Raw genomic sequence first — 115,343 nt, forward strand, 5'->3', positions numbered from 1 at the left:
AGTGGTGGAGGGAGCTGGATTCGAACCAGCGAAGGCTGAGCCGTCAGATTTACAGTCTGATCCCTTTGGCCGCTCGGGAACCCCTCCACGATAATTCTTTACTAATTCACTTTCGGTAAAAGGAAAGTGGTGCCGACTAACCGAGTCGAACGGTTGACCTACTGATTACAAGTCAGTTGCTCTACCAGCTGAGCTAAGTCGGCACTGCTTTAGTACGGGGCGAGATATTAGAGTAAGGTTTATTATGATGCAACTATAAAATTAAAAAAAATGTAATTTTTTAGCTTAAACGCTCAGATTTCATGCAAAAGTGCTTAATTTTACTGTTTTTCGTCGTTTTTACTGAGCTCATACCAGTAATTTAATCCTTTCATAACGAGTAAAGAATCAAAAATACTGCCATTTATTTGCTGTTGTAACAGCAAACCATAACCTCCAGCGCACAAAATTTGTGGTTTTTGTTCTGCTGTTACCTGTTTAAGTTGATATTTGGCCTGCTCAATAGCACCTAATGTTGCCACCAGCGCGCCATTTTTTAATCCATTGGGTGTGTTTTTCCCTAACTCATTTAAAAAGGGGGTATTAGCATCATCAAACACACGTTGGGTATTTTGTGTCAATGAGTGAGTCATTAAATCAAGACCAGGTAATATCCAGCCCCCTAAGTGCTCGCCTTCACCGCTCAATACATCAATTGTGGTTGCAGTGCCGGCATCAACAATAATACAGGGGGTATTAGGGTAAAGTGTAAAACCCGCCACCAACGCAAGCCAGCGATCAATGCCTAAATTGCCAACCTGGTCATATGCGCAGCTTAGCCCACTGAGGTTTTTGCTAACATGCGCCTCAAAACACGGAATATTTTTTTTAGCAGCTAATGTGAGCGCATCATTTAATAGTTCACTTTTGCCTACACAGGCATACACAACAGCCGTTATTGCCTGCCACGGCACGTTGTTTATAGTCACGGGCGTTGCTTGTTGCTCGTGCCATAAGGCCGCTTTTAATGATGTATTACCCACATCTATCAACAGCTTCATAATTTAGCCTTTCTTAACGAGATTTCACCGCCGTAGTAACTTTTTACTTCGCCGTCTTGGCGGATACGTATTCCGCCGTGCTGATCAATACCTTCACAAATCCCCCGCCAACTTCTGTGCCCAGTATTGAGCTCTACGCACTCACCCGCAAAGGCATTGAGCGCGTTCCACTGGGCATACATGCTGTTTAGTCCATCTTGCTGGTAATCTGCCAAACGCTGCTCTAAGTAATAGGTAAGAGAAGCAACTAACTGGTTTTTATCAAGCGCGGTGGTATGTTGGCTTAAGTCGGTCCATGCTTGGTCAATGTGCTCGCTGGTGTTTTGCGGCATGTGTAGATTAATGCCAATACCAATGACTAGCTGACAAGGGCCTTGTGGTTGTCCATCTAGCTCAACTAGCACTCCCGCTAGCTTTTGCTTATTTATGTATATGTCGTTTGGCCATTTAAGCTCTATATCAATACCGTAAAGAGCTTTAATGGCATCGTATACAGCAAGCCCTACGGCAATTGATACACCCATAGCTGCTTGTAGGCCATCATCTAACCGCCAAAAATAACTGTAATATAAGTTAGCCCCAAACGGTGATTGCCATACACGCCCTCGCCTTCCTCGCCCAGCTTGCTGCATTTCGGCAACCACTACAGTACCAGACTCAAGCGCTGCTTTATTTTGAATACGGCGCATTAGCTCGCTGTTGGTTGAATCAATAATAGGGTGCACTTCTACTTGGGCTTTATTTGCGCCTAACGCATGATAATACTTAGTTATATTGCCTTGGTTTAGCAAGCCCACCGCATTATTTAAACTGTAACCTTTACCCGTCACTTTAAATATGTCGAGTCCCATATCTTGCAATGTTTGAATATGCTTACTCACAGCCGCACGGCTTATACCCAGCTGCTCGCCAAGGGCTTGGCCCGATATAAAGCCACCTTGATTAAGCGCATTTAATATAGCGAGTTTATTCCCATCAGGTGCTTTCATTGAGCATGCTCCGTAATGATATGGCATTCACTATGTGTGTTTATAAGCCTTACTTCGTGCTCTAGCGTTATGCCGTAACGTGCAAATACCGTATTTTGTATGTGCGTGATCATAGTGATTAAATCGCTACCTTTACTATTACCATGATTAACTAATACCAGCGCTTGCTGTTTATGCACCTCAATACCTGCTACTGCGTAGCCCTTCAAGCCGGCTTGGTCAATTAACCAACCTGCTGCCACTTTGTGATGGCTTTCTCCATAAGGGTAATGCGGTACATCGGCAAAGCGCAAAAGTAGCGCTTGTAAACGCGCATTGCTAATAATCGGATTTTTAAAAAAGCTACCCGCGTTGGCTAAAGTGTATGGGTTTGGCAGCTTAGCGTTACGAATTGCAATAACCTGCTCGTATACCTTTTTAGGGGTGGGGTTTTGCAATACTTTGAGTGGGCCATAACTTAAAACTGGCTGCCATTTTTTAGGCAATGCTAAATTGACTTGAGTGATCACTGCTTTATTTTTTAAGGCGTGCTTAAAAATAGAATCACGATAAGCAAACTCACATTGAGCGTTAGTTAAAGTCACCTTGTTTTTAGTGGCTATATCAATGTACTCAATCGACTCTACAAATTGGGCGAGCTCAACACCATAAGCACCAATGTTTTGTACCGGCGACGCCCCAACAGTGCCCGGAATAAGGGCTAGGTTTTCAAGCCCTGCAATATTTTTATCAAGTAAATAGCTTACAAGGTTATGCCAGTTCTCACCCGCAGCTGCACTCACCAGTACGTCATTTTCACGCTCGGTAATAGTAATACCTTTAGTGGCCATTTTAATGACGGTGCCTGTGTAGTTTTCTAAAAATATTGTGTTGCTACCTTCCCCTAATAAACAAAACGGAGCACTAAAACGGTGTGCTTTAAGTTGCTCAACCGAGGTTATTTCAACAAAATGCTGGCATTGATTGTTTAGTGCAAAGGTATGTAAAGGTTTTAATGAGTGCGCCACAAAGGTCTCTGAGTGTACTGGTAACTAATCGCAGTAGTTTACCTTATTGTCGCAAAGAATGTAAAAATCACTCAACCCGCTGTATCAATCATGATATAAAACCTGCACTTATTATTAGTGTTCAGGGTATTTTATGAAAATTAAACCTCTTTTTTTAAGCCTCGCTATGGCCGGTATGTGCTCGCAAGCAATGGCAAACGCGATTGATCAAAACTCATACGCCAACCTAGATGATGTGGTAACAACACACTTAAACCTTGATTTAGATGTCGATTTTGCCGACAAGCAATTAGAAGGTTTTGTTGAGCACACGCTAAAGTGGAACAATGACACGAGTAAAAAGCTGGTACTAGATACCCGCGACTTAGACATTGATAAAGTTATGTACCAAACAGCAAATGGTGATTGGCACAAAGCTAAATTTACACTGGCTGAGCGCGATGATGTTAAAGGCTCAAAACTAACAATTACATTAAAAAGCCAAGCGCCAAAAGTACGTATTTACTACAACAGCCGCCCAGAAGCATCTGGCCTGCAATGGTTAACACCAGAGCAAACAGCCAGCAAAACGCACCCGTTTATGTACAGCCAATCGCAGGCTATTCACGCTCGTAGCTGGTTACCAGTACAAGATACCCCTGCCATGCGCGTTACTTACTCTGCTCGTATACATACACCAAAAGATATACGTGCCGTAATGAGCGCCGATAACAAAGATGCGCTATACAAAGATGGCGACTACCACTTTGATATGCCGCAAGCAATTTCGCCGTACTTAATTGCAATTGGTGCAGGTAATTTAGAATTTAAAGCCATGTCAAAACAAACTGGTATATTTGCCGAGCCTGAAATTTTAGACGCTTCGGTTGCCGAGTTTAACGACACCCAAGCCATGATCGACAAAACCAACGAAATGTATGGTGAGTATGCATGGGGCCGCTATGATTTATTAATGTTACCGCCGAGCTTTCCGTTTGGTGGCATGGAAAACCCGCGACTTTCGTTTATTACTCCTACCGTAGTAGCAGGCGATAAAAGCTTAGTTAACTTAATTGCGCATGAGCTTGCCCACTCTTGGTCTGGTAACTTAGTTACCAACGCTACGTGGGAAGATTTATGGTTAAACGAAGGGTTTACCTCATACGTTGAAAACCGCATTATGGAAGAAGTGTTTGGCCGCGACCGCGCTGTAATGGAGCAAGCTTTAGATGCAGCAGGTTTACGTGCCCAGCTTAAAACGATTGACGCACCTGATACCCGCCTTAATTTAAAACTTAATGGCCGTGACCCAGATGATGCATTTAGCTCAGTGCCATACACTAAAGGGCAGCTATTTTTAATCTACCTAGAAGAAAAATACGGCCGTGATAAGTTTGATGACTTTGTTAAGACCTACTTTAATGAGTTTGCCTTCAAATCGCTGACGACTGCGCAATTTGTTACTTACTTAAAAGCTAACTTAATTGAAAAATATCCAGGCGTTGTAAGCATGGATAAAGTAAATGAGTGGATTTTTGAGCCTGGTTTACCAAGCGATGCGCCAAACCCAACATCTGATGCGTTTGACAAAGTAGATGCAGCAAGCGCGGCATGGCTAAAAGGTGAATCAAACGCTGCACAATTACCTACGGCTCAGTGGACAGTGCACGAATGGTTACACTTTTTAAACAACCTACCACGCGACTTAAGCTTAGATAAAATGGCAGAGCTTGATAAGCAATTTAACCTAACGCAATCAACCAATGCAGAGCGCGCGTTTGCATGGTTTATGTTAGCGGTAGGTAATGGTTACCAACCTATTTACCCAGCGCTTGATAAGCACTTATCAGGTATAGGTCGTCGTAAGCTAATTGTGCCATTATACAAAGCACTTATTAAAAATGGTAAGCGTGAGTGGGCACACGATGTATACATCAAAGCACGCCCAGGCTACCACCCACTTGCTCAAGGCACCATCGACGCTTTATTTGATAAATAAGCAACCTGTGCCGCCCCTAAAGGTGTTCACACCTTTAGGGTAAAACAGTAAAACCAATAAAAAAGGCCGATTTATCGGCCTTTTTTAATACTGTAATTTTCTCAAACTAAAAACTGTAACTAAGCTCAGCGCATTTAGTGCTTAAAATTAGTAGCTGAGATAAGTTTATTATTCAGCGCCTTGGTTGGTTACCTTTTCTAAAAAGGCTTTTCGTTCAGCCAGCGTTGCTTGTTGCCACCAAAATTCTAGCATTTGCGGTGCACTTGGCATGCCTTTGCCATTAATGGGCGCAATAGGCTTAATAGGTTGGCTTGGACGCACTGGGCCCGCTGGCACCGCCTTTTGTAAAGCAGGCTTTTTACTTGCCAGCTGTGTATTTGAAATAACACTAAGCGGCTGTGCAACCGCAGCTCCCTTTGCTTTTAAACTTACCTGCGGTGCCTCAGCAAATATTTTTGCTGATACTGCGTTATCGGCACGATTAAACACCATGTCATAATCTTTGTTATCATCAACAGTAATATCTACCCAAAAAGGTTCAGACTCAATTACCTCATGGTCGTCAAAGCCTGTCTCGTATAAATCGGTGTACTTTAATTTTAACCGATAAGAGCCTGAGGCAAGTTCAATATCATCAACTCGACTAAATAGAGAGCTTTCAATCACTCTTTCGCCGACTTGTAAGGGCACTAATTCTTCAGGGAAGTGAATATTTGCGCCATACACCGACATACTCATCAAGAATGCCGCAACTGAGGTTATTAACATTGGTTTACGCATAAAAACTCCTTTATTTGTTTTGAGTTTGACACTGCAAACAAAATTTGTCATTAGTGACTTTAAATTCAAACCTTACATTCAAACGATTATGAGCACAGAGACCCTATTTACAAAAATTATTAACCGTGAAATCCCTGCAGACATTATTTACGAAGACGAAACTACCCTTGCATTTAAAGATATAAACCCACAAGCCCCTTTTCATGTGTTAATTATTCCAAAAAAAGCAATTGCAACTATTAATGATATAAATAGCGAAAACTCTCATTTAGTTGGAAATTTATACGAAGTGGCTGCAAAGTTAGCCAAGCAGTTTAACTTTAGTGAAGACGGCTACAGAGTTGTAATGAACTGCAATAAACACGGCGGGCAAACCGTGTATCACATACATTTACATATGCTTGCAGGCAAAGAAATGGGCTGGCCTCCATATCAAGATGCTAAAAAAATATAAAATTAATAATAAAAATTCACTGGAATTATTGGTATTTCTCTAGTTACAAATGTTATTGTTTACCATGTATATAAAGTGAAAAATAATTACTTATTTGCAACATTTTATGTTTAAATAATCGTAAAATCGTACTTGTTCACAAGGCGAAACCGGACTTTCTAATACAAAAGGTGTGGAAGTCGTGGTAAACTTAACTAGTCAGCTTTATAAAAAGAGTATAAAAACATGAGCAGTTCAGCCTTTTTGTTATTAGATCAAGAGCCAATTAACACCATTGGCATTAACGTTTTAGAACCTTTGTTAAAAACGCAAGGCCTTGACGTAACCACGGGTACAAATATTTTAGATGTACCAGAAGGGACTCGATTACTGTTTATTGAAACATCAAGTAACGATGCATGGAGTAAACTAAAAGAGCAGTTAGTTAACCTGCGCACCAAGTGCGATATCGTATTATTTAACCTAGACGAAAACCCTGAGCTTGCTAACCGCGCGCTTTTGAGCGGTATTCGTGGCGTGTTTTATACGACTGATAACGCTGATGTATTAATGAAAGGTATTCGCTTACTTTTAGAAGATCAGCTTTGGTACAGACGTGACATTATGTGTAATGCGCTGAACCGCATGCTGCAGTTCAATAAAGATGCACTGCACAAGCTGACCGAAGGCGATATAGAGCCAATTAAACTTACTAAACGAGAAAAAGCAATAATCTCGTTAATGAGTAAGGGATCTAAAAACAAAGAAATAGCTGAAGATCTAAGCATCAGCCCACATACCGTTAAAACACATTTATACAGCGCTTTTAGAAAAACGAAGTGTCGTAACCGTATTGAGCTACTATCTTGGGCTCAACAAAATATTCCAGACGAAATTCGTTAATCAATTTCGTATTTTAAAAACAGGCACTTAGGGTGCCTGTTTTTGTTTGTGCTATATGCTTGTTAAATTATTCGCTTTTTATTACTCTACTTGAAGTACCCATTGCTGGAACCTTTATGCTCGACTCTTCTACCCTCTTTTTTGCCAGCATTGCCGTTATCATTGTAATGACTCTTCTTAACTTTTTAACTTGGCGCACAAACAAAAACACCCCGGGTACGCTGCTTTATATTTTTTACCCGGTTTTATTACTGGGCGCAGTCATTGGCTTTACGCTAATTGGTAAAACACACAACCTTATTGTGATTAGTATCGCCAGTAGCATGATGTTTGGCGCATCGGTTGTGCACAGTTTGGCCATATGCCAATTTTTAGATTATAAGGGGCCTGGGTTTAAACTACTGTGTGCATTTACTGCGTTTAGTGCCGTCATGTTAGGGTATTATTCGTTTTTTGACCCTTCATTACGCGAACGGATTTACGTCTCAGATGTACAGCACATTGCTGAAGCCGCGTTTTTGCTGTTTTTATTTATTAAATATGCTCGAAAACCCTACCCCAATGGCACCATTGTTTATATTTTAATATTAACGTTAGTTGCCCTGAGTTTTATTAGCCGCTCACTATTTATGGCTAATATTGAACAGCCCCAGTTATTGCAAAGCCCATGGTTTAGCAGCTTACTGTTTTTAAATGGCGTTATTGCTCCGATGTTTTATGCTGCCGGCATGGCGCTAATGTGTAATGAGCGCAGGGAAAAAAACCTCAACAAACTGGCCGACAAAGCCCAAAAAGATTTAGAAATTAGAGGTCTGTTTTTATCAACTATTAGCCACGAAATTCGCACCCCTCTTAATGGCATATTGGGCAGCGCCCAATTAGTTATGAACCAAAGCACCGACACCCGCAATAAAGCCTATTGTGAGGCTATTATTAATTCGGCCGAGTCATTAAATTTATTGGTTGATAAAGTACTCGACTACGCAAGCCTTGACCAAAGCGATGAAGCACTTTACGAAGAAGATATTGAATTTAAAACCTGGTTAAATAATTTGTGTTTATTGCTCAGCCCATTAGCGGAGCAAAAACAGCTTAAGTTTGAACTGGTATGTAATATCCCTGAGCAAGCTTGTTACTACTGCGATCAGCAAAAGTTAAGGCAAATAATTATTAACCTTGTAGGTAACGCCATAAAATTTACCGACCACGGTATAGTAAAAATTCAGGTTGATTTGATAAGCGACAAACACCTTGAACACACCATAAAAATTAGTGTTAAAGACTCAGGCCCAGGTATCGAAAAAGACGAAATAGCGTACTTAACTGAACCCTACGTACAAAGTAGCGCTGGTAAAGAAAAAGGCGGTACCGGTCTTGGGCTTGCAATAACCAGCCGACTGCTCGAAAAGCTAGGAAGCCGCTTAGAAATAACCAGCCAATTAGGCACCGGTAGCGTATTTAGCTTTACTACTACGTTTACGCTAGGGGAGCTTAGCTTGGTAGAGCAGCGCCATCAAAACAAAGACTACTTAACTGGCCTAGAAGTGCTACTCGTCGAAGATTTAGATTTAAATCAAAAAATTGCCATTGAGTTTATGGCTGAAGATGAACATAAAATAAAACTCGCCAAAGATGGTAAAAGCGCTATTGAAATAATGCAAATACATCACTTTGACGTTATTTTACTGGATATGAACCTACCTGACTTTACTGGTCAAGAGGTGTTAAAACGACTGCAGCGGTTGGAGCATAAAAACCAGCGCACCCCCGTACTCGCCTTTACAGCAAGCTTAAGCCCTGATGAGGTAAAAGAATACTTAGCTTTGGGTATAAAAGACATAGTCGGCAAACCAATTAAGCAGCAAAAACTTCGCCAAGCACTGAGTGATTCACAATCAAATCAAACTGCAAATATAGCTGTAGAGCTAGTAGACACCTTATACGACGAAACCGCAGCAGAAACACTAACTAGCTCATTTAGTGAGGACGAAGTGTCGTCGATTTACAATGAATTTGTACTCTCCGCACGGACAAAACTAACCCGCTGCCAAGAGCTAATTGACCAGCAACCAGAGCAGTGCATTAAATTATTGCACCGCCAAGCAAGCACCGCGCTGCAATTAGGCTTTAACCGCTACGGTATTGAGCTTAAAAAAATAGAGCGTCGTTTGCTTGATAACAAACCCCATAATAACCTGCTAGATGAGGCGTTAGAGCTATGGCAGCGCAGCCTAGAACAATACTTAAAGTACGTGCGCGGGCAGTTAAGTTAATGGGCTTTTCTATTACAGGTTAAGCTGTTTACTCCCTTCCATACTTATCATCAAATCGCTCTATATCGCTTTCATCTAGTACGGCGCCAGTCTGTACTTCAATGACAATTAGCGGCTCTTTTTGATTATTCGCTAAACTGTGTATTTGTTTTGCTGCAATGTAGCAAGATTGGTCATGGTTGAGTGTTAATGTTTGCTCATCAATACGAACATCAGCAATACCCGATACCACCACCCAATGCTCTGCACGATGCTGATGGCGCTGCGTCGAAAGTTTAGCACCGCTATTAACTGTTATTTTTTTAACTTTAAATCCTGCCCCCGCTACTAAGGTGCGGTAGTTACCCCACGGCCGATACACAACCTGATGGTGGTTGAGTTTATCGCTTTGGCATACCGCTAATTGCTTGAGCAATAAAGGCAGACCGTCAAGCTTATTTTTATTAGCAACGAGGGTGGCATCGTGAGTATGAATAATAGCTAAGTCGCTGACCCCAAGGGTAGCAACGCTGTGATCGTCTTCGCTTATAACAAAATTATTAGTGCTATTTTGCGCGGTATGGCTGTCGTTTTCATTATTGCCATATGCATCTTTTTTTATAAGGCTAGCCAAAGCACTAAAGCTGCCTACATCACTCCAATTAAGCGCTACAGGCAGCACGGCTACATTATTACTGCGCTCTAAAATAGCGTAATCGATAGAGTCACTTGGGCAGTTTTTAAGTGGCTCACTTACCGGCCTTATAAAGCCTAAGTCGTGTGAAAACTGAGATGCCGCTTTTACACTGTGCGCTATTTTTGGCGCAAAACGTTCAAGCTCATTTAAATACGCACGTGGCGTAAATAAAAACATGCCGCTATTCCAACTATAACCGCCTTCAGCTAAGTATTTTTTCGCCGTAGCTAGATTTGGCTTTTCTTTAAATTCAGCGACTTCAAAACAATTTGAGCCTGATATTTTACTACCTTGCTTTATATAGCCAAACCCAGTGTGCGCCTTGGTAGGTGTAATTGAAAATGTAACTAGCATACCTTGCTCAGCTAACTTAACCGCATCATTTAATTTAAGTGTGAGCTCAGCAAAGTTTTCAATATGATGATCGGCGGGCATCACCAATATTGGCCCTGTTATATCTTGCTGAAGCGCGTAATGTGCTGCCAGCGCAATGGCCGGAGCGGTATTTTTACCTTGCGGCTCTAACAACAGTGCACGAGGGTTTACTTGTGCACTTTGCTCAGCAGCAATAAAGCGGTGCTGTTCGTTACACACGAGTATTGGCTTTGCAAACCCCTTGCCTGATACACGCGCTAACGTACTTTGTAATAACGAATGTGTGTTATCAAGCAAGGGTAAAAATTGCTTGGGCATAGCTTGGCGAGAAAGCGGCCATAACCGAGTGCCAATGCCACCCGCTAAAATAACCGGTGTAATAAGGGATGTATTCATAGAGCCGCCAATAAACATATCAGCGGCTATTTTAACACTTTATTGGCTAGGCGCTAATGCTTAGCGATTTATACCAAGGTAAACGCATCGGCATCTAAATAAGCGGGGAACGCGGTTTTAAAATCATCGAGCGGTGCTTTTTCAAGCGTTACAGTGAGTAACTCTTGTGTATTGTCTTTTGCTTTAGCGACCGTATCGCCTTTAAAGTCGTACACGGCCGTGCCACCGTTATGCGCCACACCATTGCCATCGTCGCCAACACGGTTAACGGCTACTACATAGCACAGGTTTTCCATAGCGCGCGCCATTAATAATGTATCCCAAATATGGCGACGAACCGCAGGCCAGTTGGCTACGTTTATCATTACATCGTAGTCGTTATTATTACGCTGAAAAACCGGAAAGCGCAGGTCGTAACACACCTGCGGTAATAGCTTAAAGCCATTAATTTCAAATATCTTACGCGCTTGCCCTGCTACGACATAGTCGCCCTCACTCCCTAAGCGAAACAAATGGCGTTTATCGTAATAATTCACCTCACCATCGGGTTTTACCCAATAAAACCGGTTTGCTTTTTTATCGCCTTGTGCAACCAACACTGACCCTGCAATAACGGCGTTATGTTTGTGTGCTTGGGTTTTTAGCCAGCTTAGCACTTTGCCATTTTCGGGCTCTGCGCAATCAAGATTAATTGCAAAACCAGTAGCAAAAGTTTCAGGTAGTAAAATTAAATCAGGGTTAGCGGTTATCTCTGCTAATTTTTTATCAAACATGGCTAAATTGGCGTCTTTATCAAGCCAATGCAGCGTACTTTGAACGAGTGTAAGCGTTAAAGTTGACATAATATTTGCGCGGCCTCTATTAAAGTTTCATCGTTTTTAGCAAAACACAGTCGAATCACTTTATCATTTGAAGGTTGCTTGTAAAACACACTTAAAGGAATAGCAGCAACCCCAGCTTGCTCTACTAGCCAGTGGCAAAAATCTACATCATTAAGATCAGACACCTCACTGTAATCAAGTAATAAAAAGTACGTACCTTGGCTTGGTAAAATAGTAAAACGGCTATCACTTAAGTGCTGCGCTAGTAAGTCGCGCTTTTGCTGATAAAAATTGCTTAGCGCATCTACATGCTCGCCTTGTTGCTCAAGCATGTCGGCCAACGCGTGTTGTGCAGGTGTAAAGCTTGAAAAAGTAACATACTGGTGTATTTTTCTAAATTCAGTAGCAAGCGGTGCAGGGGCAATACAGTAACCCATTTTCCAGCCGGTGCTGTGAAACGTTTTACCAAAGCTTGATATAACAAAACTTTTTTCACGTAGCTGCTCATCGCAAAGCATGCTTAGGTGTATGTCGCCGTCAAAAGTAATGTGTTCGTAAACCTCATCACTTATGACATATAAATTGTGATCGCTTACTAACGATTTAAGCGCGTTTATATCATGACTTTTAAGTACTTTACCGCTTGGGTTATGTGGCGTATTAATAATTATAGCGCGCGTGTTTTTGCTCACTGCGCTGCGAACAGTTTGCCAATCAATAGCATAATCGGGTGCATGCAGTGCAATATGAACAGTTTTACCGCCAGCAAGCTCAACGGCTGGTTGATAAGAGTCATAGGCGGGGTCAAACACAATGACTTCATCATCGGGGCGTACTATAGTTTGAATAGCGACAAACAATGCTTCGGTGGCGCCCGATGTAACTGTAACTTGCTCAGCTGCATCAATTTTTGCCGCATATTTACGCGCCACCAAATTGGCTATCTGTTGTTGTAAACGGGGTACTCCACTGGATGGCGAATATTGATTAACCCCTTGCTGAACATAAAAATTCAGTTGGTTTTTCAGTAACTCTGGCGCATCAAACTCAGGAAAACCCTGCGATAAATTTATTGCCGAATGCTGACTTGCTAAGCCACTCATTTGGCTAAATATACTAACACTTGAATTTGGTAATTTACTTTCAAACACGACAGGCCCTTAATGATGGTTTTGCGCTTAAAGCGATGCTATCATTGCTTAAAACAGAAGTATAGCCGTCTAAAATTAAATAGCTTTATATCAATTCGCTTAATTAACTGAGCTATTTTGAGGTAGTAAAAACGCAGCTAGCGTATGGTTTAGCGCCTCAAAAGCATTAATTATTATTGCGCCTTGGTATTACACTCATTGGTGAGGAATGTATGCACAACAATACCGCTATTTCGCAACTTATTGAAGCTGGAAAATGGATCAGTCAAAAAGGCTGGGTTCCCGCCACCGGCGGAAATTTTTCGGCGCGCACCGCAACCGGGTTCGTGGTTACCGCTAGCGGCTTTGATAAAGGTCAGCTTGGTACACACACCTTCATTGAGCTTGATCATCAAGGTAATCGCACTAAAGGTGCAGGCAACCCATCGGCTGAGACGCAGCTGCACTTAGGCATGTATAAGCTTATTCCGCATGCTAACGTGGTGCTGCATACTCACTCAGTAGCAGCCACCGTCCTGTCACGTGTAATTAAAAGCCATGCATTAAATTTAAGCGGTTACGAAATGCAAAAGTCACTCAGTGGAGTAACTTCGCATTTAGATACGCTCAGCATTCCTATTTTTGAAAACGACCAAGACATAGAACGTTTAAGCTTACTCCTTAGCGATCACCACTTACATACACCCATTGAGCATGCCGTGTTAATTCGTGGGCATGGCGTTTATGTAGTAGGGAGTAATTACAAACAAGCACTTCGTCATTTAGAGGGGCTGGAGTTTTTATTTAGTTGCGAGCTAGAACGGTTAAAAATAGAAGGTATTGGGGCACAGCTATAATGATAAAGGCAATTTTAACTGATATTGAAGGCACCATCACACGTATCTCATTTGTTAAAGAGGTGCTTTTTCCGTATGCAGCCAAACAATTAGCAACATTTATACGCTTAAACGAAAATAAAACCCAAGTCGCTGAACAAATAGCTGCAGTAAAAGCCATTATTAATGAGCCCGATGCCGATATAGAAACTGTCATTAGCGTATTATTAAAGTGGATTGAAGAAGATAAAAAAATTACCCCTTTAAAGCAAATACAAGGGCTAATTTGGCAAACGGGCTACGAGCACGGTGATTTTAAAGGCCATTTATACGCAGATGCGTTTGAGTTTTTACAAGCTCAGCACGATCAAGGCACCGCACTCTATGTGTATTCATCAGGCTCAGTAAGGGCGCAGCAGTTACTTTTTAAATACAGTGATTATGGCGATATTCGCCCCCTGTTTAACGATTATTTTGATACCAAAGTCGGCGCAAAGCAAGAGCAAGCAGCCTATAACACCATAGTTAACCAACTGCCGTTTGATGCTAATGAAGTACTATTTTTAAGTGATGTAGCGGCAGAGTTAGACGCTGCCCAAGCCGCTGGCCTTAAAACCTTACACTTAATACGAGATGGCCAAGCACGCACCACACACCCCTACGTACATGACTTTAGCGCAGTTACATTGGAGCAATATGCATGAGCCAATTAACAATTTATGCTAACAATAATCCAAGTAATGCGCTGATAAACACCTACGATTTAACCGAAATTACTCAACAATTAGCAAAGGTAAATGTACGCTTTGAGCAATGGCAAGCAGCTGCGCCCATTAATGAGCACACGACAAATGAGCAAATTATTGCAGCGTATAAAAATGATATAACGCGCTTAAAAACGCAAAATGGCTATCAAACGGTGGATGTTATTTCGCTTGCCAAAGGTAACCCTGCAGCGGCACAAATGCGAGAAAAGTTTTTGTTTGAGCACACTCATAATGAAGATGAAGTTCGCTTTTTTGTAAAAGGCCAAGGATTATTTTGCTTACATATAAGTGCTAAAATTTACCAAGTATTATGCCAGCAAGGTGACTTAATTTCGGTGCCAGCCCTTACCCCACACTGGTTTGATATGGGGAGCGACCCAGAATTTACCGCCATTCGATTATTTAATAATACCGAGGGCTGGGTTGCAAAAAGCACCGAGTCTGAAATTGCGAAGCGGTTTCCTTTACTCGCATAGCAAAAGTGGCACAGCACCGCTCCACGAAGGGACAAGTGGGGCAGTGTTTAAAAACTACTTAAGCGCTGTTAACGCCCCACTCTCTACATCATTTTTATCGTAAACACCGGTATCTAACACCCACGCTGTTACTAATTTTGCAGGTGTTACATCAAATGCGGGGTTATACACATTGGCATGAGTCGGTGCCCACAGCGCCGTACCAAAACTGCCACTTACGCCACGTACCTCTGCGCTACTGCGTTGCTCTATTGCTATATCGCTACCGCAAGTCGTTTGTGTATCAAGCGTAGTTAAAGGCGCGACAACATAAAAAGGAATATCATGAAAATGGGCCAATACAGCTAAATTATACGTGCCTACTTTATTAGCAAAGTCGCCATTAGCGGCAATACGGTCAGCCCCTACCACTATTTTATCAACCCGGCCTGCGGCCATTAGACTGGCAGCCATGTTATCGCAAATAAGCGTGTAAGGCACTTGCCAGCGTTCAAGTTCGAACGCGGTTAAGCGCCCACCTTGCAATAATGGGCGCGTTTCATCCACCCATACATGTATATTGCCATGTTGCTGCTGCGCTTTATAAATAACACCTAACGCTGTGCCAATACCAGCAGTCGCTAATGCGCCGGTATTACAATGGGTTAAAATATTATCGCCGCTGTTTATAAGCTCAGCACCGCGCGTTGCCATACGCTCACATAACTCAATGTCTTCAATAAATAGGCGCTCGGCAGTGGCTACTATATTAGTTACAAAGTCACTTTGCTTAAGCGCTTTTCGTAATGCGGCCATGCAATGCATTAAATTAACCGCCGTAGGGCGTGTGGCTTCCAGCTCATTAATTGCAGCACCAAGCGCCGCTTTTGTAGCGCCTTGCTCAGCTAAGTGAGCAACGAGCAAACTCGCACCTAAGCCTATTAATGGGGCACCACGAATTTTTAAACTAACGATCAGCTCCTTCATCGTCTCAACACTATGGCATTCGTGCCATACCTGCTGATGGGGAAGTAAATACTGGTCAAGCACATTTAATGTGCCGTTTTCATATTTTAAACTGCTTGCGATTAGGTTTTGCATGATTGGGCTGCTTAAATAAAATGCGTAAGGCTATTTTACATCAGTTTGAATAACTCTCAAGTTAGACTTATAGACATCTAAACATTTAAAAGTATAGAATGCCTAAAACGGTTATTTGAGATCTCACTATGGCTAATTATGTTGCGTTTAATGCACAACGCGCTATTGAATATGTAAATTCGCTAATTGACGCTAAGCAGTATGATTTTTTTAAAGCTGGCGCACACTTAACTGCATACGAATTTGGTGACGGTAACCTTAATTTAGTATTTAGAATTAGCGATGAGCACCATAACAGTATTATTTTAAAGCAAGCATTGCCGTATGCTCGTTGTGTAGGTGAATCATGGCCTCTCACGCTTGATAGAGCTCGAATTGAGGCACAAGTGTTACTTAACCACGGTGCTATTTGCCCGCAAAGCACTGCTAAAGTACTGCACTATAATCAAGATTACGCACTCACCATTTTAGAAGATTTAGGCCACTTACAAATATTGCGAACCGCACAAAATAATGCGGAGCAATTTCCTAAATTAGCCAAGCACGTCGCAACGTATTTAAGCCATACCGGGTTTTATAATTCTGATTTTTACCTAACCGCTCAGCATAAAAAAGCACTAGTACAGCAATTTACTAACCCTGAGCTTTGCCAAATAACCGAAGATTTATTTTTTAGCGATCCGTACATAGATCACGAGCGCAATAATTTTCCTGTTCAGCTAGCCCCGCAGGTAAAAGCTCTTCGTGATAACACGGCACTTAAGTTAGAAGTTGCAAAACTAAAAGCAAATTTTTTATCTAACCCACAAACATTGCTGCATGGCGATATGCACAGCGGCAGTATTTTTGTAGATAGTAATACCACTAAAGTAATTGACCCTGAGTTTGGCTTTTTTGGTCCTGTAGGCTTTGATATAGGCTCTTTTATTGGCAATTTACTATTAAATTACTGCGCCCAAGCAGGGCATATTGAAGAGTTTGTAGCGCGGCGAAACTATCAAACGTATTTACTCAGCTGCATTGTTGAAAGCTATAATTTATTTGAGCAACAATGGCTATCTTTAATTGCCAATCACAGCACAGATCAAACGCTCAATACCCAAGGCTACCCTCAGTATTTTATGAAAACCGTATTACAAGACGCCATAGGGTATTGTGGTACAGAACTAATTAGGCGCACCATAGGGCTTGCACATGTAGTTGATATTGACAGTATTGAAGATGAAAATACGCGCCTTGCAGTACAAAAACAGACACTGAACTTAGGTGAGCAGCTCATTTTAAATGCCAAACGCTGCGACAATAAAGAGGCATTTTTTAGTTTATTAATAAGCCAGCTAAATTAACAAAAGGCGCTAAAGCGCCTTTATTACTACTTATTAGTGGTAATTTTCGTAAATTTTATCAAGTGGCTCCGACAGCCCGCTTTCTTGTACTATACGCACGTGTTTACGCCTTAACTCCCGCGCACTCGTTACACCACATGAGTGGGCAATTAAGCCAGCGCCGTAATGAATATATTTATTGTAATTGGCAACTCGCTGGGCTTTATCGGCAACATTTAACCCACGCTGTAGCCGCTCGTTATGGGTAGTGACACCGGTTGGGCAGGTGTCTTTATTACATTGCATGGCCTGTATACAGCCTAACGCAAACATATGACCACGGGCAGAAACAACAAAATCAGCACCCAAAGCAAGCGCCCATGCCACCTTCGAGGGCACAATTAACTTACCCGATACAATTACTTTAACCCGCCCTGTTAAGCCATGTTTTTCAAGCATATTAACAACCAGCGGTAAGCTTTCACGCAGCGGTAACCCGACCGAATCGAGTAATGGTTGAGGTGCAGCCCCCGTCCCCCCATCGGCACTATCAATAGTGATAAAATCCGGTGCAGATTCAAGCCCGCGATGGTTTATTTCTGCAAATAGCGTTTCTAGCCAAGTGTAATCACCAATAACCGCTTTAAATCCGGTAGGTTTACCTGTGGCGTTTCGCACCGTGGCAATCATATCTAATATGTCGCTGGGTTTTTTAATCTCTGGGTGCCCATTTGGGCTAATTGAATCTTTGCCCTCAGGAATGCCCCTTATTTTAGCAATTTCAGCATTAACCTTTTTACCAGGTAACATACCGCCTTTACCTGGTTTGGCACCTTGGCTTAATTTAAGCTCAAACATTTTTACGCTTTTATGCGCCGCTATTTCTTTTAGCTTATCGATACTTAAATTTCCAAGCTCATCACGCACACCATATTTAGCCGTACCAATTTGAAACACCAAATCGGCGCCGCCCTCTAAGTGATAAGGGCTCAACCCCCCTTCACCGGTATTCATCCAACAGCCGGCTAATTTTGCCCCTTTTGATAACGCTCTAACAGCCGGTTTTGAGAGCGCACCAAAGCTCATACCTGATATATTAAACAATGAGTTGGTGGTATACGGCGTTTTACAATAAGGGCCCAAGGTGACATTACTTGGGTCAAGCGCCTCCTCATCTAAGGTAGGGAACGCACAATTCATAAACATTACGGTGCCAGTCACCTCTAAGCTTTGTGTAGAGCCAAACGCCGCGGTACGATCGACATCTTTTGCAGCACGGTACACCCAACTTCGCTCTGCGCGATTAAACGGCATTTCTTCTCTATCGAGGGCAAAAAAGTACTGCCTAAAAAACTCGCCTTGGCGTTCAAAAAAGTATCTAAAGCGGCCAATTACTGGGTAATTTCGTCTAATTGCATGCTTTGTTTGGGTAATATCACGGAAATAAAAAACAATAACGGTAAGAACAATTAACCCCAGTGCAACGATAAAAATGCTCGCAAATACATCAATACTAAAAATAATAAAATCGCTCATCCAACCCCCCTTGATGGCTGTTTTTAAAAATAAAAAAGGCGTTGCGTCAAAATGACACAACGCCTATCGTTGTTCAAGGTTTATACTCTTTGAGAATTAGCTTTGCGTGTTTTCAAGCTCAGTTTTTATGTATAAACGCACTTGCTCCTCAAGCACAGATAGTGGCACTGAGCCGTGACGTAAAACTTGATGATGAAACTCACGTATATCAAAACGCGCTCCAAGCGCTTGCTCAGCTTCTGTACGTAAACGCTTGATAGTCAGCTCGCCAATTTTGTACGACAACGCTTGCCCTGGCCATGAAATGTAGCGGTCAGTTTCGGTTTTAACATTGTGCAATGAAAGCGCCGTGTTTTCGCTCATAAAGTTCATAGCGCGTTCGCGGCTCCAGCCGTACATATGCATACCCGTATCAACCACTAAACGTGCTGCACGCCACATTTCATAAGTTAAACGGCCAAATCGGCTGTATGGGTCTTGGTAAAAACCGGCTTCTATACCTAAGTATTCAGAATAAAGCCCCCAGCCTTCACCAAAAGCCGAAAGATAAGCATCGCGGCGGTAGCTTGGTAAGTTTTCAAGCTCTGCATTAAGTGATATTTGCAAGTGATGACCAGGTACGGCTTCGTGTAAAGTGAGTGCTTCTAATACATACAACGGGCGCTTATCTAGCGCGTAGGTATTAACCCAATAATAACCCGCTTGATCGCTTCGGCTCGAGCCAACATAGCGCCCAGTTGTATATTTTGGGGCTATACTCTCGGGCACGGGCGCAACGCCATAAGGCATACGCGGCAATGTATGAAATAACTTAGGTAGTTGCGCATCCATTTTTTTAGCTATATAAGCTGCTTCTTTTAAAAGCTGCTCTGGGGTGGTGGCATAAAATTGCGGATCGGTACGTAAAAAGTGAATAAATTCGGCAAATGTGCCTTTAAAACCGACTTCTTTTATTATTTCTTCCATTTCACTGCGAATACGCGCCACCTCTGAGAGACCCAGCTGATGTATTTCATCAATGCTCATGTTGGTGGTTGTGTAATACTGGGCACGGTTTTTATAAAACGCCTTACCATTTGGAGTTTGCGAAATACCAATTGTAGTGCGCGCACTGGGCTTATATTGCGTAGTAAAAAATGTTAAATACGCTTTATAGGAAGCAATTACATCATTTTTTATTATACGTTTAGCTTTTTTTTGCAGCGCTTTAAAGTCGTTTTCACTTAGCCCTGCCGTGTTCGTTTTAAACGGGGAGTAAAAGTCTGACTGTGTTACATCATCCACTATGTATGCGCTTATTGAGTCTTCATACCCTGCTAGTACCGCTTGTGGTTGAGTAAGCCCCGTTTCGAGCCCCTTTTTCATCCAGTGTATATTTTGCTCAAAAAAGCGTGGCACTTGTTCAAGGCGAGCTAAATACGTTTCTAACTGTTGCGGTTGCTTGTACTGCGAACTATTAATCATGTAAGACAAGCTAGAATGAAACCCATACTCAGAGGTTAACGGCATGTAATGCGCATTAAATACGTATTCATCAACACTGTTTTGTACTTGCGCACGAATAATACTGAGGTTAATACTGTTTTCACTTGAAAGCTGGTCGCTATCAATTGCATCTAAGCGACTTAATAAAGCTGTTTTTTCCTCGTATTGTTGCTTTAAAAATTCAGCCGATAAATTTGGTAATAAATAGCCATCAACCCCTTCTGGGTGCGTGTAGGGATTAACACTTTGGCGGTAATCAACAATACTTTGCGCCACTTGCTCAAATTGTGTGTTAGCGTTGGGGCTTGTTAATGTACAGGCGCTTAGCGTACCAAAAAGTGATAGTGCAATTAGTGTGCGGCAAATTCGCGGGGGTAAGGAATAATTCATTTTAGTTTTTACTTGACCATACAATAGATTTCACAAAACTATCGTAGGCTGAGTAAATAGCAAGATAAATGCGATTAATCTCAATCACACACGCTTAGTTGGAGCCGGCCGCCACAAGCTGAAACAGCCTAAATTAAGCTAAATACGTGCTCTTTGATGATAAATTCAGCTATTAGGCTGCAAAAGTAAAAATTTAAGTTCACTAATACTGGTTTTTACTTTTAAATAGCCTTCTTAACGATTATTGTAGTAAAAAACAATAAAGCTTGGATGCATCACCGCCTCATTGAAGAGTTATTTTAATGTGTAATTTAATGCGTACTTAGTTGGTAGTTAAAATGATGTTCCATGATTCCATGGCTGTAGCACAAGAAAAAATGACGAATGTATGCTTGTTTTTAGAACGTCATACGCTACCCCCCTCCCCGCTAAATTATCACGTTGCTTATACCTACATTAGTAAAGTAAATACTGAGCTAAATAACACCATAGACGAAGCCATTACTAATAAAGCGCATATCGATAGTATTTTTATTGAGCAGCTCTACTTTGAGTTTTTAAACGAAGGGCATACCACGCAAGTGGCGATGATCAATAACGTAAACGGGGTTATTGACTCGCTATCACGCAATGCGCAATCAACCGAAAAACAAATTACTAGCTTTGCCGGCCAAGTAAGTGAGTGCATGCATTCGCTTGATGAGAACAATATAGAGCAAAGCCGCCAAGCACTCGATACGTTAAACACGCAATCTGCTACCTTGCTTGAGCAGCATAAGCACTTTAAACACGAGCTACTCAAAGCAAAAAAATTGCACGAAAAAACCCAAAAGCAGCTAGCGCAATTACGTAAGCAACACATTATTGACTCGCAAACGGGGCTGTATAAACGCCATTATTTAACACAGCAAACCCAAGTATGGAGCAGGCAAGACAAATCAATTTGCGCAATTGCTATTCAAATAGATAATTTAGATCATTTTGTAGATAATTACGGCGACATCATTGGCGAAGTGATATTGAACAAAGTGGCTAAACAAGTAAAAAAATATGTCTTTCAAAGTGGTTTACCTGGGCGCACAGCAAAGGATCAATTTACCGTATTGCTGCCAGATATAGACCCCGAAACCGCCAACGTTATTGCTGAAAAAGTGCGTAATGGCGTAGAAAAACTTCGTTTTGTTAGCTCTAAAAGTGGCACTAAGCTACCTGGCATAAACTTATCTTTAGGTATAGCGCAGCAGCTCAAAAATGATGACTTTAACCAGTTAGCTAAAAAAGCCTCGCAAGCGGCATTTAAAGCACGCTCACTGGGGCAAAGTAGCTTTACAGCTGGCCACTAGGTTTTACGCTAAATTACCTGATAAATCATATTCAAATTGCACCTGCAGTATACAATCAAGTACACTAGTCTTTATTGCCACGATAGAGACTAATCATGAACGAAACAGAGCAAAAGACCACGCATTTTGGCTATAAAACCGTAGCCGAAAACGATAAAGCCTCAATGGTTGCAGACGTATTTCACTCGGTTGCAGCAAAGTACGATGTCATGAACGATTTAATGTCTTTTGGTGTACATCGTTTATGGAAACGTCAAACTATAGCCAGCTCTGGTGTGCGCAAAGGCCACCACGTCCTTGACTTAGCAGGCGGCACTGGCGATTTAACAGCAAAATTTAGCCAACTCGTCGGTGATACCGGCCAAGTGGTTTTAGGCGATATTAACTCGTCTATGTTAAAAGTGGGCCGTGAAAAGCTGCACAACTTGGGCTTAGTTGGCAATATCGACTACGTGCAAATGAATGCCGAAATGCTGCCATTTCCAGATAACAGTTTTGATGTGATCACGATTGCCTTTGGCCTACGTAATGTAACCGATAAAGACAAAGCTCTGCGCTCTATGTACCGTATTTTAAAGCCAGGTGGACGTTTATTGGTATTAGAGTTCTCCAAGCCCGAGCATGAAATTTTAAGTAAAGCGTACGACTTTTACTCGTTTAACCTATTACCAACTATGGGTAAAGTAGTGGCGAACGATAGCGAGTCTTACCAATACTTAGCTGAGTCGATTCGTATGCACCCAGACCAAGAAACCTTAAAAGCAATGATGGAAGAAGCAGGCTTTGAACAAACAACGTATCAAAACCTAACCGGTGGTATTGTTGCACTGCACCGTGGTTTTAAATATTAAGGCAGGCAATTATGGCGTTTGAGCAAAAAAACGAGCATGTGATCGCAGCAAAACCCGATTCGCAGTTTTTTATGTTACCTAATTTTGTACTTTCGCTTGTAGAGCGAGTACTTAATAAGGTACTGCAACTCGACGCCACCTTGATAGATAAGCTCAGTGCCGTTAAGCACAAACCTTTAAAGGTCGAAATCCGCAATTGGCAGCAGCAAATAGTATTAACCTTTGATGGTAAACTATTACACCTTTACAGCGCCACCGATGAAAATAGCGCAGAGTGTATGATCAGCGCAGATATAGATACACTCATGGCGCTTAAAGACCCAGCTATGCTAACACAGCTCATTCGTCAAGATAAGCTAGACCTGCAAGGCGACTTAAATGTCGCTCAGGCATACAGTGCCGCCTTTTCTGGGCTAGATATAGATTGGCCTGAGCAACTATCGCACTATATTGGCGATGCGCCCGCACAACAACTTTACATACAGCTAAACGCTTTACGCAGTAAAGAGCGCAAAGCACGTCAGCAAATTAGCACCACTTTAACCAGCCTATGCCAAGATGAGCTCGCTGTAACTATTCACCCTTTAGAGCTTGAACAATTTAAACAACAAAACCGAGCATTAAAAGGGCAGGTGGCCGCTATTGAACAACGCATAAATGCATTAATCAACTCTTCTAACACTAGCAACCGCTAAGGATTTTTTGTGTCGACTGCTCGATTGTATTACATCACTAAAACATTACTTAGCTACGGATTAGATGAGTTAATACCAAAACAAAAAGTACCGTGGTACGCTAAAATTGCGCGCGGTAGTTTATTCTGGTTACGTAACCAGCACAAAAACAAGCCAGCGGGCTTGCGACTGCGCTTAGCTTTACAAGAGCTTGGCCCTGTGTGGATTAAGTTTGGCCAAATGCTCTCTACCCGTAGAGACTTACTCCCGCACGACATTGCGTTAGAGCTTGCCTTTTTACAAGATCAAGTTGAGCCTTTTGAAGGCGAACTTGCCCAAAAAATAATTGAAAAGTCACTCGAAATTAGCGATATAAGCCAATTATTTAGTGAATTTTCGCAAACTCCATTGGCTTCAGCGTCTATTGCACAAGTACATACTGCAACGCTAGTTGATGCCTATAACAATGCCCAAGATGTTGTTATAAAAGTAATTCGTCCAAATATAAAAACACAAATTAATGCCGACTTAGCACTTATGGAAAAGCTCGCTAAAGTCCTTGCCAAAGTACACAGCGAAGCAAAAAGGTTACGCCCTGTTGAAGTGGTCAAAGAGTATAAAAAAACCTTACTCGATGAACTCGACTTAATGCGCGAAGGCGCAAATGGCATACAACTTAAGCGTAATTTTGAAGGCTCTGACTCATTATATATCCCCACTGTTTATAGCGATTACAGCCGCAGTAATGTATTGGTTATGGAACGTATTTACGGCATACCCGTCTCGGATACCGAGTCATTAATTGCGCAAAATACCAATATGAAATTACTGGCTGAGCGCGGTGTAGAAGTGTTTTTTACGCAAGTGTTTAGAGACAGCTTTTTTCATGCTGATATGCACCCAGGCAATATATTTGTCTCTCGCGAGCACCCTGAAAACCCCATGTATATTGGTATCGACTGCGGTATTGTTGGCACGTTAAACAAAGAAGATAAACGTTATCTCGCTGAAAACTTTATCGCCTTTTTCAATCGTGACTACCGCCAAGTTGCTCAGCTACATGTTGACTCAGGCTGGGTTCCACCTGATACCAGCATAGAAGAGTTTGAATTTGCTATTCGTACTGTGTGCGAACCTATATTTAATAAGCCTTTGGCTGAGATATCGTTTGGGCATGTATTGGTTAATTTATTTAACACCGCACGACGCTTTAACATGCAAGTACAGCCGCAGTTAGTATTATTACAAAAAACATTATTATACGTTGAGGGCTTAGGGCGTCAGCTTTATCCACAGCTTGATTTGTGGAAAACCGCTAAGCCATTTTTAGAAGATTGGGTAAAACAACAAGTTGGCCCATTATCAGTAATGAAACAAATGTATGCTAACTTGCCATTTTGGGCTGAAAAAATGCCGGAACTACCTGATTTGATTTATCAAAATTTAAAACGTAGTCCGCAATTGCAGCATTCTCAGCCAAATAAAGTGTCACACAAAGCGCTCGTACTTAGCCTATTTGGCAGTGCTTCACTGATTGTGTCGGCATTGTGTTATTTACAGCACGACTTTATAGCGGCAGGCGTAACATTAGCAGCGTCGGTAGTGAGTTTTATCGTGGCGTGGCGTAACACATAAACTAAGTGCTATTTGTGCCACAGGGCGTATAATTAGTACTTAAAATAAACATTTAAGCATTTATCATTTGGAGATAATCATGGGTTTAGGCGGCATTAGTATTTGGCAATTATTGATTGTTTTAGCGATTATCGTACTTCTTTTTGGTACTAAAAAGCTGCGTGGTATGGGTGGTGATTTAGGCGGTGCAGTAAAAGGCTTTAAAAAAGCCATGTCTGATGATCATCCCAAAGAGACTGAAAACGAAAAAGCTGAACAAATCCAAGAGTCTCAAAAAGCAGCACCTACACAAGGGCAAAATACTGAAAAAACCAAAGACGATACTAAGGTTTAATCAATATGGGAATGTGGGAGCTCGTTGTTGTTTTTATTGTTGGCCTAGTGGTGCTTGGCCCTGAGCGATTACCCGTTGCTATTCGCACTGTAATGCGCTGGATAAAAACAGTTAAATCGATGGCCAACTCAGTTAAAGCAGAAGTAAGTGAAGAGCTGCGTATACACGAGCTTCACGAAAACCTAAAAAAAGCAGAGCAACAAGAGCTGAAGGATTTAAGCCCTGAGCTACAGCAATCAGTCGATGAACTGCAAAAAGCAGCGCAGTCGGTTACCCATAGCTATAAAAACACTTCAAGCACGTCATCTAACGAACAACTCGATGAAAAAAAGTGAAATTAATTCCCCTATTTGTGGTCAACTTATTACGTGGTATAAAAAATAATGTCTGAACAAGCTAAATCAGGGTTTGTCGCTCACTTAATTGAGCTGCGCGATCGGCTTATTAAATCACTTTTAAGTATTTTAGTAATATTTATTGGTCTAGTGTATTTTGCCAATGACATCTATGAGTTTGTAGCCGCCCCTTTAGTTGCACATTTACCAAGCACGGCCACTATGATAGCTACTGATGTGACGGCACCGTTTTTTGCACCGTTTAAACTCACGCTATTTGTTGCTTTGTTTGGCGCTATTCCGTGGATATTGCATCAAATTTGGGGATTTATAGCACCTGGTTTATATCAACACGAAAAACGTATGCTGATGCCAATATTAGCTTCTAGCATTTTGTTATTTTATGGTGGTATTGCTTTTTGCTACTTTATAGTGCTCCCGATTATATTAGGCTTTTTTACCAGTGTAGGGCCTCAAATGATGACCCTAGCACCTGATATTAGTAGCTATTTAGGGTTTGTACTTAAATTATTTTTTGCATTTGGCGTAGCATTTGAAATTCCCGTAGCCATAATGTTGCTATGTTGGAGTGGTGCGACAACCACACAGAGTTTAAAACAAAAACGTCCGTATATTGTGGTAGGTGTATTTGTTGTAGCAATGTTTTTAACGCCGCCCGATGTGTTATCACAAACATTATTAGCACTTCCTATGCTGCTTTTATTTGAGCTAGGGTTAATTTTAGCGAAATTTTATAGCGCTAAAGAACAACAGGAATCTGAGGAATAAAATGAAAAAACAACTACTCTCACTACTGGTTTTACTAAGCGCGCCAACCTTTGCAGCGCAAGAAATTAACGTACAAGCTTTACAAGCATGTAGCTTTATTGAAAACGATTTCAACCGTTTACTATGTTACGACAACACAGTGGCAGGTAAACCGCTTACTAAACCTAGTGAGAAAAAAACATTAACTCCACCTAAAGCGGTAACGAATGTATCGCCAAATGTAAGCGCACCAGTTGCAGCTGTATCACAGGCTGCGCCTGCTGCCAAAGCAGATGATTTTGGCCTTGAGCATAAAGAGATCACTAAAGATAAAGACGAAAACGTCACAGCGTCAGTATCATCAGTGAGAAAAGCCCCTTATGGCGAACTCATTATTACCCTTGATAACGGTCAACAATGGCGCCAAATCGGCTCTGACAGCCTTAAATTAAAAGAGTCGGATACAGTGGTTATTAGCCGCGGTGTATTTAATTCATTTTTACTACGTAAAAATGGCCAAAACCGTTCTATTCGTGTGAAGCGCACTCAGTAATGACCTACACGTTAGTTGATGCCGGCGTTAATTTAACCAATAACCAGTTTTATGGTGAGCATCAGGCCATTATTGCCCGCGCAAATGCCGCGGGCGTGCAAGCGATGTTACTGATTGGTTGCGATGTGCCTAGTAGCGAACAATCGCTTACATTAGCTAAACACTATAATCAGTTTTCTACTGCTGGCGTGCACCCACATGACGCCAAAGACGCCACCGATGAACTTGAAACCACTTTAACGCAGCTTGCTAGTAACGATTGCGTTGTTGCCATTGGCGAGTGCGGGCTTGATTATAATCGCGATTTTTCCCCTCGCGATATTCAGCGCAGCGTATTAAAACGCCAGTTAGCGTTAGCTGAAAAACTAAACCTACCTGTTTATTTACACGAACGTGACGCAAGCGAAGATATGCTAAACATTTTGGCTGACTATAACGTACGTGGCGTGCTGCATTGCTTTACAGGCAATGCCCAAGCGCTTAAACATTATTTAGCATTAGGCCTTTATATTGGCATTACTGGTTGGGTGTGTGACGAGCGCCGCGGTAAAGCATTGCAACAATTGGTGCCGAGTATCCCCCTTGAGCGGTTATTAATAGAAACCGATGCGCCTTTTTTAATTCCACGCACGATTATCCCTAAACCTAAATCACGTAAAAATGAGCCGGCTTATCTGAGTTATGTGTGTGAAACACTCGCTAAACTTTACAACGTTGAACCAAGTACTATTGCCGCCCATAGTACGGCTAACTTTTATAGCTTATTCGATATAGCAGGTCGCTAATGACAAGCCCAAAGGCGCTATTTAGCCTATTTATGCTCCTTTGTGCATTTTGCAGTGTTGCAAGCCCTGTTATTTCTGACAACTTTAAATCAATAAAAATAGACACCCTAAACTATTCGTTTACGCCCACCACAGCAAACAATGCCTACCATGAGGTTAACGACTGGCATACAGTGAGCAATAAGCCACTAAATTTAGGGTTTGAACAACGCCCTGTATGGGTAAAGTTTACGGTTAAAAACGCCTTAAATAAGAATGTTAGCCCTATCCTGTCACTCGACAACCCGCTGTTAAATGAAGCACATATTTTTCATTTTTATAATTCAGCACTGCTCTCCCACACGCAAACTGGCGATAACTTTAAGCTCTCATCACGGCTAATAAAAAGCGAGTCTTTATTAGAAAAATTGAGGTTGCCGCCAAATAGTTCGAGTACCGTAATAGTTAAGGTAAGCAACATTGCTGGGCTGAGTATCCCGCTTACTTTATGGCAACAAGATGCCTACTTAGCCCATAAAGGTAAGCTTAATTTAATTTACGGCCTACTTATTGGTTTTTTATTTTCGTTGGCCATGAGTTGCTTGGTTTTGTATGGGTTTTCACGCAAATTGTATTTTGCTTATGCTGGCATTATCACGCTGACCTTAGGAGTGCTACTGGCTTATTTGTGTGGTTTTGGCGCGCGTTATTTCCATCCTAATTCGCCATCATTACAGCAAGTAATGATACCTGTTTTACTAATACTCACTACGCTTATTTTTGTGCCGCTACAAAAACAACTGTGCCAACCTAAAGCCTCTAAACTACTAAAATGGCAAGCCATTATTGCTAATATTTATGCTATTAGCCTGCTGTTTATGTGGGCTTTACCTAGTATAGTGTTAACCTATTTTAGCTTGCTGGCGACCCCAATTGTTATTATTTACTGCTTGATCAGCACCTACATCTGCCAACAAAACACGCCCGCAAAACCGATTCAAGCACTGCTTATTGCACTTATACTATTTTTACTTGTTATGCTGTACCTGATTGTTGCTGTATTTGGCTTATACCCTTTAGGCAGAAGTAGCTTAGCTTTTGTTTTTATATGCTTTTTTGGTAGTACATTTTGCCTATGTTATGGCGTTATGAAGCGCTTTATTTTAGAGCGTGACGAACAAGTTATTGCTCAACAAACCTTGATTGCTGAAAATGCAGCCCAAGATACACTATTAAACGAGCGACTCGCGCTGCAAGCCCAAACACAAAAAGAATTAGAGTCGCTAGTTGATGAGCGCACCTTTGAGTTACAAGTTACTTTGCGCGAACTAGAAGATAAAAACCGCGAGCTTGAACTACTTAATATGGAAGACGCACTGAGTGGCGTTAAAAATCGTCGCTTTTTTGATAAAAAATTAGTGATGGAGCTGCGTCGCTCTCGCCGTGAACAAACGCCTTTGAGTATAATTATGCTCGATATAGACCGCTTTAAACGCGTAAATGATAACTACGGGCACTTAACCGGCGACCAAGTTATACGCGCTGTAGCCGACATTATAAAACAGCATTTAAAACGCCCGTTGGATGAAGTGGCTCGCTACGGCGGCGAAGAGTTTGTTGTGTTGCTACCTAATACCTCAAAAGAAGGGGCGGTTGATATTGCCCAAAAAATTCGCCAGGCCGTAGAGAGTCATACCGTAAACGTAGCCGGAACATCCGTAAAAGTAACCATTAGTGCTGGCGTAAACAGCGCTGTAGTAAACGATATTAGTAACCCTGAGCTATTTACAGACGGCGCAGATAAAGCGCTCTATTTCGCTAAACAACATGGCCGAAATCAAGTAATTAGTTTTCCAATCCCACAGTAGGAGCTTAGTAATATGGCCCAATCAGGACTCGACCTTTTCCCATATACCCGCATGCGTAGAATGCGCCGTAGCGATTTTTCTCGCCGTTTAATGGCCGAAAACCAACTATCGGTAAATGATTTAATTTTTCCGGTATTTGTACTTGAAGGTAAAAACCGCCGTGAAGCAATTGAATCGATGCCCTCAATTGAGCGCTTATCGATTGATTTACTGCTCGAAGAAGCTAAAGAATTAGTTGATTTAGGTGTACCTGCCATCGCTATTTTTCCGGTCACCCCTGCTGACAAAAAATCTTTAATGGCCGAAGAGGCCTACAATGAAGATGGCTTAGCACAACGTACAGTGCGCGCTTTAAAAGAAGCTTTTCCTGAGCTTGGGGTTATTACCGATGTAGCCCTTGACCCATTTACTACTCATGGCCAAGACGGCATTATTGATGATGAAGGTTATGTAATTAATGACATAACCACTGAAATTCTTGTTAAGCAGGCGCTTTCGCACGCCGAGGCAGGCGCAGATGTAGTTGCACCCTCTGACATGATGGATGGCCGTATTGGTGCTATTCGCGAAGCACTTGAAGCAGATGGACATATTCACACACGCATAATGGCTTACTCAGCTAAATATGCCTCTAGCTATTATGGGCCGTTTAGAGACGCTGTAGGCTCTGCAGGTAACTTGAAAGGGGCCGACAAAAAAACGTATCAAATGGATCCTGCCAACTCTGATGAGGCAATTCGTGAAGTGGCACTTGATTTACAAGAAGGCGCCGACATGGTGATGGTGAAACCCGGTATGCCGTACCTTGATATTGTCCGCCGTGTTAAAGATGAATTTGGTGTACCTACTTTCGCATATCAGGTTAGTGGCGAATATGCAATGCACAAAGCGGCAATCGATAACGGCTGGTTGAGTGAAGAGGCCACAATTATGGAATCTTTACTGGCATTTAAACGCGCTGGAGCGGATGGTATTTTAACGTATTTTGCCAAGCAGGCCGCGCAATGGCTGCAAAATAAGTAAACATGTTATCAAAGGCGGTACGCCGCCTTAATTTTTTTACAATCATTAACATATTTGTATTCTTTTTGTCATTTAGATTGCCTAAACTGGTGTCCCATTTTGGGATTTAAATACACGGGAATAATAAAAAATGTTAAAAACGAAAATAACGCCACTGGCGCTTGTATTAGCGAGTCTCAGTGCACCAGCCTCCGCCGATCTAATCATTTCTGAATACATTGAAGGCAGCAGCAACAATAAAGCGATTGAGCTTTATAACAATGCTGATACCGAGCTTTCTCTTGAAGGGTATACGTTAGGCCTTTATTCAAATGGAAGTAGTTCGGTTGGCAACTCAATTGATTTAACAGGCACATTGGCTGCCAATACCACCTATATCATTTCAAACCCCGGAGCAGCCGCTGAAATACTTGATATTGCAGACACAACGAGCACTGTAACTTATTACAACGGTGACGATGCCCTTGTTTTAACTAAAGATGGTGTGGTTGTTGACAGCTTTGGCCAAGTCGGTGTTGATCCTGGCTCTTTTTGGTCTGATGATACCGTTCAAACTCAAAATAAAACCTTACGAAGAAAAAATAGCATTACAACGGGACGAACTGACTCAACCTCAGTATTTAGCCCGAGCGATGAGTGGGAACAGTTTGATATTGACACCTTTGACGGCTTAGGCTCACACGCTGGCGACGGTGGTACGGCTCCTGCGCCAGACCCTGAGCCAGAACCACTAGAACCGCTTGTATGTGGCGCAGATAAAACGCTGATTAGCGCTGTACAAGGTGCTGGTGATGCAAGCCCATTAGTTAATACCCTTGTTGAAATTGAAGGTATTGTCACCGCTGATTTTCAAGGTGAAGATGGCCTAGATGGTTTCTTTGTGACCTCGCTTGCAGCAGATGTAGATAACGACCCAATGACCTCTGAAGGTCTATTTGTATACTTCACCGATACCGATGTAAATGTAGGCGATCACGTTCGCGTACAAGGTACGGTTGATGAATACTATGATTCAACCCAGTTAGCAGATGTAACGCAAATTGCAGTATGTGGTACTGACGAAGTAGCTACTGCAACTTCTATAAGCTTGCCTCTAAATAGCCAAGCCGACTTAGAAGCTTACGAAGGTATGCTTGTAAGCCTAGATCAAACGTTAGTTGTTACAAACAACTATGGTTTAGGTCGCTATGGTGAAGTAGAACTTGCCACTGAGCGTTTATACCAAGGTACGCAAGTTGCCTTACCAGGCGATGCTGCAAATGCAGTTGAAGCAGCTAACTTAACTAAAAAAATCTTATTAGATGATGGCTCTACAGCTCAAAACTCAGATCCAACGGCTTACCCTGCGGCAGGTTTATCAGCAGAAAACACACTACGCACTGGCGATACTGTAAATGCAGTGACAGGCGTAGTTGCATACAGCTTTAGCACCTATCGTATTCACCCAACTGTTACACCGCAGTTTATAGCGACTAATGCACGTGAAGATGCGCCGGAGCAAAGTGAAGAGGCCGATTTACGCGTTGCTAGCTTTAACGTACTTAACTACTTTAATGGTGATGGCCAAGGTGGTGGTTTCCCTACTAGCCGTGGTGCAGACTCAGAAGAAGAGTTTGTTCGCCAAGAAGCAAAACTTGTGAGTGCAATTAGTGCAATGCAAGCTGATGTTGTTGGATTAATGGAAATAGAAAACGACGGCTTTGGTGAATTTAGCGCTATTGCAAGTTTAGTGAATGCATTAAACGATGCTGACAGCGCTAACAACTACGCGTTTGTAGATTTTAACGTAGCCCAAATTGGTACCGATGCAATTACCACTGCACTTATTTACCGCGCAGATAAAGTTGAAGAGGTAGGCACAGCCGCTATTACTACTGATTACCCATTTGATTACAGCAACCGTGCACCTATTGCGCAAAGCTTTAAGTCACTTTCAACTGATGAAGTATTTACCGTTTCTGTAGCCCACCTTAAATCTAAAGGAAGCTGTGGTGATGATAATAACGACGACCTAGGTGATGGCCAAGGATGTTGGAATGAAATTCGTACCGAAGCTGCTGATGCATTTACTGATTGGCTAGATAGCAAACCTACTGGTGTAGATGATGAAGATATCATTCTTGTTGGTGATATGAACGCTTACGCAATGGAAGATCCAATCCGTAAGTTTGATGAGAAAGGCTATAAAAACGTAGTCGCAGAGCTTGATGGCGATACACTAAGCTACTCTTATAGCTTCTCTGGCCGTGCAGGTAGCCTTGATCATGCTTTAGCAACCGAGTCTTTACTAAGCAAAGTTGTTGCAGCAAATGATTGGCATATCAATGCTGATGAACCTATCGTGCTTGATTACAACCTAGAGTATAAGAGTGAAGGTCATCAGTCTACGCTATACGCAGAAGGACCATACCGTGCATCTGATCACGACCCAGTTATTGTTGATATAAAATCTGAGGTGGTACTTACCCCTGAAGAGCAAACACCGGTAATTGCACCTGATCAAATATTCACAGTAGATGAAAACAGCGCAATAGGCACAGTCATTGGTACACTTGATTTTAGTGACCCTAACGCTGATGTATCACCTGTGGTTAAATTTATTGTATCAGGTAACGACTCTGTATCAATTAACGAGCAAGGTCAGTTAATTGTTGCAAGCGAAGTAGATTACGAGTTTGAAAACCGTATTACTCTTACAGTACAAGCAGAAGATAGTGTAGGTAACGTATCTGAAGCGCAAACAGTTGTAGTTAGAGTCAACAACCTACGTGGTGATGACGACAATGACTCAGGATCACTACTTTGGTTATCACTTTTATTAGCGCCACTTTCACTAGTGCGCAGATTTAAGAAAAAATAACGAGCGATTTGTTTTAAAGCCGCATTTTTGCGGCTTTTTTTATGTTTATAAAAATGTAATTCAGACAAGCTTCAGTAAACATCCCTTAATATCTTCCATACCGCTTATTAACTATTGAACGATTTAGCCGCGCAACAAATACATTAAATGAGTAATTTTTACATATAAGCCGTAGTTAGAACCCTTTTCAATATGACTAACTGTTGAAAATATAAACACTTCATTTGCGGATTAAAAGTTGCACTATAAATTCGTCACCCTTGTGTAGTAGTTAAGTAACTAACCCTAAGCGTAAAAATAAGTCGTGTTTTTATAAAGGAATGAAAATGAAACAATTAACCCAAACACCTCCTACTTGGCAGAAAAAAGCAACGCCATTATTGGGTCTTCTTTTTATTTTTTCTGGTTGGGGCTATAGCACGCAGGCAATAGCAGCAAGTGTTGATGCAGCAATTCCGCAAGAAAGCCTATTTGAAGTAATAAGCGCCCGCGCTAAAAAATTAGCCGAACAAGAATACACACCTCCTAAAAATATAGAGCTAGATGCGCTAAACAACATTAATTACCAAGATTACCGCTCGATTCGCTTTAAGCAGGAAAAATCCGTGTGGAAAGATGAAGGCCTGTATGAGCTACAACTCTTTCACCCTGGTTTTTTATATAAAACACCGGTCACAATTAATACAGTAGAAGGCGACTCAAAACGTAACCGCCTCCCTTTTAGCACTGATTTTTATCAATACGATGGTACGGCTGCACCATTAAAAGACGAAATAGCAAAAAGCGTAGCCGACACGCAGCTCGGCCATGCGGGCTTTCGTTTACATTACCCACTTAATACAAACGAGTACAAAGATGAGGTGATGGTGTTTCAAGGTGCCTCTTATTTTAGAGTGGTTGGGCCAAATCAAGTATATGGTTTATCTGCGCGTGGTTTAGCAATCGACACAGCCGAAACATCGGGTGAAGAATTCCCTATGTTTAAAGAGTTTTGGCTTGTTAAACCCCAAGCTGAGCAAACCAACATCACTATTTTTGCATTGCTTGATAGCCCATCGGTTTCAGGCGCTTACAAATTTGATATTGACCCTACAACCAGTATGCTAGTTGATGTTGATATGCAAATTTTTGCCCGTAAAGACATTAAAAAGCTAGGCGTAGCCCCTTTAACCAGTATGTTTTACCACGGTGAAAACAGCACTAAGTTTTTTGATGACTACCGCCCAGAAGTACACGACTCAGACGGCTTATTAACCCAGTCAGCTGATAATAAATGGGTATGGCGCCCGCTTAATAACCCATCTCAGTTAAGCGTCACCTCGTTTTCGTACACCAACCCCAAGGGATTTGGTTTAGCACAGCGTGACCGTGACTTTAATAACTACTTAGATACTGAAGCACACTACCACGACCGCCCAAGCCTATGGATAGAGCCACAAGGTGAGTGGGGGAATGGCCGAGTTGAGCTAGTAGAAATACCAACAGACACTGAAACAAACGACAATATAGTAAGTTACTGGGTGCCAGAAAAGCCAATGAAAGCGGGCGATTCATTAAAGTTAAGCTACAAAATGAGCACTTTTAACGCCCATTTAACTCAGCATCAAAAAGCACGTGTAACACGCACACGTATTGGTAGCGCAGCGCTGCCAGGTGAAGATAATCCACCACCGCAAAGCCATCGCCAATTTACCGTTGACTTTGCTGGTCCCGATTTAAACAACCTGTCTGAAAAGCTAACACTTGACGCCGACATTCAGCTAACAACAGGTGAAGTAAGGGATGTAACAGTGCAAAAACTTCCTAAATCTCTTGGTTGGCGAGTAGCGTTTAAAATTGCACCTCAGGACGATCAACCGGTAGATATGCGTTTATCGTTAAAACTTCGTGACAAAGAAATTAGTGAGGTATGGAGCTATGTTTGGTACCCAAATGACATCAAGTAATAAAGGAAAAGGCACACCAATGCCATTCAAAACACTGCGCGTATGGTTATTTGCCATTGCAGCACTCACTGTTTCAGGGTACGGCATCTCCATTATGTTTGAGATTTTAAGCTCAAACGGAATGACCTTGCTTGAATACGCGCTATTGGTTTTATTTTCAATCACTTTTGCATGGATTGTTACAGCATTTTGTAGCGGCACAATAGGGTTTGTACTGCAATTATTTCGTATTGACCCGCTCACCTTAAGACGCATTAAGCCTATTGAGCTGGACAATGCCGCGCTTGCCCAGCAAAAAACCGCGGTAGTTATGCCTATTTATAACGAAGACACGCACCGTGTTATCGCCGGCTTTGAAGTTAGCTTACAATCACTAAAAGAGACAGGGCAACTTGCCAATTTTGACTTTTACTTATTGAGTGACACGCAAGACCCTGAAATAGCACAAAACGAGCTAAGCGCTTGGCATGCTCTATGTGAGCGTTTAGGTGATACTGCAAAACAGGTTTTCTATCGTCGTCGCGAAGATAATAAACACCGTAAAGTAGGTAACTTAACCGACTTTTGCGAGCGCTGGGGCAGCCAATACGACCACATGATTGTACTTGATGCCGACAGCGTAATGACGGGTAAATGTATGCTAGAACTAACCACTAGCATGATCAATAACCCGCAAGCGGGTTTAATTCAAACTATCCCTATTCCGGTTCGCCAGGACACCTACTTTGGTCGTTTTTTACAATTTGCCTCTGTGCTTTATAGCCCAATGCTGGCAACGGGGTCTGCTTTTTGGCAAACCGACAAAGCTAACTATTGGGGCCATAATGCCATTATTCGCGTTGAAGCATTTATTAACTATTGTGGTTTACCTACGCTTGAAGGCAATGCACCGTTTGGTGGCGAAATTTTAAGCCATGACTTTGTAGAAGCATCACTCCTACACAGTGCAGGCTGGGATGTACTTTTACTTAGCGATATTGAAGGCAGCTACGAAGAAGTGCCAAGTAACATTTTAGACTACGCCATACGCGACAGACGTTGGGTTCAAGGTAATATTCAGCACCTTGGTTTACTAGGTTCGTCTAAATTAAAGCTAATGAGTAAGTTTCACTTTTTATTGGGTGCAACCGCTTATATTTCATCGCTTATTTGGCTATCAATGCTGGCCTTAAGCACCATAGATGCAGTAACCCGTGCTTTAAATAGCGATGTCTACTTTAACCGGGTCTATCAGTTGTTCCCTACGTGGCAAATAGCTAAAACAGATCTAATAGATTCATTGCTTTACTTAACCATTATTATATTACTGGTGCCTAAATTAATGGGTGTAATAGTTACGCTCATACACAGAAATAAGCGTTTCGGTGGCTCATTTAAATTAATACTAGGCTCAATAATAGAGACTGTGTTTGCCATTATAGTGGCACCACTTATGATGGTGTTCCATGCTTACTTTGTAGTATGTGTATTTTTAGGTAAAAAAGTTAAGTGGGATGCACAGCCACGCGAAGGCCGCATGGTACCGTGGAAAGAAGCGTTTAATTACACACTCTTCTCTACTTTAGTTGCTATAGTATGGGGCGCTACAGCCTATTACTTTACGCCAGTATTCTTTTGGTGGCTATCACCGATATTACTGGGCCTATTACTTGGGGCACCAATAATACGCTACACCAGTAGCATTAAGTTAGGGGTACAGCTGCGTAAAATGGGTATATTTATTTGCCCTAGCGAAGTTGATAACGACCCTATGCTAAACAACCTTAAAGTGCATTTAAAAGAAATTTCGGTACCAGAGCCTGGGAAATACCCTAAAACGGTGCCAGCCCTGCCAAAAGAGCATTTAGTGGTTATGCCAATACAAAGCTTTAATAAGCCTCGCCAGCCAAAGATGAAAGCGCTAAGAGCTAAAGCGATTAAGAAGTTTAATTAGCGCAATAGTCTCGCACTAAATATAAAAGGAGCATGATTGCTCCTTTTTTTATACCTTAAACAAGCTGCTATATAATTTCCCTTTTATAATTAACACCTAAAACTGACTGAATCAAATAACCGCTCTTGCGCACTCTTTGCGAAACTAAACAGTCATTGCTCCCACGGTCACTTTGGCTTTAATTACATCACGTACTTTAGCGCTTTTACTTAGGCTATCATTGCTGATATTACAGTGTTAGAGAGTCGCTAGCTCTGTAAGTAATTAAATCATAGGCAATAAAAAACCCGCAACATGTACGGGTTTTTTAGAGTAAAAGAGCTAATTACTTAGCTGCTTTTTTCTCTTTTTCTGCTGCGATTACTGTCTCAGCTACGTTTTGTGGACATGGAGAGTAGTGTGCGAACTCCATAGAGAACTGACCACGGCCCGATGTAATTGTACGTAGGTGACCAATGTAACCAAACATTTCAGAAAGAGGTACTTCACCTTTGATGCGAACGCCCATTGCGCCAGCTTCTTGGTCTTTGATCATACCACGACGACGGTTAAGGTCACCGATTACGTCACCTACATTGTCTTCTGGCGTGAACACGTCAACTTTCATGATTGGCTCAAGAAGTTGTGCACCTGCTTTAGGGATAGATTGACGGAAAGCACCTTTAGCAGCGATTTCAAATGCGATAGCAGATGAATCCACGGCGTGGAAAGCACCATCAAAAAGCTCTACTTCAACGTCAAGCACAGGGAAGCCAGCAAGAACACCTTCGTCCATCATTGACTTAAAGCCTTTCTCAACTGCAGGCCAGAATTCTTTAGGTACGTTACCACCAACAACTGAAGAGGTGAATGTAAAGCCTGAATTTTGCTCGCCTGGCTTAATACGGTAATCAATTTTACCGAACTGACCAGAACCACCAGATTGTTTCTTATGCGTGTAGCTATCTTCGATTTCACGAGTGATAGTTTCACGGTAAGCAACCTGTGGTTGACCAACAATAAGGTCTACGCCGTAAGTACGCTTAAGGATATCTACTTTGATATCTAAGTGAAGCTCACCCATACCTTTAAGGATAGTTTCGCCTGAATCTTCATCAGTCTCAACTTGGAAAGACGGATCTTCTGCAACCATTTTACCGATCGCAATACCCATCTTCTCGTTACCACCTTTATCTTTAGGAGCAACAGCAATTGAGATTACTGGATCAGGGAAAATCATCGCTTCAAGTGTACATTCGTGCTTAGGATCACATAGTGTGTGACCTGTTTGTACGTTTTTCATACCAACTACAGCAATAATGTCACCCGCTTGCGCTTCTGTAAGCTCATTACGCTCATCAGCTTGCATCTCAACCATACGGCCGATACGCTCAGTTTTACCTGTTGCTGAGTTAAGAACCGTATCACCTTTCTTCATGCGACCTGAGTAGATTCGAATGAAAGTAAGTGCACCAAAACGGTCATCCATGATTTTGAATGCTAACGCTTTAAGTGGCTCATCAGCAGAAACAGTTGCTACTTCACCTGTTGGCTCACCAGTTTCTTTATCTGTAAGAGGTTGAGGGTCTACTTCAGTTGGTGAAGGTAGGTAATCAACTACAGCATCTAGAATTAACTGCATACCTTTGTTTTTGAATGCAGAACCACAGTAAGTTGGGAAGAATGCAAGGTCACGTGTACCTTTACGGATACAACGTTTGATGTCTTCTAGAGACGGCTCTTCACCATCCATGTAAGCCATCATTAGATCTTCGTCTTGCTCTACCGCAGACTCAACCAGCATCTCATGGTATTCTTCAACTTTGTCTACCATGTCAGCAGGAACATCTTGGATTTCGTAGTTTTCAGGAAGACCAGTGTCATCCCAAACGTACGCTTTCTTCTCTAGTACGTCTACAACACCTGTAAACTGATCTTCAATACCAATTGGTAGAGTCATCACTAGTGGGTTCGCACCAAGTACTTTTTCTACTTGGCCTACAACGCGGTAGAAGTCTGCACCCATACGGTCTAATTTGTTTACAAAAATTACACGCGCAACTTCTGACTCATTCGCATAACGCCAGTTAGTCTCTGATTGCGGCTCAACACCACCAGAACCACAGAATACACCAATACCACCGTCTAGAACTTTTAATGAACGGTAAACTTCAACTGTGAAGTCAACGTGTCCTGGAGTATCGATAACGTTAAAACGGTGATCTTTCCACTCACACGTAACAGCTGCTGACTGGATAGTAATACCACGCTCAGCTTCTTGCTCCATGAAGTCAGTTGTTGACTCACCGTCGTGTACCTCACCAGTCTTATGAATTTTACCCGTAAGCTTTAGGATACGCTCAGTGGTGGTAGTTTTACCCGCATCAACGTGCGCGAAAATACCAATGTTTCTGTACTTCGATAAATCTGCCATTATTTTACTCTTAATAAAGTCGATAAATTATTCGGCGGGAGTATAGCATTACTTAAAGCGAACATCACCATACAAGTCGATTAAAATGCAATCAATTCAATAAAATTTTTTTAGATTTACATTCAGCACTGGTTAAATAGCACTGATTATTATGTAACCCATTAATAATGTGGAATTTTATTCTGGTAAACTGAAGTGCACTTAGTTATTTAATTATTTTGTAACCACCTTCGTAGTGCACAATACTGACGCCGTATTAATCTCCCGCTAGCGCGTTTATTTTGATTAAAATCTCTTAAAACCATAAATATTTCGCCTCTTTATAGCTATTTAATTGCCTTTTATTAAGCAGAAAATACTTTTTTATAAATCAACTCGAGTCGGCTTGCCTATATTCGATGCTTCCAAATTATATCTCAAACTCTTGAATGACTAAAAACCAACACAAGTAATCGCCATAAAAGATGAATAAAAAACAAACTAAATAAAATAAGAATTATTTGCATTTGGGTGTTGACAGTTTATTAGATCTAACTGATAATCAATATCAACAAGGCGGGAATGCATACCCACTTGTGACGGAATGAACTAATTTGTTTCTCGACCCTGAAACAACGTGTGGCGCACGTAAACAGCTATGGTTACTTGTTATGAACCGCAACGCCCCTTGATGTTGATGATGAGTAACCGCCCTACTATTTTACTTGCTACATTGCTCATATCGGTGACGGTAGATATGAAACTAAAAAAGCCCTTACGGGCTTTTTTTATGTCTGTAATTTAGTGAACAACATACTCACATAAATTGATCCATTAACGGCGGTTTTTACGTGCACGTGCACGGCGCTGTTTTTTCTCTTCTTCTTTAGCGGATTTTTTAGCTTCTGCCGCGGCGCGTAAACCGGCGACCATTATTTCTTCTTCTTCACGCATGGCTGGGGTTTCCATGGTAATGCGGCCAATAATGCCATCACGAAGTTCGTTTATGAGTATTTCAGACATTTTATAAGTATCTATTTGATTACCACCACGAATGCAGCCACGTTTTTTGCCCGCCATTTCAACAAATTCCCAATCACTTTCTGGCAGTTCATCTATTTTATAACGTGCTTTTAAAAGTTCAGGATAGGCTTTCAATAAATATTCTGCCGTATAGCTTGCCACATCTTCGTATTCAAGCGCGGTATCACGTATCGCACCGGTAGCGCCTAAGCGATAACCCGAGTTCTCGTTTTCTACTTTTGGCCAAAGCATGCCTGGCGTATCGTAAAGCATAATGCCGTCTTCAAGCTTAATGCGCTGCTGCGCCTTGGTAACCGCAGGTTCATTCCCTGTTTTTGCCACTATACGACCGGCTAGTACATTAATTAATGTCGATTTACCCACATTTGGAATACCCATGATCATGGCTTTAATTTGCTTATCAGCCCCTACTTTGTGTGGCACCAATTTTTTACACAGCTCATTAATGCGGTGTACCTCAGCGGCTTTATCATGACCAAACGCAATGGCTTTTACGTCACTTTCTTGCTCAAAATAGTCTTTCCACGCTTGGGTCATTTTAGGGTCGGCTAAATCAGCCTTATTTAAAATTTTGATGACCGGCTTGCCTTCACGAAGCGTGGCTACCATCGGGTTTTCACTACTGTAAGGAATGCGTGCATCAAGCACTTCAATGATCACATCCATTTGCGGCATTATTTCTTTAATCTCATTACGGGCTTTATTCATGTGCCCAGGGAACCACTGGATAGCCATTTTTAACTCCTAACATATAATTTGACGCTATTTTAACTGGCAATTCATTTAATTGCGCTATACTGGCGCAAATTTTTTTAGATTAGATATTATGGCTCTTAAATCTACCATTATTAAAGCGCAATTATCGTTAAGCGATATGGACCGCCACGTGTACCAAGACTTTAATTTAACGTTGGCACAGCATCCCTCTGAAACCGAACAACGCTTGATGATTCGCTTATTAGCCTATGCGCTAAACAGTTGTGATGACTTAGAATTTACCAAAGGCTTAAGTGCCGACGATGAACCTGAGCTTTGGCATGTAAACTACAGTGAGGAAATAGAGCTGTGGATTGAGCTGGGTTTGCCAGATGAAAAGCGCCTTAAAAAAGCCTGTAATAAAGCTAAAAAAGTAGTGCTTTATACCTATGGCGAAAACAACCAAGCTATTTGGTGGCAAAAACATCAACCTAAGTTGTACGATTTTAAAAACTTAAGTATTTTTAGCCTTGATTACGCCGCTACTCAGGCACTTGCAGATTTAGCAGGCCGCAATATAAAACTTACCATTACCGTTCAAGATGGTGATGTGTGGGTCAGCTCTAATACGGCTAATATTGAAATAAAACCACAACAGTTAATGTAAATTGTAGGTAAGGGCGTATGAAAATAAACCACGTTATTGTATTACACGGCCTTTATATGTCGGGCTTTGTTATGCGCCCGCTGTGCTCTCGTCTTGAACAGTCTGGCGTTAAAGTACTTAATCTCACTTACAATACGCTCGACCCTAATTTAAGCACCATATTTAAACAAATTGATGAGTTTATTGGTGATGAGCCTTCTGCATTGGTATGCCACTCTATGGGCGGTTTAATTGCGCGCGCTTATTTAGAGGCAGGCTCGCAAGCGAGCCAGTGCGTCACTAAAGTAATTACACTCGGCACGCCTCACCAAGGCAGCCACATAGCGAAAAAAATGAAGCAAAAAGGGTTTGAAACCTTTTTAAAAAACAGCGTTGAATTTTTACTCACCAAAAATGGTAATTGGCCGTTTAAGGCCAAGCTTTACAGTATTGCTGGCGATTTGCCCATTGGCTTAATGCCGTTAATTGTAAAAGGCAGCCAATCAGACGGCACTGTACTACTTGATGAAACCAAGCTTAAAGGCATGGCTGAGCATAAAGTGTTTCATTTAAGCCACACCAGTATGATTTACTCTCGCCAAGTGCTTGAATACATTATTAAGTGTCTTAACGAAGCAGCCTAGCCTTCTCCCGCCTCTGCTATTTTATAACTGATTAAAAATATTACCCCTAAAATAAGTGGCATTGGCGCGGCAATGTAACCAAACGTGTCAGCATTGGCAAAGCTTGCGCCAGCCAAGTGCGCCACCAGCCCTAACACAAAGGCTATAACGGCTATACCTACCACTATTAATTCTGCTTTATTTTGTTTTACTGTTTTTGCATCCATAATTGCTCTCCAATAAATTTAAAATATTTATATAGCTCGAGAGAATTATGCGCTACAGCCACAGGCATTTACTGATTTAGATCAATACATCAAATAGCCAATATTCAACCTTGTAGAAAACTTGTTTTAGATCATAATTTATCCATGTTTTGTCTTTATTTTATTGTTAAGGGGTAGAATTTTAATAAATTCGTCCCATCTATATTGTATGCGTCATTTGTTGTGCTTTACGTTACTAATAGTTAAGACCTATTACACCGAGTGGTTTAAACGATTTTACTAATTAACAGCACTAAGCAATAATGATCATCAGTTCATAAATAAACGGTTCATCAAGGAGCAAGGTATGTCACAGGTAAATGCAATTGGTTTAAACAGCGCAAAAAGCGAAGACATTGTTAAGTCACTCAATACATTATTGAGCAGCTACCAAATTCAATACATGAATGCGCGCGGTTTTCATTGGAATATTAAAGGCCGTAACTTTTTTGAATTACATATTAAATTTGAAGAGATTTACAACCTTCTGCTTGAAAAAGTAGATGAAATTGCTGAACGTATTTTAACGTTAGACGGCGCACCATTACATGCGTTTTCTGATTACTTAGAAGTCAGTGAAATTAAAGAAGCTAAAAACATTAGCGATGGTACCGCAGCCGTAGAAAACCTATTAGCTGGTTACAGCACACTAATTAAAATGCAGCGTGAAGTACTTACTCAAGCAGGTGATGCAGATGATGAAGGTACAGCGTCATTAATGGGTGATTATATTTCAGAGCAAGAAAAGCTAGTATGGATGTTAAAAGCGTACTTAGACTAGGCCAAAAAAAAGCCCTCAAAAGGCGAGGGCTACAAATAGGGAGAATCGTAAATTTCTTTGCGATTCGGATACTATAGTAGCGCCCCCTACTGACTAAACAACGCCACTGTTACCAGTGGCGTTGTTTTTGGTTTAAGCGGTACGTAAACCATTTTAAAGTAATCCAGCCCACCCTTATCGCACTTGCATAAAAAAGCCCCAGCAATGGCTGAGGCTTTTGTTAACAGTATTAAAGGTTAAAATTTACTTCTAAAACCAATGTAGAAGGTTTGTCCGATTGGGTCATATGTACCTGCGTCGGTTTCAGTACCTGTGCTTGAGCCACTTACACCTGACAGTATACGCGGAGGCTCTTTATCAAATAAGTTGTTAGCACCGGCGTATAGCTCTACCGCGTCACTTATATGGTAGCTTGCTTGTACATCGTGGTAGGTTACTGAGCCAATACCCACACCACCAGCAGGAATACCAAAGCCACTTAAGAATTGATCATCAAAGTCAGCAGCCCCTATGTAAGTCATGCTCCAGTTAAAGTCAAAGTCATCAAGCTTATAGCCTAAGTTCCAGTTAGCTTTGTGTTCAGATGCGCCAATTTCACCAGCAAATTCATCTTTATCTGCACCAGGTAACGGAATGGTGTAACCATCAATCAAGTAAGTGTATGCAAGGCGAGTTCTAAATGCGCCTGGGCCAATATCGGCAGAGTAAGTAAGTGTTAAATCCACACCCTCTGTACCTAAACCACCACTATTTGATACACCGCTATCGATAAACTCAAGCGAGCCTGCACTGTTATTACCTGATGGACCGCTTCGACGAGTTATAAAGCTACAGAAACTATCATCGCCACCACCGTAACACTGGTCTAAAATAAACTGACGTGGTGTAGATACAATCGCATCCGTGATTTCTATGTCAAAATAATCTAGGGTAACGTCAAGGCCTGAAATTAGCTCCTCTGGAGTAAATACCACACCTACAGTCACTGAGTCACCAACCTCTTCTTTTAAGTCTGGGTTACCACGGTTAAAACCACTAATGCCCTGTAAATCAGATTGATTAAGGGTAAACTCCCCGTTTGATGCAATATTATTTGCAACACCCACATCGGCACGACATGCATCACCAACAGCGCCACCGCCGCTGTTTGTAACACCTATACATGGATCATTTAAACCACTTGGGAAGGTTTGCGAAGGCGGTGAAAATAACTCATCAATATTAGGCGCACGTGTAGAGCGGGCGCGGGTAGCACGAAGGCGTAAGCTATCCATCACTTCCCAATCAACACCTACGTTCCAGCTTTCTGTATTACCCACTGTTGAGTAGTCAGATAAACGCACTGCTGCGTTCATTGTTACGGCATCCAACACTGGGATATTCGCCTCAACATAGTATTCAGTTACATCAAAAGAGCCTTCGGTTGCAGGGATTGCATTACCGGCATTTAAGCCTGCCTGCTGTAGAGCATCAAATTCACTACGAGAAAACTCTTCGCGGTACTCAAAACCAGCTGCTATACCTACCATACCTGCAGGCAGCTCAAATAAATCACCTGAAACGTTACCGCCAATAATTTCTTGTTCTACCGATGTAGAAAGCGTGCTTGGTGCACTTACAAAATCAATTGCACCTTGCGATAGTGAATTAAATCCGTAAATGTTCACTGGCGCACAATTAAAGCCACGCGCTGTTGCATCAATACAAATCGCTTCGTCGGTAATGCCGTCACCATCTAAGTCTTGGCTATCAATGACGGCCTCTAAACCTTGACGAAAGCTTTGTACATTTACTAAGCCACCAGAGACTTGCGACTCTTTCGTTTTACCGTACACATAATAGGTATCGTAAAACCAGCTGTCGTTAATTTCACCCTGAAAGCCCACCGCTAAGCGGAATGTATCACGCTCTGCACGAGCACCACGGTTACCTACATCACTTAAGCGTTTTGCAAAGAAGATATCACGCGCACCATCACCATCAGTGTCTGTTGCTGCATTGTAGATATCATCTGGTACAAAAGCGTTTCTGAGCATTTCACCATTTACATCAAATTCAATAGGCACACGACCATTAGCATAAATGTCATCTGAGGCGAACGGGAAAGGCTCTAATTCTGAAATAGTGGTACTAGAAGCATACGTCCCTTCAAAAAAGAAACTGTGTTTATCAGTAAGCTCATAACTACCATTTGAGGCGAACAGGTAGCGCTCTGTAGGTATAGCGATAGTACGTACACCACTTCGGTTAAAGCCGTTAGCATCTATACCGTCACCGCCATTGGTGCTAAACGAGTCTTGTAAGTTGTTGTTTGGGTCATAAGTAAAGCGTGTATCGCCTGCATCAAAACGCCCTTGCGGAGGAAATGATGAGAAAAACGGATTTACAGCTTCAAAAATAGAACCTGGATTTGCCGCCGGATCGTCTTCAAAATAAATACCTGAAAACTGGTCTACTGCAGAGCGCTCACGGTCGCGTGAAAACACAGCGCCTTGGTCTGAGTAGCCTAAGTGGAACATGGCTTGACCTTTGCCATCACCCGTAGTTAAACCCGAGGTAAAAGAAAACTGGCGCGATTCATCATCGCCCTCGCTTGATTCGCCGTACTGGCCTTCAAACTCTACGCCTTCAAAATCATCTTTGAGTACAAAGTTAACTACACCCGCAACCGCATCAGAGCCATATACTGATGAGGCACCACCAGTCATAATTTCCACACGCTCAATAAATTGGCTAGGTATAGTATTTAAATCAACTGCCGAGCTACCTGGCACACCCGATACGTAACGGCGACCATTAACAAGTACTAAAGTACGATTTGAACCTAAGTTACGCAAATCAACAGTAGCTACACCCGCGCTTGCCGTTGAAAAGTTAGAGTTAGTACGGCTAATAGCCGGAGAGCCAAATGCCGGGTTTTCTAGCAATAGGTTTTGAATATTTAGAGAACCTGATGCATCAATTGCCTCGCCACTTACCACCTGTATAGGTGCTGATGACATTGCCTCTGCTGAACGAATACGAGAACCCGTTACTTGCACGCGTTCTATTTTTTCAAGTTCGTCTTCTTCTGCAGCTATACCTTGAAAAGAGAAGCCAGCTAGCACTGTCGCACTAAGCGCTAAAGACAAAGAAGATCGTTTAAATGTACGACAACCTGAGTTATTTATTTTTTTCATACTATAATGTCCCTGAATTGTTATTTTTGTAACTAGCTAGTTACAAACAATTAAACATTAAGTGGAATAATTTTAAGACACTATGTGCATTATTTAACTGGCGTTTAGTTTGGTATAAGCAGCAGGATTTATGGGATGAAGGCATTTATCCCAGATTGTTATAGGTTAGATTGAATTTTTTTTAACATTTTTTATTAAATACACGGTCTTTATAACTACACACTTTAGAGATGGAATTTTCTATGATTACTTACTTTCATGCACTAATTAGAGTTAACACGAGCAAACTTGCAACATTCTTAGCTCAACAAGTACAAGCTCACCGCCATTTTGACTCGCAAACGCAACTGCCCGAGCAGCGTTTAGATCAAATAGATACCACTCGTTTTAATGTGCTTTTTTACGAATTATCTAATTTAAATGATCCCACTCAGATAGTGCACCTAACTGAACTGACTAAAACAATGAAAGTGGTCATAATTGCTAGGTCGGCTGAGTTTGCTAATTTTGCGTTTGAAGTCGGCGCAGTCGATTTTTTAACGACCGATGTAACCACCTCTAGGCTTGAAAAGTGTTTCGAGAAGCTTATTCATTTATGTCCATTAGCTACACAAGCAGAGCGCCTATTAAAAACAGCACATGAAAACGAGCAACCTATTGCTGCACATATTGTTGTTAAAGATGTAGGAAAAGTACGTTTAATAGATATTAACGATATTGTATGGATAAACGGCGCGGGTAATTATGTAGAGCTACACTTTAATGGCAACAGCGCCCCTGTTTTACATCGTGAAACAATGAAAAACATTGAACAACAGCTAGAGCCTGAAGGTTTTATACGCATTCACCGCTCCACGCTTGTTAGAAAACATGCCATTAAGGAACTTATGCCAACAGATAGCGGCGACTATAAAGTTAAGCTTAAAAACAACATCTCATTAAATTTATCAAGAAGATACAAAAACTGCTTAGAGAGCATTATAAGCCCTGTTGCATAGGGCTTATAATGGCTTTTTACCAATAGTTTTTTATGTATTCATCGTCTGGGTGTTGTTGTAGGTAATTTTCTGAGTCTTTATAAAAATTTACCTCTACATCACTGCTGTTCCAGACTTTTTCAAACATGTTTTTAGCGATAATGTTTGCATACAAGTAATCTACGCGTTCGTAGCCACGCTCTTTAACGCTGGCAAAGTACGCCTCTAGCGAGTCCATACTATCTACCGTTATTAACTCAAACTCTTCTAAGTTAACTACAACAAACTTGACTGCGCCTTTAGGGTGCATACTTAATTCGTTAACCACACCATTGGTTAGTAAATTAATTCCTTCGTTATTAAAACTACCAAAGAGCTTTAAATACATAGTGGGTGGCTGAGAGCAAATCTGAAACTCTCCGTGTGCTCCAAACATAAATAACCTTATATTTATCAGTGCTTCATTAAAGCTTAATACATTTTGCGTATTTTGCAGCTAATTTATTAGTGCAATAAAAAAGGCCATTTCGAGCGCTTTTTCCTCTAAACTTTTAAAGCGGCCTGATGCGCCGCCATGGCCGGCATCCATATCCGTTTTAAAAACCAATATGTTATTATCCGTTTTTAGCTCTCGCATTTTCGCCACCCATTTCATAGGCTCCCAATATTGCACTTGAGAGTCGTGCAGGCCTGTGGTCACTAAAATATGCGGGTAGTCTTTGGCGCTGATATTATCGTACGGTGAGTACTTAGCTATAACATCATAAAAATGTTCATCGTTTGGGTTGCCCCATTCATCATACTCATTAGTGGTAAGTGGAATACTTTCATCCAACATGGTGGTTAACACATCTAAAAATGGCACATGGCACCCTACACCTAAATAAAGCGCTGGCGCTTGGTTTAAAACAGCCCCCATCAATAAGCCTCCTGCGCTGCCGCCAGAGGCAAACACTTTGTTTTTATCACCGTAGCCTTGCTCAACAAGAGCCTTTGTAATATCAATAAAGTCGTTAAAACTATTTTGTTTATGCTCTTTTTTACCTTGCTCGTACCAGTGGCGTCCTAGCATTTCGGAGCCTCTAACATGTGCAATAGCATACACAAAGCCGCGGTCTAGCAAACTCAATGAAGTACTCGAGAAGCTCGGATCTATCGTGTAACCATATGCGCCATAGCCGTATTGAAACAGCGGGTTAGTGCCATCTTTGGTAAAGGTGTCTTTTCTATAAACTAAAGAAACAGGTACTTGCACGCCATCGCGTGCTGTCACAAGTAAGCGCTCAGAGGCATAAAGTGCACTATTAAACCCACCCAGTACTTGCTGCTGTTTAAGTAATGTTTTTTCACCCGAGGCTAAATCAACATTGTACAACGTTCCTGGCGTGGTGAGACTTGAATAATAAATACGGACCGAGCGCGCCTGGGGCTCGGGGTTCATCGCTACAGCGGCATAGTAGCACGGGTCACTAAATTCAAGCGCCATGCGTGCTTGGGCTTTATTAATCACAACAAAGCGAGCTTGGCCTTGTTCGCGCTCAGTTAATACTAAAAAGTCATCAAATATTTCTACGCCTTCAAGCAACACATGCTCACGGTGCGCGGTGTGCTCTTGCCACTGCGTTTTATCTGCGATTGTTTCGCTTGTTGCCGTCATCAGTCTGAAATTTTTAGCCTGCCAGTTGGTTACTATGTAAAAAGTATCGCCATGTTTATCAATATCAAACTCATGACCTTCCTCACGCGGCAGCAAGGGGTAAAACTCTCCTTGCGGGTTATTGGCATCTAGGACCCACGTATCATTTGTTTCGGTGGTGGCTAAATCAATAATAATTAAGCTCTCATCGCGGCTTTTACCCAGGCCCATAAAAAAGCTTTTATCGTGCTCTTCGTACACCATGACATCTTGGCTTTGCGCTGTGCCTAACTCGTGCCTAAACACCTGAAAACCCAGTAACGTTTGTAAGTCTTTTTTAACGTAAAATACGGTTTTATTGTCGTTAGCCCAAACAATTTGCCCTTCGGTATTTTCTAAAATATCGCTGAGCATTTCACCGGTTTGCAAGTTTTTAAAATGTACACTGTAAATTCTACGCCCTTCGGTATCTTCACTGTAGGCCATTAATTGCTCGCATGGGCTTAGCGCTACTTCACCTAGTTCATAAAATTCATGGTTTTGGGCTAAAACATTTACATCAAGTAGTAACTGCTTGTTATCAGTATTAATGCTCGTGCTTCTGTAATGGCGTGAATACTCATCATCGCCGCGAACCTCTGAGTGGTACCAGTACTGACCATCTTTTACCGGTACCGTGTTGTCATCTTTTACGATGCGCCCTTTTAGTTCTTCAAAAATACTGTTTTGTAGCGGTTTTATCGCGGCTAGTTGCTCATCGCAATATGCATTTTCGGCTGCTAAATGGGCGAGTATTTCTTTGTTTTCGCGCTCATCATCACGCATCCAGTAGTAGTTATCGGTGCGCGTTTTATTGTGTATAGTTAATTGATGGGGCTGCTTTTTAGCAACAGGAAAACGAGCTAATGATTGAGAAGAAAATTCACTTAATGACACAACAAAACCGTATAAAAAATAACAATACGGGCAGTTTATCATAAAAATAAAAAAGCCCACTCATAGTGAGTGGGCTTGAGGTATAAGTCCAAATTTTAAAATTACTGCAATTTTATTCTTGTCATTACACCCATGGGAAGTTGGTTTTTATTTTAAAAGCGCTAAGAAACCTTAGTCCACGCCATCGCCCAGCTTTTTCCCACACCGGGTTCAAAGCTTGAGTCCTTATCATTATTGGTTCTGCAAAACTGGCTAAATGGCCATGCCTTACACTGGTATATGTAACCTGTTTTAAGTTGTAGTACCTTAGTGCCCGCATTGTAATTTTCGCTACACTGAGGGTATACGTAATCATATTCTTGGTCGTTGCATTGTATTAAGTTGTCACACTTTGCTACACAATGAAACTCAACCTGTGCTTTATTAATACCGCTACTTTCTAAGGCAAATATTTCGTTATTTCGATAAGCTATAACCAAACCATGCTTGGTCATTCTGCCTGCACTTACTAAAGGGACATGCACGTTTATATATTCAGCAACTAACCGTGGCCAAGCATGAGGCTCACCTTGCTCCAAAGAGGTAATTTTATAATCAAACGATAAATCAACGAGCTCTCCTTGCATGTCTGAAAAGGTTATACTAATCACATCTCCAATGAATAATTGGGTATGATGATTTAAACAACCTATAGTTGACCATTTTCCACAGGCCAACGACGTATGCATAAACACAGTAACACCTTAAGAGTCACAAAATTTTATCCATTTCATATGGATACACAAAAACGACACTGAGAGCAAGCGATACCGTACAATAATCACCCAGCAGCCCCGCTATCATAGTTTAAACCTTAGACCGGAAACTTTGCGTCTTAGCCTTTCGACTAATTTGCCAACAGAAAAATGATTATAAAACGGGCGCATGGTTTATTCAAACAAAAGAATGTAACCGAGATTTTTATGCAATCCTTAATAATTAAAAAGCCAACTCGCTAGAGTTGGCTTTAAGTGGTTTAAGATGTTTGATTTATAGGCGCTTTTCGTCTAAAAACTTTTCGAAAAACCATTTTAAACACGTTACCAATATCGCCCAAAATTATGTATAAACATGGCACCAATATAAGCGTAATAAGTGTTGCGAACATCACAGCAAAGCCAAGCGCTACAGCCATAGGGATTACAAACTTAGCTTGTAAGCTGGTTTCAAACATTATGGGCAACACACCTGCGAAGGTGGTAATTGAGGTGAGTAATATTGCCCTAAAGCGTGCGCAACCGGCTTCTATTACCGCGTTTTTAACACTTACACCCTCTCGGCGTACTTGGTTTACGTAGTCGGTCATTACCAACGAGTCGTTTATTACTACGCCGGCCGCGGCGATTAAACCAAAGCCCGACATTAAGCTAATGTCTAAATCAAACCAAAAGTGACCCCAAATAGCCCCCGTTAAACTAAACGGAATAACCGACATAACAATAAGCGGCTGGGCGTAACTTTTAAGTGGTACGGCAAGTAATATATAAACTAAAATCATGCCGCCTACAAAAAACAGAAACTGCTCATTAGCTTGCGCTTGTTGCTCTTCTATTGCACCACCTAACTCTGATTTAACGCTTGGGTATTCCTCTTTAAGCTGTGGCAATAAGTTTTCTTTTACTTGTGAAACCACTTCGCCTGGCTCTATAACTTCTTCATCAATACTGCCGTACACATACACTGTACGATAACCGCCCTCACGGCGAATATAGCTAATCCCTGGCGTTTCGGTTAGCTCAACTACATCACCTAAAAGTACTTCACGCCCTTGCGGTGTTGTAACTACTGTGTGTTTTAGCGATGAAAACGCTTCGCGAGTCAGTTTAGGGTAACGTACCATTACTCTTACTTCTTCGCCGTTACGTATTACACGCTGCGCTTCGCCACCATAAAAACTGGCGCCTACCTGGTTTGCAATATTAGCAAGGTCGAGCCCTAAATCGTAAGCGACAGGTTTTAAGCTCATTTGCACTTCTTTGCTAGCAGGGTCAATGGTCGAGCTTATATCAAACAAGCCTTTTTGTTGCTGCAGTAGCTGAATAAAACGACGGCCTGCGGCATTAAGCGTATCTATATCAGAGCCAAATAGTAAATAACCAAATTCGCCTTCGCCAGTGCCGCCACCACCGCCAACATCATCTTCAATAGTGAGTGACTTAATGCCTGCAATGGTAGGCATGGCTTCTCGCCAGCGGCGCGAAAGTTCAAACGCGTTATAAGGTCGTAATTCTTCATCAACTAACGGCGCAAGCAACTGAGACTCGGTTCTGCCTTGATTAAATACCAGTACATCACGAATTATTTTTTGGCCAAATTCACGCTCTGTTTCTTCATCAACTCGTAACACCATGGCTTCTACTTCACGAATAGCTGCAATAGTTTGTAAGTCAGACACATTGTCGTTCATTTCTATATGAATTTGCGGAAAATCATGTGGCACTTTTGGCGTAGGTACAGTACGTACTTTATTTGATGTGATAAGCGCAATGCTTATAAAAAACATAGCAATAAAGCCAAACAATACCGTCCAGCGCCAGTCTACACAGCGGGATATAAAACGCTTATAAGGGCCATTTACAAAACCAAAAAAGCGCATATTAAACCTATCGCGCCAGCCACCTTTTTTAATAGGTGAAAAGTGCGTGTGGGCAATATGCGCCGGTAAAATAAGTTTTGACTCAACTAAGCTAAATACTAAACACAGTATTACTACTACAGCAATCGCGTAAAAGAAGGCACTTTCTGGCCCACTCGATAGTGTAAATGGGGCAAACACCGCAATGGTTGTTAATACACCAAATGTAGCAGGGGTTGCTACACGGTTTGCACCACAAACGACGTTTTCAACTCCGCCTCCGCTTTTTTCTACCTCAGTATAAGCGGCTTCCCCTATTACTATGGCGTCATCAACCACAATGCCGAGCACCATAATAAATGCAAACAACGAAATTATATTAATGCTTATACCAAATAACGGCATTAGCATCATTGCCCCTAAAAAGCACACCGGTAAGCCAATCATTACCCAAAGCGCTAATTTAAAGCGCAAGAATAACGAAAGCATAATAGCGACTAATATTGCCCCTTGAAACAAGTTAGCTTTCATCATATCAAGGCGCGCATTTAGGTAGTACGTCATGTCCATTAATGGCTCTAACCTAACACCCGGTGGTAGCTGGGTATTCTTTTGCTCAATATATGCTTTAACCGACTCGGCAACCGGAATCATGTTTTGATCTTGCGTAGCCTTTACCGACATATACACTGCGTTTTCGCCGTTAAATTTAAAGTAGCGCTCGCCTTCGGTAAATTGGTCTTTGATAACGGCAACGTCTTGAAGCAACACTTTAGCGCCGTATTCGCCTATTTTTACCGGTATTTGCCTAAACTCATCACCAGAGTAATACTGGTTTTCAACCCGAACAGAAATAACCCCCGCATCGGTTGTTAGTTGCCCCGCCGAAAAGTTAGCAGAATAACTGCGCACCGCGTTCATTACATCGCTTAGGGTTAAATTGTATTGGCGTAACGTATCAGGGTCGATTTCGATGGCAATTTCATCAAGCGGCACATCGTTTTCTACCAACGATACGTTAGATAGCTGTAATAGCTCATCTTCAATTTGATTAGCAATTGGTTTGAGTTCTGTCAGCGGCAAATCGGCAACTAAGGTCATCCCTATAACATCTTGCCTAAACTCAATCTGACTTATGGTGACCGGTTCCATGCCCGCAGGAAAGGTTGCAATACCATCAACACGCAGCTTTACCTTATCAAGCACATCGGTAAGCTCTGCATCGGTGTTAATTTCAAGGCTTGCCCTACCGCCATTTCTAAAGGCGCGGTACACGCCCTTTTTAATTTCGGTCACATCCTTTAGTGATTCTTCAATTTTTATAAGAATGCTTTCTTCAATTTCTTGTGGTGAGGCACCGGGGTAATTGGCCTCAACATTAATGTAGTTAATTTCTACATTAGGAAACATTTGGCGCTGAATAGTTAAGTAGCTAATAACCCCCATAATGATGATAAAAACCATCATTAGGTTGGCTGCAACAGAGTTTTTAGCAAAATAAGCTATTAACCCTGTTTGTTTTTTTTCAATTGATTCGTTCATTAATTTACACCTTACAACTGTTGCGCTTCAGCGCTACTTTCGGTGTTTGTATTAGCGTTACTTGGCTCGCTCATGCCAGCCACTTTTACCTGCATGCCTTTTTGTGGGTACTCAGGTAACGTGGTAACCAACTTATCATCGGCATTAAGTCCGCTGCTAATATAAAAGTACTCGCCTTCTTCTCTCACTACGGTTACTTTGCGCGGTTCAAGCTCTTGGTTTTCGTTAACTATCCACACCGTTTGGTTATTTACTAATGATTGCGGCAAACGGTAAATATTATTAAGCATGGCGCCTGCAAAATTAACCTGCACGTAGCTGCCAAATTTAATAGCCGGTTGCTGTGTTTTTAAGCCGTATGGGTCTTCAATACGTACCACTAAGCTGCTCATGCGCGTCGCGTTATCTACAATACCTAGGTCGCGGTCAATCACGCCTTCACGTGTAAAACTGTTTAACCCTTTTTGAATAATAGTGGCCTTAATGCCCTTAATTCGCTCCGGTAAAAATACGCTATCAAAACCAGCAATAGGAATAATAACCTCTGCTGTTTCTATATTATTTAAATCAGCCACTTGTGCACCCATAGCCACAAACTGGCCAACGCCTACATTACGGCTCACTACTAACGCATCGTATGGGGCTTTTATATCGCAGTTTTCTAAATCACGTTGTGCTCTTTTTAATGCGGCTTGCGCCGACTTAACCGCTGCTTGGGCGCTTAACACCTGCGGTTTACGTAAAAATAAGTCTGTACGTGCTTTATTCGGAAAACGCTTTGCTTCGTCTTCGGCTACTTTTGCCTGCGCTTGCTCTTCAATTAAGGCTGCTTTGGCACGCGCTAAATCGGCTTCGGCAACTAAAACGGCTGCTTCGTAGTTGTCTTTTTCAATACTAATCAGTGTATCGCCACGAGAAACCACGCCACCAGCTACAAAGCTAGGATGCCAGCTAATTACTTCCCCCGACACCTGCGCCGCCAACTGTGTGTTTTCTAATGGTTTTATTTCGCCGTAGCTGTTTATTATTACTTGGTGATTATTAGCTTCTACAGGCTCAACTTGCACGGTGGGTCGTGTATCTACTGCTGTTTTATTTTGATCTTCTTGTGCAATAGCGTTTATTCCCATAAAGCCCACTACACCAATGGCTAATGCTACAAATGGGAACACCCATCTCAGTGAATTTGATTGCATATCCTAATTACCTCATATTTCTACTAACACTATAATAACAGAGCGCAATAAAACATTAACCTGACATTTGTAAGCAACTGTTACAAATAAATTTAAAAACTCAGTTAAGGTACGTAGCCGTTTACAAATACCTGTAACTCATCGCATTTATTATATTTTGTTACAAATTTTTACTATTTAAAATCAGTGTATTACAAATTAGAGCTATGATTTCATCGAGAACATGTGCGAACAATTTTTAATTTACGTACAGTCACACTAAATAAATAACAGCGAAATAGATTATAAAAATGAAATTAACAACCCTTGCGCTAACACTGAGTATAGCGCTAAGCGGCCACGCAGTGGCTGATGATAAAAAAGAAGACAAAAAATCAAAAACCCTGAGCGAAATGGTCGAAGGACAAACCGAATTTTCAGGTATTTTTAATTTATACCAAGACCAAAAAACCGGTGAACACTTAATGGTGATCACCGAGTCGCAGCTTAATACCCCTTTTGTATACTTTGCCCATACAGTCGACGGTGTCACTGATGCCGGGCATTATCGCGGCGCCTATAGAGAAACCAAGCTCATTGAGTTTAGAAAATACTTTGACCGCATAGATATAGTGAGCAAAACACCTCGCTATAAATTTGATCAAAACAGCGCCATTGCCAAAGCAAGCAATGCCAACATCAGCGAAGCCGTTTTAGCCAGCATTAAAATAGAAAAAGAAGAAGAAGGTAAAATAGCCTTTAAGGTCAACAAGCTATTTTTAAGTGAAGCGCTACACAAGGTATCGCCAACGCTAAACCCAGCCGATAAAAACGCTAAAAAACGCTTTAAAGTAGGTAAATTAAATACTAAAAAGTCGCGTATTGTTAAACAGCGCCCCTACCCAAACAACTTAGATATAGTCGTTGATTACGTATTTAGTAATGCCAGTCCCACCGTGCGTGGTACAAGTGCCGTAAGTGACCCGCGCAATATCTCTGTAAAGGTCCAGCACTCTTTTGTGGCATTACCTAAAAACGATTACCAACCACGTAAAGATGATGCGCGCATAGGTTATTTCACCAATCAATTTGATCTAATGACCTCAACCGATTGGGCGCCCTATGACGATGTTATTAAGCGCTGGGATCTACAAAAGAAAAACCCTGATGCTGAACTTTCTGAGCCGGTAAAACCAATTACCTGGTGGATAGAAAACACCACCCCTGTAGAGTGGCGCGACACAATACGCGATGCTGTGCTTACATGGAATAGCTCGTTTGAAAAAGCCGGTTTTAAAAACGCACTCGAAGTTAAAGTACAACCCGATGACGCAACGTGGGATGCTGGTGATATTAACTACAACGTACTACGTTGGACTTCATCGCCAAAACCGCCATTTGGCGGCTACGGACCGGCTCTTGCCAACCCACTAACAGGTGAAATACTCGGCTCAGACATTATGCTTGAGTTTGTATTTATGAAAAACCGCTGGATTTACGACACGCTATACACCCAAGGCACAATGAGCCACGGCCAACACCTGCCTACACAAGGTGAGTTAAATTGCTCACTAGGCCATGAAATTCAACAAAACCTGCTGGTTGCTAAAGGCTTAGCAACAGGTGCCTCGATTGATGACAATGAAATGATTCGCCAAGGTTTAACCCAGTTAATTCTTCATGAAGTGGGTCATACATTAGGCTTAAACCACAATATGAAATCGTCTATTTTGTGGGATGAAAAAGAGGTTCATGACAAAAATAAAACTCAAGGCATAGTAACCGGTTCTGTGATGGATTATGCACCCGCTAACATCGCGCCAATCGGTGTACAGCAAGGTGATATTTTTCAAACTAAGCCGGGTCCTTATGATGATTGGGCTATCAACTATGGCTATAGCAGCGCCTTAGAAGATAAAGCTGCCGAACAAGCACGACTTGAAAACATACTCGCTCGCTCAAGCGAACATGCCCTTGCCTTCGGTAATGATGCCGATGATATGCGTGCCCCGGGCCGCCACATAGACCCCCGTGTAATGATTGGCGACTTATCGTCAAATCCAGCAGCCTATGGCGCCGACCGCATGGCGCTAATTGATAAACTATTTACGGAGCTAAAAGATAAAGCCACAGTAAAAGGTGAGTCTTATCAACAGCTGGTTACCTCGGCTAATAGTTTGTTCGGTCAATACCGTAGACAAGCAGGTGTTGTTTCTCGCCAAATAGGTGGCGTATATGTTGAACGTGCAGTAGTAGGTGATACACATGCAAGTAAGCCGTTTATGCCAGTACCACTTGAGCGCCAAACGCAAGCAATGAACATACTTGCTAAATATGTATTTGCACCTGATGTGCTAATCAGCATGCAGCCTTTATACAACTATTTACAGCAACAACGCCGTGGCTTTAACCATTATGGTAAAAATGAAGACCCTAAAGCGCACAAAATGATTTTAGGCATGCAAAAAACGGTACTTGCGCAATTGCTGCACCCGGCTGTTATGCTACGTATTTCAGACACCGCACTGTATGGTAATGAATATAGCCTAACGCAATTTATGGACGACCTAACGGCCAGTATTTTTGTTGATAGCAAAGAGAGCACGTCTATTAGCCGCAATCTACAAATAGAGTATGTAAATCAGCTTATTGCTATTGCAGGCCTAGGCAAAGCAAGTAAACACGATAATTTGGCAAAAACTGCCGCGCTGTATCAGCTAACACAAATAGCTGATACAAGCGTAGGATGGGGAGCCGATACAGCTACTAAAGCACATAAAAAGTATATTGATCACTTAATTGCTAAAGCGTTAGAAGCTTAATAAACTCAATCAAAAAGGCCACGTAATACGTGGCCTTTTTAATGCGAATTTATAAATAAATTGTACCTTTCAAATACCGTACAGCGTTACCAGTTAACCTGACGGTATCCTCGCCTACTTCGCATTGTATAAAACCACCACGGCTTGAAGCCTGATACGCGTTTAATTTATTTCTACCTAACTGCTGTGCCCAGTAAGGGGCAAGGCCAGTGTGAATAGAACCCGTAACAAAATCTTCTTCGCCGCCACTTGCAGGCCAAAAATAACGAGACACCATATCGTACTCAGCAGAACTTGATGTGGCGACAACATCAAGTGGGTATAAGGTTTTTAATAAATCAGGCTGAGTAGTTAAATCATGGATTTGTTGTGCATTTTCGTAAATAGCAAAATATGCTTGACGATTTTTTAGCACCTTTATTGGTTGTATAGACAACCCTTTTAACAGCGCTTCGGGTATAGTTTTCACTTCTACTGGCGCCTGTTTAGGAAAGGTCATAGTAAAACTACCATCGCTATTTTTGTTTACAACAAGCTCCCCTACGGCCGTGGCGTTAAAGCGCACTTGGCTAAGGTTGTGTTGCTCGCATAAAACATACGCAGCAGCGAGCGTAGCGTGGCCGCAAAAATCTATTTCCATTAATGGTGAAAACCACCGTATTGCAAAACTGCCATCAGCCTGAGGGCAAGTAAACGCAGTTTCAGACACATTATTTTCAGCGCCTATATTTAGCATTAACTCATCGCTAAGCCACGCCTCTAGCGGGATCACAGCTGCGTAATTGCCTTTAAATAAAGAGCTTGTAAATGCATCAATTTGATGGATAGTGAGTTGCATAGGTTGACCCCCTAAATTAGTTAGAGTTTAAACCTGCCACATAGTCATTAAATAATCACTATTAATTTTATAGCTAAGCCATTGCGGGGCGCATTTTATAATATTGCATACACGCAAATTGCACAGCATTTGTAAGCAGCAGCATAACAAACATTAAAATATGTGAGGTGCTGGTCATAGCACTGCTTAGCTCTACATACAAGCCACAGGTACCTGCTACAAACTGCAAGCTAAAGTAGCGAGCACTTAAATTGCTAATATTGCCACTGCGTAAGGTTTTATACGTTTGCGGCATTACCCGTACTGAGCTCATTACTAGCCCTACGTATGTAAGTGCGTTAAGTACCGATGCTGTTTCTAGGCTTTTATTTAACAGCAATAAAAAAGGTAATAACGAAAAGCCAAGCATAGCCACAAGCTGTATACGTTCAGCTTTTGCGGCGTTATAGCGGGCAAAGTAATATAAAATTAAACCACTTAGCACTCCAGTTACAAAAAACGGTAGTGCTATAAAGTAGCGTTCAAAATAAATATTGTAAGTAATAAAGTAGAGGCTTTGCGCTAAACCAAAAGTCATCATTAATAGTGATAACCCCGACACACTGCGATTCTTTCTAATTTTGCTCAATAGCGGTAAAAAGCTAAAAACTAAAATAAAAGCCGACAAAATAGGTAGATAGTGCGCCAAAACAACCTCGCTCGTTACTTAAATGTTAATATAAAACCCGCTAGAAACAATAAATAAACATCTGTTTTTAAATGAGTTTTAAAGTGAGCGCGCATTGTAATGGTGAATATATTTTACTCAACAAATTAGCGTAACCCTATATTAGGCACTGGCAAGATAGCTGTACAAAAACCGTTACTTTAAGTGGACACCAAATCGTACTTGTATATTGGAGGCTGAACACTTTGCACCCTGTCTTAAACAACGAGTGTGTATTTGTCGCACAACTATGAAATGCTACTGATAATTGTTATCATGCGCAGGTCTGTGGCAATTACACAATTATAAACTATGAGAAAAACACTTTTTAAAATTCACAGTTGGGTAGCCCTTATCGCGCTTGTCCCGCTGTTTGTTATTAGTATAACGGGTAGCGTTTTGGTATTTAAAAGCGAGATTGACGGCTTATTAATGCCAGACAGTCACTTTGTTGTACAACAACAAGCCAACCGCTTACCTATGGATACACTTATAACAAAAACGCAAAAAGCGTACCCTGAGTATGTCGTAGGTAGCTGGGAAATATTTAACGATGATACTGCTGATCGGGTTTATTTAATAAAGCGCGGTACAGAAGACTGGTATAAATTTCATTTAGATCAATACACTGGCAATATTCTTTCAGAGCCAGTGGGAACCAGCCACTACTTTACAGACTGGTTTTTAGATTTACACTACACCTTTTTACTCAATGATTTAAAAAATTTACCAGGCCAAACTGGTACCGTTTTAGGCTTCTTTTTTGCGGTGTTTTTTTTAGTACTAGGTATTACAGGTCTTATTATTTATCGTAAGTTTTGGCAGCGTTTATTTAGCGTACGCTGGCGCGCCACACTGCAAATAGTGCTTAGCGACATCCATAAAATGACCGGTGTAATTGGCTCGCCCATTATTATAATTTTAGCCATCACTGGCGGCTACTTTAACGGCGCTGTGTGGTATCACGAAGTCATTGAACACGCAGAAGAAGAACACTTCGTACTTACTAAAAATTTATACAATGAAGAGATTTCTTTTCAACACGTGCTTGATGATAGCCAAAAGCAAATACCCACATTTAATGGCACATTTTTAGTCATGCCGCTTGAGCCAGACGAAAACATAACGCTATTTGGAGAAGTAGATACCAGTAACCCACTTGCCAGCGAATATGCCAATACCGTTACTTACAACAAGCTAACGGGCGAGCATATGGCAAACTGGGACATCCGCGAAGTGGGTGTAGGTTGGCAAGTAATTGATAGCTTTAGAAAACTTCACTTTGGTTATTTTGCAGGGCTCATTAGTAAAATAATTTGGTGTGTTATTGGTTTAAGCCCTGTTTGGCTTGGTGGTACTGGCTTTTATTTGTGGTTTACTCGCCGTAAGCGCAAAAAGCAGTCTCAAAAAAACCGCTTAAGTAAACACCGCACTGCAAGTGCTTGATTAAAAAATCACCTCACTGTAATGTTAACAATCACAGTGAGGTGATATATGAAATATCTAGTTTTTACTCTTAGCCTTTTTTTAACTGCCTGTAATAGCACGCCGCCTGCAATGCCCATTAAAAAGGTGCAGCTAACACACGTAATTAACCACTCTCTTTTCGAGCAAGTTAAAACACCTAATGAGCAGAGCATTTTTGAGCTGCCAAAACCCGAACAAGAAAAGTTTTTAGCATACGCGCATAAACACTTAAATGAAGTTCGCGCTGATGAAATTATTTTTAACTACCTAGAAAGCCAACTTACCAACTTTAAGTATCACGGCGATACACTAACATCTAAACAAGTTATTAAACGCGCACAAGGCAACTGTATTAGTTTAGCTGTATTAACCCAAAGCTACGCCACACTTTTAGGCCTCGATACCAGCTTTCAAGAAATGACCAGTGAACCTGTGTATGCCAAAGAAGGTAATTTAGTCTACATCGCCAATCACTTTAGAACCAAAGTGTATGCGCCAGAAGAAGAAATAGATGGTAACTATATTGTATTTATTCGCCCTGGCACGTTAATAGACTACTTTCCCACACGTGGCAGCTTTTATTCCGGTAGTGCAACGTATAACGATTTACTCAGTAAGTTTTATAGTAACTTAGCCGCCGCGGCATTAGCCGAAAACAATCTTAATAAGGCTTACTCTTTAATTATGCAAGCCAACCGCTTTACCCCAAACGATGCAGAGCTTTTTAATATAGCCGGCGTATTGCACCGCCGCGCAGGCGATCTAAAAAGCGCTCACATGATTTATCAAACCGCGCTTGATAGAAACGATATAAGTATAAATTTAATTAATAACTATCGAATATTAGCAAATGAGCTAGGAGATAAAACACTAGAAAAACGCCTAACAAGCCAGCTTGTTGATAAAGAGAAAGACCCCTACGAGCTACTCGTGATTGCTAAAAATAACTTACATCAGGGCAAGGTCACCCAAGCTAAAAAGCAACTTGAACTCGCCATTGCAAAAGCTCCTTATATATCGGAGCTCTATTTAGAGCTGGCTAAAATTCGCTACCAACAAGGTCACACAGCGCAAACACAAAGCTTGCTTGAAAAAGCCATCCAATATGAGCGTAATAAAGAAAGACTAAACGTGTATCAAGCTAAGCTTGCATCGCTAAACAAGCCCAATTAACCACCAATACTTTAAATTAGTTTAAACGCAGCTTTTACTAATGCACTTATTACACAAGTGCATTAGCGTGTTATCGTAATTCACTTATAGCGAGTAGTAAAAACTAAACCAGCCGCGCATTTCATCCTCAAAGCTATCGCCTTCTACGCGCGATAACCCCAAATTAAAGGTTAAATCGTTCACACCGGCTGGACCTAGTCCAAAGCTAAAATTGCCTTGATACTTTAAACCATAACTTTGTGCGTATACCGCATCATCTACCTGATGCTGTTTATAATAAAGCCACGGCATGCCTTCTTTAAAGCTAAAGCCACCGCCATAACCCATATAGCGCTCAGCAGTTGTGCTATAAAATGGCAGCTCTGATGACAGCACAAACTCACTATTTTGGTGCTCGCTAATTAGGTTTGAGCTAAATCCGCCTAGCGCTAAACTACTATTATCGCGCTGCTTTTGAGTAAAATTAATATAAAGCGGCACATCAAACGCTTTACCAAATACGTTGGCCGCTAAATCGTAGCCGTCCCAATTAATGTTTTTACTGCTGCCATCGTAATACTGGGCATTAACACTTTGCCCTATAGCAAATGCTTGACGGTCGTACTGCCAGCTTTGGGTAATGCCTATGCGCGCCCATTTATTATAGTCTTGCTTATAATCGGTATAGTTAAAGGCAAGCTCTGGCGTTAGGCTAAACGCCGCGTATTTAATTGGGTAACTTAAGACTGCAAAACCACCTCGTGCAGGTACTTCTGCATTTTCGCTCGCTTGGTATTGTTTTGCAGTATTTAAATCATAATCAAATACACTCAATTTAAGCTTAACTGGCAGTGCATTGTATTTTGCTTGGGCGTACCCACCGTGCAAAGCATCATCATTTAAATCAACACTATATCCCGCTTGAAGGTCTAACTGTTTAAGTAAGTCACTGCTTTTAATATTAATATTTAAAGCACTTGTAGCGGCAGAGTAATACTGTGCGCCTAGCGCTAAACTTCCATGCTGATCAAGCACATCGTAGCTGCTTTGTTTACCTACATTGTCGTTATATATTTTTGCTTTAGGCAAAGTGTACTGATCCACCAAAAGCAGTGGCGCATTATTATCCTGTGCCAAATCAGTAATTATTTCGCCCTCTACTGTACTTGGTAATTGCTTTACATTAGGCCCATCAGCAGTAATGGATAAATAAAGTAATGCTCCGTTGCTTGTTTCTAGGGGGTGAGCAACGGCCTCTTGGCCCTGGGTAAGTTTAGTTAATGTATTACTTGCAATATGGTAGCTATAAATATCAGTTGAGCCTTTTAAGCCAGCTACAAAGTAAATTTTTTCACCGTTTTTACTAAAGCTGGGCTGGCTTAGGTATTGGTACCCGTTGGGCATAGGCACGGCTTGGCGAGTATTATTGGCAATATCTTGTATATACAATTGCCAATTCTCATTTAAATTGGCTGATACATAAGCTAATTGGGTTTCATCAGGGCTAAAAGTTGGATAGTCGTAGGCTGTTTTTAAGCTTTTTGAAAACAAAGGGGTAATGGTTTGCGTGGCTAAATCTACTTTTACTAACTCTGAGTAGCCACCGCGTACTTGCTCAGCGTAAAGGGTTTCGCCATTGTTTGTAACAGTAAAACGACGTAAGCCAGCTAGCTTAGTTAACTGCTCAACGTTTCCGGTTTCGGTGTTATAACTAAAAATATCAGACACCTTGTTATAAATACCCGTCTCTTCACGCGTATAAGCATTAAAGTAAAGTGTGTTGTTATTTACCCATTGTGGATTAGCAATGCCCGCTCTGTTTATTTGATTTAATATGTGTTTTTGCTCACGCTTAAATACACTCGGGGGGTTATCGGGTATATCCAATGCATCGTTTTCTAATAGCGCTTTTTGTGCTTTTGTAAATGCTTCCTCTGCTTTGGTATTTTCCTGCGTGCTGTAAATAATAAGCTTGGTTTTTTTATCTTTATCGCGCTCAACAATCGCAAGTTTACTGCCATCTTTTGAAAGCGCAGGGTTGCTTGCATATAAGTTAAGCTTTAACCACAGCTCGCTGTTAAGCGCAGGCTCTAACTGCTCTTTTGCCATAGCTTTATAAGTATATTGAGCAATAAAGCGGCCATATAGCTTAGCGGCACTTTGGCCAAATATCCCAGTAAAGGCCTCGTTAAAATCGCGCTTTTTAACAGCCTGCATGCGCGTCCAAACAGCATCGAGCATTTGCGTTGAATACGTTTGCTCTAGCCAATTTAAAAACCGGCTGCCCATTAAATACGCCATAGAGCCTGCCATAAAACCGCCCTCGGTGGCGCTTAGTTGGCTATAGCTCGGCAGTGCCCCCTGCTGAGCAAACTCAATTAGCATTGACTCGGTGTAGTTATCAAATAGTCGCCCTCGGCCCGTCATTTTTGACTCAAGTAAGGTTGCATAACCTTCGGCTACCCAGCGCGGCATATCGCTGTAAGTTAAGTCGTAAATATCCCACACACCCCTTATTTTTTGCTGCCATGTGTTACGTGTTGGCTGCGCTAAATGCACTAAGTGAATATATTCGTGCAATATAAGTAATTGCTGCCAGCCACTCATGTTAGAAACCACCGTGTCTGATTGTGGGGGCGTGGTAAAAAGGGCCATTAAGGGATTATTAGAAGTAGGTAAAGCAAAACCGTTGGGCGCATTTAGGGGATCAAACACCACCACATCAACTACTTTATCGAGCGCTCGGTTTTGCTGCTCAAGCACTTTACTGCGCACTATTTCAAGTTCTACCGCTGTCGATTTAGCATAATCGGCATTTTCGGTGCTGTAATGCACATTAAAGTGTTCGGTATGAATAGTTTGCCAATCAGCAGCTAAGGTAGGTGTGGCTAATAACAAAGAGGCAGCGATGAGTGATTTTTTCATAATAATCCTTTAAATGATTGATACCACTTAGAGTATTATTAAACCAGCCAACGTTGCAGTAAAAAAATGTAACAAAGCTTATAAAAGTGTATATTTTATAAACTTTTAAATTAAGTAATAGCTTGTTCTCAATAGCGAATTTTTGGCCTTGCTATCAACACGTTTATCCACCCTCAAAATAGATCACTTAATTATGCAAATTGGTATAAGTCGATTGGTATAACTACATCCAGCTACGCTGCGTTGACTCGGCCTGATAAAGTGTAAAATCAATTATATAATCAGCATCTTGCTGCTTTATATAGGGCATAAATGCAAATCCTGATGCAAGTTGTATATACAGGCTTTTGAGCCCTGCGCGGCGCATAAAGTAGGTACTAATACTGCGTGCACTTTGTGCTTTGTACAACTCAAATACACGGTAATGCACACCTATCATCCCTTTGCGTACCACCATGTAAAAACGGCCGTTGTCTTCATGCAAATAATAGCCATAACGCTGATAAGCAAGCGTTACCAATCCCGCTAAAATAAGTAATACGCCCACGCCAAACCAAAGGTTAAAGTCACCTAAGTAGCACCCTAGCAGCACGATAGCGCTTGGAATTAACGCATAAAAGCTCAAGTTTTTATAAAGTAAGGCACGTTCTGCGCCGTTAAATTGCAGTTTTTTACTATTAAACCACGGGTAAATCCATTGGCATACGCTATCTACTTGCTCGCTATTTAAAACGGGTAACACTAAGGTTTGTTTATTTTTTTTAGCAGCCACGCCTGCCGCTATACCGCCGCTACTTGCTTGTAAGCACTCAACGGTAAAACGCTTTAGTAACCGCCCCATTAGGTTTTGTTTTATAACAATCGATTGCACCTTATCCATGCTCATAGACAACTGATGGCGCTCTAATAAGCCAGCAATGCGTTTAAATTTTTGGCCTTTAAAGTAAAGCTCAAAATTATAAAAACGAATAAGCGACATGCCTACCGACAGCATCACAGCAATTAAAACAAGCAAAGCAATAAGCGTGATCATGGCAAAGGTTGCTGCACTTGCCAGTAAACCAAGCTCTTGCTGATAAAACCCCTCAACCTTAGCAATAATTTGTTGCTCTAAAAAATCAACCAACACATTTATAAAAGGCGCAATAGCGGCCATGGCTAATATAGCCATGTTTGACATTAAGCCAAATTTAGCAATTTCTTTATTACTGATACGTAAGCTATTTTCTGCTTCAAAATGCTCACTTGAGGTGGTTTGCTCGTCGGGTTGCTGCTGCGCTTTAAAGGCAAAAATTTGTTTACGCATTTGCTGAGCATAGGCTTTGGTAACACCTGGCAATACCGCCTCTTGCGTTACGCTGCCTGCGGCATCAAAAATACAGTTAACTAAATTAACAGGAGTAAAATAAAAGGGCTCAGCAATATTTACATTTTGCACGCGCGAAAACTTGAGTGTTAGGCGCTCTTTTTTAAACACCCCTTTGTTAAGCAAAATTTCGTGATCGTCGCTAATGCAAAACTTAAAGTTTATGTAATATAAAATTGAATAGATTAGCAGTGTTACTAATGCAGTAGCACCAGCTACTTGCGCCCAAAACAGCTTGTTTTCTACTTGTGTAACAAACACCACAAGCATGGGTAGTAGGTTTAAAAGCCCGTCTTTTACAAAGCGCACACTAAAATACACCACAAAATACACTACCGCCCAAGGCGATACTTTTTGCCAATGTAGTGAGCTACTTTGCTCCTCGCTAATGGTATTACTCATTGGCTAATTCAACCTGCGCGGGTGTGTCGTCTTGGCGATAATTTTGTACAAACTGGCGTATGTTTTTACACTGCTCGTGGGTTAAGCCACTTATTTGTAAATCAGCGCTGACCCCGCCGGCACTAAATAACTTTAAACTGGCTAACTTTAGTTTTCGCTCAATAGGGCCTTGGTGAATTTCCATATGCTGTACACGCGCGAGAGGCAAAATAGTTATTTGCTGCCAAATAACCCCTTTTTTAAACGCAATATCGTGATTGCGCAGTGCAAAGCCCTGCAGTTTTATACTCACGGCGTTATAAAGCATTGAAAGCAAAATTAAAATGGGCACACCTATTAGCAAGTAGGTTTGTGCTTTGTTAGCAAACGCTTCGTTAAAGTAACAAACAGCAAACAATACCGCGCAAAAAGGAATGTAAAACGCCAGCCAATTAAGTTGCACGTGTAATAACGCTTTATCGGCCAAGGGATTGAGCTGTATTTCACTGTGCTTTGGTAAATCTATTATTTGCTGATTATTAAACACGTTTATGTACCTTTCCTTTTTACTGGCTGTTAAGCCCAGCTGATCGTAGTAACTAACGTATGGCTTTGCTTAGGCTCAAGTGTCACCTTATCTTCTAACACATTGGCGGCTTCTAAACACACCATGCTTAGGTATTCATCGTCAGCAAAATTAGATAAACGCTTAGACTTTTCTATCCATGGGTTCCACAGCACACACGAGCTTGAGTTTTCGCGGCTTACATTAATAATCCCATCTGGGGTATGAATGTGCTGCTGGACAGCGGCCTGTGTATACACCATATCGGTTTCGCGAGTAAAATTAACTTGTTCGTTTTGAGCAAAAGGCCCTTCGCCAAATTCAATATATTGCGCGCCTTGCAAACCATCAACAACCGTATTTTTAATATCAGAGGTAGGAAAGTAAGTATGCAGCGCTTGAGTATAACTAAACGCAGTATTACTTAAGTTAGTTGTGGTTAAACGCACCTGTAACTGCTCGCTCAAAACAAACTCAACCTTTAACGCCGAGTGATGAGGCCAATACGTTGGGTTAACTAATTTCATGGGTAAGTTTAAGCTAATTGTAATGTGCTCATCACTTTCGTGCACTTCGTCAGCTTGCCATAAACTGGTACGTGCAAAGCCATGCGCTGGCCAATCTTGGTTTGCATGGTTACCAAACCAAGGCCAACAAATAGGAATCCCACCGCGAATGCTTACCCCTTCTTGAAACGTCTCATTGTTAGATACCCAAATAAGTGGCTTGTTATTTTTTGGGATAAACTCGGTAATTTGCCCACCTTGCAAAAATATTTTTGCATCACACTTTGAGCTCGCTACTTTTATAAACTCTAGACCGGTTTCGCTTTGTTCAATGCTAACTGATGGCGATAATTTCATGTTTTTCCCTACAATACTGATATTAAAGATTTTTAACATGTACATATAAACAATAATGCATGTGTAAAGTATACGCTATACTCACTAGGGCGTGTTGACCTTTATGGTTTGAAATTTGTTCATTGGCGATTAATACATACACAGCTAACTTACAAACAATTACTAATTAGCAACAGCTGTTATGAATAATACTAAAGTCTACACCATAAGACTTGCCAATTATTCTCAACATACGTAGTGTGCGCACCACAATGCAAACAATATGCTAATAACATTTAATAAGTTTTAAACAAAGTTATACTATTTTAGTTTCTGCTCAAACTAATAAAAACCAATGAACATGGGCTCAAGCTTAATTTATTATTTGAATTCAATTTATTTGATGTGTAACATTTCGCGATTACGGCACACCTTTGGCCCATCGACGAGATAAGCAAATGCAAAAATATGACGAATTATTAGTTTCTTTACGTAAAGTAATCCGCGCGATTGACTTACATTCTAAGCAGCTAAATAAAACATCAGGTTTAACAGGCCCACAATTGCTTATAATGCAAGAAGTAGCGCACACCGATGGAATAACCGCTAGCCGTATAGCTCAGAATGTTAATTTAAGCCCGGCTACTGTGACTAATATTCTTGATAGAATAGAAAGCAGAAACCTTGTAACACGCGTTCGTAGTCAAATGGATAAACGCCGAGTGAGCTTATACCTCACCGAGCAAGGGAAAGAGTTACTAGAAAAAGCGCCACAGCCACTGCAAGAACACTTTATTGAAAAGTTTTCTGCACTTGCAGAATGGGAGCAAAGTTTATTGCTTTCATCTATGCAACGCGTTGCAGCAATGATGGATGCTGATAAGTTAGACGCATCACCTCTGTTAGAGGTAGGCGCGTTAACTCAAACACCAAATAAATAAAAAATAAAAAAAATAAATTTATATTAGTTCTTACATCATTCGTAAGGGGCTTTTGGGCACCTTGAATTTTTTATTTTTTAAACACAATCTGAGCATCAACAATGACTAAACTCTCAAAATTAACACTAGCACTTATGCTTGGTGGTGCAGCAAGCACTTCTCACGCAGCCGATCTTGACACACTGCAAAACCAATTAAAGCAACTTAAGCAACAAATGCAGTTGCTTGAACAGCAGCTCGCTGATGAAAAATCAAAGCAAAGCCAAATCAACAAGCAACACCAACAACAAGTTGCCGAAATCAGTAAAAAAGCCGACAACAAAGAAGTTGTTGTTGCACAAGCTGCGCCAGAGCAAGAAGACGAAGGCATTAAAATTGGCGGTGCCGTACGCTTTAACTACAGCACTAATTCATACGATGAAGACACGCAAGACCGTGGCGGCGATTTAGACTTTGAAGTATTTCGCATTAACTTATCAGGCGAAATTAGCGATATTTCTGTAAATGGTGATTTTCGTTTTTACGATTACATGACCATTGTTAAGTATGCATACTTAGGTTACGAATTTACAGATGGCTGGGAAGCGCAAGCCGGTATTGCACCTGTACCGTTTGGTAACGGCCCATACAACTCACACAGCTACTTTTTTAGCACTAACTACTACGTTGGCCTAGAAGACGACTTCGATTTAGGTGTAACAGTAAACCGCAAACTTAAAGACAATTGGAAACTAGATCTGGGCTTTTTCAAAAATGATGAAGTAGGCGGTGTTGATGGCAGCTCAGAAGTTAACGAACGTTACTCTTTCGATATTGTAGGTAGCCGTGCAACAACCGAAGGCACATACGATGCCCCTGGTTCTCGCCTTGGTGAATACAACACCTTTGCTGGTCGTACAGTGTATCAAATTGAGCATGGCGAAAACGCTAAAACAGATGTGGGTATATCACTTTTAAGTGGTGGCCTACATGATGGTAACGACCGCGCTGGTAACTACGGTGCATGGGCGTTCCACGTAAACAGCCAAATTAATAACTGGAATATTCAATTTCAGCACGGCGAATACGACTACGACCTAGACGACAACAGCAACCGTTTTGTAGTTGGCGCATTTGATTACTACGATACCGTATCAAGCGAAGCAACGATGACTAACTTCAACGTAGCATACGACCTATCACTTGATTGGGGCCCAGTAACTGGCGTGCAATTTTATAACGACTACGGCATTATTTACGACAAATCTGACGACAGCGCAAACACGTGGATGAACGTAACCGGTATGAGTGTATCGGCAGGCCCGTTATTTACCTACTTTGACTTTATTCAAGCGCGTAACCAGCCATTTATTGGCGGAACAATTATTGGTGATGGCGACACAGAACGTCGCTTTAACATTAACGTAGGTTACTACTTCTAAATAAGTAAAACATATTTGGTATTTTAAAAGGGCAAACTTAGTTTGCCCTTTTTTGCATTTATAGGGTTAGATTTTACAACGATTTGGCCTACAATCCTAACTAACAACCCTTACTTAAAAGAGCCTAAGTGAATATAAAAGCAGTATTTATTTGTTATAAAAACTTATGGCTTAAAGCGCTTGGTTTATTACTTGTTGCGCTTGGCATTATTGGTATTGTGCTGCCCGTTATGCCTACTACCATTTTTTTTATTCTTGCGCTTACCTGCTTTACTCGCTCATCGCCGGCGCTTGAACATTGGCTGCTTAACCACCCTCGTTACGGCGTTACCTTACAACAATGGCAAGCGCATAAAGTAGTGCCAGTTAAAGCAAAATGCTACGCCGCAATTGGTATGTTAATTGGCTTTGTGTTTTTACTTTACTCAAGCACCCCTGTTTGGGTTATTTACCTTGTTGGCGTAATTGAAATAGCTGTAATGATTTACCTAATTTTAAGGCCCTCGCACCCGCCTAGCGCTAAATAGTCACCCCTTTTGTTTGCACACATCGTTTAGCCAAAATTTAATGTAAAGTTAAGTAAGTAAATTTGTAATAGTTAATGCAAATGATTATCATATTGTAACTTTAACTTAATTACTGTTTTTATGGCGTTTATTAATAAGCGTGCTTTGTACAGCACAAGCCGTGCACTGCATATTTATATTTCTACAGCTTTGTTTTTTTTGCTTATTTTATTTTGTGTTAGCGGCATTGTGCTTAACCATGTTGATTGGCTTAAAGACGATAAAAATAATGGGCAAGTAACTGCGACTATTCCAGCAAAATTAGTCACAAAAGCGAATGCACAACTAGACTCCCTGCCAACGCTTTATCCAGACATAGAAACGTTTCTTGCTGAGCAATACTCTTTAACCAACGTTAAAAGTATTGAGTGGGAAAAAGAAGACGCACTGGTTATGCTCGATTACCCACTACCCGCAGGTTTTGCTTACGCAGAGCTTGATTTTACAACTGGCGAACTAAAGTTAGATTACCAAACCGGTGGTTTTTTAAGCCTAATTGGCGACTTACATAAAGGTCGCTACACCGGTGAGGTATGGAGCTGGGTTATTGATATTTCAGCAGTATTGATGATTATTTTTTCAATCACTGGGATGATTATTTTATTTCAAAACAGAAAAAAACGCTTAGCAGGAATATGGATAACCGTTTTAGGCATTGCAACGCCTTTGGTTATTTACCTATGTTGGGTGCCACAAATTAAAGGAGTGTCTTAATGTTAAAAGCAAGTACGGTACTAAGCGCAGCATTATTAATGGTTGCCGCATTATTTCAAGCAACTGCGCAGGCGCAAACGCCACAGTTAGAGATTGAACTCACCCTACCCGATTTAGATGTACAACCTTACCACCGCCCTTACGTAGCTGTTTGGCTAGAAACGCCAAAGCGTAAACACGTAACTACGCTTGCGCTATGGGTACAAAAAGCAGAATGGTTTAAAGATTTACGCCAATGGTGGCGTAAAGCGGGTAAAACCGACATTAACTTTGACGGTATAAGCGGTGCAACTAAGCGTGCTGGTACTTACACCATTGACTGGCAAGGTAAAGATTTAGACGGCAATGCCGTAAAACCTGGCAAATACCTTTTAAACATTGAAGTTGTACGCGAAGAAGGCGGCCGTGATTACAGCCGTGTAGAACTTGATTTATCACAAGCTGGCAAAGTGACCATTGAAGGTAAAAAAGAATTTTCAACCAGTTTTGTCACCGTAAGCACTAAGTAGCTGCTACTTAATCATTTGAATTTAAGGAAATACAATGAAAATTAATTTATTAAAAACAGCTTTAATTGGCGCACTTAGCTTATCGGCGCTGGTATCTACATCGGCAAACGCGCATAGCCGCTGGTTACTGCCATCTCACACGTCACTTTCTGGTGACAAAGCGCACTACGTAATGATTGACGCGAGTATTTCTAACGAAATATTTGCACCCGACAAAGCCTTTAAGCCAAAAGAAAAAGGCGCAGAGTACGACGACACACTACTAATGGCCCTTGCACCAAACGGTGAAAAAGTATCTGACACCATTCGTGCTTATTACCTAAAGCGTAAAAGCTCAGCAGCGGTAAGCCTAAAAGAAGAAGGCACTTACCACATTGCCATGACGCAAAAACCAATGTACATGACCTTTTACAAAAACGAAGAAGGTAAGCGCAAGCGCGTATTTGGTAAAAAGTCAGATGCTAAATTACCAAGCAACGCAAAAGATGTAACCACAACTAAGGTTATTTCTACAGTAGATACATTTGTAAGCCGTAACGGTACTTCTAAGCCTGCACAACTTGGTTTAGGCCTTGAGCTTAGCGGCCCAACACATCCAAACGATTTATTTGTTGGCGAGCAAGCACGTTTTCAGTTACTACAAGATGGTAAGCCTGCAGGCTCTGGCATTGAAGTAAGCATTTTAAAAGGCGATACACGCTACCGTAACGAACGTGGCGAAGTAAAGGTAACAACCGACAAAAACGGCATGTTTAGCACAACATGGAAAGAGCCAGGCCTATACCTAATCGAAACCTCTAACAAAGTTAAAGTAAACGAAGAAGGTGTAGACGCAGGACGTTACTCTTTATTTACTACGCTTGAAGTAGCGCCTGAATAATTTTTCACGCAATTTACACTATAAATTAAGGCCAAGTTAAAAACTTGGCCTTTTTTGTTTTTTTAAAAAACCTACAACTTACCTTGAATTTGCAGCCATTCGACACAAGATTGCAACTCGAGCGATCTAAACATCTACAACGGGCGTAAATTGTCATTTTAGTTGTTAACAACTTAGAATAACTTAGACAGTTTTTATCTTTGCACACAAGTAGCGCCTTCTATATTATGCGCTCCTTTTAAAATCAATAGTCAGCAGCCCTTAAGGGAATCAACATCATGTTAAAGCAATTATCAGCTAAAAAAGTAGCACTTAGTCTGGCCGTTACCTCTGCGCTTGGCGCGTCTTATTCTCCTGCAATTGCCGCAGAACAAGATACTCAAGCACAAGAAAGTATTGAAGTGATTTCGGTTACCGGTACCCGCAGAAGCCTGCGTAGTATTGCCGAAAGTACCGTACCTGTAGATATTATTACCAGCGGCGATATGCAAAGTACGGGTCAGCTAGAAATAAGCCAAGTATTAGCAAACCAAGTGCCTAGTTTTAACTACCCAAGTGCAACACTTGCAGATGGCACCGACCATGCAAAACCTGCTGTACTACGTGGTTTAGCACCCGATCACACCCTAGTACTTATTAATGGTAAACGCCGTCACTCAGGCGCCTTATTAAACCTAGGTGGCACAGTAGGTCGTGGTTCTACAGCGGTTGATTTAAACATGATCCCAACATCAGCCATTAAACGCGTAGAAGTACTACGTGATGGCGCAGCAGCGCAATACGGTTCTGATGCTATTGCCGGTGTAATTAACATTGTACTTAAAGATGCCACCGAAGGCGGCAGCGTAAGCGTAACCTACGGTGAATACGACACGCAAATGGCAGGTGTACCTCAGCTAGAAAGCACCTACGCCGACGCCGATGGCAACCTTGCTTTTAATACCGGTGCCGACCGCGAAGTAAACGACGGCGCAAGCCGTACAATTAGCGCAAACTCGGGTTTTGAGCTTTTAGATAACGGCTTTGTAAACGTATCTATTGAGTACCGCGATAACGACTCTACACAGCGCTCTGGTTTTGATCCACGCGAGCAATACGATCGCCTAGAAGATGGCAGCCTAGACCCACGCGAATTTACCATCGACCGATACAATCACCGTTTTGGTAAAGCAGACCTTGAAGACTACGCACTGTTTTACAACATGGGTTACGACTTTGATAACGGCTATAACCTGTACTCGTTTGGTAGCTACTCAAAACGTGAAGGCAACTCAGGTGGTTTTTACCGCCGTGCAAAAGACAGCCGCAACGTGTTAGAAGTGTACCCAGACGGCTTTTTACCGCAAATTGAAACCGACGTACAAGATTACTCATTTGCCTTAGGTCTGCAAGGCGAAACAGGCGAATGGACATGGGATGTAAGTACTAACTACGGCCGTAACGACTTTGGCTTTGGCGTTGTAAATAGTATAAATACATCGCTAGGTGCCGACAGCCCAACCGAATTTGACAACGGCGCACTGGTTTATGACCAATTTTTAGTTAACACCACAGCAAATACAACCTTTGATTTTGGCTTACCTGACGACGTATTTTTTACAGTAGGTGCAGAGTACCGCCACGAAAGCTACAAAATTGAGCAAGGCGAAGAAGCCTCTTACATTACTGCGCTTGATAGCGACGGCAACCCAATCGCAGCCGGTGGTGCACAAGTACTTGCAGGTTTTAGCCCGCAAAGCGTTACTGATAGAAGCCGCCATAATGTTGCTTTATTTGTAGAATTTGATACTTACCTAACAGAAGATTGGAACCTAGTTTTAGCCGGACGTTACGAAGACTACACCGACTTTGGCGATACGTTTACCTCTAAACTTGCGTCGCGTTACAGCATTAACGAAAACCTATCGCTGCGCGGTGCAATCAGTACAGGTTTCCGTGCACCATCACTTGCACAAAGCTCGTACCAACAAATATCTACCGTACTTGAGAACAACCAACCGTTTGAAGTTGGTTTATTCCCAACCGATTCAACAGCAGCGCAAGCACTTGGTGCAGAGCAGTTAGATGCTGAAGAATCAGTCAACGTAACGGCTGGCTTTATGTACACGCAAGGCAGCTTTAGCCTAACTGTAGATGCATACCGCATAGATATTGATGACCGTATTGTATTGTCTGAAAATCTAGAGGGCGATGCTGTAGTAGAAATACTGCAAAATGCCGGCGAGCTAAATACAGAAAGTGTACGTTACTTTACTAACGCTATCGACTCGCGCACGCAAGGTGTTGATATTGTTGCTACCTACAACTTAGATTTAAGCGATTTAGGTGACCTACGCTTAAACGTAGCCGCTAACTTTAACGATACCGAAGTAACACACGTAGACGACAACCCAAGCGAGTTAAACTCACTCGGCGACGACTACGTGGTATTTGCACGCCGTGAAGTAGGCCGCTTTGAAGAAGGCACACCAGATAGCAAATGGAACCTATCGGCGGTGTGGAACTTTAACGAATGGCAAACTACCCTGCGCGCAACACGCTACGGTGAAGTGGCTGATATTTCAACCACCGCAGCGGGCGACGAATACCTAGATCCTAAATGGATCACCGACCTAGAAGTGGCCTACCGTCCAGACGCAACATGGAAATTTGCCTTAGGCGCAAACAACTTGTTCGATCAGTACCCACAAGCAACGGTAGATAACATTGGTTACTCTGATTTTGGCCAAATATTTCCATACAGCCCATACGCACCTTACGGACTAGACGGGCGTTTCTTGTACGGTAATATTACTTACAGCTTTTAATAAATAACCTAAAAGCAAACACTTAAAAAGGATGCCATGTGCATCCTTTTTGCTAACTTTTAGTGTTTTTAACCACTTATTAGTAAGTCCACCTTTCATAAACACATCTCATCATAATAAAATCAACAACTTATAGTTGGTCTCGTTTTTGCTCTACTATGCTTATACAAAACAAGCATAAATAACAAACACAAAGGACTAATCATGAGCTCATCAACTGTATCTAACATTACAAAACCACTTTCACTTATTGGCGGCATTTTATTATTAAGCGGCTGTGTATTTCATATATCGCCAAGCGTTGCCTCAGTAAAACAAACTCAGCAGTTATCACTGCCAAGCAATAACCTAGAATCTTTAAACGTATTAAGCGGCCCAGGCTCTCTTGAAATAAAAGGCTCGCCCAATGCCACCAGCATCAGCGTAGATGCCACAATTTTTACCGCCGACATTGACGACGAATACGAGCTGACGCTCGAGCAAGATGGTAAACAGGCAAAACTTGTTGCCCTAAATAAAAGCCGCATTGGTCTTAGTTTTTACAGCGGCCAATCTCCACATATAGATGTAATTGTAACCGTGCCAAGCAACTTATACCTAGATATTGATGATGGCTCTGGCGACATTGTTATAAGCGCTATGCAAAATAACATTAACGTAGAAGATGGCTCTGGCAGCTTATCTATAAACAGCGCTAAAAACCTTACCATTGAAGATGGCTCAGGCGATATAACCCTTGAAAACATCACCGGTAACTTAGCGCTTACCGATGGCTCTGGCAGCGTAAATATTAATAATGTTAGCGGTAACGCCGAAGTTGATGATGGCTCAGGCGATATGCGCATTAGCAATGTGCGCGGCACGTTAAATGTTGAAGACGGCTCAGGCAGCATTGCTATTAAAAATATTAATGGTGCCGTTGATGTAGACGATAATTCAGGCGATTTAGTTATCGAGCACGTGCAAGCAAGCGTCACCATTGAAGATGGCTCGGGCAATATTCGTGTAAATCATGCTAAAGGGCTTACCATTACCGAATCGGGCTCTGGCGATGTAAGCATTGATAATATTAGCGGCCCTGTAAAAGTAGCCGATTAATTATGACTAAATGATCCATTTTCAGCCACATGACCCATTGTATTTTTAAAGCCACTAAGCCATGCTAAAAGCCTTGATGTTATTAGGATATACGCGTGTTAGAAATAGCTTTAATTTACTTAGCGGCGGCCATAGTGGCTGTACCTATTGCCAAACGAGTCGGCCTTGGCTCGGTACTTGGTTATTTAATTGCAGGCATACTTATTGGCCCTTACGCCTTAGGTATTGTGGGCGATCAAACTGATGTAATGCACTTTGCCGAGTTTGGCGTAGTGATGATGCTGTTTTTGGTGGGCCTTGAGTTACAACCCGCCCGTTTATGGAAGCTACGCCATTCAATATTAGGGCTTGGCGGCTTGCAGGTCGTACTTACCGCCGCGGCTATTTTTGCGTTTTGTTACTGGTTTTTTGCCATGCACTGGCAAACTGCCCTCGCGATTGGTTTAATGCTGGCGCTTTCATCAACCGCTATTGTGCTGCAAAGCCTTGAAGAAAAAGGCTGGCTAAAACAAGAAGCCGGGCAAAATGCGTTTTCGGTTTTACTGTTTCAAGACATCGCCATTATTCCTATTTTAGCGCTACTGCCGCTACTTGCATTTGCACCGCAAAGTAGCTCAAAAGGCATTAGCGACTCCATTATTGCAGGCTGGCCGGTATGGCAACAAGTGGGCGTATCAGTAGCCGTTATCGCCGCTATTATTGCCGGCGGTAAATATATCTCAGCGCCGCTATTTAGATACATTGCACAAACCCACATGCGCGAAATATTTACTATTTTTGCGCTGTTTTTAGTAGTGGCCATAGCGCTAGTGATGCAAAGTATTGGTTTATCACCTGCACTCGGTACGTTTTTAGCCGGTGTAGTGCTTGCCGAAAGCGAATTTAGACACGAGCTCGAAGCCGATATAGAACCCTTTAAAGGCCTACTTTTAGGGTTGTTTTTTATTACCGTGGGCGCATCAATCAACTTTGAATTACTAGCGGATGAATTTACAACCGTTATTGCACTCGTTGCGCTGCTTATTGTAGTAAAAGCCTGCATTTTATTTGCCCTTGCCATCACATTTAATATTAGTAAAAAGCAGCGTTTACTGTTTGCCTTAGCGCTGGCACAAGGCGGCGAATTTGCCTTTGTACTTTTAAGTGTAACCACTACATTAAGCATATTAACGCCAGAGCAAACAAGCCTAGTGACATTAGTGGTGGCTGTTTCAATGTTGGTTGCACCATTGTTATTAATGGTTTACGAGCAGCTACAAAAACGCACCAGTAACAGCGCGCCTGAGTTCGACAAGCCTGAGCAAATTAGCACAGCAAAACACGTAATTATTGCGGGCTACGGTCGTTTTGGGCAAATTATGGGCCGTTTACTGCACGCGCAAGGCTACGACATTACTGTACTTGATCACAGCCCAAGCCAAATAGAACTCCTACGCCGCTTTGGTAATACCGTATTTTATGGTGATGCTGCCCGCCAAGAACTCCTTGAAGCCGCAGGCGCGCACACCGCACAAATGTTGGTAGTCGCAATAGACGATGCAGATAAAACCCTCGAGATTATTAAACTTGCGCATAAAAACTACCCACACCTTAAAATTGTTGCCCGCGCAATCGACCGTCGCCATGCGTATCAAATGCTTAACTTAAAAGTAGATGCCTTTAACCGTGAAACAGTCGACTCAGCCATTAACCTCGCGGTAGAGGCACTTGAGCTGTTAGGTAACAATAAAGAAGATGCCGAGCGCGCCGGAAAACTTTTTAGAGACCACGACCGCGCTGCGGTTGTGCAACTTGCCGAGCTGTGGGGCGACGACGCCAGCTACGGCGTAGCCGTGCGCCAACGTATGGAAGATTTAAAACAGGTACTGCAGCAAGACAAGCAAGCGCAAAGTGATTTAAATACCTGCGAACACGGCGACTGCGAAGACGGCCTAACAGAGCTAGCTGATAGACCTAAGAAGGCTGATGATTCTCATCTTGAGTAGTGTCAGATAGTTAGAATTAAGATAATAGCAGATCATGATATTGCCTCGCTGAGAGGCAATGCTTTCTAAAAAATTAACTTCCTATGTTATTCAACCTCAAAGAATCCACCTTCATCCCCTTTAAACTTTTCTTTATTTTTATCGCTAGACACCTCAAGCTCTTTATCTAAGTCATCACTCATAGGCCAACCAGCATCTATAAAGCCCAAAAAATCCCCGATAGCAACCCAACCAACAACCTTTATTGAGTCAGCTTTAAGCCACTTATCGCCATCCCAATTAAGGTAATCGTAAGAACCGAACCCAGTTTTATAACTAGACGCAACAAAGTATAAACCAGGCTGAACAGGGTTTGAATTTTCAACCCAATCTACCGGCACATTCACTTTTTTCATTATTTTATTCTCCACACTTTTTCCTCGTGAATATAAACCAGTAGGCCACAGCCACAATAGCTGAGCTATAAGCATAGATAAATAACACCCCAAGCTCTGATTTACTGGTTAACAATACTATGAACGTGGGAACTAAACTTAAAGGGAGTAAAAAACGAAGTTTGAATTTATTAAAATGTTGAAGCAACAAAGCTATCGGCAAACCATAAAAAAGAGTTAAAAATGCAGCTAAAAGCCAGCCAACAAAAGTCATTATAATCCAAGCTTCAAAGCCAGTTGTAGAGACCACGTAACCAGTAGCAAACGAATAACTATATAAAATTAGAAATGCCACCAATAGTGCAGGAAAAACTACAAATGGAGCCATACAACAAGCCTGTATGTTTTTTCGTGTCTTCTGGCTAAATGTGTTCATGGTAAATTACTCAAAGAGGCATTAATGCCTTTGTATAAAAAACTAATGAATAAATTTAAGTGCTCTATCATTAAGTTTTATAAAGCATTTCTATGAACCTGTATTAATATCAAATAGAGTAAATTATTGCCAACTATAAATATTATGCGGCTAATGGTGTGTGTTTTATAAAAATGGGAAAGAGTTTGCGGTATTACTTGGGCGGGAATGGCTTAAATTAATCTACTTTTAAATACCTACTTGTAGCTCATAACTGTCATCCTTCCAGCTATGAGCTACTACATTTATAAACGCTAAACCTAGTGGTGGTGCCCACCTTGAATCGCTTTACCTTGCTGGTTATAAAACCCTGTTGCGCTGTGTTCTATAAAACCAAGGTTGATCATTTTTGCTAAAAACGGGTCGTTTTCGTTATCGCCAATATCGGCGTAGTCGGTGGTTTGGAAGCGATCCCATTTGGCAAACTGTGCAGTTATTTCTGCTTTATTACTGCTTACATTATTTAAGTTAAGCGCAGTGTGAGTGTGGTTTTTTTTATTGGTTACGCTAAAGCTTTTAACCAAATTCGACTTGGTAAATAAAGCGAGTTTAAATTGGTTATCGCCCTCAGAAAGGGCGTAGTTTTTTACCTCATCGCAGCCGCTGCCTTGGGTGTTAACTAGGGTCATTTTTTCGATTAAATGCGCATCCACCAGCTGGTTTTTAGCACTCCAATTTTGTATGCCACGTACCTCGGATGGCTGATACTCAATACCCCGTTGCTCGGCATTAAAATAACGAATTGGGCGAATTTGCTTGTTAGCTAAGTGCTGCCAAAGCTCGGTTATAACCTCACGTTGGTGCGCTACTTGCGAGTTATTACGCCAAAGCGTTAGTGACTGTGTGCTTTGCTCATGGTTATGAGTATTGGTAATTTTATAGTCGGCTTTTAACTGTGCGCTATCAATATCACATTGCTGCGCTAACGTGCTGGTACTGGCAAGCGTTGCCATTAAAAATAATGCGAGTTTCATTAAATTATCTCTTTTTAAACATCACTGTAATAGCCATACAATAACGACTTACAATGGCATTTTTATGACATAAAAAAACAACTCGCACAGGGTACGAGTTGTTTTTAAACATACAAGTTAGCGGCTTACTGCGTTACTTTTTCGTCGGCTGTTTTAACTAAATCAGCCGCAAAGTCCATTACATGGAATAAAAAGCTTTGCTCATTAGTGCCTGTTACTAAATGAGCGCCTGGGCCCATTGCGTATACACCCACATCTTCACCTGCGTGAGTTTCTGAGCCAAGTGGTACAAGTGCCTCTTGGTGAAAGCCCGGTGCAGTTGTATCAACGTCTGATAAATCTACACGCCCAGTAACAGGTGCAAATGCATAACCCGCATCGGCATCGGTTTCATCGCCTAAATCCCTAAAGCCGCCACCGTTGGTGTAGCCCACTGTGGTGTATGGCATATCGTCGGCAGCTAGGCTTGGCTCGGTTTCGCCTACGGCAACAACTTTACCTAATATTGGGTTACCACGTTTAGGGTAGCCTGCAATAGTAAATACGTGGCTGTGATCGGCAGTGACTACTATTAGCGTTTCTTCTGGGTTAGTGTTTTCCATTGCCACTTGCACAGCTTTTGCAAACTCTACTGTGTCGTTTAGAGCATTGTAGGCATTACCCGCATGGTGAGCGTGGTCAATACGCCCTGCTTCTACCGATAAGAAAAAGCCATTGTCGTTGTTATCTAGTACGTTAATTGCTTTTTCGGTCATTTCGCTAAGTGAAGGCTCGCCCGCTACATCGTTTGCGCGGTCGGCTTCGTATTGCATGTGCGATTCGTTAAATAAACCAAATACTTTAGTGGCATCGTCGCTGATTGCATCAAAACCAGTTTGGTCCATAACGTATGTGCCACTTGGGTAAGTTGTTTGCCACTCGGTTACTAGGTTGCGGCCATCAGTACGATCGCCTTCTACTGCGCTAACTGCATCGGCTGAGTTTGCTGCGGCATCTTTAGGTAAAAAGTGACGTCGTCCACCGCCCATTACTACGTCTATGCCATCTACATCAATACCAGCAAAGCGCGCTTCTAGGTTGGCTTCAAAGTTTACTAGTTGCGATGCAATATCTTCACAGGCTTCAGTGCCCTCTGGCATATCTGAGTTATCTTCCCAGTTACGGTCAGCCGATTTAGCATACGTTGCTGCAGGGGTTGCATGGGTAATACGTGCGGTTGAAATAAGGCCAGTTGCTTTACCGGCAATTTCTGCAAGTTCTAGCGAGGTCACTAGCTCATTACCTTGGGCTGTTGAACACACACCGCGTTCAATGTCTTCATCTACGCCAATTACGCCCACATCGGTTTTAACACCCGACACCATTGCCGTCATTGTGCCTGCCGAATCTGGCGTTTGTGCATCTACATTGTAAGTTTTAACAAAACCTGAGTACGGCATTTTTTCAAAGCTTAGCTGGTAGTCTTCACCTAAGCCGCCTTCAAGCTGGCCTGCTAAAATACGTGCAGCCGTTACGGTAGAAATACCCATACCGTCGCCTACAAATAAAATAACGTTTTTAGCTTTACCCGACTCGGTAACCACACTTGCATTTGCTTGCTGTGTTTTTTCAAGCTGTGCTTGTGCACCACTAAACCATGCATTGCTTGTTAGTGATGCAAGTTGCTCGCTGGTAAGTGATGTAGCAGGTGCATTACACACTAAATTAGAAGAGGTCACTTCGTCGCTATCTAGCACGCCGTTGCCGTTTGTATCTACGCCGGTTTGGGTTTCTACACCACCATTAACACATTGCTCTGAGCCTACTGCAATAGTGTTATCTACCGCGAGAATATTATTTTCGTCTTTGTCGTCGTCACTGCAACCTGCAAGCGCGACCATTACTGCTAAAGAAAGTACTGTTAATTTGTTCATGTTAGCCGCCATTATTGCTGAGTTAGTTCAAGAGCTTGATCAATTAAATGAAATACTACGTTTTGCTCAATTACGCCTTGAGCTAGCTGCGCACCAGGGCCCTTTGCATGCAGCGAAATATCTTCACCAGCATGGGTTTCTGAGCCAAGGGGTACAGTGGCTTCTTGATGAAAGCCAGGTGTAGTAGTATCAACGCCTGTAAGCTCTACACGTCCAGCAACTGGAGCTGTTAAATAAGCGGCATCGGCATCTGTTTCATCAACTAAGTTTCTAAACCCTAAGCCATTTGCATAGCCCACTGTGGTGTAAGGCATGTCGTCGGCAGCAAGGCTTGGGGTGGTTTCGCCTACGGCAACTACTTGACCTAAAATTGGGTTACCGCGTTTAGGGTAGCCAGCAATTGTAAATACGTGGCTGTGATCGGCGGTGACTAAAATAAGGGTTTCTTCTGGGTTGGTGTTATCTACGGCAGCTTGTACTGCTTTTGCAAATTCTATGGTGTCGTTAAGTGCGTTGTAGGCATTACCCGCGTGGTGTGCGTGGTCAATACGGCCCGACTCAACCGTTAAGAAAAAACCGTTTTCGTTTTTGCCTAATACGTCAATCGCTTTGCTGGTCATTTCGCTTAATGAAGGCTCACCCGCTATATCGTTTGCGCGGTCTGCTTCGTATTGCATGTGCGATTCGTTAAATAAGCCAAACACTTTAGTGGCATCATCAGCAATGGCATCAAAGCCTGCTTGGTCCATAACATACGTACCTTGTGGGTATTGTGTTTGCCACTCAGTCACTAGGTTACGCTCATCTGTACGATCGCCTTCTACCTCACTTACTGCATCCGCTGAGTTAGCGGCAGCATCTTTTGGTAAAAAGTGACGACGTCCGCCACCCATTACAACGTCAAGGCCGTCAACATCGGTACCTACAAAACGGGCTTCTAGGTTTTTTTCAAAATTTACCAGCTGCGAGGCAATATCTTCACAGGCAGTTTCGGTTTCTGGCATGTCTGAGATATCTTCCCAGTTACGGTCTGCCGATTTAGCATACGTTGCCGCAGGTGTAGCGTGAGTAATACGCGCCGTTGAAACAATACCCGTTGCTAGGCCTTTAATTTCAGCAAGCTCAGTGGCTGTTAAAAGCTCATTGCCCGCAACTGTTGAACACACACCGCGCTCTATGTCCTCGTCTACACCAATTACGCCTACATCGGTTTTAACCCCTGAGATCATCGCGGTCATGGTGCCTGCAGAATCGGGGGTTTGCGCATCTACGTTATATGTTTTTACCTGTGCCGAGTACGGAAACTCTTCAAAGCTTAAATAACCTTCTTCACCTAGCTCACCCGCGCGCTGACCTTGTAAAATACGTGCTGCGGTAAGGGTAGATATACCCATGCCGTCGCCTACAAACAAAATAACGTTTTTAGCTTTTGTTGTGTTTTCATTTTGTGCTTGAGCCGTTTTAGCAGTTAACGTGGTTTGGGCATTGGTATACCAGCTACTACCTGTTTGGCTTTGTGGTAATACATTGGCATGGCTTGCTGTACTTAACATAAGCGTTAAGCCAACTGCCGCAGCAATTTTTTTAATTTTCATCCTTTATTATTCCCATAGTGTAGTGGTTGTTTTTGCTTGAAGCGTCTGCCTCAAATTAGTAACCGCAGCACTATAGAAAATAGATGTGACCTCTAAGCGTACTTTTAATGAAAAAAACATGACTAAAGCATTACAAAAATAAGACACAAAAAAAGCGCAGCGTTTAAAAACGCTGCGCTTAGCACAATTTACACAGGGATAAATTTATAACATTAAAAACGCGCCTTAAACGATACGCCAAAGTAGCGCTCGGCATCACGCGGAATTTGGTAACGGAAGTTGTCGCCACTGTAGGTTGTTGCGTAACTTTCGTCGGTTAGGTTTTTAGCAATAAGCGATACTCTAAATGCATCATCTTTAAACGATAAACCTACACTGGCATTTAAAATACCGTAATCAGGTAGTAACGCCGCGGGGTTAAACTCGCCTACATTATTTGGTAGGTCTGAGTATTGCTCGTCGGTGTAAATGTAAGAGCCGTTAATGTGAATATTAAAGTCGTGCTCTGTTTCAATAAAGTAATCAGCACTTAGTGAGTATTTTAAATCTGGCGAAAAAGGCACATCTAAGCCAGAGCGATCAGTACATGAACCCTCAGCTACTTCTGCCGGACAATTAAATTCGTCAATTTCAGCCTGAATGTACGCAATACCCCCGGTTAAAGTAAGTGAGTCGGTAGCCGCCCACATAAAGTCAACCTCAGCACCTTGCGTGCTTACATCACCGGCATTGGTTAAGCGGGTAATACAGGTACCGTCTGAACAGTCAAAGTTATTGGCTTGAAAGCCTTCAATTTCGGTTCTAAATACAGCAAAGTTAAATACAAAGTCGCGGCTTGCGTATTTATAGCCAAGCTCGTACGCATCTGACTCTTCTGGTGCAATTTCGCGGCTATCGTTATCAGGGTTAAAGTTATAGTACACGTTAAAACCAGGGCCTTTGTAGCCTTGCGAGTAAGTACCGTAAACCATTTGGCCATCGCCTAAATCGTATTGCATACCTAAACGACCTGACACATTGGTTTCTTCTGCACTGCCTGATTCATCAGTATTTAGTGCAGCTGAGCGTACACCTACACCGGTGCGACCAAATTCATCATTGCTTACGCGGCGGTGTGTGTACGACACTTCATCGTCGGTGTAGCGAATACCAAACAGTACGCGTAAATCTTCAGATAAATCGTAAGTACCATCGGCAAAGGCTGCCCAGTTGTTAAACTCGGTGCTCATATACGCGGTGGCCGATACAATATCGTTAGCATTACAGCTTACACCTAGGCTTTGCGTGTAAGTGTCTAAATCGGCCAATGCAGCATCAAGTTCTGCACCGGTTAAATTATTTTGTGCGTAATACGCCATGGCAGCGTCTAGCTGGCCTGCGTTATTTTGACAACTCGCGTCACGGGTAAAGTTACGTTGCGAGTCCATGTTCCAGTAAAATAAACCAGCCACATAGTTAAACGGGCCTGCTAGGTTAGAGGTCACTCTAAATTCTTGCGAAAACTGATCCCACTGCTGTGCACCTAAGTCGTGTAATTGAAATGGCGCGCCAAATACTGGCTCATTACTGTCGCCAGCAATCGAGGTAAAGTCGCCTTCGCGGTATTCGGTGTTATCCCACGAGCGCTGTGCTGTAATTGACGTATACGTGTAGTCGCCAATGGTTTTATCAACCTGTACCGAAAACGCGCTGTGTTCGTCAATTGTGCGCGACTCATAGTCGTGATCCACTTTGCGCTGGTCTAGGTCTATATCGGCAACACCATCAACAATGCCGTTGCTGTTAGGCGCAGCTTGCGAATCTGGGTTACGCCCACTTGGTAGGGCTTCTAAATCGGCACAACAGTCGTCGTCGGCGTTATAAAATTCGGCAATAAATTTAACGTTTAAATCATCGCTTGGCTCGTATTTAAATACAGCACGTGCACCTTCACGGTCGTAGCCGTTTACTTTTTCATTGTTGTAAACGTTATCAATGTAGCCATCAAACTTACCTTTAAATACGGTTAAGCTTGCTGCTAAATCATCGGTTAAACCGCCACTTACCACGCCTTTAAAGCGGTATTCGTTATCTTGATAAAATGAAGTTTCTACGCTGCCGGTTGTATCGTACGAAGGGTCTTTGGTTGTAATGTTTACCACACCCGCCGAGGCATTTTTACCAAATAAAGTACCTTGTGGGCCGCGCAGCACTTCAATGCGAGATACATCGTATAAATCGGCAAAAGCTTGACCAGAGCGGCCAAGTACCACGCCATCAACCACGGTTGCTACACTTGGCTCAGCGGCAATACTAAACGAAATAGTACCAATACCACGCACCGTTAGCGCTGAGTTACGCGTTGTTGTGCCTTTTCTAAAACTGACCGAAGGCACAAGTGACTGTAGGCCTTCCATGTTATTAGCAAATGCCGAATCTATCTGATCACTATTAAGTACAGACACCGCTAGCGGTACTTCGTTTAGGCTTTGCGTTCGTTTTTGTGAGGTTACAACAATTTTTTCAAACTTATCGTTATTGTTTTGCTCTGCTTGTTGTTCAGTTTGCTCTTGCTGCGCATGTGCTTGCGTGCTTAGCGCTAAACCCGTTGTCATTGCTAACGTGACTGCCAAGCTTAAGACGGACTTTTTAGCTCTCATGTCATTCTCCAAATTGTGCGTGTGTGCTGTTAAATTACCGCGCTAGCAAGTGTGTGGGTTGCTAAAAAGCGGTGCCAGAGTGTTGTAGTTATTTTCCTTATATCTCTTATGTCTTATATAAGAGATATAAACTTAAACAAACTCATCCTTTATTGCAAACATTATGTGAATAAAATGTGATTTAAAATTTGTATAAAGAATATAACGGCGCGTTATGCTCGCTCTAAGCCAATATGCGCCAAGCTGCTTGTGTAGCGCTTATGCCATCGGCGTACGCTCCACCAGCTAAGCACAAAGGCGCTAGTCCAAACGGCAACTAAGCTCGGTACAAAGTAAACGCTGGTGCCACCAACAAGCCCAAGAGGAGAAAACAGTATGTACAGGCTTACAATTAAGCTCACCAATACAATGGCGCAAGGCAACGCGTATTTCCAAGGGCTTAGGTTTACCTCGGCTTTGCGGGTAAATTTCCACGGAGTGGCAAGAGGTTTGTAATAACCAATACCTAACATAATGGCCAGCTCAATAAAAAATAATATGGCGTAAATATGGATAAAGTTAATGTCTACGTCCCACACAAATTTAAGCAAAGTGTAGGCAATAACATGAAATACAATCGCCACTTTAGCGCCCAGTGCAGGTACTTTACGAGTAAATAAACCCACTAACACAATTGTGATGACCGGAATGTTGTAAAATCCGGTAAATACACGAATTATGTGCCACAAACCTTCTGGGGCAAACATCAGTAACGGCGCAGTAATAAACGATAATATAGCAATTACAATACTGGTGGTTTTAGCCACTTTAATTAGCTTTTCGTCGCTTACTTGGTCTTTTTTCATTGGCTTGTAAACATCTAAACAAAACAATGTGGCGGCACTATTTAACAGTGAATTAAACGAGCTAAATACCGCACCTAATAGCACCGCTAAAAAGAACCCTGATAAGTACTGAGGCAGTACATCTTTTACTAAATGTGGGTAGGCTAAATCTATGGTTTGTAAGCTTTCGTGTTTATAAAGGTGATACGCAATTACGCCTGGGATCATCATCATAAAGGGGACTAGTACTTTAAAGTACCCTGAAAACAACACGCCCTTTTGGCCTTCGACTAAGTTTTTAGCGCCCAATGTACGCTGGATCACGTACTGATTGGTGCCCCAGTAAAATAAATTAGCGAGGATCATACCGGTAAAAATGGTACCAAATGGCACGGGATCGTCGCTGCTACCAATGGCGTTGAGCTTTTCGGTATCTGTGTTTACTAGGGTGCTTAAGCCATCGGCAAAGCTACCATCGCCAAGGGCAATGAGGCCAAGTGTTGGCACTAAAATACCAATAATTAATAGCCCAACCCCGTTAATGGTATCCGATACCGCAACCGCCTTTAAACCGCCAAATACCGCATATATAGCGCCCACGGAGCCTACAATAATAATGGTGACAATTAAGCTTGTTTGGTAGCTTAAGTTTAATAGGGTAGGTACATCAAATAACCTAAGAACAGCGATTGATCCTGAGTACAAAACAGAAGGGATCGTTATAAAACAATACCCTACCATAAATAAGATCACCGTCATGCGGCGAACGGTATCGTCAAAACGATCCCGCAAAAATTCAGGCAAGGTAGAAAACGCGCCGGCTAAATACCGCGGTAAAAAGATCAGCGCCATTATAATGGTGGATATCCCAGCAGTTACTTCCCACGCCATAGAACTGAGGTTGTAACCATACGCTGAGCCATTAAGGCCAATAAGTTGTTCGGCCGATAAGTTAGTGAGGATCATTGACCCCGCTATAAATGTACCTGTTAAACCACGCCCCGCTAAAAAGTAGCCGTCTTGGGTGTTAACTTCCCCTTTGGTTTTTTGGTACGAGATATATCCTACCAGCGCCATAAACGCCAGGCACGATAGCAGTGTCATGGTAATGTTCATACCTTCCATCTTGCGCCCCTTTTAGCTTACTTTACTCGGTAAAAAGTAAGCTAATATCTTTATTATTGTGTGTGTTACGTGTGTTGTGTGTGTTTGCTATTTACCGAGTTTTATTTTGGCCAAGCTGTTAGCTGGCTCATGTCTTGCTCTGTGTGTTGAACCTCTGGGCCGAGCATGAGCGTATCGCCTTTACGAACAAATACGGCCATTTGTGTAAGCTCAAGTGTTTCTTCGTAATACTTACCGCCCTCGTAAGTTTGCCCATCAGGAAAGCTCAACCATTCCCCTTGCGGTAAGTAAAATTTAACTTTACCGTTTGGTACTACACATGGCACCACAAGGAGTTTTTCGCCGCACATAAATTGCTGATCAAAACGATGTGCCAATACCTCATCAGGAAATGCCAGTGCCATGGCACGCTGAATAGGCAGCCCTGTTTGCTGCGCTTGCTCTGCACACGCTTGTAAGTACGGAATTAACTGATAGCGTAATTTAAGCGCTGCAAATACGGCGTCACTTGCTTGCTCGGTGTATGACCAGGGTTCGCGTGGGCCAATACCATGTAAACGCATGTGCGCGCTAAATACCGACGCTTGCGCCCAGCGCACATAAAGCTCTGCATCGCGGGTGTCTTTGTAAAAACCGCCAATATCGGTTGCAAAAAATGGCCCGCCCGACATGCCCCACGCTAAGCTACCGCGAATGCTCGCCGCTAAACCTTGCCAATCGGCCTGTGGATCGCCGCCCCATTGTGCAGGGAATCGTTGGCTGCCAGTCCATGCAGAGCGGCTAAACAAAAATGGCCCTGTTTTACAGTATTTTTCGGCGGCTTCATAAACGCAGCGGTTGTATAACATGCTGTATACGTTGTGTAATCTTATACCGCTGTCGCCACTGTGCGATACCATGTTTTCATCTTCTAGCTGTTCGCCAAAGTCTGCTTTTATCATATCTACGCCAAGCTCAAACAGTGGCTTGTGCGATTCGAGCCAGTATTCGTAAGCATCGGGATGAGTAAAATCTAAAATACCCGACTCTGGTAATGGCGTAAGTACTTCACCAAAGGGGCTTAAATCCCACTCGTATTGGTACGCTTTACCTGTGCGTTTATCTTTTATTAGCCAACCGTTTTCGGCCGCTTTAGCAAATAATGGGTTGTTTACCGAGATCATCGGGTATTCCCATACACAAATTTTAAAATCCATGGCTTTTAGTTCATCAAGTACAGGTTTTGGGTCGGCGTAACGTGTTGGGTCCCATTCAAAGGCAAAGCGGGTGTCGGTGTCTTGCCATGCGCGACCATCAAGGGTAATTACATCGCACGGCATGTTTTTAGCGCGTACTTCGCGGGCTACACTTAATAACTCGTCGGCGTCTTTGTAATATGCTTTTGATAAAATAACACCAAAGCTCCACTGTGGTGGCACCGGCGCAAAACCAGTTAGCTCGCAGTAGCGATTAATGCTTTGTGCAGGCGTTTGCTCTTGGTATAAAAATACATCTAATGCGTCGTCTTCTACTAAACACACATAAGCACGTTGCGACCAAAGTGCGTAACCTACGCCATGTGTAACGGGCGCTGGCGTGTGTACAAATAAATTCCAGCCCTCAGGGCTCCAAGCGTATGGCGTATTTTTATAAGATTTTTCGGCGTTTACGCCCAGTGCATCATGGTTGTATGAGCGAATAAGTTGGCCGCGTTTATCAAGCTTGCCCCACTTTTCACCAAGGCCGTATACGGCTTCGTCGTAGTTTAGCTCTAGGCTTAAAATCCAGCCGTTATTGGTTTTAGCCAGTGGTGGTAAACGATGCTGGCGCACAAAGTGGCCATCGGTTGCTGATTGCTGTACTAATTTGTCGTTTTTATAAAGCTTAAAGTAAAACGGGTCGCTGTAAAATTCTAAGCGGTAGTCACCGGCTGTGGCTGCAAAGCCGTGGTCTAATGTATTAAGTGAAAGCGGTAAGTTAGAAGGGGTGGTGGTTAATATTTTAAACGTCTCGTCATGCGTGGAGCCTGCATTTAAACGTAAACCAAACTGGCTTATGGTAACGCTAACCTCGCCAAATTGGGTCGGTAAAACTAGCACATGGCCTTGTAGCTTAGGCTCTGCAATTAAGCGTGCTGGCTCTATAGCGTTCCAGTCTGGCTCACGTAATTCAAATGCATTCATGGGAGTTCCTTAACCAATTATTAGTCTTGTATAAGACACAAGTTAAATAATTGTAATCCCCATGTCAACGTAAATAAATTCAAGTTAAGTTAATTTACGCCCTTGATTTAAAATATACTCGGTGCCGATGTAGCCACCAGCGAAACCCCACTTAAACCCAGCAAAGTAATTGCTATTATACGAATCCATTTTGCATCAACATAAGGCGTTAATTTACGGGCAAAGTGTGTAACTAAAAGCACAAGAGGTATGGCCGCAGCAATTAAAAACATAATATCGAGCTCGGGTAAGGTGCCAAATAGCGCAATACCTACACGTACTATGCCACCAATGGTAAATACCGCAAGTAATGTGCTGCGTATGGCCTCAATAGACCAACTTTGTTTATAGCACTGAAACACCAGCGGCGGCCCCGACGTTGAAAACAGCCCGCCTAGCAAACCACTTACGCCGCCAGCAATTAAAAATGAGCCACGCCCGCTTTGCTTATTGGCTCTATCACGACCAATTAGCATTAAGCCACAGCATAATAAAATACTAATCCCTAAAATAAAGTTTAAAAACTGCGTTAAATGCGCCGACATATATTCAAGCAATATAAAACCTAACAGCATTAGCGGAATACCGGTATACAACATAAGTTTAAGCTCGGGCAGTTTTACTGCACTGCGGTTTTTTACCACCACAGTGGTTGAGTTAACCAAGCCTAATAAGCTGACTAAAAATGTAGTCGCGGTGAGCGGTAAAACATCTAGCAGCGTAAAGCTTGCAACCACCAACAACCCAAAGCCAAACCCGCTTAGCGTTTGCATTATGGTGGCTAGGCTTAGGCACAGCGCCATAAGCAAGATGAGTTCTAACGAAATACTGAGCACTTTAAATATCCTAGATGTGCGCTATTGTAGTGTAACGATTTGTTTTTAGGCATAATGTAAAAACAAACTACACGGCAATAGTTCACAATTAATTGAGCTTGCGCAAAGCTGCGCAAAAGTTTTCACCTATGATATAAATACAGGTGGATTAAATTTAATGGTAAATAACAATGAGTAACTCTATGTTTGATCACAAATTAAGTGGCCCAAGCTTGGCTTTTCAACCACTTTACTTACAAGTGGCTGATTATATTAAACAGCTCATTGTTGAAAGACGCTGGGTGCCTGGCGAAGTATTACCAAGCGAGTTTCGCCTTGCTGAAGAATTTAACGTAAGCCAAGGCACTGTTCGTAAAGCGCTTAATTTATTAACCGACGATAAAATAGTTACTCGTCGCCAAGGTGTTGGTACGTTTGTATCTGAGCACACCGCGCAAGATGCCCTGTTTAGGTTTTTTCCACTGCAGGCTGACGGCAAAGGTGCCGACCTACCTAAAGCCGAGCTATTGTCGGTTGAACTTTGCCCTGCACCAAAAGATGTAATCGATGCCCTGCAACTTAATAAAAAAGACAAAGTTACTAAGCTTGTCCGCAGACGTATTCTCGATAACGAATTTTGCATGACCGAAACTATATACCTACCGCAAAGTTTCTTTCCTGATATACATCAAAGTAGTGATATTCCGCATACATTGTATCATTACTACCAAACCAAATTTAACCAAACCGTACATAAAACCCAAGACAGCATTAAAGCCGTTTTAGCAGATGAAACCGACGCTAAACTACTCGCTATTAAAGCCGGTGACCCACTGTTGTTGGTATCGCGCATTACCGAATCAATCGAAGGTAAACGCATAGAATACCGTTTGAGCAAATGCCGTAGCGATCACTACCACTACCAAATTGAACTTGATTGATACTGTTCATATTAACGCGCACTTAGTAAATATTTTTTAAAGGCAGCAAACGCTGCCTTTTTGCTGCCTGTAGGTTTTTAGCCCCTTTCATTTATTCCTTACGCGTTAACATAGTGTTGACACTGTTAGATTCGTATAATAACTTATGTCTTATACAAGACCAAAGTCATTATGCAATTTTAACAGGAATTCCCAATGAGTTCATTAAATAACATCCCGCCAGTCGGGTTCGGTTTATGGAAAGTAGCACAAGAAGATTGCGCGCAAACAGTGTACCAAGCTATTAAAGCAGGTTACCGTCATCTTGATTGCGCATCAGACTACGGCAACGAAGAACAAGTGGGCGATGGCATAGCCCAAGCAATAAAAGACGGCCTATGTACCCGCGAAGAATTATGGGTTACGTCAAAACTATGGAATACCTTTCATGCGCCAGAGCATGTAGAGCTTGCCATTGATAAAACCTTGAGCGATTTAAAGCTCGACTACCTCGACTTATACTTAATTCACTTTCCGATTGCGCAAACGTTTGTGCCAATCGAAACACGCTACCCGCCAGAATGGTTTGTAGACCCAGATGCACAAAATCCCCAAATGGAGCTGGCAAAAGTGCCACTGCATTTAACGTGGCAAGCAATGGAAGAGCAAGTACATAACAACAAAGCAAAACGCATTGGCGTGTGTAACTACTCAAGCGCACTTATTCACGATTTAATGACCTACGCCACAATTAAACCCGCGATGCTGCAAATTGAGTCGCACCCTTATTTAACCCAAGAGCGACTAGTAAGGCTTGCCAAACAGTATGATATTCCGGTTACGGCGTTTTCACCGCTGGGTGCGCTTTCGTACCTTGAGCTTGAAATGGCCGATCAAACTGAGTCGGTGCTTGAGCAAAGCGTTGTAAAAGCTGCGGCGCAAAACCATGGCAAAACCCCCGCACAAGTTGTGCTGCGCTGGGGCGTGCAACGTGGCACCGCCATTATTCCAAAAACCTCTAAGTTTGAGCGCATGAAAGAAAACCTCGCGCTGTTCGACTTTGAATTAACCGAGCAAGAAATGGCGCAAATTTCTGCGCTTAATAGCAATCGCCGTTTTAACGACCCTGGGCACTTTTGTGAAGCTGCCTTTAACCGTTTTCACCCTATTTACGATTAGGATAATAACATGTCAGCTACCGAACTTAACTATGCCCAAGTGCCTACACAATTAACGTTTGATGACTCGGTTTTTCCGTGCATTGTGGTTAATAACAATAACGCCAGCACCGTTGAAGAAGCGGTAGCTTTTATTCGCGCTCACAAAAGTGAGCTGGCTAAAAAACTTCGCAGCTCAGGCGCTGTATTGTTTAGAGGCTTTCCTATTAATAGCGCCGAGACGTTTGATACGTTTTCAGCAGGATTTGATTACGACAACTTTACGTACCAAGAGTCGCTATCCAATGCGGTACGTATTAACTTTACTGAGCGTGTATTTACCGCTAATGAAGCCCCAAAAGATGTAGAAATTTACCTTCATCACGAAATGGCGCAAACACCTATTTCGCCTAGTAAGCTGTTCTTTTTTTGTAAATCGGCAGCTGAGGAAGGCGGCGCAACGCCACTTTGTCGCTCAGATAAATTATTTAGCGCATTAAAGCAATATGATAGCCAATTAGCCGATGACTTTGAGCAAAAAGGCTTAAAATACACCACTTATATGCCCGCAGCCGACGATGCTACATCGGGTCAAGGGCGCAGCTGGAAAAGCACCCTAAGTGTTGAAACCAAAGAAGAAGCGCACAATAAACTTACTGAGCTAGGTTACGAGTGGGAATGGCTAGAAGATGGCTCCTTAAAAGCAATTACCCCTGTTTTACCCGCTGTACTTACCCTAGAAAACGGCGTCCAGGTTTTTTATAACCAATTAATAGCCGCTTACATGGGCTGGAAAGGCGTACGCGAAAATCCATCGGTTGCTATTACCTTTGGCGATGGCAGCGCTATTCCTAAAGCGGGACTTGAGAAAATTGTTGAGCTATCAAAAGACTATACCTTCGATTTAGCCTGGCAAGATGGCGATGTAGCTTTAGTTGATAACGAAATGGCTATGCATGGCCGTCGCCCATTTACTGGCGAGCGTAAACGCCAAGTACTTGTAGCTCTGACTGCAGCTAACGCCTAATGCAAAGCTTAACCAATGCGCTAAAGGTAAAAATTTCCCCGTTATGGCAAGGCGCTAGTATTGCAGCGATGACTGGCCTTGCCGCTTTATTTTTAAGTGAACACTATGGCGCACCCGCTATGCTATTTGCCTTATTATTAGGCATGGCGGTGTCGTTTTTATATCAAAGTGATAGCCCGTGCGCTAAAGGCATAGACTTTACCGGCACCATGGTTTTACGCGTAGGTATTGTGTTACTGGGGACTCGCATTGCGTTAGGTGATTTAATTACACTGGGTTGGCAAACCGCGTTAATGCTAGCTGGCGCTATATTTACCACCATTATTTTAGGGGTTGTACTTGCCCGAGTATTTGGTTTACAAAAGCGTTTTGGCGCACTTACCGGAGGGTCAGTCGCTATTTGTGGTGCATCGGCAGCACTGGCTATTTCATCTATTATGCCTAATAGCGAGCATAAAGAGCGCGATACGTTACTGACTGTAATTGGCGTAACGGCTATGTCGACCATAGCGATGATTTTATACCCGATTGTGGTTAACTACCTTGAGTTTGACGCCCACAACGCCGGCGTATTTTTAGGTGGCACCATACACGATGTAGCCCAAGTAGTCGGTGCGGGGTATTCGGTATCGCCCGAGGCAGGCGATATAGCAACACTGACTAAACTAGTACGAGTAGCCATGCTGTTGCCTGTAGTACTTATTATGATGGTTGTGATTAACCGCTCAAACAAAAGTAACCATGGCGAGCTGCCAAAAGTACCGGGGTTTTTAATTGGCTTTGTAATTTTAATGATTATAAACAGCACCTTTAACCTGCCGGCAATTGTGCTTGAAACCACCAATGAGCTTTCTCGATTCTTTTTAATTGCCGCCATCGCCGCCATTGGTATGAAAACAAACCTAGGCAAACTCACCGAGGTAGGTTTAAAGCCAATAATAATGATTGTTGCCGAAACCATTTGGATAGCACTGTTAATACTTGGCTTTGTATTGTGTAGCTAAAACCTTGAGTGTATTGAGTAGTTAGGGCGTGTTGATCTTTGCGGATTGAAATTTGTTCAATCTAGGGGTGATTAAATCGCGGCGCGAGATTTGTAACCTAGTGGGCTAAGTAAAAATCGAGTAAAGCTTCCGCGTCCTGCTCACGCCCCTTACCTACATCCATGTAGGCAACAAAGAGTTTATCGCCCCTAGGCAGAACCCAAAGGGCAGCGCATGTTTGGCATTTATGCTGCGTTATCGCCTATTTATGTGAAATAACCACACTTCATAGGCTCTGCCTTGCCTAAAAACCAAACATACTGCTGCAAATTCAACCATCAAAGTTCAACACGCCCTAAGCATTAAACCTTGAGCGTATTGAGTGGATTGCCTACAATAGCGCATCACTTTTTAATAAAGATTAAAATCATGACCGATTCAACAAAACCAGCATTACCTGATCAGCTTTCTATTAATCCTCGCAGCAAACACTACATAGAAGAAGTGTTTGAACACGAAATTGGCGTAAAGCTAAACGGTAAAGAGCGCTTTGATGTAGAAGAGTACTGCATTAGCGAAGGTTGGATTAAAATTGCCGCACCTAAAGCGCTAGACCGCCGCGGCCAACCTTTACTTATGAAAGTAAAAGGCACGGTAGAGGTATTTTATAAGTAAGGTTTAGCCTACTAAAACAAGCGACTCTCCTGAGATGTCGCTTTTTTTATACCTATTGAAAAGCATTGAGCTTTTTTCATGTGAATAATGATGAAGTTTCATTATGATTTTATAAAAAACATGGTTGAATAGCGCCATATTGTACAGATACACAAAGGCTTGTTATGAATAAACTCACTATTTTAGATGGCGGCATGGGACGCGAACTTAAGCGCATGGGTGCGCCGTTCACACAGCCACTATGGAGTGCGCAAGCATTAATAGAAGCTCCGCACTTTGTAACGCAGGCTCACCAAGGTTTTATAGAGGCCGGCGCTGAAATAATTACCGCAAATAGCTACGCCTGTGTACCCTTTCATTTAGGTGAAGCGCTATATCAAGCTCAAGGCGCAGCTATTGCACAGCAAGCGGCGGTTATCGCAAAAGAAGTTGCTCAAAACGCTAAACAAAATATATTAGTAGCGGGTTCATTACCCCCCGCTTTTGGCTCTTACCGCCCTGAACTATTTGAAAGTAAGCGCGCATTTACTATTTTAGATACGCTATACAAGGCGCAAGACGAGCACGTAGATTTATGGATTGGCGAAACCATATCGAGCATTGAAGAAGCGCACGTTATGGCAAGCGTACTTAAAGGCTCAAACAAACCATGTTATTACGCATTTACCTTAAATGATGTGGTGAGTGAGCAAGCTAAACTTCGATCTGGTGAGCTTGTAAGTGACGCAGTAGCGGCTTTGCTTGAACAAAATGTTGCGGGTATTTTCTTTAATTGCTCAATTCCTGAGGTTATAGAGCAAGCCTTTAGTGATACTAACGCAGTATTAGCCAAGCAAAATAAAAGCGTTGTTTTAGGCGCATTTGCTAATGGCTTTACACCTATCGCGCATGATTACAAAGCCAACGAAGGCTCACAAGCGTACCGCGATATTTCACCTTTAGAGTACCTAGATTTTGCAAAAACGTGGTACAGCCAAGGCGCAAGCATTATTGGTGGCTGCTGTGGCATAGGCCCAGAATTTATTGAAGTACTGGCAAACTGGAAACAACAACTTAAAAGCGCTTAAGCTTTAGTGTTTTTATAAATATTTAAATATTAGGGCTTATTTGCTATTGCCTCATTCCCAGCACCCAATCAAGCCCTTGTATGGCCGTAGTAGGAAATGCGGTTGCATGGCTCGCCCCTTCAATAACAACGCTTTTTAGTTCAATATTATCACTGCTAAGTGCATTAATTTTTTGCGTTAATTGCTTTGCCCCTGCCACCATATTTTGCCCTTCACCAAAGCTTGGCGTTTCCTTTGCGCCTACCGATATATAAACCTTTGTAGGCAATTTAGGTTTATTTGCTTGAAGCGCTAAAATTGCATTGTTATTAAACCAAACTGATGGGCTGCCAATTATATAATTGTTAAATAAATCGGGCATGGTAAATAAAATAGTGGCACCAAATAAGCCACCTAAAGAGTTACCTATATAGGTTTTTTGTGTGTTACTTGCTCTGTAATTTTTTTGTATAAACGGCAGTACAGTATTTTTTAAAAACAGCGCATGATTTTTCGCGTTACCGGTTTGTTTTTTCCAGCTTTGAGCCTTACTTGGGGTGTAGTCTCTAATTCGGCTGTTGGCGCCTTTTGAGCCCTTTTCGTAACTAATGGCCACAATAATAGCCTGCTGCATTTTGCCACTATTCATAGGAAACCGTGTGGCGCCTGCCACAATAGGAAACGTATACGGTGCATCGGTTAAATAAATAACCGGATATATTTTTTCAGGGTACTTTTTATATGACTTAGGAAGCTGAATAAAAACAGGGTATACCCGATTGGTCACGGGCTCAGTGAGTTCTATAACGCTGCTTCTAGGGATTTGGTAGGGGGTATTTGCGCTTAATTTAAAACACATTAAAGCGCAAAGTAACAGCAGGGATTTTAAAACGGTATTCATTAACCTAAGCCAAGCGTAATAAACTAATATTTAATGACTACTTTAACTCACTTTTAGCTTTAGGCTATTAAAAAAACAAAGTTAAATATTAAAAGGCAGTGCTACATGTTAGCTGTTTGTAGCACTGATAGCGCTAAACTGCCTGATCAGATTCATCGCCTGAACACGGGCAGTTATCGTCATTCTGTTTAAGGCATTGTTGATAATTAAACCAATGAGCTACAGCTATAAAAGCCGATCCTATTAAAGTAAGCGCTTTTTCGGCTATTTCATGCCCTAGCAATACCGCACATATCATAAAAGACAGTCCAATAATGCCGCAAGCCATATAACGTTTACGCTTGTGCTTTTTACAGCCTAAGCTCAATGCTAATAAACTGGTGGGTAATACCGCCGCAAGAATCCATAAATGAAATTGTTCACTATCTATTTGCAGTACAGCAAAGCTTGGCAATAGCGCTAAAATAACCGGGGTTGCAAAACAATGTACTGTACACATTAACGATAACCCAATCGCCATACGATCCATAACACTTTGACTCGACTTCATTATTTCCTCTACTAAATTAGTGCCTCTACTCAAAAGCGTTACCTTTAAGGAGACATTTTAGTAACAACAGTTAATTACTATTGATACATTATAACATTTCTCGCATAATTGATATAATATAACATCCAACAAGGTAGTCAAATGAAACGTAGATCTCAATTAGCTGTTCTCATCGCAGCTTTATTACCAGCAAGTGTGCTGGCATCAACAATTGAAGGCGTGGTTTTAAATAATCAAGGTAAAGCGGTTAATAATGCAACGGTAGAAGTTGAAGGCTCAGACCTTAAAGTCACCACCGACGAAAACGGTAAATTTGTACTAACCGAGTTAAACAATGGCTTAAAAGAGCTTCATATTGTAGCCCCTGGTTATGCGCATCTTCATCGCGACATAACAATAATTGGCGATGAAAACCAGTCGGTTACGTTTAATTTAACGCGCTCGCCTATTGAAGTTATTGATATTGAAGCAACCCCTATTCATATGTCGGCAATGGAATCTGCCTCACCTGTTAGTGTTTTATCTGGCGAACAATTAAGGCGCCAACAAGCTGCAACCCTTGGCGACAGCCTTGAAAAACTCCCAGGCGTTAATACAAATTTTCACGGTAAAGTAGCCAGCACGCCTATTATTCGTGGTTTGAGCGGCCCGCGTGTACTTATTACTCAAAATGGCCTTGATGTAAGTGATGTGTCGCGCGTTGGCCCCGATCACTCTGTTGCATCAGAGGCGTCTACCGCTCAACAAATTGAAGTTTTACGCGGCCCTGCAACGCTATTTTATGGCAGTGGCGCCATTGGTGGTGTGGTTAATGTGGTAGATAACCGTGTTCCAACCGACAGTACAACTCGCGGCGAGTGGAACCTAGAACATAACTCTGCTGATAACCAAAAAGTGGCCTCGTTTAATGCCACCACAGGCACAGACTCGGTGGCTTTTTACGCCGATGCGTTTTGGCGTGAAGCCGACGACTACGAGGTGCCTGTAGCTGCCGATATAGATAGTGACGGTGAAGAGCAAAGTGGCGATTACAAAGTTGAAAACAGTTATGAAGAGTCTGACGGTTTTACTGTTGGCGCTAGCTATTTAATGGATAACGGCTTTATTGGCTTAGCAGTAGAGCAATTTAATCGTCAATACGGTATTCCGGGCCATACGCACGGCGAGGAAGAAGAGCACAGCGACGAAGAAGAAAGCGTATTTGCTGATTTAGAGCAAACTAAAGTGCAATTATTAGGTGAGTACAACCTAGATAATAAATGGCTAAACAAAGTAAACCTGCGCGTTGGCCACACCGACTACGAACACGCTGAAATTGAAGGTGGCGCTGTAGGCACCACATTTAAAAACGAAACAAACGAATTTCGTATAGACCTACTACATAACCAATTTAACGAGTGGAATGGCGGCATTAGCTTTCATTACAAACAAAGCGATGTTGAAGCACAAGGTGAAGAGGCCTTTACGCCGCCATCAGAAACAGAAAGCTTTGCTGTAGCACTAATGGAAGAAAGGCACTTTGGTGATTTTTTAGTGCAGCTAGGTGGGCGTATTGAGCGTGTAACCATTGAAGCAGGCGATGTATTACTAGCAAATATTGACGCTCACGCACATGATGAAGCAGAAGAAGCCGACGAGCATGATCACGACCATGAAGAAAGCGCAGAAACCACGCGCGTATTTGACGTAGAGCATGAATTTACGCCAATCAGTTTATCGGCAGGCGTAGTGTGGGATTTTACACCTAACTATAATTTAGGGCTGTCGGTATCGCGCTCTGAACGTGCGCCCTCTGCCTCTGAGTTGTTATCGTTTGGGCCACACATTGGTACTGGCACTTACGAAGTAGGTGCACTATTTGATTTAGATGAAGACGGCCATTTGGGTTTATCTAGTCAAGCAATTGATTTGGAAACAGCCAATAATATCGATTTAACCCTGCGTAAAACCCAAGGTGATGTTGGCTTTATTTTAAATGCCTTTTACAACCAAGTAGATAATTACTATTACCAAATAGACACCGGTTTATTCGCTGAAAGTGGCCACGACCATGGTGATGAAGAAGAAGGGGCTGACGAACACGACCATTCATCAGAACTGCCTGTTTATTTATTTAAAACAGACGATGTAATTTTACACGGATTTGAAGCGCAAATTGCGTGGCAATTAACCGATGAATTTAAAGTAGATTTATTCTCAGATTATGTGCGTGCACGCCTTAAAGACGGCGGCGATTTACCCCGTACTCCACCGCTTCGTTTTGGCAGCGAGTTAAGCTATCAAACAGATAAACTCAGTGCGCATATTCACGTTACTCGCTATCAAAAGCAAGACCGCACAGCCCCACAAGAAACAGCCACAAACGGCTACACATTGGTTGATGCAAGCATCTCTTACGACCTTTCAGTATTAAACCAAGATATGTCTGTTTACCTGCGTGGCAGCAACTTAACAGATACAGAAGCACGCGTGCACAGCTCGTTTGTAAAAGATATAGCACCACGTCCAGGACGTAGCTTTGCACTAGGCATTCGCGGTTATTTTTAAGCATTAAAAAATTATAATTAAAGGAAATAAACATGAAAAAACTATACAAATTAAAGCTTATTGCGCTGGCTATTAGCACTACATTTATTACAGCCTGTGGCGATGCAGAAACCAATATTGTAGAAAAAGATCCTATTGTTGTAGAAGACGAGCACGATCATGACGATGATGATCACGACCATGATGATGGCTACACAATTGATTCATTGGGCAGATTAGCTGTGCTTGCAGGCAACAGCAACGAAGCCCACTTTTATGATCTAGATGACAACTCACTTCTTGAAACATTTACCCTGACGAATGATTCAAGCACGTTGTCGTCATCACCTGATTTTCGTTATGCCGTTATTGCAAGCCGCGCACAAGATTACTTAGGCTTTATTGATGGTGGTTTATGGCGTGAAGACCACGGCGAGCATTTACACGACTACGAGCAAAGCCCAGCGGCTAGCAGTTATGAGCTAACAAGTGGCAGCCGCCCTACTCACCTTGTAAAACACGACGGCCAATTAGCTGTTTTTTATGATGGTGATGCAGACTCAGGCACGGTTGCCTCTGTTGAAGTATTAACAGATAGCGACATAACAAGCGCAACAGCAACGCTACCGGGTATTAGCTACGATATTAATATGCACGGCGTAGCAGAGCCCCGCGGTGAGCATTTATTATCAACACTTCGCCGTGATGACAGCGAAAGCACATCGGTTGCTAAAGTACTGCCAGACCAAGTAGGTGTTTATCATTTTCATGATGGTGAATACGAGCTTGAACAAACCTTAGACCTTACGTGTCCTGATTTACACGGCGCGGCACAAAACCACGACTACGTGGCATTTGGCTGTAGCGATGGTGTATTATTAGCCCACCAGCACGATGATGAATACGAAGCTGAAAAAATAGCGAATATTGCAGCCGTTGGCGATTTACGTATTGGTAGTATTTATGGCCACGAAGACAGCGAGACCTTTATTGGCGTAGCATCTGGCCATGGTGGCGGCGAAGCCGTAATTGTAACTATTAACCCAACAACAGCACAAATGGAAGAACTAGAATGGCAACTAGCCGATGGCGCAAGTGCTGTGTCGTACTCTTTTTCTGCCCATGGCGAGCACTTTTTAATATTAGACAGCTTAGGCTTTTTAAATGTATTTAGCGCACACGACCATGATGGCGAAATGCATTGGGAGCTTGAAGGCCAAGTGGATATTACCGAGCAAGACGTATTAACCATGCCAGAGGGCATGAGCTTTAGCATGACAGTGGCGCAAAATGGTCAGTTTGCTTATGTAGCCGACCCTATTGCTCAGCACGTTGTGCAAGTACATCTTGAAGACCTAGAAATTGAAAGTGAGGTTGAGCTTACTTTTGCTCCTAGTGCAATTACTTGGCTTGGTATTGCGCAAGAGGAAGAAGAAGGCGATCACGACCACTAATTTCACTCTTTAAAAAAGAGTACTCCCTTGAAGGTTGGCGTTTTAATGCCAACCTTTTTTTATTCACATTTTGTAACAGACCTTTTATCGCAAGTGCATCGCTATTTATAACCTTATTGTTATGATGTAACAGCTATTAATATAGGATGTAATCCCATGAAAAAATTAACAACATTGGCGCTTGCCTTGGCTGCGGTTATTGCACCGAGCGTATCAGCCTATGAAACTAAAGACACTCGCTTACTACGCTTTCCTGATATTCATAACCAAAACGTGACCTTTGTTTACAGCGGCGATATTTATATTGCTAATACACAAACCGGCGAAAGCAAACGTTTAACCGACCACATTGGTTTTGAAACATTTCCTAAGTTTTCACCTGATGGTAAGCGCATTGCGTTTTCGGCTGAGTATAACGGCAGCCGCCAAGTATATGTGATCAACAGCGATGGCTCAGGCCTTAAGCAACTTACCTACTACAACGATGTTGGCCCAATGCCGCCGCGTGGTGGTTTTGATTACCGCGTTTTAGATTGGACCGCCGATGGTAAAAATGTGGTGTTTAGAGCTAACCGCACACCGTGGGGCAAACGTATGGGTCGCCCTTATATGGTTCCTGCCGACGGTGGCCTTGAGCAACCTTTAGCTATTCCAGAAACGGGCGGCGGTATGCTCTCGCCAGATGGCAGTAAGTATGTTTATACGCCCATTGACCGTGAGTTTCGTACTTGGAAACGCACCCGTGGCGGCCGTGCGCAAGACGTATGGGTTTACGATTTAGAAAAAAACATCTCAGAGCAACTGACTACTAACCGCGCAACCGATCAGCAACCTACCTGGGTTGGCGACAATATTTATTTTGTATCTGATCGTGACTACACACTAAATCTTTACCAATACCGCAAAGGCAATGAGCCTAAAAAGCTTACCAACTTTAAAGACTTTGACGTACTTTGGCCTTCAGCAGGCCCTAATGCGGTTGTGTATGAAAACGGCGGTTACTTATATCGCTTTGACGCAAAAACACAAAAAAGCACTAAGCTGAGCATTAACATTGCCGGTGTGCGCCAATACGCTATGCCGTACAGCAAAAATGTGAGCGACTTTATTGACTCTATGTCGATTTCTCATGATGGCAAACGTGCTGTATTTACAGCCCGTGGCGAGCTATTTAGCGTACCCGTTAAACAAGGCCCTACGCGTAACTTATCGTACACTCAAAAAAGCCGTGAAATAGACGCAAGCTGGTCGCCAAATGGGCGTTACATTGCTTACATGAGCGATGAAAGCGGCGAGTACGAAATTTACCTAAAAGATCGCAGTAAAAATAATGCCATTAAACAACTAACTAGTAATGGCACTATTTGGCGCTTTACGCCTATTTGGTCACCCGATAGCACTAAGTTGTTGTTTGCAGATAAAAACCACACACTGTGGTGGTTAGATGCAAAATCGGGCAAGCAACACAAAATTGATACCGGTATTTACGACGAAGACGGCATTACTCAATATACGTGGTCGCCTAATAGCCAAGATATTGTGTATGTAAAAAATAACGAAAACCGTTATGCATCGCTTTGGCACTACAACCTTAAAAAGAAAAAGGTAACGCGCCTAACAGACGAAATGAGTAATGAGCAAAACCCAACCTTTTCGCCAGATGGCCAATATCTTTACTTTAGCTCTGAGCGCGACTTTAACCTTGCGTTTAGCAGCTACGAGTTTGACTACATGTTTAACCGCGCCACCCGTATTTATGCGGCCGCTGTAAACAACAGCGTTAAACCGCTTATCGCCTTACAAAGTGACGAAACCACGATTGTAAAAGATAAAGACGATGAAAAAGAAGACGACAAAAAAGTTAAAAACGCACTGCAAAGCAGCGACTTTATGCAGCGTGTTACCGCACTTAATGCACCCGCGGGCAATTACCGTGGCTTAACCGCAGTAAAAGGCGGCGTGCTTACACTTGCTAATGGTGGTTTACAACTTATAGGCACCGAGCACGATAGCGAGCTAGAAACCGTGGCTAAAGGTGTTAGCAGTTACACTATATCGAGCAACAGCGAGCACCTACTTGTACATACCAGTGGCGGTTACAGCTTAATTGAGCCTAAACCAAAGCAAGACCTAGACGCCAATAAGCTCGATTTAAGTAAAATGACGCTTAAAATTGACCCGCAAGCTGAGTGGCAGCAAATGTATGTAGAAGGCTGGCGCACCCTGCGCGACTGGTTCTACGACGAAAACCACCACGGTCAAGATTGGGATGCTATTTTAGCTAAATACCAACCTATGGCTGATGCTATTAGCCACCGTAGCGACCTTGATTATGTACTGAGTGAAATTGCTGGCGAAATTAACTCAGGCCATATTTACGTGCAATCGGGCGATATGCCAAAAGCCGAACGTAAAAAACACGGCTTATTAGGCGCTAAGCTTGCAAGCGATCCATCGGGTTATGTAAAAATAGAGAAAATCTTCAAAGGTGAAAACTGGCATGACGATTTCCGTTCACCACTGGGGACTACAGGCGTAAAAGCACATAACGGCGATTACATAATTGCGGTAAACGGCCGCTCGGTTAAAGACGTTGCTAACTTTTACGAACTCCTTGAAAACACCCAAGGCGAGCAAGTAGAGCTGGTGCTAAACAGCAAGCCGCGTAGCAAAGGCGCATGGCAAGTAACTGTAAAACCAGTAGCCAGTGAGCAAGGTTTACGTTATTTAGAGTGGGTTAACTCGCGTGCAGCCTACGTTAATAAGTTATCAAATGGGCGCATTGGCTACGTACACCTGCCAAATACAGCATATGAAGGTAACCGCGCCATGTTTAAAAACTACATGCCGCAAACCACTAAAGACGCCATGATTATTGATGACCGATACAACGGTGGTGGCTTTATTCCTGAGCACATGATCACTTGGCTTGCACGTAAACCACTTAACTACTGGAAACGTCGAGGCACCGAGCCCACTAAAACGCCACAGTTTGCACACGACGGCCCAAAAGCCATGCTAATAAACGGCTATTCAAGTTCAGGCGGTGATGCAATTCCTTACTACTTCCGCCAAGCGGGGTTAGGTAAGCTAATTGGTACGCGTACGTGGGGTGGCTTAATTGGTATTTCTGGTAACCCTAGCCTTGTAGATGGCGGGCAAGTCATTGCGGCTACTTTCCGTATTTTAGATACCCAAGGTAACTGGATTATAGAAAACGAAGGCGTTGCACCTGATATTAAAGTAATTGACCGCCCAGAACTCATTTACAAAGGCCAAGATCCATCTATAGAACGTGCTGTACAGGAGTTATTAAAGGAGCTTAAAGCAAACCCTAAGCAACCTTTAGTGGTGCCACCAGCACCGTCTAAATTTTAATTTTCTGTATAGCTAAATAAGCTAGGGCGTGTTGATCTTTGATGGTTGAATTTGCAGCAGCATGTTTGGTTTTTAGGCAAGGCAGAGCCTATGTAGTGTGGTTATTCCCCATAAATAGGCGATAACGCAGCATAAATGCCAAACATGCGCTGCCCTCTGGGTTCTTTCTAGGGACGATTGACTCTTTGTTGCTCGGTTTTTACTTAGCCCAAGGTTACAAACCTCGCGCCGCGATTTAATCGCCCCTAGATTGAACAAATTTCAATCCGCAAAGGTCAACACGCCCTAATAAAAACCCTGCAAATTTGCAGGGTTTTTTAATAATTCAGGTTTAATGACTTACATGTATTAAGGCTTATCTTTTTCTCCAGCCGCTCCATACGTCATCTTCTTGGTTGGCTTTTTTCTTCTTTTTCTTACCTGTGCCGGCGGGCTTTGCCATTGGTTTATCGTTTTTAAGTGCAAGGGCCGCATCAAGGTTTGCTTGGTTTACCGCAAAACCGGTTACTTCTTCACGCTCTAAACGAAGTTTGTTTTTCTTTTCGATTATTTTAAAGTGATGAAAGTCTTCATAATCAATTAACGATAACGCTAAACCAACTTCACCTGCACGGCCGCTGCGGCCAATACGGTGCATGTAATCAGCGGGGCTGCGCGGTAAGTTAAAGTTAATAACAACAGGCAGTTTGGCAATATCTAAACCACGGGCTGCTATATCGGTGGCAATAAGTACTTCTATTTCGCCGGCTTTAAATTTTTCTATTACGCGAGTACGCTCACTTTGGCCTTTATCACCATGAAATACCTGTGCGTTAATACCACGCTTTTCAAGCTTACCTGCTAAGTGCTCACAGTCTTTTTTAGCGTTTACAAAAATAAGTGCTTGGCGCCATTTATGCGCTTTAATTAAATGCGCTAAAACCGTGGTTTTTTCGCCTTTATTAACCGTAAATACACGCTGTACTAAGGTGCTTTCGTCTTTACTTTGAACTTGTATTTCAACAGGGTTAGTTAACAGCTCTTGCGTTAATTGTGTGACTTGCTCTGGGAAGGTTGCTGAAAACAACATGGTTTGTTTTTTAGCGGGCATTAACGCTAATAACTCGGCAAGCTCTTCGGTAAAGCCAAGACTTAACATGCGGTCGGCTTCATCAAGCACTAAGGTTGTTACTTTATCGAGCTTAATAGCATTGCTTGAGATTAAATCGAGCAAACGCCCTGGCGTTGCAACAATAATATCGGCACCGCCGCGTAGAGCCTGCATTTGTGTATTAACCGACACACCACCAAATACCGCGACCGTTTTAATTGCGCCATTAAAGTTAGCAGAATACGATTTAACGCTATCGGCCACCTGCGTTGCAAGCTCACGGGTAGGTACCAAAATAAGCCCAGTTACAAAGTTACCTTTGCTCGCTGCTTTTTTAGCACCTTGCTCTAAAAATAGGGTTTGTAGCATAGGCAAAGCAAACGTCGCTGTTTTACCTGAGCCAGTATTAGCCCCCGCAATTAAATCGCTACCAGCCAGTACACTTGGAATCGCCTTAGCTTGAATTGGCGTAGGTTGGCTGTATTCCAAATCTGTTAAACGAGCTAATAGCTCTGGAATAAGGCCAAGTTCGTTAAAGGTACTAGGGCTTGTTGCTGAGGTCATGAATATTACGGGCTCATTGCTAAAAAAGTAGCCTGTAATTTTAGCGTATTTAGTTCTTATTAAGTAGAGATTAGTGATTTTAATGTTTTATGGGTAACAGCTGCGTGTTGTAAAGGTAACTGTAAGCGCGGGCCACACCTACGCTTTGTCCTTTTACATTACTGCATTTTATTTAACTGTGTTTGTAATCTACTTTTAGTCTCTTTTAAGGCACCTAAATGGGGGTATGTGGTATCTACAACATTTAAAGCCGCTTCTATTTTAATAAGTGCCTGTTGTATATTACCTTGTACCTCATAGCCATAGCCTAACCCCCATAGCGCATCAACAGATTGTGGGTGATGCTTAACATTATGCTTAAATACTGCCACAGCACTCTCATATTGCTGCATATTTACTAGATTGTAACCAAGTTGCCTAACAGCCCTCTCAGGAGGTGTTATTTGCTCACCCCATTGCTGAGATAATGTTTGATAATAAGCATCAATAGATTCTATATCATCGCTTAAAGCACTCATGGGCATTTGTTTGGGTAAAAATAAATTATGGTAGGCATTAAAGGCCCCTGCGACGGAAGTCAGGTTATGTGATACATTTTCAAATGTATCATTGTAAAAACGTAAATTTGGCAAGTTATTAGATTGCAAAGCTTGCTGCAGCTCATTGTATCGCTCACGCATTAAGCCTGCTTCTTCGCCAATATTTATATAAACATAGTTATTCAGATCTTTTGATTTATTGATAAACGATTTAGTCGCTTTTACTGATGCGCCATAGTTCCACCAAACGGCAGGGCTGTAAGCAATGTGTGCTTGAAAAAGCTCAGGGTTAGCTTGCATTGTATAAAGTGCAAACACGCCTGCCGCAGACGCTCCTGCGATCACATTATAATTGTGCGTACGGTAACTTTTATTAATCAAGGGCATAAGCTCTTGCTCAATAAATGCTAAAAACGTTGCTGCACCACCGCCTTCACCTACCGGGCCTTGTGGCTCTTTATTCACTGTGGGGTATAAATCTCTTAAGCGATTGGTATTTTCAATAGCGACAATAATAACCTCGGGCGCACGATTATCATTTTGTAATCGCTCCATCACTGCACTTATAAGCGGTATATTACCCGCGCCATCAAGGCGATAAATAACTGGATAAACTTTGTTTGGATTAGCTTGATAACTCTTTGGAAGCTGGACTACAACTGTGCGTTCTTCGTTTAAAACGGCTGATTTAATAGTGTGTGTTTGTTGCGTATAGCTAATAGTTTGCTGTTTTAAATCAGGCTCTGCAAGTATGCTACTAGAATAAAATATAAATAAACTACATATAAAAACAGCGGTTGATAAACGCATGACTAATCCTTTAGAAAATAGTGTGTTATTTAATCTAACAGGCTTTGAGGTACAAAAAAAGCGCATTAAGCGCCTTTTTATCTTTAACAGGTGTGGGAGAGTAATAAAGTGTCATACTGAACAGTCGTATGAAGCCGTTTCCATGGCTCTAAACTCGAGCTGACTTTTAAAAAGTATCATACTCATCAGCTAAATCTGTCTACCTAAGCCTTCAAAATTAGTAATAAAGTATCATACTAAATGGCGTGATTTCTTAAATCAGTGAACTATATGTCCCACCCATGATCTGATCACCTGACGAACGGACTCGGAGGCCGACAGATGGGTAAAGCGCGGCACAACATCACTAACTGGTGGCAGTACAACCGAGCTCAGACGGTGAACGTGAAGTTCCGCTTGCCCAGTAAGGACTGGCTGCTCCGGCTCTGATTTGATCAACAGCGCCGATGTTATACGCAACATGGACAGAAAGAGCATCGCCGATGCTGGACGATTACCGTCGATGAAAACGTGCCGATATGCCAAACATGGAAAGCCAAGACCCTGATTGCAGTGCAGGCCGAGCATACGGAAAACGAGAAAGGGCATGATTTTGTTAGCTTTTATATCATTATCCGAGCACTGAATGCCAGTACGGCACTGAAGGCAATCGCTCACATTGGTCGGTGGAAAATTTGCTACACTGGGTGCTGGATATCGCCTTTAACGAAGACCAACTTCAAGCCAGAGCGGGCTACTCAGGTGAAAGCCTGGCAGTGTTCAGATAATGGATCCTGAACGTGTTGAAACGTAATACATCACGTAAACTGAGTATGGCGAACAAACGAAAACTCTGCTGTTTGAATGATGATTATTTATTCGAATCTATGAGATTATTCAATTTGTAGACGTTCATGCGTCAGCCCTGATAGTAACGTGGAGCTCTATAGCACTAAGGTAAGAAAAATTTGAAAACGAAATTATACAATATAGAACATATCCTAGAACTAAATTCAACTTCTGAAATTTTTAAGGTGATTTCAAGAGAGTATCCAGACGGCCATGTACTACCAGAACATTGGCACCAAGACGCGCAACTCATTTATGCTGTATCGGGAGTCATGGAGCTTAGTTGCAATCAAGATTTTTGGGTTATTTCACCTCAACAGGCTCTTTGGGTACCACCAAAAACACCTCATAAACTTAAAGCTAGAGGCCGAGTCAGCTTACGTACAATCTTTTTTCAACAACCCCACCTACCAGACTACTTCCCCAATAGCTCTCAAAGTCTGGTCGTCAGCCCATTATTGAGAGAACTGATAAAGAGTGCAGAGAGCGTTACAAATGAAAGCTTACCAGAGAGCAGAGAGGTACATTTATTAAAATTACTAATTGATGAAATCCAATTGGCAAAAGACATACCTTTAAAGCTAGCCATGCCTAAAGACAGTAGACTTCAAAAAATATGTTTGTCGCTACTAAAAGACCCCAGTAACAAAAGCACACTTACCGAATGGAGTACAATTGTCGGAGCTTCTCCTAGAACATTATCAAGACTCTTTCACTCAGAGTTAGGTTCCTCGTTCGCAATTTGGCGTCAACAAGTCAGGATATTCTCTTCAATCCCAATGCTTAGCCTTGGGGAACCTATAGTTCAAGTTGCAATGGATACGGGGTATGACTCGGCAGGTGCATTTTCTTCCGCATTCAGAAAAATAATGGGAGTAACACCCAAAGAGTTTCGCACTAGGATGAGAGCATGAGTACTTACTTTTCACTCCATGATGTCAGCCCGGCAATGACATTGGTGATTGATTTTTCACTTATTGCATGCATGCATGCACATAGATAGGTTTGTGCATGCATGCAAGCTGACATTTTATCAATCTAAAGATAAAACCACTTTCCCAATATGATCACCATTATCAAGTGTTTCATGAGCTTTTACTACATCACTCAAGTTGAAGACTTTATGGATCGTTGGTTTACACATTCCTGATTCGATTAATGGCCAAACTTTTTCTACTAAACTCTTAGCGATAGCTTGTTTCTCTTCCGAACTTCTACCTCTCATTGTAGACCCTGAAATAGTCGCTCTCTTTAGCATAACTCCCTGTATATCAAATTGTTCTACAACCCTTCCACCCATATAACCGATGATAACTAATCGCCCATCTTTCTTGAGGAGATTTATGTTCTTATTAAAATAGGGGGCTCCGACAATATCAAGAATTACGTCTACACCATCTCCATTTGTACGGGATAATACTTCTTTTTCAAAGTCCACTTTCTTGTAATTTATTATCTCTCCATACTTACTCAGAAGATTTACTTTATCGTCGTGTCCAACAGTGCTAAGTGCTTTGATACCTAAAGCTTTGCAAAGTGCTAGAGCTGTTGTGCCAATACCGCTTGCGCCACCGTGGATTAAAACCACATCGTTTTTCGACGCTTTACCTATGTCGAAAAGATTTGCCCAAACTGTAAAGAATGTTTCAGGAATTGCAGCCGCTTCGATAAAGTTTAGATTTTCTGGTATTGGTAGTACCTGACTTACAGGAACAGCACAAAACTCTGCATATCCACCTCCATTAGTCAGTGCACATACTCTATCTCCAACTTAAAATCCTACGACATTTTTTCCTACTGATTGTATTACTCCAGCAATTTCAAGACCTGGGATGTTTGTAACTCCTTTAGGCATAGGGTATAGCCCTTGTCTCTGGAGAATATCGGGGCGGTTAACCCCTGCTGCTTTAACTGAAATCAATACTTCGTTGTCTGAAATAGTTGGTATTTCACCAGTACTAATTTTTAGTACCTCAGGCCCGCCTGGTTAAGTTATTTCGATGAATTTCATATACTTACCTCTATTCAGTCTTATTAAACTTGAGTCCAAGAATAAATTTTACCAAGCATTTATAACAGCCTGCAATGACTTTAGATGTTCTATTTATGACTTTTATTTAAATGTTTTTCAAACCACTCAATTGCCGTATTGACCGACTTTTCGCTGTGTTTTAAATAAGGGTCGAAGTGTCCATCTGGCAACATGCATAACTTTTTAGGTTCTAATGCCTTGTTATATGCGGAGAGTGCTAAATCTGCTGGAGTAACGGTATCATCTTCCGCTACAATCATAAGTAAAGGTGTTGGGCTGACACGATCTATCAAGAGCCCTGGTTCGTACTCAGATGCTTTTTCACTTGATCTTAATGTAACTCGATTTTCCCATCCTTCTGCAAGAGTCCAAGCCGCTCCGTAGAACTCTTCAGCTCCAGTGCTGGAATAAATTCCAGGCTCACCATCTTGAGCTATCACTCTTCGATAAGAAGGAGCTTCGCCTTGAAAGCGCTTAATTCGATCTTCATGAAAAGCCTTACGTACCGTGTTTACATCTGAACCAGTGCGGCGTAGGAAAGTTTGGTAACCACTGATAGTTGGAACCTGAGATACAACGCATCGAATTCGACGATCTAAAGCTCCTAACATGATGGCATGTCCCCCACTGAAGCTTGACCCCCATACACCGATTCGAGCAGCATCAACTTCTGGGCATAAGCTTAACCAGCTAATAACTTCTCGCATATCTTCTATCTGTTGATGTGGAATAATTTCTCCACGGATATCCCCCCCGCTTTTACCAAAGTTTCGGTGATCATAAAGAATAACGGCAAAGCCCACTTCAGCGAATTTCTCTGCAAATTTATCAATGTATAACTCTTTAATTGCAGCAAAGCCGTGGCTCATTACGATAGCAGGAGCGGGTTGTTTCTGATTAGGTAGGTAGAACCAAGCATCTAACTCGACACCATTGGCTGGAATTTTGACTGATCGACGGGAAAATGAACTCATAAGAATCTCACAATTATTAAAACAAACTGAATAGTAATGTGATATAACTCTAGTATCTGCCTCGAAACGGTCAAATTTGTTTTCTAATCGGACAACCTTAGTGCAAAACCTGAATCAGTGAACTATCTGTCCCACCCATGATCTGCTCACCTGACGAACGGACTCGGAGCAGACAGATGGGCAACGCACTGCACAACATTAGTAACTGGCGGCAATACAACCGGGCCTTGGTCAATCACGGTTCACTGACCTTCTAGATTGATGAGCAAGTCATCAACCAATGGCATTGCCATTAGCACCATGGCCGCCGCGGGCGTGGCTTCCACTACAGCGATAGTGCCATTGAAACGGCGCTCATGCTCAAGGCCTTCTTCGGGTTGCCGTTACGAGCGCTGGAAGGGTTCATCAACTCCATTTTCCAGCTGATGGACGTGCCGTTGACTTCGCCCGGTTACAGCAGCATCAGCAAGCGAGCCCAAACGGTGAACGTGAAGTACCGCTTGCCCAGTAAAGGGGCGGTCACCCACCTGGTTATCGACGCCACCGGACTGAAGGTGTTCGGTGAAGGCGAATGGAAACAGCGTAAGCATGGCAAGGATAAACGCCGGGTCTGGCGCAAGTAGCATCTAGCCGTGGATACCCGTACTTACGAAGTCATCGCCGCCGAAGTGAGCCTGGAAAACGTGGCCGATAACGAGGTCTTGCTGACCTTGCTCAACCCGTTGCGGCGGCGGTTACATCAGGTGTCCGGGAGCATTACACCACTACACCGGGTGATAGTGCGAACATAAAAGGCAGATTATAAATATACTTTATAAAACAGCAGCTTCGGCGACGTCGGCGACGCTGCCGCCAAGCCTTACGGGCAGGTGGGCCACT

88 protein-coding genes, 2 tRNA genes, 3 pseudogenes and 1 riboswitch are annotated in these 115,343 nt (G+C 42.2%); of the genes and pseudogenes, 50 read left to right on the top strand and 43 right to left on the bottom strand.

The features are described 5' to 3' along the window. Nucleotides 1-2: 2 nt before the first annotated feature. The 5 genes from AN393_RS08745 to murB all read right to left on the bottom strand — a co-directional run bounded on the left by AN393_RS08745 (nt 3) and on the right by murB (nt 3,036). Nucleotides 3-87 (bottom strand) — tRNA-Tyr (locus AN393_RS08745). Nucleotides 88-127: 40 nt separating this feature from the next. Continuing rightward, nucleotides 128-203, bottom strand: a tRNA-Thr gene (locus AN393_RS08750). A gap of 117 nt (nt 204-320) precedes the next feature. Continuing rightward, nucleotides 321-1,040: a type III pantothenate kinase gene (locus AN393_RS08755; RefSeq protein WP_055015573.1), complete on the bottom strand. Its 720-nt coding sequence runs from the start codon at nt 1,038-1,040 to the stop codon at nt 321-323. Continuing rightward, nucleotides 1,037-2,029, bottom strand: coding sequence for a bifunctional biotin--[acetyl-CoA-carboxylase] ligase/biotin operon repressor BirA (birA, locus tag AN393_RS08760; protein WP_055015572.1), 993 nt, complete (start codon nt 2,027-2,029; stop codon nt 1,037-1,039). The genes AN393_RS08755 and birA overlap by 4 nt, the downstream gene beginning before the upstream one ends. Next, nucleotides 2,026-3,036 (bottom strand): UDP-N-acetylmuramate dehydrogenase, encoded by a 1,011-nt coding sequence (murB, locus tag AN393_RS08765; RefSeq protein WP_055015571.1) that lies wholly within the window; start codon nt 3,034-3,036, stop codon nt 2,026-2,028. Before murB ends, birA begins: the two co-directional genes overlap by 4 nt. Before the next feature lie 133 nt (nt 3,037-3,169). On the opposite strand from murB, the gene AN393_RS08770 reads away from it, so the two are divergent. Continuing rightward, on the top strand, nt 3,170-5,014 hold the full coding sequence (locus AN393_RS08770; protein ID WP_055015570.1) for a M1 family metallopeptidase: 1,845 nt from the start codon (nt 3,170-3,172) through the stop codon (nt 5,012-5,014). 168 nt (nt 5,015-5,182) lie between these two features. Here AN393_RS08770 and AN393_RS08775 read toward each other — a convergent pair whose 3' ends face one another. Further along, nucleotides 5,183-5,794, bottom strand: coding sequence for a DUF2057 domain-containing protein (locus AN393_RS08775; RefSeq protein ID WP_055015569.1), 612 nt, complete (start codon nt 5,792-5,794; stop codon nt 5,183-5,185). An 88-nt stretch (nt 5,795-5,882) separates the two neighbouring features. On the opposite strand from AN393_RS08775, the gene AN393_RS08780 reads away from it, so the two are divergent. The 3 genes from AN393_RS08780 (at nt 5,883) to AN393_RS08790 (ending at nt 9,403) form a co-directional block, all read left to right on the top strand. Next, nucleotides 5,883-6,248: a histidine triad nucleotide-binding protein gene (locus tag AN393_RS08780; protein ID WP_055015582.1), complete on the top strand. Its 366-nt coding sequence runs from the start codon at nt 5,883-5,885 to the stop codon at nt 6,246-6,248. Nucleotides 6,249-6,473: 225 nt separating this feature from the next. Continuing rightward, nucleotides 6,474-7,130 carry a response regulator transcription factor gene (locus AN393_RS08785; RefSeq protein ID WP_055015568.1) on the top strand — a complete coding sequence of 219 codons (657 nt, stop codon included), beginning with the start codon at nt 6,474-6,476 and terminating at the stop codon, nt 7,128-7,130. 116 nt (nt 7,131-7,246) lie between these two features. Further along, the gene (locus tag AN393_RS08790) at nt 7,247-9,403 is read left to right on the top strand and encodes an ATP-binding protein (protein WP_055017916.1); all 2,157 of its coding nucleotides are present in this window, start codon (nt 7,247-7,249) and stop codon (nt 9,401-9,403) included. 28 nt (nt 9,404-9,431) lie between these two features. Here the strand turns inward: AN393_RS08790 and AN393_RS08795 are convergent, their stop codons facing one another. The 3 genes from AN393_RS08795 to AN393_RS08805 form a co-directional block, all read right to left on the bottom strand. Then, a complete protein-coding gene (locus AN393_RS08795) occupies nt 9,432-10,850 on the bottom strand; it encodes a mannose-1-phosphate guanylyltransferase/mannose-6-phosphate isomerase (protein ID WP_055017917.1) in 1,419 nt (472 codons plus the stop codon). A gap of 68 nt (nt 10,851-10,918) precedes the next feature. Beyond that, the gene (locus AN393_RS08800) at nt 10,919-11,692 is read right to left on the bottom strand and encodes an amidohydrolase (protein ID WP_055015567.1); all 774 of its coding nucleotides are present in this window, start codon (nt 11,690-11,692) and stop codon (nt 10,919-10,921) included. Further along, the gene (locus AN393_RS08805) at nt 11,680-12,822 is read right to left on the bottom strand and encodes a methionine aminotransferase (protein WP_055017871.1); all 1,143 of its coding nucleotides are present in this window, start codon (nt 12,820-12,822) and stop codon (nt 11,680-11,682) included. Before AN393_RS08805 ends, AN393_RS08800 begins: the two co-directional genes overlap by 13 nt. A 212-nt stretch (nt 12,823-13,034) precedes the next feature. On the opposite strand from AN393_RS08805, the gene AN393_RS08810 reads away from it, so the two are divergent. The 3 genes from AN393_RS08810 to AN393_RS08820 are packed head-to-tail and all read left to right on the top strand — an operon-like array spanning nt 13,035 to nt 14,880. Continuing rightward, nucleotides 13,035-13,658, top strand: a complete 624-nt coding sequence (locus AN393_RS08810; RefSeq protein ID WP_055015565.1) for a methylthioribulose 1-phosphate dehydratase — start codon at nt 13,035-13,037, stop codon at nt 13,656-13,658. Next, nucleotides 13,658-14,341 (top strand): acireductone synthase, encoded by a 684-nt coding sequence (gene mtnC, locus AN393_RS08815; protein WP_055015564.1) that lies wholly within the window; start codon nt 13,658-13,660, stop codon nt 14,339-14,341. The genes AN393_RS08810 and mtnC overlap by 1 nt, the downstream gene beginning before the upstream one ends. Then, nucleotides 14,338-14,880 (top strand): acireductone dioxygenase, encoded by a 543-nt coding sequence (locus tag AN393_RS08820; protein ID WP_055015563.1) that lies wholly within the window; start codon nt 14,338-14,340, stop codon nt 14,878-14,880. Before mtnC ends, AN393_RS08820 begins: the two co-directional genes overlap by 4 nt. Nucleotides 14,881-14,934: 54 nt before the next feature. Here AN393_RS08820 and mtnA read toward each other — a convergent pair whose 3' ends face one another. Continuing rightward, nucleotides 14,935-15,960: an S-methyl-5-thioribose-1-phosphate isomerase gene (gene mtnA / locus AN393_RS08825; RefSeq protein WP_055015562.1), complete on the bottom strand. Its 1,026-nt coding sequence runs from the start codon at nt 15,958-15,960 to the stop codon at nt 14,935-14,937. Between the two features lie 128 nt (nt 15,961-16,088). Between mtnA and mtnK the strand changes: the two genes are divergently transcribed. Further along, nucleotides 16,089-17,306, top strand: coding sequence for an S-methyl-5-thioribose kinase (gene mtnK / locus AN393_RS08830; RefSeq protein ID WP_055015561.1), 1,218 nt, complete (start codon nt 16,089-16,091; stop codon nt 17,304-17,306). 33 nt (nt 17,307-17,339) lie between these two features. Here mtnK and AN393_RS08835 read toward each other — a convergent pair whose 3' ends face one another. Next, nucleotides 17,340-18,821 (bottom strand): FMN-binding glutamate synthase family protein, encoded by a 1,482-nt coding sequence (locus AN393_RS08835; protein ID WP_055015560.1) that lies wholly within the window; start codon nt 18,819-18,821, stop codon nt 17,340-17,342. 96 nt (nt 18,822-18,917) lie between these two features. Then, nucleotides 18,918-20,696, bottom strand: coding sequence for a DUF885 family protein (locus tag AN393_RS08840; RefSeq protein ID WP_055015559.1), 1,779 nt, complete (start codon nt 20,694-20,696; stop codon nt 18,918-18,920). Between the two features lie 356 nt (nt 20,697-21,052). Between AN393_RS08840 and AN393_RS08845 the strand changes: the two genes are divergently transcribed. The 14 genes from AN393_RS08845 (at nt 21,053) to mdoH (ending at nt 37,583) form a co-directional block, all read left to right on the top strand. Continuing rightward, nucleotides 21,053-22,039, top strand: coding sequence for a diguanylate cyclase domain-containing protein (locus AN393_RS08845; protein ID WP_055015558.1), 987 nt, complete (start codon nt 21,053-21,055; stop codon nt 22,037-22,039). Nucleotides 22,040-22,134: 95 nt separating this feature from the next. Then, nucleotides 22,135-22,890: a bifunctional demethylmenaquinone methyltransferase/2-methoxy-6-polyprenyl-1,4-benzoquinol methylase UbiE gene (ubiE, locus tag AN393_RS08850; protein WP_004587478.1), complete on the top strand. Its 756-nt coding sequence runs from the start codon at nt 22,135-22,137 to the stop codon at nt 22,888-22,890. A gap of 11 nt (nt 22,891-22,901) precedes the next feature. Further along, nucleotides 22,902-23,585: an SCP2 domain-containing protein gene (locus AN393_RS08855; RefSeq protein ID WP_055015557.1), complete on the top strand. Its 684-nt coding sequence runs from the start codon at nt 22,902-22,904 to the stop codon at nt 23,583-23,585. Between the two features lie 9 nt (nt 23,586-23,594). Further along, the gene (ubiB, locus tag AN393_RS08860; protein ID WP_055017872.1) at nt 23,595-25,199 is read left to right on the top strand and encodes a ubiquinone biosynthesis regulatory protein kinase UbiB; all 1,605 of its coding nucleotides are present in this window, start codon (nt 23,595-23,597) and stop codon (nt 25,197-25,199) included. A gap of 79 nt (nt 25,200-25,278) precedes the next feature. Beyond that, nucleotides 25,279-25,533 carry a Sec-independent protein translocase subunit TatA gene (gene tatA, locus AN393_RS08865; RefSeq protein ID WP_055017873.1) on the top strand — a complete coding sequence of 85 codons (255 nt, stop codon included), beginning with the start codon at nt 25,279-25,281 and terminating at the stop codon, nt 25,531-25,533. A gap of 5 nt (nt 25,534-25,538) precedes the next feature. Beyond that, a complete protein-coding gene (gene tatB, locus AN393_RS08870) occupies nt 25,539-25,868 on the top strand; it encodes a Sec-independent protein translocase protein TatB (protein WP_055015554.1) in 330 nt (109 codons plus the stop codon). Between the two features lie 48 nt (nt 25,869-25,916). After that, the gene (tatC, locus tag AN393_RS08875) at nt 25,917-26,657 is read left to right on the top strand and encodes a twin-arginine translocase subunit TatC (RefSeq protein ID WP_055015553.1); all 741 of its coding nucleotides are present in this window, start codon (nt 25,917-25,919) and stop codon (nt 26,655-26,657) included. Nucleotide 26,658: 1 nt separating this feature from the next. Then, nucleotides 26,659-27,189: a hypothetical protein gene (locus AN393_RS08880; protein WP_055017874.1), complete on the top strand. Its 531-nt coding sequence runs from the start codon at nt 26,659-26,661 to the stop codon at nt 27,187-27,189. Further along, nucleotides 27,189-27,974: a TatD family hydrolase gene (locus AN393_RS08885; RefSeq protein WP_055017875.1), complete on the top strand. Its 786-nt coding sequence runs from the start codon at nt 27,189-27,191 to the stop codon at nt 27,972-27,974. The genes AN393_RS08880 and AN393_RS08885 overlap by 1 nt, the downstream gene beginning before the upstream one ends. After that, nucleotides 27,974-29,821: a diguanylate cyclase gene (locus AN393_RS08890; protein WP_055015550.1), complete on the top strand. Its 1,848-nt coding sequence runs from the start codon at nt 27,974-27,976 to the stop codon at nt 29,819-29,821. The genes AN393_RS08885 and AN393_RS08890 overlap by 1 nt, the downstream gene beginning before the upstream one ends. Before the next feature lie 12 nt (nt 29,822-29,833). Further along, nucleotides 29,834-30,844: a porphobilinogen synthase gene (hemB, locus tag AN393_RS08895; RefSeq protein ID WP_055017876.1), complete on the top strand. Its 1,011-nt coding sequence runs from the start codon at nt 29,834-29,836 to the stop codon at nt 30,842-30,844. Nucleotides 30,845-30,974: 130 nt separating this feature from the next. Beyond that, nucleotides 30,975-33,704, top strand: coding sequence for an ExeM/NucH family extracellular endonuclease (locus AN393_RS08900; protein ID WP_055017877.1), 2,730 nt, complete (start codon nt 30,975-30,977; stop codon nt 33,702-33,704). Between the two features lie 326 nt (nt 33,705-34,030). Next, nucleotides 34,031-35,650, top strand: a complete 1,620-nt coding sequence (locus AN393_RS08905) for a glucan biosynthesis protein G (RefSeq protein WP_055015547.1) — start codon at nt 34,031-34,033, stop codon at nt 35,648-35,650. Further along, complete coding sequence (mdoH, locus tag AN393_RS08910) at nt 35,622-37,583, top strand: glucans biosynthesis glucosyltransferase MdoH (RefSeq protein ID WP_055015546.1); 1,962 nt, start codon at nt 35,622-35,624, stop codon at nt 37,581-37,583. The genes AN393_RS08905 and mdoH overlap by 29 nt, the downstream gene beginning before the upstream one ends. Before the next feature lie 325 nt (nt 37,584-37,908). Here the strand turns inward: mdoH and fusA are convergent, their stop codons facing one another. Together fusA and ylqF are read right to left on the bottom strand one after the other, a co-directional pair. Further along, nucleotides 37,909-39,996, bottom strand: a complete 2,088-nt coding sequence (gene fusA, locus AN393_RS08915) for an elongation factor G (protein ID WP_055015545.1) — start codon at nt 39,994-39,996, stop codon at nt 37,909-37,911. A gap of 813 nt (nt 39,997-40,809) precedes the next feature. Continuing rightward, the gene (gene ylqF / locus AN393_RS08920; protein WP_055017878.1) at nt 40,810-41,754 is read right to left on the bottom strand and encodes a ribosome biogenesis GTPase YlqF; all 945 of its coding nucleotides are present in this window, start codon (nt 41,752-41,754) and stop codon (nt 40,810-40,812) included. A gap of 91 nt (nt 41,755-41,845) precedes the next feature. On the opposite strand from ylqF, the gene AN393_RS08925 reads away from it, so the two are divergent. Together AN393_RS08925 and AN393_RS08930 are read left to right on the top strand one after the other, a co-directional pair. Then, on the top strand, nt 41,846-42,382 hold the full coding sequence (locus AN393_RS08925; RefSeq protein WP_055017918.1) for a YaeQ family protein: 537 nt from the start codon (nt 41,846-41,848) through the stop codon (nt 42,380-42,382). Nucleotides 42,383-42,399: 17 nt separating this feature from the next. Continuing rightward, nucleotides 42,400-43,005 (top strand): alpha/beta hydrolase, encoded by a 606-nt coding sequence (locus AN393_RS08930; protein ID WP_055015543.1) that lies wholly within the window; start codon nt 42,400-42,402, stop codon nt 43,003-43,005. Here AN393_RS08930 and AN393_RS08935 read toward each other — a convergent pair. After that, complete coding sequence (locus tag AN393_RS08935) at nt 43,002-43,211, bottom strand: hypothetical protein (RefSeq protein WP_055015542.1); 210 nt, start codon at nt 43,209-43,211, stop codon at nt 43,002-43,004. The genes AN393_RS08930 and AN393_RS08935 overlap by 4 nt on opposite strands. Nucleotides 43,212-43,557: 346 nt before the next feature. Between AN393_RS08935 and AN393_RS08940 the strand changes: the two genes are divergently transcribed. Continuing rightward, nucleotides 43,558-44,031, top strand: a complete 474-nt coding sequence (locus AN393_RS08940) for a Dps family protein (RefSeq protein WP_004585992.1) — start codon at nt 43,558-43,560, stop codon at nt 44,029-44,031. Between the two features lie 236 nt (nt 44,032-44,267). Here AN393_RS08940 and AN393_RS08945 read toward each other — a convergent pair whose 3' ends face one another. Continuing rightward, entirely contained in the window at nt 44,268-47,210 is a 2,943-nt protein-coding gene (locus AN393_RS08945) for a TonB-dependent receptor domain-containing protein (RefSeq protein WP_055017879.1), read from the bottom strand. A 242-nt stretch (nt 47,211-47,452) separates the two neighbouring features. On the opposite strand from AN393_RS08945, the gene AN393_RS08950 reads away from it, so the two are divergent. Continuing rightward, a complete protein-coding gene (locus tag AN393_RS08950) occupies nt 47,453-48,208 on the top strand; it encodes a LytTR family DNA-binding domain-containing protein (RefSeq protein WP_055017880.1) in 756 nt (251 codons plus the stop codon). A gap of 16 nt (nt 48,209-48,224) precedes the next feature. Here the strand turns inward: AN393_RS08950 and AN393_RS08955 are convergent, their stop codons facing one another. The 5 genes from AN393_RS08955 to AN393_RS08975 all read right to left on the bottom strand — a co-directional run bounded on the left by AN393_RS08955 (nt 48,225) and on the right by AN393_RS08975 (nt 56,111). Continuing rightward, entirely contained in the window at nt 48,225-48,623 is a 399-nt protein-coding gene (locus tag AN393_RS08955; RefSeq protein ID WP_055017881.1) for a hypothetical protein, read from the bottom strand. Between the two features lie 60 nt (nt 48,624-48,683). Continuing rightward, the gene (locus AN393_RS08960) at nt 48,684-50,801 is read right to left on the bottom strand and encodes a S9 family peptidase (protein WP_408003139.1); all 2,118 of its coding nucleotides are present in this window, start codon (nt 50,799-50,801) and stop codon (nt 48,684-48,686) included. 119 nt (nt 50,802-50,920) lie between these two features. Continuing rightward, nucleotides 50,921-51,487, bottom strand: a complete 567-nt coding sequence (locus AN393_RS08965) for a hypothetical protein (protein WP_055017920.1) — start codon at nt 51,485-51,487, stop codon at nt 50,921-50,923. Between the two features lie 95 nt (nt 51,488-51,582). Beyond that, a riboswitch (cyclic di-GMP riboswitch) is annotated at nt 51,583-51,665 on the bottom strand. A gap of 109 nt (nt 51,666-51,774) precedes the next feature. Then, nucleotides 51,775-54,915, bottom strand: a complete 3,141-nt coding sequence (locus AN393_RS08970) for an efflux RND transporter permease subunit (RefSeq protein ID WP_055017882.1) — start codon at nt 54,913-54,915, stop codon at nt 51,775-51,777. An 11-nt stretch (nt 54,916-54,926) separates the two neighbouring features. After that, nucleotides 54,927-56,111 carry an efflux RND transporter periplasmic adaptor subunit gene (locus tag AN393_RS08975; RefSeq protein ID WP_055015537.1) on the bottom strand — a complete coding sequence of 395 codons (1,185 nt, stop codon included), beginning with the start codon at nt 56,109-56,111 and terminating at the stop codon, nt 54,927-54,929. 290 nt (nt 56,112-56,401) lie between these two features. Here AN393_RS08975 and AN393_RS08980 point away from each other — a divergent pair, with 290 nt between their 5' ends. After that, on the top strand, nt 56,402-58,912 hold the full coding sequence (locus AN393_RS08980; protein ID WP_055017883.1) for a zinc-dependent metalloprotease: 2,511 nt from the start codon (nt 56,402-56,404) through the stop codon (nt 58,910-58,912). A gap of 49 nt (nt 58,913-58,961) precedes the next feature. On the opposite strand, the gene AN393_RS08985 is transcribed toward AN393_RS08980, so the two are convergent. Both AN393_RS08985 and AN393_RS08990 read right to left on the bottom strand, forming a co-directional pair. Then, nucleotides 58,962-59,750 (bottom strand): PhzF family phenazine biosynthesis protein, encoded by a 789-nt coding sequence (locus AN393_RS08985; protein ID WP_055015535.1) that lies wholly within the window; start codon nt 59,748-59,750, stop codon nt 58,962-58,964. 73 nt (nt 59,751-59,823) lie between these two features. Beyond that, a complete protein-coding gene (locus AN393_RS08990; protein ID WP_055017884.1) occupies nt 59,824-60,438 on the bottom strand; it encodes a SemiSWEET family transporter in 615 nt (204 codons plus the stop codon). Between the two features lie 330 nt (nt 60,439-60,768). Between AN393_RS08990 and AN393_RS08995 the strand changes: the two genes are divergently transcribed. Both AN393_RS08995 and AN393_RS09000 read left to right on the top strand, forming a co-directional pair. Further along, nucleotides 60,769-61,902 carry a PepSY domain-containing protein gene (locus tag AN393_RS08995; protein WP_055017885.1) on the top strand — a complete coding sequence of 378 codons (1,134 nt, stop codon included), beginning with the start codon at nt 60,769-60,771 and terminating at the stop codon, nt 61,900-61,902. A gap of 48 nt (nt 61,903-61,950) precedes the next feature. Continuing rightward, a complete protein-coding gene (locus tag AN393_RS09000) occupies nt 61,951-63,096 on the top strand; it encodes a lipopolysaccharide assembly protein LapB (RefSeq protein WP_055015532.1) in 1,146 nt (381 codons plus the stop codon). 84 nt (nt 63,097-63,180) lie between these two features. On the opposite strand, the gene AN393_RS09005 is transcribed toward AN393_RS09000, so the two are convergent. The 4 genes from AN393_RS09005 to AN393_RS09020 all read right to left on the bottom strand — a co-directional run bounded on the left by AN393_RS09005 (nt 63,181) and on the right by AN393_RS09020 (nt 69,175). Beyond that, on the bottom strand, nt 63,181-66,000 hold the full coding sequence (locus AN393_RS09005) for a PD40 domain-containing protein (RefSeq protein ID WP_055017886.1): 2,820 nt from the start codon (nt 65,998-66,000) through the stop codon (nt 63,181-63,183). Nucleotides 66,001-66,223: 223 nt separating this feature from the next. Next, nucleotides 66,224-67,768, bottom strand: coding sequence for a PH domain-containing protein (locus AN393_RS09010; protein WP_055017887.1), 1,545 nt, complete (start codon nt 67,766-67,768; stop codon nt 66,224-66,226). Beyond that, complete coding sequence (locus AN393_RS09015) at nt 67,761-68,294, bottom strand: PH domain-containing protein (RefSeq protein WP_055015529.1); 534 nt, start codon at nt 68,292-68,294, stop codon at nt 67,761-67,763. Before AN393_RS09015 ends, AN393_RS09010 begins: the two co-directional genes overlap by 8 nt. A 29-nt stretch (nt 68,295-68,323) precedes the next feature. Next, nucleotides 68,324-69,175 carry a D-hexose-6-phosphate mutarotase gene (locus AN393_RS09020; RefSeq protein ID WP_055015528.1) on the bottom strand — a complete coding sequence of 284 codons (852 nt, stop codon included), beginning with the start codon at nt 69,173-69,175 and terminating at the stop codon, nt 68,324-68,326. Between the two features lie 437 nt (nt 69,176-69,612). On the opposite strand from AN393_RS09020, the gene AN393_RS09025 reads away from it, so the two are divergent. From AN393_RS09025 to AN393_RS09065, 9 genes are all read left to right on the top strand, one after another. Continuing rightward, nucleotides 69,613-70,095, top strand: a complete 483-nt coding sequence (locus tag AN393_RS09025) for a MarR family winged helix-turn-helix transcriptional regulator (protein WP_004586011.1) — start codon at nt 69,613-69,615, stop codon at nt 70,093-70,095. Nucleotides 70,096-70,196: 101 nt separating this feature from the next. After that, a complete protein-coding gene (locus AN393_RS09030; protein ID WP_055015527.1) occupies nt 70,197-71,516 on the top strand; it encodes a hypothetical protein in 1,320 nt (439 codons plus the stop codon). A 128-nt stretch (nt 71,517-71,644) separates the two neighbouring features. Continuing rightward, entirely contained in the window at nt 71,645-72,043 is a 399-nt protein-coding gene (locus AN393_RS09035; RefSeq protein WP_055017888.1) for a YbaN family protein, read from the top strand. A 120-nt stretch (nt 72,044-72,163) separates the two neighbouring features. Next, a complete protein-coding gene (locus AN393_RS09040) occupies nt 72,164-72,796 on the top strand; it encodes a PepSY-associated TM helix domain-containing protein (RefSeq protein WP_055017889.1) in 633 nt (210 codons plus the stop codon). After that, a complete protein-coding gene (locus AN393_RS09045) occupies nt 72,796-73,305 on the top strand; it encodes a DUF2271 domain-containing protein (protein ID WP_055017890.1) in 510 nt (169 codons plus the stop codon). Before AN393_RS09040 ends, AN393_RS09045 begins: the two co-directional genes overlap by 1 nt. A 34-nt stretch (nt 73,306-73,339) precedes the next feature. Continuing rightward, entirely contained in the window at nt 73,340-74,185 is an 846-nt protein-coding gene (locus AN393_RS09050; RefSeq protein WP_055017891.1) for a DUF4198 domain-containing protein, read from the top strand. Nucleotides 74,186-74,463: 278 nt separating this feature from the next. Beyond that, nucleotides 74,464-76,992: a TonB-dependent siderophore receptor gene (locus AN393_RS09055; RefSeq protein WP_055017892.1), complete on the top strand. Its 2,529-nt coding sequence runs from the start codon at nt 74,464-74,466 to the stop codon at nt 76,990-76,992. Nucleotides 76,993-77,196: 204 nt separating this feature from the next. Beyond that, complete coding sequence (locus tag AN393_RS09060) at nt 77,197-78,090, top strand: DUF4097 family beta strand repeat-containing protein (RefSeq protein ID WP_055017893.1); 894 nt, start codon at nt 77,197-77,199, stop codon at nt 78,088-78,090. Nucleotides 78,091-78,185: 95 nt separating this feature from the next. After that, nucleotides 78,186-80,075, top strand: coding sequence for a monovalent cation:proton antiporter-2 (CPA2) family protein (locus tag AN393_RS09065; protein WP_055017894.1), 1,890 nt, complete (start codon nt 78,186-78,188; stop codon nt 80,073-80,075). A gap of 86 nt (nt 80,076-80,161) precedes the next feature. Here AN393_RS09065 and AN393_RS09070 read toward each other — a convergent pair whose 3' ends face one another. The 9 genes from AN393_RS09070 to AN393_RS09110 all read right to left on the bottom strand — a co-directional run bounded on the left by AN393_RS09070 (nt 80,162) and on the right by AN393_RS09110 (nt 93,031). Continuing rightward, nucleotides 80,162-80,470, bottom strand: coding sequence for a hypothetical protein (locus tag AN393_RS09070; protein WP_055017895.1), 309 nt, complete (start codon nt 80,468-80,470; stop codon nt 80,162-80,164). A 4-nt stretch (nt 80,471-80,474) separates the two neighbouring features. Next, on the bottom strand, nt 80,475-80,837 hold the full coding sequence (locus AN393_RS09075; RefSeq protein WP_055017896.1) for a hypothetical protein: 363 nt from the start codon (nt 80,835-80,837) through the stop codon (nt 80,475-80,477). Nucleotides 80,838-81,184: 347 nt separating this feature from the next. Beyond that, nucleotides 81,185-81,898 carry a hypothetical protein gene (locus tag AN393_RS09080; protein ID WP_055017897.1) on the bottom strand — a complete coding sequence of 238 codons (714 nt, stop codon included), beginning with the start codon at nt 81,896-81,898 and terminating at the stop codon, nt 81,185-81,187. 125 nt (nt 81,899-82,023) lie between these two features. Continuing rightward, complete coding sequence (locus tag AN393_RS09085) at nt 82,024-83,811, bottom strand: alkaline phosphatase (protein WP_055017921.1); 1,788 nt, start codon at nt 83,809-83,811, stop codon at nt 82,024-82,026. Between the two features lie 11 nt (nt 83,812-83,822). Continuing rightward, nucleotides 83,823-85,406, bottom strand: coding sequence for an alkaline phosphatase (locus AN393_RS09090; RefSeq protein ID WP_055017898.1), 1,584 nt, complete (start codon nt 85,404-85,406; stop codon nt 83,823-83,825). Between the two features lie 212 nt (nt 85,407-85,618). Beyond that, on the bottom strand, nt 85,619-88,045 hold the full coding sequence (locus tag AN393_RS09095; RefSeq protein ID WP_055017899.1) for a TonB-dependent receptor: 2,427 nt from the start codon (nt 88,043-88,045) through the stop codon (nt 85,619-85,621). Nucleotides 88,046-88,257: 212 nt separating this feature from the next. Further along, nucleotides 88,258-89,994, bottom strand: coding sequence for a solute:sodium symporter family transporter (locus AN393_RS09100; protein WP_200909029.1), 1,737 nt, complete (start codon nt 89,992-89,994; stop codon nt 88,258-88,260). Between the two features lie 101 nt (nt 89,995-90,095). Then, nucleotides 90,096-92,156 carry an alpha-xylosidase gene (locus AN393_RS09105; RefSeq protein WP_055017900.1) on the bottom strand — a complete coding sequence of 687 codons (2,061 nt, stop codon included), beginning with the start codon at nt 92,154-92,156 and terminating at the stop codon, nt 90,096-90,098. 107 nt (nt 92,157-92,263) lie between these two features. Further along, nucleotides 92,264-93,031 carry a sulfite exporter TauE/SafE family protein gene (locus tag AN393_RS09110; protein ID WP_235576193.1) on the bottom strand — a complete coding sequence of 256 codons (768 nt, stop codon included), beginning with the start codon at nt 93,029-93,031 and terminating at the stop codon, nt 92,264-92,266. A gap of 170 nt (nt 93,032-93,201) precedes the next feature. Between AN393_RS09110 and AN393_RS09115 the strand changes: the two genes are divergently transcribed. The 6 genes from AN393_RS09115 to AN393_RS09140 all read left to right on the top strand — a co-directional run bounded on the left by AN393_RS09115 (nt 93,202) and on the right by AN393_RS09140 (nt 98,839). Then, on the top strand, nt 93,202-93,951 hold the full coding sequence (locus tag AN393_RS09115) for a GntR family transcriptional regulator (protein ID WP_055015513.1): 750 nt from the start codon (nt 93,202-93,204) through the stop codon (nt 93,949-93,951). 195 nt (nt 93,952-94,146) lie between these two features. Continuing rightward, nucleotides 94,147-95,109, top strand: coding sequence for an aldo/keto reductase (locus tag AN393_RS09120; protein WP_029773103.1), 963 nt, complete (start codon nt 94,147-94,149; stop codon nt 95,107-95,109). A 9-nt stretch (nt 95,110-95,118) separates the two neighbouring features. Further along, nucleotides 95,119-96,114 carry a TauD/TfdA family dioxygenase gene (locus tag AN393_RS09125; RefSeq protein WP_055015512.1) on the top strand — a complete coding sequence of 332 codons (996 nt, stop codon included), beginning with the start codon at nt 95,119-95,121 and terminating at the stop codon, nt 96,112-96,114. Further along, nucleotides 96,114-97,118, top strand: coding sequence for a YeiH family protein (locus AN393_RS09130; RefSeq protein WP_055017901.1), 1,005 nt, complete (start codon nt 96,114-96,116; stop codon nt 97,116-97,118). Before AN393_RS09125 ends, AN393_RS09130 begins: the two co-directional genes overlap by 1 nt. Before the next feature lie 408 nt (nt 97,119-97,526). Then, complete coding sequence (locus AN393_RS09135; RefSeq protein ID WP_055016889.1) at nt 97,527-97,772, top strand: DUF3297 family protein; 246 nt, start codon at nt 97,527-97,529, stop codon at nt 97,770-97,772. 164 nt (nt 97,773-97,936) lie between these two features. Then, nucleotides 97,937-98,839, top strand: coding sequence for a homocysteine S-methyltransferase family protein (locus tag AN393_RS09140; RefSeq protein ID WP_055017902.1), 903 nt, complete (start codon nt 97,937-97,939; stop codon nt 98,837-98,839). Between the two features lie 43 nt (nt 98,840-98,882). Here the strand turns inward: AN393_RS09140 and AN393_RS09145 are convergent, their stop codons facing one another. Continuing rightward, on the bottom strand, nt 98,883-99,719 hold the full coding sequence (locus AN393_RS09145) for an alpha/beta hydrolase (RefSeq protein WP_055017903.1): 837 nt from the start codon (nt 99,717-99,719) through the stop codon (nt 98,883-98,885). A gap of 133 nt (nt 99,720-99,852) precedes the next feature. Next, nucleotides 99,853-100,269 (bottom strand): MerC domain-containing protein, encoded by a 417-nt coding sequence (locus tag AN393_RS09150; protein WP_055017904.1) that lies wholly within the window; start codon nt 100,267-100,269, stop codon nt 99,853-99,855. Nucleotides 100,270-100,410: 141 nt separating this feature from the next. On the opposite strand from AN393_RS09150, the gene AN393_RS09155 reads away from it, so the two are divergent. The 3 genes from AN393_RS09155 (at nt 100,411) to AN393_RS09165 (ending at nt 107,627) form a co-directional block, all read left to right on the top strand. Next, a complete protein-coding gene (locus tag AN393_RS09155; RefSeq protein WP_055017905.1) occupies nt 100,411-102,816 on the top strand; it encodes a TonB-dependent receptor in 2,406 nt (801 codons plus the stop codon). Between the two features lie 32 nt (nt 102,817-102,848). Beyond that, nucleotides 102,849-104,249, top strand: coding sequence for a hypothetical protein (locus AN393_RS09160; RefSeq protein ID WP_055016894.1), 1,401 nt, complete (start codon nt 102,849-102,851; stop codon nt 104,247-104,249). 156 nt (nt 104,250-104,405) lie between these two features. After that, nucleotides 104,406-107,627: a S41 family peptidase gene (locus tag AN393_RS09165; RefSeq protein ID WP_082422693.1), complete on the top strand. Its 3,222-nt coding sequence runs from the start codon at nt 104,406-104,408 to the stop codon at nt 107,625-107,627. Between the two features lie 355 nt (nt 107,628-107,982). On the opposite strand, the gene AN393_RS09170 is transcribed toward AN393_RS09165, so the two are convergent. Next, entirely contained in the window at nt 107,983-109,281 is a 1,299-nt protein-coding gene (locus AN393_RS09170) for a DEAD/DEAH box helicase (protein ID WP_055017907.1), read from the bottom strand. Nucleotides 109,282-109,439: 158 nt separating this feature from the next. After that, nucleotides 109,440-110,630, bottom strand: a complete 1,191-nt coding sequence (locus AN393_RS09175) for an alpha/beta hydrolase-fold protein (protein WP_055017923.1) — start codon at nt 110,628-110,630, stop codon at nt 109,440-109,442. Between the two features lie 453 nt (nt 110,631-111,083). On the opposite strand from AN393_RS09175, the pseudogene AN393_RS20050 reads away from it, so the two are divergent. Together AN393_RS20050 and AN393_RS09185 are read left to right on the top strand one after the other, a co-directional pair. Then, nucleotides 111,084-111,517 (top strand): annotated as a pseudogene (locus AN393_RS20050) (ISAs1 family transposase); the annotation flags it as partial. A 60-nt stretch (nt 111,518-111,577) separates the two neighbouring features. Next, entirely contained in the window at nt 111,578-112,372 is a 795-nt protein-coding gene (locus tag AN393_RS09185) for a helix-turn-helix domain-containing protein (protein WP_235576194.1), read from the top strand. Between the two features lie 119 nt (nt 112,373-112,491). On the opposite strand, the pseudogene AN393_RS09190 reads toward AN393_RS09185, so the two are convergent. The 3 genes and pseudogenes from AN393_RS09190 to AN393_RS09195 all read right to left on the bottom strand — a co-directional run. Continuing rightward, nucleotides 112,492-113,217: pseudogene (locus AN393_RS09190) on the bottom strand (NAD(P)H-quinone oxidoreductase); the annotation flags it as partial. Between the two features lie 12 nt (nt 113,218-113,229). Beyond that, the gene (locus AN393_RS20715) at nt 113,230-113,379 is read right to left on the bottom strand and encodes an alcohol dehydrogenase catalytic domain-containing protein (RefSeq protein ID WP_200909030.1); all 150 of its coding nucleotides are present in this window, start codon (nt 113,377-113,379) and stop codon (nt 113,230-113,232) included. A 179-nt stretch (nt 113,380-113,558) separates the two neighbouring features. Continuing rightward, a complete protein-coding gene (locus AN393_RS09195) occupies nt 113,559-114,464 on the bottom strand; it encodes an alpha/beta hydrolase (protein ID WP_055017909.1) in 906 nt (301 codons plus the stop codon). A 176-nt stretch (nt 114,465-114,640) separates the two neighbouring features. Between AN393_RS09195 and AN393_RS09200 the strand changes: the two are divergent. Further along, a pseudogene (locus AN393_RS09200) lies at nt 114,641-115,213 on the top strand (IS5 family transposase); the annotation flags it as partial. Nucleotides 115,214-115,343 lie beyond the last annotated feature (130 nt).

Source organism: Pseudoalteromonas sp. P1-25, assembly GCF_001401805.1.
GTDB lineage: Bacteria > Pseudomonadota > Gammaproteobacteria > Enterobacterales > Alteromonadaceae > Pseudoalteromonas.

Excerpts from the sequence above, each read along its gene's own strand:
- AN393_RS08785 (WP_055015568.1), top strand. The coding sequence starts at position 6,474 with ATGAGCAGTTCAGCCTTTTTGTTATTAGATCAAGAGCCAATTAACACC.
- AN393_RS08965 (WP_055017920.1), bottom strand. The coding sequence starts at position 51,487 with ATGCATACGTCGTTGGCCTGTGGAAAATGGTCAACTATAGGTTGTTTA.
- tatA (WP_055017873.1), top strand. The coding sequence starts at position 25,279 with ATGGGTTTAGGCGGCATTAGTATTTGGCAATTATTGATTGTTTTAGCG.
- AN393_RS08795 (WP_055017917.1), bottom strand. The coding sequence starts at position 10,850 with ATGAATACATCCCTTATTACACCGGTTATTTTAGCGGGTGGCATTGGC.
- birA (WP_055015572.1), bottom strand. The coding sequence starts at position 2,029 with ATGAAAGCACCTGATGGGAATAAACTCGCTATATTAAATGCGCTTAAT.
- AN393_RS08935 (WP_055015542.1), bottom strand. The coding sequence starts at position 43,211 with ATGGATGCAAAAACAGTAAAACAAAATAAAGCAGAATTAATAGTGGTA.
- AN393_RS09010 (WP_055017887.1), bottom strand. The coding sequence starts at position 67,768 with ATGAGTAATACCATTAGCGAGGAGCAAAGTAGCTCACTACATTGGCAA.
- AN393_RS08940 (WP_004585992.1), top strand. The coding sequence starts at position 43,558 with ATGTCACAGGTAAATGCAATTGGTTTAAACAGCGCAAAAAGCGAAGAC.
- AN393_RS09120 (WP_029773103.1), top strand. The coding sequence starts at position 94,147 with ATGAGTTCATTAAATAACATCCCGCCAGTCGGGTTCGGTTTATGGAAA.
- AN393_RS09005 (WP_055017886.1), bottom strand. The coding sequence starts at position 66,000 with ATGAAAAAATCACTCATCGCTGCCTCTTTGTTATTAGCCACACCTACC.
- AN393_RS08960 (WP_408003139.1), bottom strand. The coding sequence starts at position 50,801 with ATGATAAACTGCCCGTATTGTTATTTTTTATACGGTTTTGTTGTGTCA.
- hemB (WP_055017876.1), top strand. The coding sequence starts at position 29,834 with ATGGCCCAATCAGGACTCGACCTTTTCCCATATACCCGCATGCGTAGA.
- AN393_RS09125 (WP_055015512.1), top strand. The coding sequence starts at position 95,119 with ATGTCAGCTACCGAACTTAACTATGCCCAAGTGCCTACACAATTAACG.
- AN393_RS09020 (WP_055015528.1), bottom strand. The coding sequence starts at position 69,175 with ATGAAATTATCGCCATCAGTTAGCATTGAACAAAGCGAAACCGGTCTA.
- AN393_RS09050 (WP_055017891.1), top strand. The coding sequence starts at position 73,340 with ATGAAAATTAATTTATTAAAAACAGCTTTAATTGGCGCACTTAGCTTA.
- AN393_RS08820 (WP_055015563.1), top strand. The coding sequence starts at position 14,338 with ATGAGCCAATTAACAATTTATGCTAACAATAATCCAAGTAATGCGCTG.
- mdoH (WP_055015546.1), top strand. The coding sequence starts at position 35,622 with ATGTTTGGTACCCAAATGACATCAAGTAATAAAGGAAAAGGCACACCA.
- AN393_RS09085 (WP_055017921.1), bottom strand. The coding sequence starts at position 83,811 with ATGAACAAATTAACAGTACTTTCTTTAGCAGTAATGGTCGCGCTTGCA.
- AN393_RS09040 (WP_055017889.1), top strand. The coding sequence starts at position 72,164 with ATGGCGTTTATTAATAAGCGTGCTTTGTACAGCACAAGCCGTGCACTG.
- AN393_RS09170 (WP_055017907.1), bottom strand. The coding sequence starts at position 109,281 with ATGACCTCAGCAACAAGCCCTAGTACCTTTAACGAACTTGGCCTTATT.
- AN393_RS09075 (WP_055017896.1), bottom strand. The coding sequence starts at position 80,837 with ATGGCTCCATTTGTAGTTTTTCCTGCACTATTGGTGGCATTTCTAATT.
- AN393_RS08840 (WP_055015559.1), bottom strand. The coding sequence starts at position 20,696 with ATGAATTATTCCTTACCCCCGCGAATTTGCCGCACACTAATTGCACTA.
- AN393_RS09130 (WP_055017901.1), top strand. The coding sequence starts at position 96,114 with ATGCAAAGCTTAACCAATGCGCTAAAGGTAAAAATTTCCCCGTTATGG.
- AN393_RS09145 (WP_055017903.1), bottom strand. The coding sequence starts at position 99,719 with ATGAATACCGTTTTAAAATCCCTGCTGTTACTTTGCGCTTTAATGTGT.
- AN393_RS09195 (WP_055017909.1), bottom strand. The coding sequence starts at position 114,464 with ATGAGTTCATTTTCCCGTCGATCAGTCAAAATTCCAGCCAATGGTGTC.
- AN393_RS08950 (WP_055017880.1), top strand. The coding sequence starts at position 47,453 with ATGATTACTTACTTTCATGCACTAATTAGAGTTAACACGAGCAAACTT.
- AN393_RS09115 (WP_055015513.1), top strand. The coding sequence starts at position 93,202 with ATGAGTAACTCTATGTTTGATCACAAATTAAGTGGCCCAAGCTTGGCT.
- AN393_RS09045 (WP_055017890.1), top strand. The coding sequence starts at position 72,796 with ATGTTAAAAGCAAGTACGGTACTAAGCGCAGCATTATTAATGGTTGCC.
- AN393_RS09175 (WP_055017923.1), bottom strand. The coding sequence starts at position 110,630 with ATGCGTTTATCAACCGCTGTTTTTATATGTAGTTTATTTATATTTTAT.
- AN393_RS09060 (WP_055017893.1), top strand. The coding sequence starts at position 77,197 with ATGAGCTCATCAACTGTATCTAACATTACAAAACCACTTTCACTTATT.
- AN393_RS08835 (WP_055015560.1), bottom strand. The coding sequence starts at position 18,821 with ATGAGCGATTTTATTATTTTTAGTATTGATGTATTTGCGAGCATTTTT.
- AN393_RS08880 (WP_055017874.1), top strand. The coding sequence starts at position 26,659 with ATGAAAAAACAACTACTCTCACTACTGGTTTTACTAAGCGCGCCAACC.
- AN393_RS09080 (WP_055017897.1), bottom strand. The coding sequence starts at position 81,898 with ATGAAACTCGCATTATTTTTAATGGCAACGCTTGCCAGTACCAGCACG.
- AN393_RS09135 (WP_055016889.1), top strand. The coding sequence starts at position 97,527 with ATGACCGATTCAACAAAACCAGCATTACCTGATCAGCTTTCTATTAAT.
- AN393_RS08845 (WP_055015558.1), top strand. The coding sequence starts at position 21,053 with ATGGCTGTAGCACAAGAAAAAATGACGAATGTATGCTTGTTTTTAGAA.
- AN393_RS09030 (WP_055015527.1), top strand. The coding sequence starts at position 70,197 with ATGACTAAACTCTCAAAATTAACACTAGCACTTATGCTTGGTGGTGCA.
- AN393_RS08790 (WP_055017916.1), top strand. The coding sequence starts at position 7,247 with ATGCTCGACTCTTCTACCCTCTTTTTTGCCAGCATTGCCGTTATCATT.
- AN393_RS08780 (WP_055015582.1), top strand. The coding sequence starts at position 5,883 with ATGAGCACAGAGACCCTATTTACAAAAATTATTAACCGTGAAATCCCT.
- AN393_RS08900 (WP_055017877.1), top strand. The coding sequence starts at position 30,975 with ATGTTAAAAACGAAAATAACGCCACTGGCGCTTGTATTAGCGAGTCTC.
- AN393_RS08985 (WP_055015535.1), bottom strand. The coding sequence starts at position 59,750 with ATGCAACTCACTATCCATCAAATTGATGCATTTACAAGCTCTTTATTT.
- AN393_RS08890 (WP_055015550.1), top strand. The coding sequence starts at position 27,974 with ATGACAAGCCCAAAGGCGCTATTTAGCCTATTTATGCTCCTTTGTGCA.
- tatC (WP_055015553.1), top strand. The coding sequence starts at position 25,917 with ATGTCTGAACAAGCTAAATCAGGGTTTGTCGCTCACTTAATTGAGCTG.
- AN393_RS08995 (WP_055017885.1), top strand. The coding sequence starts at position 60,769 with ATGAGAAAAACACTTTTTAAAATTCACAGTTGGGTAGCCCTTATCGCG.
- AN393_RS08810 (WP_055015565.1), top strand. The coding sequence starts at position 13,035 with ATGCACAACAATACCGCTATTTCGCAACTTATTGAAGCTGGAAAATGG.
- AN393_RS08955 (WP_055017881.1), bottom strand. The coding sequence starts at position 48,623 with ATGTTTGGAGCACACGGAGAGTTTCAGATTTGCTCTCAGCCACCCACT.
- AN393_RS08925 (WP_055017918.1), top strand. The coding sequence starts at position 41,846 with ATGGCTCTTAAATCTACCATTATTAAAGCGCAATTATCGTTAAGCGAT.
- ubiE (WP_004587478.1), top strand. The coding sequence starts at position 22,135 with ATGAACGAAACAGAGCAAAAGACCACGCATTTTGGCTATAAAACCGTA.
- AN393_RS08945 (WP_055017879.1), bottom strand. The coding sequence starts at position 47,210 with ATGAAAAAAATAAATAACTCAGGTTGTCGTACATTTAAACGATCTTCT.
- ylqF (WP_055017878.1), bottom strand. The coding sequence starts at position 41,754 with ATGGCTATCCAGTGGTTCCCTGGGCACATGAATAAAGCCCGTAATGAG.
- AN393_RS08755 (WP_055015573.1), bottom strand. The coding sequence starts at position 1,040 with ATGAAGCTGTTGATAGATGTGGGTAATACATCATTAAAAGCGGCCTTA.
- AN393_RS08975 (WP_055015537.1), bottom strand. The coding sequence starts at position 56,111 with ATGCAATCAAATTCACTGAGATGGGTGTTCCCATTTGTAGCATTAGCC.
- AN393_RS09160 (WP_055016894.1), top strand. The coding sequence starts at position 102,849 with ATGAAAAAACTATACAAATTAAAGCTTATTGCGCTGGCTATTAGCACT.
- AN393_RS09070 (WP_055017895.1), bottom strand. The coding sequence starts at position 80,470 with ATGAAAAAAGTGAATGTGCCGGTAGATTGGGTTGAAAATTCAAACCCT.
- AN393_RS08800 (WP_055015567.1), bottom strand. The coding sequence starts at position 11,692 with ATGTCAACTTTAACGCTTACACTCGTTCAAAGTACGCTGCATTGGCTT.
- AN393_RS09150 (WP_055017904.1), bottom strand. The coding sequence starts at position 100,269 with ATGAAGTCGAGTCAAAGTGTTATGGATCGTATGGCGATTGGGTTATCG.
- AN393_RS09165 (WP_082422693.1), top strand. The coding sequence starts at position 104,406 with ATGAAAAAATTAACAACATTGGCGCTTGCCTTGGCTGCGGTTATTGCA.
- mtnA (WP_055015562.1), bottom strand. The coding sequence starts at position 15,960 with ATGCAAAACCTAATCGCAAGCAGTTTAAAATATGAAAACGGCACATTA.
- mtnC (WP_055015564.1), top strand. The coding sequence starts at position 13,658 with ATGATAAAGGCAATTTTAACTGATATTGAAGGCACCATCACACGTATC.
- AN393_RS09100 (WP_200909029.1), bottom strand. The coding sequence starts at position 89,994 with ATGGAAGGTATGAACATTACCATGACACTGCTATCGTGCCTGGCGTTT.
- AN393_RS09090 (WP_055017898.1), bottom strand. The coding sequence starts at position 85,406 with ATGAAAATTAAAAAAATTGCTGCGGCAGTTGGCTTAACGCTTATGTTA.
- AN393_RS09025 (WP_004586011.1), top strand. The coding sequence starts at position 69,613 with ATGCAAAAATATGACGAATTATTAGTTTCTTTACGTAAAGTAATCCGC.
- AN393_RS08775 (WP_055015569.1), bottom strand. The coding sequence starts at position 5,794 with ATGCGTAAACCAATGTTAATAACCTCAGTTGCGGCATTCTTGATGAGT.
- AN393_RS09140 (WP_055017902.1), top strand. The coding sequence starts at position 97,937 with ATGAATAAACTCACTATTTTAGATGGCGGCATGGGACGCGAACTTAAG.
- AN393_RS08770 (WP_055015570.1), top strand. The coding sequence starts at position 3,170 with ATGAAAATTAAACCTCTTTTTTTAAGCCTCGCTATGGCCGGTATGTGC.
- fusA (WP_055015545.1), bottom strand. The coding sequence starts at position 39,996 with ATGGCAGATTTATCGAAGTACAGAAACATTGGTATTTTCGCGCACGTT.
- AN393_RS08980 (WP_055017883.1), top strand. The coding sequence starts at position 56,402 with ATGAAATTAACAACCCTTGCGCTAACACTGAGTATAGCGCTAAGCGGC.
- AN393_RS09095 (WP_055017899.1), bottom strand. The coding sequence starts at position 88,045 with ATGAGAGCTAAAAAGTCCGTCTTAAGCTTGGCAGTCACGTTAGCAATG.
- AN393_RS08855 (WP_055015557.1), top strand. The coding sequence starts at position 22,902 with ATGGCGTTTGAGCAAAAAAACGAGCATGTGATCGCAGCAAAACCCGAT.
- AN393_RS08905 (WP_055015547.1), top strand. The coding sequence starts at position 34,031 with ATGAAACAATTAACCCAAACACCTCCTACTTGGCAGAAAAAAGCAACG.
- mtnK (WP_055015561.1), top strand. The coding sequence starts at position 16,089 with ATGGCTAATTATGTTGCGTTTAATGCACAACGCGCTATTGAATATGTA.
- AN393_RS08885 (WP_055017875.1), top strand. The coding sequence starts at position 27,189 with ATGACCTACACGTTAGTTGATGCCGGCGTTAATTTAACCAATAACCAG.
- AN393_RS09055 (WP_055017892.1), top strand. The coding sequence starts at position 74,464 with ATGTTAAAGCAATTATCAGCTAAAAAAGTAGCACTTAGTCTGGCCGTT.
- AN393_RS08930 (WP_055015543.1), top strand. The coding sequence starts at position 42,400 with ATGAAAATAAACCACGTTATTGTATTACACGGCCTTTATATGTCGGGC.
- AN393_RS09105 (WP_055017900.1), bottom strand. The coding sequence starts at position 92,156 with ATGAATGCATTTGAATTACGTGAGCCAGACTGGAACGCTATAGAGCCA.
- tatB (WP_055015554.1), top strand. The coding sequence starts at position 25,539 with ATGGGAATGTGGGAGCTCGTTGTTGTTTTTATTGTTGGCCTAGTGGTG.
- AN393_RS09000 (WP_055015532.1), top strand. The coding sequence starts at position 61,951 with ATGAAATATCTAGTTTTTACTCTTAGCCTTTTTTTAACTGCCTGTAAT.
- AN393_RS08970 (WP_055017882.1), bottom strand. The coding sequence starts at position 54,915 with ATGAACGAATCAATTGAAAAAAAACAAACAGGGTTAATAGCTTATTTT.
- AN393_RS09155 (WP_055017905.1), top strand. The coding sequence starts at position 100,411 with ATGAAACGTAGATCTCAATTAGCTGTTCTCATCGCAGCTTTATTACCA.